General features: G+C 43.9%; 73 protein-coding genes and 1 pseudogene (1 of these 74 running past the window's edge). 40 read left to right on the forward strand and 34 right to left on the reverse strand.

Going from position 1 to position 115,343, the window contains the following annotated elements; all coding sequences use genetic code 11:
* Positions 1 to 123 precede the first annotated feature (123 nt).
* Positions 124 to 687, reverse strand: a pseudogene (locus tag ACYRYG_RS07115) (glycerol acyltransferase); the annotation flags it as partial.
* A 387-nt stretch (positions 688 to 1,074) separates the two neighbouring features.
* Here ACYRYG_RS07115 and mraZ point away from each other — a divergent pair.
* From mraZ to ACYRYG_RS07185, 14 genes are all read left to right on the forward strand, one after another.
* A complete protein-coding gene (gene mraZ / locus ACYRYG_RS07120; RefSeq protein ID WP_293419336.1) occupies positions 1,075 to 1,605 on the forward strand; it encodes a division/cell wall cluster transcriptional repressor MraZ in 531 nt (176 codons plus the stop codon).
* A 33-nt stretch (positions 1,606 to 1,638) separates the two neighbouring features.
* On the forward strand, positions 1,639 to 2,577 hold the full coding sequence (gene rsmH, locus ACYRYG_RS07125) for a 16S rRNA (cytosine(1402)-N(4))-methyltransferase RsmH (RefSeq protein WP_460197897.1): 939 nt from the start codon (positions 1,639 to 1,641) through the stop codon (positions 2,575 to 2,577).
* Positions 2,574 to 3,125, forward strand: coding sequence for an FtsL-like putative cell division protein (locus tag ACYRYG_RS07130; protein ID WP_293429002.1), 552 nt, complete (start codon positions 2,574 to 2,576; stop codon positions 3,123 to 3,125). Before rsmH ends, ACYRYG_RS07130 begins: the two co-directional genes overlap by 4 nt.
* Positions 3,118 to 5,280: a penicillin-binding protein gene (locus ACYRYG_RS07135; RefSeq protein WP_293419342.1), complete on the forward strand. Its 2,163-nt coding sequence runs from the start codon at positions 3,118 to 3,120 to the stop codon at positions 5,278 to 5,280. Before ACYRYG_RS07130 ends, ACYRYG_RS07135 begins: the two co-directional genes overlap by 8 nt.
* Before the next feature lie 41 nt (positions 5,281 to 5,321).
* Entirely contained in the window at positions 5,322 to 6,782 is a 1,461-nt protein-coding gene (locus ACYRYG_RS07140; RefSeq protein ID WP_293419345.1) for a UDP-N-acetylmuramoyl-L-alanyl-D-glutamate--2,6-diaminopimelate ligase, read from the forward strand.
* Positions 6,783 to 6,806: 24 nt separating this feature from the next.
* Positions 6,807 to 8,078 carry a phospho-N-acetylmuramoyl-pentapeptide-transferase gene (mraY, locus tag ACYRYG_RS07145; RefSeq protein WP_293419348.1) on the forward strand — a complete coding sequence of 424 codons (1,272 nt, stop codon included), beginning with the start codon at positions 6,807 to 6,809 and terminating at the stop codon, positions 8,076 to 8,078.
* 143 nt (positions 8,079 to 8,221) lie between these two features.
* Positions 8,222 to 9,553: a UDP-N-acetylmuramoyl-L-alanine--D-glutamate ligase gene (gene murD, locus ACYRYG_RS07150; protein WP_460197898.1), complete on the forward strand. Its 1,332-nt coding sequence runs from the start codon at positions 8,222 to 8,224 to the stop codon at positions 9,551 to 9,553.
* A 65-nt stretch (positions 9,554 to 9,618) separates the two neighbouring features.
* Positions 9,619 to 10,929 carry an FtsW/RodA/SpoVE family cell cycle protein gene (locus ACYRYG_RS07155; protein WP_293424720.1) on the forward strand — a complete coding sequence of 437 codons (1,311 nt, stop codon included), beginning with the start codon at positions 9,619 to 9,621 and terminating at the stop codon, positions 10,927 to 10,929.
* A gap of 234 nt (positions 10,930 to 11,163) precedes the next feature.
* Positions 11,164 to 12,276 carry an undecaprenyldiphospho-muramoylpentapeptide beta-N-acetylglucosaminyltransferase gene (murG, locus tag ACYRYG_RS07160; RefSeq protein ID WP_293419357.1) on the forward strand — a complete coding sequence of 371 codons (1,113 nt, stop codon included), beginning with the start codon at positions 11,164 to 11,166 and terminating at the stop codon, positions 12,274 to 12,276.
* Positions 12,277 to 12,407: 131 nt separating this feature from the next.
* Positions 12,408 to 13,784: a UDP-N-acetylmuramate--L-alanine ligase gene (gene murC / locus ACYRYG_RS07165; RefSeq protein WP_293425403.1), complete on the forward strand. Its 1,377-nt coding sequence runs from the start codon at positions 12,408 to 12,410 to the stop codon at positions 13,782 to 13,784.
* The gene (locus tag ACYRYG_RS07170; protein ID WP_293418650.1) at positions 13,784 to 14,608 is read left to right on the forward strand and encodes a cell division protein FtsQ; all 825 of its coding nucleotides are present in this window, start codon (positions 13,784 to 13,786) and stop codon (positions 14,606 to 14,608) included. Before murC ends, ACYRYG_RS07170 begins: the two co-directional genes overlap by 1 nt.
* 97 nt (positions 14,609 to 14,705) lie before the next feature.
* The gene (gene ftsA, locus ACYRYG_RS07175) at positions 14,706 to 16,160 is read left to right on the forward strand and encodes a cell division protein FtsA (RefSeq protein ID WP_460197899.1); all 1,455 of its coding nucleotides are present in this window, start codon (positions 14,706 to 14,708) and stop codon (positions 16,158 to 16,160) included.
* A 54-nt stretch (positions 16,161 to 16,214) separates the two neighbouring features.
* A complete protein-coding gene (gene ftsZ, locus ACYRYG_RS07180; RefSeq protein ID WP_293418654.1) occupies positions 16,215 to 17,552 on the forward strand; it encodes a cell division protein FtsZ in 1,338 nt (445 codons plus the stop codon).
* A gap of 30 nt (positions 17,553 to 17,582) precedes the next feature.
* Complete coding sequence (locus tag ACYRYG_RS07185) at positions 17,583 to 18,032, forward strand: GatB/YqeY domain-containing protein (protein ID WP_293418656.1); 450 nt, start codon at positions 17,583 to 17,585, stop codon at positions 18,030 to 18,032.
* Between the two features lie 159 nt (positions 18,033 to 18,191).
* On the opposite strand, the gene recO is transcribed toward ACYRYG_RS07185, so the two are convergent.
* A complete protein-coding gene (gene recO / locus ACYRYG_RS07190) occupies positions 18,192 to 18,917 on the reverse strand; it encodes a DNA repair protein RecO (RefSeq protein WP_460197900.1) in 726 nt (241 codons plus the stop codon).
* A 199-nt stretch (positions 18,918 to 19,116) separates the two neighbouring features.
* Between recO and rpsT the strand changes: the two genes are divergently transcribed.
* From rpsT to ACYRYG_RS07215, 5 genes are all read left to right on the forward strand, one after another.
* On the forward strand, positions 19,117 to 19,371 hold the full coding sequence (rpsT, locus tag ACYRYG_RS07195) for a 30S ribosomal protein S20 (protein WP_293418660.1): 255 nt from the start codon (positions 19,117 to 19,119) through the stop codon (positions 19,369 to 19,371).
* 250 nt (positions 19,372 to 19,621) lie between these two features.
* Positions 19,622 to 21,592: a DNA topoisomerase (ATP-hydrolyzing) subunit B gene (gyrB, locus tag ACYRYG_RS07200; RefSeq protein ID WP_293418662.1), complete on the forward strand. Its 1,971-nt coding sequence runs from the start codon at positions 19,622 to 19,624 to the stop codon at positions 21,590 to 21,592.
* A gap of 190 nt (positions 21,593 to 21,782) precedes the next feature.
* Positions 21,783 to 24,158 (forward strand): glycoside hydrolase family 95 protein, encoded by a 2,376-nt coding sequence (locus ACYRYG_RS07205; RefSeq protein WP_294075639.1) that lies wholly within the window; start codon positions 21,783 to 21,785, stop codon positions 24,156 to 24,158.
* Entirely contained in the window at positions 24,155 to 25,090 is a 936-nt protein-coding gene (locus ACYRYG_RS07210) for a hypothetical protein (protein ID WP_293418666.1), read from the forward strand. The genes ACYRYG_RS07205 and ACYRYG_RS07210 overlap by 4 nt, the downstream gene beginning before the upstream one ends.
* Positions 25,091 to 25,352: 262 nt before the next feature.
* The gene (locus ACYRYG_RS07215) at positions 25,353 to 26,234 is read left to right on the forward strand and encodes a helix-turn-helix domain-containing protein (protein ID WP_460197901.1); all 882 of its coding nucleotides are present in this window, start codon (positions 25,353 to 25,355) and stop codon (positions 26,232 to 26,234) included.
* A 58-nt stretch (positions 26,235 to 26,292) separates the two neighbouring features.
* Here ACYRYG_RS07215 and ACYRYG_RS07220 read toward each other — a convergent pair whose 3' ends face one another.
* The 7 genes from ACYRYG_RS07220 to ACYRYG_RS07250 all read right to left on the reverse strand — a co-directional run bounded on the left by ACYRYG_RS07220 (position 26,293) and on the right by ACYRYG_RS07250 (position 35,013).
* Positions 26,293 to 26,919, reverse strand: a complete 627-nt coding sequence (locus ACYRYG_RS07220; protein ID WP_293443317.1) for a DUF3109 family protein — start codon at positions 26,917 to 26,919, stop codon at positions 26,293 to 26,295.
* A 45-nt stretch (positions 26,920 to 26,964) separates the two neighbouring features.
* Positions 26,965 to 27,630, reverse strand: a complete 666-nt coding sequence (gene ung, locus ACYRYG_RS07225; RefSeq protein WP_293418672.1) for a uracil-DNA glycosylase — start codon at positions 27,628 to 27,630, stop codon at positions 26,965 to 26,967.
* A 48-nt stretch (positions 27,631 to 27,678) separates the two neighbouring features.
* A complete protein-coding gene (gene gpmI, locus ACYRYG_RS07230; protein WP_293418678.1) occupies positions 27,679 to 29,202 on the reverse strand; it encodes a 2,3-bisphosphoglycerate-independent phosphoglycerate mutase in 1,524 nt (507 codons plus the stop codon).
* Between the two features lie 177 nt (positions 29,203 to 29,379).
* On the reverse strand, positions 29,380 to 29,904 hold the full coding sequence (locus ACYRYG_RS07235; protein WP_293418680.1) for a ferritin: 525 nt from the start codon (positions 29,902 to 29,904) through the stop codon (positions 29,380 to 29,382).
* A 276-nt stretch (positions 29,905 to 30,180) separates the two neighbouring features.
* Complete coding sequence (locus ACYRYG_RS07240; RefSeq protein ID WP_293418674.1) at positions 30,181 to 32,685, reverse strand: TonB-dependent receptor; 2,505 nt, start codon at positions 32,683 to 32,685, stop codon at positions 30,181 to 30,183.
* Positions 32,686 to 32,797: 112 nt separating this feature from the next.
* Entirely contained in the window at positions 32,798 to 33,766 is a 969-nt protein-coding gene (locus tag ACYRYG_RS07245) for a hypothetical protein (protein WP_293443320.1), read from the reverse strand.
* 137 nt (positions 33,767 to 33,903) lie between these two features.
* Positions 33,904 to 35,013 (reverse strand): carbohydrate porin, encoded by a 1,110-nt coding sequence (locus ACYRYG_RS07250; RefSeq protein WP_293424702.1) that lies wholly within the window; start codon positions 35,011 to 35,013, stop codon positions 33,904 to 33,906.
* Between the two features lie 382 nt (positions 35,014 to 35,395).
* On the opposite strand from ACYRYG_RS07250, the gene ACYRYG_RS07255 reads away from it, so the two are divergent.
* From ACYRYG_RS07255 to ACYRYG_RS07320, 14 genes are all read left to right on the forward strand, one after another.
* On the forward strand, positions 35,396 to 37,747 hold the full coding sequence (locus ACYRYG_RS07255) for a glycoside hydrolase family 3 C-terminal domain-containing protein (protein ID WP_293425395.1): 2,352 nt from the start codon (positions 35,396 to 35,398) through the stop codon (positions 37,745 to 37,747).
* 604 nt (positions 37,748 to 38,351) lie between these two features.
* Positions 38,352 to 39,215 (forward strand): AraC family transcriptional regulator, encoded by an 864-nt coding sequence (locus ACYRYG_RS07260; protein WP_293425393.1) that lies wholly within the window; start codon positions 38,352 to 38,354, stop codon positions 39,213 to 39,215.
* Between the two features lie 614 nt (positions 39,216 to 39,829).
* A complete protein-coding gene (locus tag ACYRYG_RS07265; protein WP_293427219.1) occupies positions 39,830 to 40,147 on the forward strand; it encodes a hypothetical protein in 318 nt (105 codons plus the stop codon).
* A gap of 126 nt (positions 40,148 to 40,273) precedes the next feature.
* Complete coding sequence (locus ACYRYG_RS07270; RefSeq protein WP_460197902.1) at positions 40,274 to 40,687, forward strand: hypothetical protein; 414 nt, start codon at positions 40,274 to 40,276, stop codon at positions 40,685 to 40,687.
* Positions 40,644 to 41,213, forward strand: a complete 570-nt coding sequence (locus ACYRYG_RS07275) for an RNA polymerase sigma factor (protein ID WP_460197903.1) — start codon at positions 40,644 to 40,646, stop codon at positions 41,211 to 41,213. The genes ACYRYG_RS07270 and ACYRYG_RS07275 overlap by 44 nt, the downstream gene beginning before the upstream one ends.
* Before the next feature lie 95 nt (positions 41,214 to 41,308).
* Positions 41,309 to 41,602, forward strand: a complete 294-nt coding sequence (locus ACYRYG_RS07280; RefSeq protein WP_293440970.1) for a 4Fe-4S binding protein — start codon at positions 41,309 to 41,311, stop codon at positions 41,600 to 41,602.
* A gap of 642 nt (positions 41,603 to 42,244) precedes the next feature.
* Positions 42,245 to 45,346, forward strand: a complete 3,102-nt coding sequence (locus ACYRYG_RS07285; protein WP_460197931.1) for a SusC/RagA family TonB-linked outer membrane protein — start codon at positions 42,245 to 42,247, stop codon at positions 45,344 to 45,346.
* A gap of 10 nt (positions 45,347 to 45,356) precedes the next feature.
* Complete coding sequence (locus ACYRYG_RS07290; RefSeq protein ID WP_293430094.1) at positions 45,357 to 47,261, forward strand: RagB/SusD family nutrient uptake outer membrane protein; 1,905 nt, start codon at positions 45,357 to 45,359, stop codon at positions 47,259 to 47,261.
* Between the two features lie 378 nt (positions 47,262 to 47,639).
* Complete coding sequence (locus ACYRYG_RS07295; RefSeq protein WP_293419514.1) at positions 47,640 to 48,986, forward strand: anaerobic C4-dicarboxylate transporter family protein; 1,347 nt, start codon at positions 47,640 to 47,642, stop codon at positions 48,984 to 48,986.
* A gap of 45 nt (positions 48,987 to 49,031) precedes the next feature.
* On the forward strand, positions 49,032 to 50,081 hold the full coding sequence (locus ACYRYG_RS07300) for a type II asparaginase (protein WP_293419511.1): 1,050 nt from the start codon (positions 49,032 to 49,034) through the stop codon (positions 50,079 to 50,081).
* 11 nt (positions 50,082 to 50,092) lie between these two features.
* Positions 50,093 to 51,304 carry a porin gene (locus ACYRYG_RS07305; RefSeq protein ID WP_293425678.1) on the forward strand — a complete coding sequence of 404 codons (1,212 nt, stop codon included), beginning with the start codon at positions 50,093 to 50,095 and terminating at the stop codon, positions 51,302 to 51,304.
* Between the two features lie 106 nt (positions 51,305 to 51,410).
* Positions 51,411 to 52,829, forward strand: a complete 1,419-nt coding sequence (gene aspA, locus ACYRYG_RS07310) for an aspartate ammonia-lyase (RefSeq protein WP_293419505.1) — start codon at positions 51,411 to 51,413, stop codon at positions 52,827 to 52,829.
* Positions 52,830 to 53,219: 390 nt separating this feature from the next.
* Entirely contained in the window at positions 53,220 to 53,885 is a 666-nt protein-coding gene (locus tag ACYRYG_RS07315; RefSeq protein ID WP_460197904.1) for a porin, read from the forward strand.
* Between the two features lie 23 nt (positions 53,886 to 53,908).
* Positions 53,909 to 54,445, forward strand: a complete 537-nt coding sequence (locus tag ACYRYG_RS07320) for a porin (protein ID WP_460197905.1) — start codon at positions 53,909 to 53,911, stop codon at positions 54,443 to 54,445.
* Positions 54,446 to 54,475: 30 nt separating this feature from the next.
* Here ACYRYG_RS07320 and ACYRYG_RS07325 read toward each other — a convergent pair whose 3' ends face one another.
* The 7 genes from ACYRYG_RS07325 to ACYRYG_RS07355 all read right to left on the reverse strand — a co-directional run bounded on the left by ACYRYG_RS07325 (position 54,476) and on the right by ACYRYG_RS07355 (position 68,466).
* Positions 54,476 to 56,872, reverse strand: a complete 2,397-nt coding sequence (locus ACYRYG_RS07325) for a DUF4982 domain-containing protein (protein WP_460197906.1) — start codon at positions 56,870 to 56,872, stop codon at positions 54,476 to 54,478.
* Between the two features lie 102 nt (positions 56,873 to 56,974).
* The gene (locus ACYRYG_RS07330) at positions 56,975 to 58,018 is read right to left on the reverse strand and encodes a glycoside hydrolase family 53 protein (protein WP_460197907.1); all 1,044 of its coding nucleotides are present in this window, start codon (positions 58,016 to 58,018) and stop codon (positions 56,975 to 56,977) included.
* A gap of 319 nt (positions 58,019 to 58,337) precedes the next feature.
* The gene (locus ACYRYG_RS07335) at positions 58,338 to 58,475 is read right to left on the reverse strand and encodes a RagB/SusD family nutrient uptake outer membrane protein (protein ID WP_293419850.1); all 138 of its coding nucleotides are present in this window, start codon (positions 58,473 to 58,475) and stop codon (positions 58,338 to 58,340) included.
* Positions 58,476 to 58,499: 24 nt separating this feature from the next.
* Positions 58,500 to 60,125: a DUF5597 domain-containing protein gene (locus tag ACYRYG_RS07340; RefSeq protein WP_293425715.1), complete on the reverse strand. Its 1,626-nt coding sequence runs from the start codon at positions 60,123 to 60,125 to the stop codon at positions 58,500 to 58,502.
* A complete protein-coding gene (locus tag ACYRYG_RS07345; protein WP_293419838.1) occupies positions 60,122 to 62,032 on the reverse strand; it encodes an alpha-glucuronidase in 1,911 nt (636 codons plus the stop codon). Before ACYRYG_RS07345 ends, ACYRYG_RS07340 begins: the two co-directional genes overlap by 4 nt.
* A gap of 2 nt (positions 62,033 to 62,034) precedes the next feature.
* The gene (locus ACYRYG_RS07350) at positions 62,035 to 65,889 is read right to left on the reverse strand and encodes a hybrid sensor histidine kinase/response regulator transcription factor (protein ID WP_460197908.1); all 3,855 of its coding nucleotides are present in this window, start codon (positions 65,887 to 65,889) and stop codon (positions 62,035 to 62,037) included.
* A 75-nt stretch (positions 65,890 to 65,964) separates the two neighbouring features.
* Positions 65,965 to 68,466: a glycosyl hydrolase 115 family protein gene (locus ACYRYG_RS07355; protein ID WP_460197909.1), complete on the reverse strand. Its 2,502-nt coding sequence runs from the start codon at positions 68,464 to 68,466 to the stop codon at positions 65,965 to 65,967.
* A gap of 163 nt (positions 68,467 to 68,629) precedes the next feature.
* Between ACYRYG_RS07355 and ACYRYG_RS07360 the strand changes: the two genes are divergently transcribed.
* From ACYRYG_RS07360 to ACYRYG_RS07385, 6 genes are all read left to right on the forward strand, one after another.
* Positions 68,630 to 69,829: an SGNH/GDSL hydrolase family protein gene (locus ACYRYG_RS07360; RefSeq protein WP_293419823.1), complete on the forward strand. Its 1,200-nt coding sequence runs from the start codon at positions 68,630 to 68,632 to the stop codon at positions 69,827 to 69,829.
* A 79-nt stretch (positions 69,830 to 69,908) separates the two neighbouring features.
* On the forward strand, positions 69,909 to 71,333 hold the full coding sequence (locus ACYRYG_RS07365) for an MFS transporter (protein ID WP_293419820.1): 1,425 nt from the start codon (positions 69,909 to 69,911) through the stop codon (positions 71,331 to 71,333).
* Positions 71,334 to 71,368: 35 nt separating this feature from the next.
* On the forward strand, positions 71,369 to 72,505 hold the full coding sequence (locus tag ACYRYG_RS07370; protein WP_293427199.1) for a glycoside hydrolase family 10 protein: 1,137 nt from the start codon (positions 71,369 to 71,371) through the stop codon (positions 72,503 to 72,505).
* A gap of 8 nt (positions 72,506 to 72,513) precedes the next feature.
* Positions 72,514 to 73,479 carry a glycoside hydrolase family 43 protein gene (locus ACYRYG_RS07375; RefSeq protein WP_293419817.1) on the forward strand — a complete coding sequence of 322 codons (966 nt, stop codon included), beginning with the start codon at positions 72,514 to 72,516 and terminating at the stop codon, positions 73,477 to 73,479.
* Positions 73,480 to 73,702: 223 nt separating this feature from the next.
* A complete protein-coding gene (gpmA, locus tag ACYRYG_RS07380) occupies positions 73,703 to 74,449 on the forward strand; it encodes a 2,3-diphosphoglycerate-dependent phosphoglycerate mutase (RefSeq protein WP_293419814.1) in 747 nt (248 codons plus the stop codon).
* 195 nt (positions 74,450 to 74,644) lie between these two features.
* Positions 74,645 to 75,532, forward strand: coding sequence for a fructose bisphosphate aldolase (locus ACYRYG_RS07385; RefSeq protein WP_293430115.1), 888 nt, complete (start codon positions 74,645 to 74,647; stop codon positions 75,530 to 75,532).
* A gap of 117 nt (positions 75,533 to 75,649) precedes the next feature.
* On the opposite strand, the gene ACYRYG_RS07390 is transcribed toward ACYRYG_RS07385, so the two are convergent.
* From ACYRYG_RS07390 to ACYRYG_RS07440, 11 genes are all read right to left on the reverse strand, one after another.
* On the reverse strand, positions 75,650 to 77,134 hold the full coding sequence (locus ACYRYG_RS07390) for a glycoside hydrolase family 125 protein (RefSeq protein ID WP_460197910.1): 1,485 nt from the start codon (positions 77,132 to 77,134) through the stop codon (positions 75,650 to 75,652).
* A gap of 50 nt (positions 77,135 to 77,184) precedes the next feature.
* Positions 77,185 to 79,527: a GH92 family glycosyl hydrolase gene (locus ACYRYG_RS07395; RefSeq protein WP_460197911.1), complete on the reverse strand. Its 2,343-nt coding sequence runs from the start codon at positions 79,525 to 79,527 to the stop codon at positions 77,185 to 77,187.
* Positions 79,524 to 80,303: a basic secretory protein-like protein gene (locus ACYRYG_RS07400; RefSeq protein WP_293424666.1), complete on the reverse strand. Its 780-nt coding sequence runs from the start codon at positions 80,301 to 80,303 to the stop codon at positions 79,524 to 79,526. Before ACYRYG_RS07400 ends, ACYRYG_RS07395 begins: the two co-directional genes overlap by 4 nt.
* A 24-nt stretch (positions 80,304 to 80,327) precedes the next feature.
* The gene (locus tag ACYRYG_RS07405) at positions 80,328 to 82,661 is read right to left on the reverse strand and encodes a GH92 family glycosyl hydrolase (RefSeq protein ID WP_460197912.1); all 2,334 of its coding nucleotides are present in this window, start codon (positions 82,659 to 82,661) and stop codon (positions 80,328 to 80,330) included.
* Positions 82,662 to 82,665: 4 nt separating this feature from the next.
* Entirely contained in the window at positions 82,666 to 83,859 is a 1,194-nt protein-coding gene (locus tag ACYRYG_RS07410; protein ID WP_293424662.1) for a glycoside hydrolase family 130 protein, read from the reverse strand.
* 108 nt (positions 83,860 to 83,967) lie between these two features.
* Positions 83,968 to 85,644 carry a glycoside hydrolase family 76 protein gene (locus ACYRYG_RS07415; protein WP_460197913.1) on the reverse strand — a complete coding sequence of 559 codons (1,677 nt, stop codon included), beginning with the start codon at positions 85,642 to 85,644 and terminating at the stop codon, positions 83,968 to 83,970.
* Between the two features lie 233 nt (positions 85,645 to 85,877).
* A complete protein-coding gene (locus ACYRYG_RS07420) occupies positions 85,878 to 87,443 on the reverse strand; it encodes a C2 family cysteine protease (RefSeq protein ID WP_293424658.1) in 1,566 nt (521 codons plus the stop codon).
* A gap of 97 nt (positions 87,444 to 87,540) precedes the next feature.
* On the reverse strand, positions 87,541 to 89,481 hold the full coding sequence (locus tag ACYRYG_RS07425) for a RagB/SusD family nutrient uptake outer membrane protein (RefSeq protein ID WP_460197914.1): 1,941 nt from the start codon (positions 89,479 to 89,481) through the stop codon (positions 87,541 to 87,543).
* An 11-nt stretch (positions 89,482 to 89,492) separates the two neighbouring features.
* A complete protein-coding gene (locus ACYRYG_RS07430; protein ID WP_460197915.1) occupies positions 89,493 to 92,774 on the reverse strand; it encodes a SusC/RagA family TonB-linked outer membrane protein in 3,282 nt (1,093 codons plus the stop codon).
* Positions 92,775 to 92,881: 107 nt separating this feature from the next.
* Positions 92,882 to 93,796 (reverse strand): endonuclease/exonuclease/phosphatase family protein, encoded by a 915-nt coding sequence (locus ACYRYG_RS07435; RefSeq protein ID WP_460197916.1) that lies wholly within the window; start codon positions 93,794 to 93,796, stop codon positions 92,882 to 92,884.
* A gap of 18 nt (positions 93,797 to 93,814) precedes the next feature.
* A complete protein-coding gene (locus ACYRYG_RS07440) occupies positions 93,815 to 96,082 on the reverse strand; it encodes a GH92 family glycosyl hydrolase (RefSeq protein WP_293432503.1) in 2,268 nt (755 codons plus the stop codon).
* Positions 96,083 to 96,540: 458 nt separating this feature from the next.
* Between ACYRYG_RS07440 and ACYRYG_RS07445 the strand changes: the two genes are divergently transcribed.
* Positions 96,541 to 98,838 carry a Kelch repeat-containing protein gene (locus ACYRYG_RS07445; protein WP_294077511.1) on the forward strand — a complete coding sequence of 766 codons (2,298 nt, stop codon included), beginning with the start codon at positions 96,541 to 96,543 and terminating at the stop codon, positions 98,836 to 98,838.
* A gap of 378 nt (positions 98,839 to 99,216) precedes the next feature.
* On the opposite strand, the gene ACYRYG_RS07450 is transcribed toward ACYRYG_RS07445, so the two are convergent.
* The 7 genes from ACYRYG_RS07450 to ACYRYG_RS07480 all read right to left on the reverse strand — a co-directional run.
* Positions 99,217 to 100,779, reverse strand: a complete 1,563-nt coding sequence (locus tag ACYRYG_RS07450; RefSeq protein WP_298671468.1) for a SusD/RagB family nutrient-binding outer membrane lipoprotein — start codon at positions 100,777 to 100,779, stop codon at positions 99,217 to 99,219.
* 18 nt (positions 100,780 to 100,797) lie between these two features.
* Positions 100,798 to 104,049, reverse strand: a complete 3,252-nt coding sequence (locus ACYRYG_RS07455) for a SusC/RagA family TonB-linked outer membrane protein (protein WP_460197917.1) — start codon at positions 104,047 to 104,049, stop codon at positions 100,798 to 100,800.
* Positions 104,050 to 104,773: 724 nt separating this feature from the next.
* Positions 104,774 to 106,015 (reverse strand): GDSL-type esterase/lipase family protein, encoded by a 1,242-nt coding sequence (locus ACYRYG_RS07460; RefSeq protein ID WP_460197918.1) that lies wholly within the window; start codon positions 106,013 to 106,015, stop codon positions 104,774 to 104,776.
* Positions 106,016 to 106,368: 353 nt separating this feature from the next.
* Positions 106,369 to 107,892, reverse strand: coding sequence for a RagB/SusD family nutrient uptake outer membrane protein (locus ACYRYG_RS07465; protein WP_460197919.1), 1,524 nt, complete (start codon positions 107,890 to 107,892; stop codon positions 106,369 to 106,371).
* Between the two features lie 20 nt (positions 107,893 to 107,912).
* Positions 107,913 to 110,957 (reverse strand): SusC/RagA family TonB-linked outer membrane protein, encoded by a 3,045-nt coding sequence (locus ACYRYG_RS07470; protein WP_460197920.1) that lies wholly within the window; start codon positions 110,955 to 110,957, stop codon positions 107,913 to 107,915.
* A 488-nt stretch (positions 110,958 to 111,445) separates the two neighbouring features.
* Positions 111,446 to 112,855, reverse strand: a complete 1,410-nt coding sequence (locus ACYRYG_RS07475; protein ID WP_460197921.1) for a RagB/SusD family nutrient uptake outer membrane protein — start codon at positions 112,853 to 112,855, stop codon at positions 111,446 to 111,448.
* An 11-nt stretch (positions 112,856 to 112,866) separates the two neighbouring features.
* Positions 112,867 to 115,343 carry the 3' portion of a SusC/RagA family TonB-linked outer membrane protein gene (locus ACYRYG_RS07480; RefSeq protein ID WP_460197922.1) on the reverse strand. 766 nt of this gene lie beyond the right edge of the window, so the window shows 2,477 of its 3,243 coding nt (coding positions 767–3,243); its start codon lies beyond the right edge, outside the window — the gene reads right to left on this strand; its stop codon occupies positions 112,867 to 112,869.

Consider the following 115,343-nt stretch of genomic DNA (forward strand, 5'->3'; position numbering starts at 1 on the left):
CACTTCTGAAAAGGAGACTTCTTGCTTCTGATTCGCCATATCTAAAGGATTAAAGGATTTATACTGTGGCAAAGATACAAAAAATCCCTTTTCATTCCCTTTGGCGAAAGACAATCATGTACGTTTCGTAACAAATGTCTTCCGCCACGGAACATCATGAATCTGCCCCTTGATTTTTCGAGAACAGAGGCCGGCAGGGAACATCAGCATGTGGCAATTACTTTGAAAACCCTTTTCAACCATCACCGGAAAACTTCGTCCCTGTGCACCTGTCTTGTTAATGCCTATACAAACTGGTCTCAGGCCTGGCAAATACAGGAGAAGATCATTGACCAGATAGCGAAAGTCTCCATCATAATGATCCCCGATGATTGATCCCAATGCCACACCATCCTCGCCCCCCAAAGGATGATTAGAAACAAAAGTATAAACTTTACCGTCATTCTTATCCGGCAAGTTCTCTTCTCCTTCTATTTCCAGCGTCATTTCCAAATAGCGGACACACGCTTTCAGCCATGGGGTTCCCTCCTTATCTCGATTTTCCCAAAGGAAACGATTCACTTCATCCAGATGAACAATATGCTTGAGCCACGATACAAAGGCACGGGGAATGAATTTAGCGTTCTTTCCCATCTTCTGCTTGATAATCACATCCAAATCAATCGTTTTCTTCACCGCCTCATCCATATCTTTCTTGATAAGCTAATACAGTGCAAAAGTAGCACTTGTTTTTTAAATACGTAACTTTTTACCCTAAAAAAGTGCTAAAATAATTTTCTTTATCCGAACAAGTATATCCTTCCTTCCAAAAACAAATGCCTCTGATTCCCCTGAAAAGCCGCAGGTGTGAAACCAGCAACACGGACAGATAATGACCTGACCGGAGAAGAAAGACCACTGCCATTCAGGACGGTTTCGAAACCTTTCCAAAATTGATTTCAATCATCCTGTCGTTATTTTTTGAACCTTCTGCAGTTTATTTCTATTAAGTTTTATAAAATTTGTGGTGGGAAGTGGAGGAATGTGGGGAAATTTATGTAACTTTGAACCCTGATATCATATAAAGAGGTAGAGATGAGGTTTTTAGGACATATTGAGGCCAAAGCCGACAAGAAAGGCCGGGTTTTCCTACCTGCTGTATTCCGTAGGGAGATGCAGGAAGCAGGTGAAGAACGGCTGATATTGCGTAAAGACGTTTTTGAGCCTTGTCTGGTTCTCTATCCAGAATCCGTCTGGAATCAGCAGTTGGACACCCTGCGCAACCATCTCAATCGGTGGAACAAGAAACATCAGCAGATCTTTCGCATGTTCATTTCAGACGTAGAACCTGTCACTCTTGATGGAAACGGTAGATTTCTGATCCCCAAACGCTATCTGAAGATGGCCGGCATCCAGCAAGAAGTTCGTTTCATCGGAATGGATGATACGATAGAAATATGGTGTCATTCCCAAGAGGACCCGCCATTCATGGAGGCTACCGAATTTGTCAAAGACTTGCAGGAGATTATGTCTGAGGATAAAAACAGAGCAGACAATACTGGCATACCTTCTGAAAAGGAAAGAACATCCCAGCCAGATAAAGACCTGATTTTAAAGGGCGAATAAAAACAATCTAGAAAATTCAAAAGAGGACAGATCATGCAAATGTCAACTCCATATCATATACCGGTTCTTTTGGAAGAAAGCATTAATGGCCTTAACATCCGCCCGGACGGCATCTATGTAGATGCAACTTTCGGGGGCGGAGGACATAGCCGTGAGATCCTGTCCAGGATCAGTGGAAGAGGCCATCTCTACAGTTTCGATCAGGATGAAGAGGCGGAAGCGAATATCCACAAACTCGGTGATGCGGATGCTGATAAAGAAGAGAGATGCTTCACCTTTATCCATTCCAATTTCAGATATTTGAAAAACTGGATGCGCTATTACCACGTGGATGGCATTGATGGCCTCCTGGCTGATTTAGGCGTTTCCAGCCATCATTTCGACGACCGTGAGAGAGGCTTCTCTTTTCGTTTTGACGGACCGCTGGACATGAGAATGAATACAAAAGCAAGTATCACCGCAGCTGATATTATCAACAACTATGATGAAGAAAGACTGGCCACGATTTTCCGCTTCTATGGAGAGTTGAAAAATGCCCGCAGAATTGCAGCATCCCTGATAAAAGCACGTGCTCAGAAACGGATTTCAACAACCCAAGATCTGATCCAGGATGTCAGTCCTCTTTTTAGAAGAAACCGGGAGAAAAAGGATCTTGCAAAACTCTTCCAGGCTCTCCGGATAGAGGTCAACCATGAGATGACAGTACTTTCAGATATGCTTCTTTCAGCAGAAAAACTGCTTAAACCGGGAGGGCGGCTGGTCGTCATCACCTACCAGTCACTGGAAGACCGCATTGTCAAGGATATCATGAAATCAGGTAATCTCAAAGGACAGATCAAAACCGATTTCTATGGAAAGACAGATACTCCCTTTAAACTGCTCAACAGTAAAGTCATTACTCCCAGTGAAGAAGAACAGGAAAGAAATCCGAGAAGCAGAAGCGCAAAACTCAGAATAGCAGAAAAGAAATGAAAGAAAATTCACATATTGATCCTCATAAGAAGAAAGACCAATCCTTGAAAAAGGCTATGATCGGACAGTCTTCCGGGCAGTCACATCCTACGGAAAAGGCGGATGCTGACAAATCGTCAATGGACGATCATGATACCTCCCGGAATGATGTGGATAACGAAAAGACTTTCAAAGAAGCTATCGCCCAAGAAGCCACAGAATATGAAGCCCCCCATTCTTCCAATTTCACTCTTAAGAAAATCCTCGGTGGAGATATTCTCAATGCCAGGTTTATCCGTAATCAGATGGGGCTCATCGTGCTCATCGTAGTTTTCATTATCGTCTATATTTCTAACCGATACGGTATCCAAAAAGATCTCATAGAAATCAGCAATTTGCAAACAGAACTCCAAAATGCAAAATACCAGGCACTTTCCAGCAGCAGTCAACTTACGGAGAAAAGCCGTGAGAGTCAGGTCCTGGATCTCTTGAAAAACAATAAGGACAGCGCTCTGCACATTGCAAGCCAGCCTCCTTATATCATCAACGTTCCTGATAAAGATGAATAATTTTGATTCTAAAAAGGTCGTACCACGTTACAGGGCCATTGCCATCCTGCTATCTCTTCTAGCCCTTGTCATACTTGGTAAAACCGTTTATCTGATGACCGCCAAACATGACTATTGGATGAAGGTAGCTGACCGGGTCAAGAGAGATTCGGTATGCGTAAAACCTAACCGCGGTAATATCCTGAGTTGTAATGGAAAACTGCTTGCCAGCAGTCTTCCGGAATTCAAGATCTATATGGATTTTGTAGCCTTGCATCAGGCTGAAAATGACACGCTCTGGGACGAAAAGGAAGATTCCATCTGTATGGAACTACACAGGATCTTTCCGGAGAAGGGGGCTGGATATTTTAAACTCCATCTTAATGAGGGGCGTGCCCGGAAAAGCCGTCACTGGCCTATCTGGGACAAGCGGATTGATTATGATACCTTTACACAGATCGCAAGTTTTCCGGTATTCCGCCTTCCTCCGGATAAGAGCGGATTCCACTGGGAAGAATTTGATTCCCGTAAACGATCTTATGGATCGCTGGCCAGCCGCACGATCGGAGCTATGTTCGGCGCAAAGGATACGGCCCGCTTCGGACTGGAGCTTTCCTATGATTCTATTCTTAGAGGACAGAACGGTATCGTCCACCGCAGAAAGGTACGTAACCGATTCCTGAACATCACGGATACCCCTCCTATCGACGGAGCAGATATCGTCACTACGCTGGATGTCAATATGCAGGACATTGCTGAACGGGCTGTAGTAAATGAACTGGAAAAGATCAACGGCAATGTTGGAGTCGCTATCGTCATGGAAGTAAAGACGGGTGACATTAAGGCCATCGTCAACATGGATAAATGTTTTGACGGAAAATATCGGGAGATTCACAACCATGCCGTTAGTGACCTGCTGGAACCTGGATCCGTGTTCAAACCCGCCAGCATAATGGTTGCGTTGGATGACGGCGTGGTGGACACGACCTATCAAGTCAACACCGGTGACGGAGTATGGAACATGTATGGAAGACTGATGAAAGATCACAACTGGCGGCGAGGGGGCTATGGCATCCTGACCCTACCCCAGACATTATGGTACAGTTCTAATGTCGGTGTAAGCAGAATCATTGATGACCACTATCGGAATGATCCTGAAAAATTCGTCAGAGGTCTTTACCGCACTGGTCTCGCTGACAATTTGGGGATTCCATTGGTAGGGGCAACCCCTGCCCGTATACGAATGCCGCATAAGAACCATCACGGAGAATATGATAACTGGAGCCGCACGGCTCTGCCATGGATGAGTATAGGATACGAGACAGAGGTCCCGCCCATCTCAATGCTGACCTTCTATAACACGATTGCCAACAATGGCGTCATGATGCGGCCGAGGTTTGTACAACGAGTGGTCAAGGACGGGAAAACCATTATGGAACTTCCACCGGAAGTGATGAGGCAGCATATCTGTAAGGATAAGACACTGCACGAAATACAAACTATTCTCAGGCAGGTCGTCAGTGTAGGACTTGGGAAGAAAGCCGGCTCAAAATCATTTGAAGTTTCCGGAAAGACAGGAACAGCACAGATATCAAAAGGAGCAAACGGTTATAAAACTGGTGGGGTCAACTATCTGCTGAGTTTTGCGGGGTATTTCCCTTCCAATGATCCAAAATACAGTTGTATTGTGTGTATTCAGAAATCAGGCTCACCGGCATCCGGAGGAGGAATGAGTGGTGTTGTCTTCCACAATATTGCCGAAGGAATCATGTCCCAAAACTTGAAACTATCCGTCAGTGCTGCCCGTGATTCTGCTTCAGTTTTTGTCCCAGAGGTGAAATCGGGCAATATTCTGGCAGCTGATTACGTTCTTTCACATATCGGCATTCCCACCAATTCAGACTGGGATGGAAACTATGCTGATGGAAATCCGATCTGGGGGAGAGCCAAAGACATTAACCATCGTAAACTCACCCTTTATCGTACCCCATCATATAGTAAATCCGAGATACCGGATGTAAGTGATATGGGAGCCAGAGACGCTGTCTATCTGATTGAAAGCAGAGGCGTAAAAGTCAGGATCCACGGATGTGGAGAAGTCGTCAGTCAGAGTCTGCCCCCGGGACATAAAATACGAAAAGGTGAAAGTTGTGATTTAATCTTGGAAAATAAATAAAACCAAACGGATTAATCTGAAAATAAAGAAGCATCATAATTATGAAATTATCAGAACTATTAAAAAACATCAGACCGACTCAAATCATCGGTGATGCTGACATTGAGATTCAAGGTGTCCAGATAGACTCCCGGAAAGTAAAGAAAGGGTTCCTGTTCATAGCAGAAAGAGGCACTCAAGTGGACGGCCATCGGTTTATATCTACTGCCATAAATGCAGGAGCAACCGCTATCCTCTGCATTGATCTGCCGGATCAGATTCCTGACGGAATAACCTTCGTACAAGTTGCTGACACAGAAGATGCAGTAGGAAAGGTGACTACCTTATTCTATGGTGATCCTTCCAGACATCTGACCCTGGTAGGCGTCACCGGGACCAATGGCAAGACTACCGTAGCTACCTTACTCTATCATCTGTTCCGGAAATTCGGCTATAAATGCGGTCTGTTATCCACGGTCATCAATTATGTTGATGACAAACCTTATCCCGCTGACCATACGACGCCTGACCCTATCGAACTGAATGAACTTCTCAGTGAGATGGTCAAGGCTGGCTGCCAATATGCTTTTATGGAATGTTCTTCTCATGCTATTCATCAGAAAAGGATCGGCGGACTGAAATTCAAAGGAGCACTCTTCACGAATCTCACCCGTGACCATCTCGATTACCATAAGACTTTTGAGAATTACCGTAATGCTAAAAAAGCTTTCTTCGACGGGTTGTCAAAGGATGCTTTCGCTATCACCAATGCAGATGATAAAAATGGCATGATCATGGTCCAGAACACAAAAGCGACCATTAAGACCTACTCTATCTGCAAGATGGCTGATTTCAGAGCTAAGATTCTGGAGTTTCATTTCGAAGGCATGCTTCTGGAAATTAACGGGAAGGAAGTAGCCGTACAATTTATCGGCAAATTCAATGTCAGCAACCTGTTGGCCGTCTATGGTGCAGCGGTCATGCTGGGCAAGAAGCCTGAAGACGTCCTCGTTGCGATGAGCACGCTGCACAGTGTCCGCGGCCGCCTGGAACCCGTCCATTCCCCAGAAGGATTTACGGCGATCGTCGATTATGCTCATACACCTGATGCCATTGAAAATGTTCTCAATGCCATTCACGAAGTGCTGAATGGAAAGGGAAGGGTCATTACCGTATGCGGTGCCGGTGGTAACCGGGACAAGGGCAAGCGCCCGATGATGGCCCAAGAAGCGGTCAGACAAAGTGATCAGGTCATTATCACGACGGATAATCCTCGTTTCGAGGAACCACAGGATATTATCAACGACATGATCGCTGGCCTGAATGAGCAACAAAAGAAAAAGGTCATCACAATCGTTGACCGGAAAGAAGCCATTAAGACAGCATGCGCCATGGCCAGAAAAGGGGACGTGGTCCTCGTTGCCGGCAAGGGCCATGAAACTTATCAGGATGTCAAGGGTATCAAGCATCATTTTGACGACAGGGAAATTCTGAGGGACATCTTCGGTATTCCCAACAAATAATTAAAAATCTCTAACAAAGAAAAAATGCTATACTATCTATTCAGATTTTTGGATCAGTTTGGGATTTCCGGTTCTCGTCTATGGGGGTATATCTCCTTCAGGGCCTTGTTAGCCTTAATTCTGTCATTGGTCATCTCAGCATGGTTCGGAGAAAAATTCATCAAATTCCTGAAACGTAAGCAAATTACAGAAACTCAGCGTGATGCCAGCATCGATCCCTTTGGAGTCAAAAAAGTCGGTGTCCCCTCCATGGGCGGGATCATCATCATTGTCGCCATCCTGATACCGGTTCTGCTGCTGGGACGCTTGCGGAACATCTATCTGTTATTGATGATCATCACAACCGTCTGGCTGGGATTCCTTGGTGGAATGGATGACTTCATCAAGATATTCAGAAAGAATAAAGAGGGTCTGAAGGGAAAATACAAGATCTTCGGTCAGGTCAGTATCGGTCTGATCGTAGGACTTGTCCTCTGGGCTTCTCCAGATGTCAAGATCAATGAAAACCTGGCTATCGAAAAGCAAAACGGACAGGAAGTCGTCATCAAGCACAGAGCAAAAGCCCGAAAATCACTAAAAACAACTATTCCTTTTGTAAAGGGACATAACCTTGACTATTCCAGGGTTATGAGTTTTTGCGGAAAACACAAGGTTGCAGCAGGCTGGGTACTCTTTGTCTTTGTCACGATATTTATCGTCACAGCTGTATCCAATGGAGCAAACCTGAATGACGGGATGGATGGTATGTGTGCAGGTAATTCAGCCATCATCGGGGTCACACTGGGTATTCTTGCATACGTGAGCTCTCACATTAATCTGGCTGCCTACCTCAACATTATGTATATTCCGGGGGCACAGGAGCTGGTCGTATTTTTCTGTGCTTTCGTCGGCGCTCTCATCGGATTCCTATGGTATAATGCTTATCCTGCACAGATCTTCATGGGAGATACCGGATCACTCACCATCGGGGGAATTATCGGTGTCGGGGCTGTCCTTATCAAAAAGGAGCTCTTACTTCCTATCCTGTGTGGGATCTTCCTCATAGAGAGCTTGAGTGTGATCGTCCAGGTCTACTATGCCAAGGTGGGATCCAGGAGAGGCATCAAGCAACGTATCCTGAAACGCGCTCCTCTCCATGACCATTACAGGACGCAGCAGGACCAGTTGGCCCCAGACACTCACTATTTAATTAAAAAACCGACGGCCGTCTACCATGAGGCAAAAATCACGGTCCGCTTCTGGATCATCTCCATCATCCTTGCAGCTTTGACCATCATCACCCTGAAGATCCGGTAAAAGAACAAAAGCATATCTTTCCAGGAAGGATAGCGGAAGCCTCAGCTAAAGGTTGAAGAACTTCTCCAGAAATCAGGAAGGAAGTGTTTAGATACACGTGAAAATCGTGGTAAAATAGTAAAGAACAAATAAACGTTGCAGTTATGAGCAGAATTGTTATATTAGGTGCAGGAGAAAGTGGCAGTGGCGCTGCTGTCCTGGCCAAGAAGGAAGGTTTTGACACATTTGTCTCTGACAGTGGCAAAATAAAAGATAAGTACAAGGAACTGATGAATGATCATGGCATCGCCTGGGAAGAAGGGCAGAACTCCAAAGAGAAAATTCTCAACGCTGATGAGGTCATCAAGAGTCCGGGTATCCCTAAAGAAGCTCCTATCGTACAGATGCTGATCAAGCAGGGTACACATATCATCAGCGAGATCGAGTTCGCCGGCCGTTATACCCATTCTAAGATGATTTGTATTACCGGCAGCAATGGCAAGACAACGACCACCTCGCTCATCTATCATATCTTCAAAAAAGCCGGTTATGATGTCGGCCTCGCCGGTAACATCGGCAGGAGCCTGGCTCTCCAGGTGGCTGAGGATCCACATGAATATTATATCATTGAGCTCAGCAGTTTCCAACTGGATAACATGTATGATTTCCATGCCAATATTGCTATTCTGCTGAATATTACCCCGGACCACCTTGACCGCTACGACTTCAAGTTTGAGAACTACGCATCGGCAAAAATGCGTATTACGCAGAACCAGACACATGACGATCACTTCATCTTTTGGAACGATGACCCTGTCATTGCGAAAGAACTGAAGAAATATGACATCAAGGCCGTGCCCTGCCCGTTTTCAGAACTTAAGGAAAAAGGATCGATAGGTTACATCGAGGACGGCCAATACCGACTCGAATACCCCACTCCATTCAATATGGAACAGGAAGAACTGAGTCTGACAGGTAAACACAACATCTATAACAGCCTGGCTGCCGGTCTGGCTTCCAATATTGCGGGAATCAAAAAGGAGGTTATCCGTAAGAGTCTGAGTGACTTTCCAGGTGTTCCTCATCGACTTGAAAAGGTCTGCAAGGTTGCCGGAGTACAATATATCAACGACTCAAAGGCCACGAATGTGGATGCCTGCTGGTATGCACTGGAAAGCATGAAAACCCCGACGATCCTGATTCTCGGAGGCAAGGATAAGGGGAACGACTATCATCATATCATGGATCTGGTCAAACAGAAATGTGTTGCACTGGTCTATCTTGGCAAAGATAATACTAAACTTCATAAGAACTTTGACTCACTGGGCCTGCCGGTCCGCGATACCCATAACATGAAAGACTGTGTGCAGGCTTGTTACGAAATGGCTAAACCGGGAGAGACCGTTCTGCTCAGCCCGTGCTGCGCCAGTTTTGACCTGTTTACCTGCATGGAAGACCGTGGTGACCAGTTTAAAGCCCTCGTCAGGAGTTTGTAAAGTCATCTACACCTTCCAATGGTTCAATCTTTATAAAAGAAAAAATTGAAAACAACACAAATTTCATGCCAACCAACAGCAAGAATTTAACAAGTAAAATAACCAATATCTTCAAAGGAGACAAGGTGATCTGGATGGTATTTTTTTTCCTCTGCCTGATCAGTATCACCGAAGTCTATTCGGCCTCAAGTTCTCTGAGCTATAGGGGGGGAAACTACTGGAGTCCTGTTCTGAAACATGTCGGCACACTCATCATCGGATTATTTTTCATGGTGGTAACCCTCAATATACCCTGCAAATACTTTAAGATCTTTACACCCTTTCTGTTGGTTTTCTCTTTCATTACTCTGATATGGGTTTTGCTGGCAGGACACGCTACCAATGGTGCCCAGCGCTGGATCAACTTTATCGGCATAGAATTCCAGCCTTCTGAAGTCGCTAAGGGAACTATGGTCCTGGCGGTAGCTCAGATCCTGAGTGCCATGCAGACAGACAAGGGGGCGGATCGAAGGGCAATGAAATATATCCTGATCGTATGTGCATTCATTATTCCACTCATCATGATGGAAAACCTGTCTACCGCAGTGCTCCTGTCTGCTACCATTCTCGGGATGATGGTCATCGGGCGCATTCCGATGTCTCAGATCGGGAAACTGGTTGGAATCGTTATGCTGGCTGTTTTTGTTTTTTTCGGGGCAATCATGATTATGGGGAAAGATAACCCTTCCGCTCCGGGAAATAAGAGTCTGACCGAAAATGTAACCGAAAAGCCTGAAAGTCCGGGACTCTTCGGCCGAATATTTCACCGTGCTGACACGTGGAAATCACGCATCAACGGATTTTTCAATAGCAAAGAAGTGCCACCGGACAAGGTAGATCTGGATAAAGATGGCCAGAAAGCACATGCCAATATCGCAATTGCCTCATCAAACATCATCGGGAAAGGTCCCGGAAATTCTGTCGAAAGGGATTTCCTGTCCCAGGCCTTCTCCGATTTCATCTTTGCAATCATCATTGAGGAGATGGGAATAGAAGGTGCTATCTTTGTAGTGCTCCTTTATCTGATCCTTATCTTCCGGACAGGAAAGATTGCAAACCGGTGCGAACACAATTTCCCGGCATTCCTGGCTATGGGGCTGGCGCTGCTGCTCGTCATACAGGCTTTATTCAACATGCTTGTAGCCGTAGGCCTTGCACCGGTTACCGGGCAGCCTCTGCCTCTTATCAGCAAAGGGGGCACATCAACGGTAATCAATTGCATTTATGTAGGTGTCATCCTGAGTATCAGCCGCTTTGCAAAAAAGAAAAAACCCATAGAGGCAGATACCGCATCTCCGCAGAAACTGAAAACAGATAACTCTGGAGCCGTCATTTGAAAAACAGGAATTCGAAAAAGATAAGACTTCTACTTGATGACCATGCACGATGATCCACCTTCAAGTAAGACCGATGGAAGTAAAAACTCATCAAATCGTCCTTCTTATCGGGAAAATCCGAAAAGAAACGACATAAATCTGTTCCTATCATCTGCAAAGGCGTCAAATAAATGCACAAAAATTACCAAAACAATTTTTTTTTGCTTAATTTTGCGAAATAAACAACAGAAAACAATGGACAAAGAACTCAGGATTATCATCAGCGGCGGCGGAACGGGAGGACACATTTTCCCGGCCATATCAATCGCTAATGCGATAAAGGCTAAACGCCCCGATGCCAAGATTCTCTTTGTAGGAGCTGAGGGACGAATGGAAATGCAACGCGTCCCAGCAGCAGGATATGAGATCAAGGGACTTCCAATCTGCGGTTTTGACCGCAAACATTTATTGAAGAACCTTGTTGTCCTTTACAAAATCTTCAAGAGCCAGCAGTTGGCTAAACGTATTATCCGTAAGTTCAAGCCCATGGTGGCAGTAGGAGTAGGTGGTTATGCCAGCGGCCCTACCTTGAATGTATGTGCGGAAAAGGGAATTCCATGTCTGATCCAGGAGCAAAATTCATACGCCGGAGTAACCAATAAACTATTGGCAAAGAAAGCCTCGAAAATCTGTGTGGCTTATGAAGGAATGGGACGGTTTTTCCCTCAGGACAAAATCATCATGACGGGCAATCCGGTCCGCCAAAACGTTGTGGACGTAAAGATAACACAAGAAGAGGCCCGGAAAAGATTCGGACTGGATCCGGAAAAGAAAACCATCTTGCTTGTAGGGGGAAGCCTCGGAGCAAGAACCATCAACGAGAGCGTAAAGGAACACCTTGACCTGGTGAAGAACAGTAAGGTGCAACTGATCTGGCAGACGGGAAAATATTACTTCAAAGAGATGGAGGCTGCCGTAAAGGCCTTCGGCAAACTTGACAATCTCGTCACCACTGACTTCATCAGTGATATGGGGGCAGCATATAAAGCAGCTGACCTGGTGATCAGCCGTGCCGGAGCCAGCAGCATCAGCGAGTTCTGTCTTATCGGAAAACCGGTGATCCTTGTCCCCAGCCCTAACGTGGCTGAGGATCATCAGACTAAAAATGCCATGGCACTGGTCAATAAGGATGCTGCTGTCTATGTCAAAGACCTAGAAGCCTCTCAGGTCTTGCTTAAAGAAGCTCTCGAACTGGTCCAGGATGACCGTAAACTTCTTTCTCTGAGCGAGAATATTAAAAAACTGGGATTGAAGGATTCAGCTAATGTCATAGCTGACGAAGTCATCCAACTGGCATCAGGTAAATAGCCAGACTCTCAGCAGCCGGAACAGTAGCTCCTCCACTGCATGGCAGGGAGTTCTTCCAGGCATTTAGAAAATCCATATACCGGAAAAACTCCGAAATAACAATAAGAAATAAGTAAAATACAAATAAGAACATGGAACTGAAAGATATTAAAGCTGTATATTTCATAGGTGCCGGCGGCATTGGGATGAGCGCTATCGCCCGATTCTTTATTTACAGGGGTCTGGTGGTTGCCGGTTATGACCGAACGCCATCGACCCTCACCCGCCAGTTGGAAAAAGAGGGAATGCTGATTCACTATGAGGCCAATACAGACGATATCCCACACGCTTGTAAAGACCCGAAATCCACATTGGTCGTCTATACCCCTGCTATTCCTGCTACCCAGGAAGAACTGGTCTATTTCAGAACGAACAACTTTGAGGTACAGAAGCGTGCTCAGGTACTAGGTTTGCTGACGCGGACACATAAAGGCCTTTGCGTGGCGGGTACCCATGGCAAGACAACAACTTCTACGATGTGTGCACATATCATGCACCAGAGCCATGTAGACTGCAATGCTTTCCTCGGTGGAATATCTAAAAACTACGGTACCAACTATATCCTTTCTGACAAGAGTGATTTTGTGGTTATCGAGGCAGATGAATTTGACCGTTCTTTCCACTGGCTCCGCCCCTGGATGAGCGTGATTACGGCTACCGATCCGGATCATCTCGACATCTATGGCACCAAAGAGGCCTATCTGGAAAGTTTCCGGCATTATACAGAACTCATCCAACCCGGTGGGGCTCTGATCATCCATACCGATCTGGAAATGCGCCCAAATGTCCAGACTGGCGTCACTACTTATACCTACAGCCGTGACAAGGGTGATTTCCATGCAGAAAACATAAAAATCGACAATGGCAACATCTCTTTTGACTTTATCTCTCCTGTAGAAAACGTCCCTCATATCGTATTGGGACAACCTGTTCCTATCAATATAGAAAATGGAGTTGCCGCCATGGCCATGTCACAACTCAACGGCTGCACGGCGGATGAACTACGCTATGGCATGAAAACTTACAGCGGCGTTGATCGGCGCTTTGATTTCAAGATCAAAAATGACCATCAGGTGTTTCTCTCTGATTATGGCCATCATCCTAAAGAAATACTGCAATGTGCAAAAAGTCTTAGAGAACTGTTCCAGGGACGGAAGATCTCAGTGATCTTTCAACCGCATCTCTATACCAGGACAAGGGATTTCTACAAAGACTTTGCAACATCCCTAAGCCATTTTGATGAAGTGATCCTCACTGAGATTTATCCGGCGAGAGAACAACCTATCCCTGGAGTTACCAGTAAACTCATCTATGACAACCTGAAAGAAGGTATCGAGAAGACGATGATCAAGAAGAACGAGGTACTGGATTTCGTCAGAAATCATGACTTCGACGTTCTGGTAGTACTCGGCGCCGGTGATCTGGACAACTACTCTCCACAGATTAAGAAAATCCTGGAAGAAAAATAATGCGGTGCATCAAGTGGAAGAAAACAATCATTGTCTTACTGGATGTCATACTGGCTGTATACCTCCTGTTTGCCTTCACAGACTTTCACCTGTCTGATGAAAGTAACAGAATATGCACTAAAGTACAGATCAATATCCAGGACAAGATGACAAATGGCTTCATTGATGCAAAAGAAATAAAGAAGCGTCTGGTCCATCATCACCTGTACCCTTTAGGAAAATTGATGCAGACCATCAACAGCAGGCAGATTGAGGACATGCTCAGGAAAAGTGCATTTGTCAAGACGGCACAATGCTATAAGACAGAGGACGGGGAACTGTGTATTAACATCACACAACGTATGCCTCTGGTCAGAATAAAAAGTAATAATGGTGATGACTATTACCTGGATGACAACGATGCCATCATGCCTAACACGAAATATGTCAGCAATCTTATCATCGTCACAGGAAGTCTTTCAAAATGGTTCGCGGAAAGATATATCTCTATCTTGAGCAAGACGATTATGTCAGACGACTTATGGAAGAATCAGATTGAACAGATCAATGTCCTTCCGGATAAGGGGATAGAATTAGTACCACGAGTGGGCAACCAGATCATTTATATCGGTAATCTTCCGGAATGCAACAACCCTGGTGAACGACAGTTGATGGTAACCGCATACGTACAGAAAAAGCTGAAACGACTGAAAGAGTTCTATATGTATGGGCTCTCTCAGGCAGGATGGAACAAATATTCTTACATTAATCTTGAATTTGATAATCAGATTATCTGCAAGAAACGTAAGACAGAAAAGGAAAGCGGCGAAAGTCAGGATCTGTAGACACCACTCAGACTACGGATATAAACCGGATAAGATAAGGGAGATCCGTCAGCCTCCGGGTGCCATAAAATTATAAAATCAACATAGATATACATATATGCCAAAAGAATTTATCGTAGCCATAGAACTGGGCTCATCAAAGATGACCGGTATTGCAGGGCAGAAGAATCTCGACGGCAGCATTACGGTGCTCTCTGTAGTCGAGGAGAAGTCGGAGTCTTGCATTCGTAAGGGTGTGGTCTATAATATGGAGAAAACCGGTCAAGCATTAACCAACATCATCAAGAACTTAAGATCTAATCTTAAACAGGAAATTACACATGTCTATGTCGGTGTAGGTGGACAATCCATCCATAGTGAAAAGAATGTGATCATCAAGGATCTACCCGAAAACACTCAGGTAACCCAGGAGATGATCAATGAGAAAATGGATGAAAACCGTAACATGTCCTATCCTGAACAGGAGATTTTAGACGCCATCACACAGGAATATAAAGTCGACAATCAATTCCAGTTGGATCCTGTCGGCATCCAGTGCAACCGCCTCGAAGGTAATTTTCTGAATATCCTTTGGCGAAAGAAGTTCTATAACAGTCTTAACACTTGCTTTGACAATGCTGGCATTGCCATCGCAGAGATGTACCTGGCTCCATTAGCTCTTGCCGACAACGTGCTCACCGAAACGGAGAAACGCTCGGGCTGCGTCCTGATTGATCTTGGTGCTGAAACGACTACCGTCTCTATCTATTTTAAGGGACTGCTCCGCTTTCTCACGGTCATCCCCCTGGGATGCAACAATATTACAAAAGACCTTACGTCTCTCCAGATTGAAGAATCACAGGCAGAAAAGCTGAAATTGAAGTATGCTTGTGCCTATACGGACAATAAGGACATCAAGGACGGTGCCTTCTATCAGATTGATAAAGACCGGAAAGTCGACTCCCGTAAGTTCATAGAAATCGTCGAGGCCCGCGTAGAAGAGATCGTCGAAAATGTATGGTTCCAGATCCCTAATGAGTACACCGATAAACTCCTGGGAGGAATGATCCTGACGGGTGGAGGTAGTAATATGCCGAACATTGAAACAGCCTTCCGGCAATTTACTCATATTGATAAAATCCGCATCGCTAAGTTTGTCATCCCCACCATCCATTCCAATGACCTCAAGATCAATGCCCATGATGGAACCATGAATACCATTCTCAGTCTGCTGGCTAAAGGTGACATGAACTGTGCCGGAGAAGAACTCAGGAATGATCTCTTCAACAACTCTTCGAACACCGAAAACAAACAGGGCATATCTGCCGACCGACGGCAGAAATTCCGGGATCCTAAAGTTACAACTGGCTCTGGGATCGTGCTCACTGCGGCAGAAAAACAGGAAATGGAAGAAGCCCGCAGGAAAAAAGAAGCTGAAGAAGAGGCTGCACGGGAAGCTGCTGAAGAGGAGGAACGGCAAAGGGCTGAAGAACGGAAAGAAAACAGTTGGGGACATAAATTTCTGAAAAAGTTGAAGAAATTTGGTCAGAACATGATTTCCGAAGACGAATAATTCCAAGGCTTATCACCAGATTCTATAGTAGACCACAATTTTAACACGACGAACATGGCAGATACAGATACAAAAACGAATATATTAGACTTCGACGAACCTGAACCACATAAAAGTATCATTAAGGTTATCGGCGTAGGTGGCGGAGGTGGCAACGCCGTCAATCACATGTATCGGGAAGGCATTCATGATGTAAACTTCGTGGTATGCAATACGGATAATCAGGCATTGAATGACTCTCCGGTACCTGTCCATCTTCAATTAGGCAAAGAAGGACTGGGAGCCGGCAACAAACCGGAAAAAGCCCACCAGGCAGCAGAAGATACGATCAAGGACATCAAGAACATGCTCAATGATGGTACTAAAATGGCCTTCATCACAGCAGGAATGGGAGGCGGCACCGGAACGGGAGCTGCTCCTGTCATCGCCCGTGTCAGTAAAGAACTGGGCATCTTGACGGTCGGAATCGTCACAATACCTTTCAGTTTCGAAGGGGATCGTAAGATCGATCAGGCCCTGGATGGTGTCGAAGAGATGTCCAAGCATGTAGATGCCCTTTTGGTCATCAACAACGAGCGGCTGAGGGAAATCTATCCGGAACTCACCGTCCTCGACGCTTTTGGAAAAGCCGACGACACCTTGAGTGTTGCTGCCAAAAGTATCGCGGAGATTATTACCACCCACGGGGTCATCAACCTCGACTTCAACGATGTCAAGACGGTACTTAAAGATGGCGGAGTGGCTATCATGAGTACGGGTTATGGAGAAGGAGAAGGCAGAGTGAAAAAAGCCATTGATGATGCATTAAATTCTCCACTGCTCAATGATAATGACATCTTTCATTCCAAGAAAATCCTGCTGAGCATCAACTTCTGTGATGAGAAAAACAGCAAATCAGGACTCAAGATGGAAGAGATGAATGATGTAAATGACTTTATGCATCAGTTCAAGGATGATTTTGAGATCAAATGGGGACTGGCTATTGACCCGGATCTGGGCAATAAAGTCAAGGTCACTATTCTGGCTACAGGTTTCGGCATTGAGGATGTAGATGGCATGAATAACCATCTGGACAAGAAGCATAGCCAGGAGGAAGCCTCCCGGATCGCCGAGCAGAAAGAAAAGGCAGCAGAACGACAGGATCGCAGAAACCGTTATTATGGCAAAGATGGTAAGAGCAATCTGTACAAGCGACGCCCGCATATTTTCCACTTCAGACCCGAAGACCTTGATAATGAAGACATCATTCTGGCTGTAGAAAATACCCCTACCTATAAAAGAACTGCCCGAATGTTGGAAAATATCCGCAATCAGGCCTCGGACACTACGGAAAATGCTGAAGAAAAGGCAGAGGATAAACAAGACATTCAGGGTACGATTACCTTTGAATAACTTATATCATACATTCTAATTTATCGCATTATGACATTATTTGATCAAATTAGTTTAGACATCCAAAAGGCAATGAAAGCTAAGGACAAAGTTCGTCTGGAAACATTGCGCAACATCAAGAAAGAATTCCTAGAAGCTAAGACTGCGCCAGGATCAGATGGAACCCTCTCAGATGCCAAAGGCTTGAAAATCATACAAAAACTGGTAAAACAAGGTAAAGATGATGCCCAACTCTTCCAGGACCATAACCGGCAATCACTGGCTGACGAATCCATGACTCAGGTAAAGGTCATGGAAGAATACCTGCCGAAACAAATGTCTGAAAGTGCTATTGAAGAGAAAGTAAAAGAGATCATGACCCGCCTGGGTGCTTCTTCCATGAAGGATATGGGAAAGGTAATGAAAGAGGCTAACCAGGAGATGGCTGGACAAGCTGAAGGACGTGTGATCTCTGGAATAGTCAGAAAACTCCTGGCTTGAAAGAAAATTACAGGACAGAGGATCTGAAAAGATTCCTACAGGAGTCCGGTCTGCTCAAGAGATGGATGAATACCTCTCTTTAGGAACAGTCCGGACTCTTTGTTCTTTACCCCCTGAAGAGTCCTTGTTTTTTAATATGAACCCAGAAAGCAAAGGAACTCAGGAAAATAATTGCTTGAGAACATCAAAAGATTTAAGCTCTGGAAAATCCGGGACATGCAAACGATAATATCGAAGGATGATCCCCGTAATATCATCCCGTTCTTCATGAGAGACCAGGAGAGAAGACATGGAGGAATAGTCCAGACGGAGAAGCCGGCTGACATAAGCGGCTTCCCGCGGAGGAAGAAAATCGGGATGAAGAGGAGAAGAAGATACGAAGCATCCCTCCCGGAGATCAAAATAAGAGCCTTCTCTTTCATTTTCCGTATTCGGATAAAAACCCAGGAAACGTGTCAGATGCAACATGAAAATGAGATGAAAATTAGCAAAGGAACCGGGTTTGTCATCAAGCCATTCCAGACTTTTTTCAACAAACTCAAATAAGGGTACATTCTGTTGTTCATTACGAATAGCATAATAGAGAAAATCAGACACAAAAAGAGCCAGGGAGAGCTTGTAAGGATCAAAGGGAATACTGAGATAGGGCCGGTAAATGCGGATATTGCGGAGATGCTGCAAATGAGCATTACTCCTGTAATCATACCCCAGGTCCAACAAGGTCAGCGGCTGGAAAAACTGCTTCTTGATCTGTCCCTTACCCGACCTGGCAATACGACAGATACATGACAGCCGCCCTTGTTCTTTCGTAAAGAAATTCGTAATAAACTGCTGATCACCGTACTTCAAGGAATGAAGCATAATCGCTTTCGTTTTCACATCCATTACTGGCAAAAATACTAAAAAACACCTGTTTGGAGAAAAAATTCCAGTTAAAATTTGCAGACATCAAGAAAAAGAGGTAACTTTGCACTCGCAAAACCGCTAATGGTCCCGTCGTCTATAGGTTAGGACGAGAGATTTTCATTCTCTAAAGAGCAGTTCGATTCTGCTCGGGACTACAAAACAAAGAACAGAAAAAAAGATGGCAAATCACAAATCTAACATCAAGCGGATCCGCCAGACGAAAACTCGGACTCTGCACAACAAGTACTACGCTAAAACGATGCGTAATGCCGTCCGTAAGTTGCGCGCAGAAACCAACAAGGACGAGGCTCTTAAGTTGTATCCTACCGTACAGAAACTTCTGGATAAGTTAGCCAACAAGAAAATTATCCATAAGAACAAAGCTGCTAACTTAAAATCAAGTCTTAGTGTTCATATCGCCAAATTAGGATAAATATTCTATTTAATTATATTAAGCTGCCATTCAAAATGAATTGCAGCTTTTTTTATGTCCTTTTCTGCCCTTTTCCTTCAGGCTGACAGGCACAAGAAGCAGCCTTAATTGTTTCCCATCAAGGGTAGGTGAATTACCGTCCGGAAGATGCACTTCTTTTAACTTTTTAGCATCAACTTTTAATGACGTAAGACTTTTATATATCGCATATTTTTAGTATCTTTGCACATACATATTACGATACCAACAAATGACAGAAAATCAAGATCCTGAGGAGAATTACTCAGGGAAAAATATTCAGGTTCTGGAAGGACTCGAAGCGGTGCGGAAACGTCCTGCGATGTATATCGGTGATATTTCCGTAAAAGGGCTTCACCATCTGATCAACGAAACCGTGGATAACTCTATAGACGAGGCTATGGCCGGTTTCTGTACGGAAATAGAAGTAACCATCAACACGGATGGCTCCGTCACCGTTCAGGATGATGGCCGGGGTATTCCGGTTGACGAGCAGCCAAAGTTGCATAAGTCCGCGCTGGAAGTCGTCATGACGGTACTCCACGCCGGTGGCAAATTCAACAAGTCTTCCTATAAGGTTTCCGGTGGGCTCCATGGAGTGGGTGTAAGTTGTGTCAATGCGCTGTCTTCTCACATGAAATCACAAGTATTCCGCGACGGGAAAATTTACCAGCAGGAGTATGAAAAAGGAAAAGCCCTTTATCCAGTCAAAGTTGTAGGTACTACTGACCTGCGTGGGACACTCCAGCAGTTCTGGCCTGACGCTACCATCTTTACCACCACCATTTTCCAATGGGACATTGTAGCCAGCAGAATGCGTGAATTGGCTTACTTGAACGCAGGTCTGAAAATCACCTTGACGGACCTCCGGCCCAACGAGGAAGGAAAGACCCGCCAGGAGATTTTCCATGCCAGGGACGGACTGAAAGAATTTGTCCGTTATATCGACCGTCACCGTACTCATCTTTTTGATGATGTCATCTATCTGAAGACCGAAAAAGAGGGCGTCCCGGTAGAGGTGGCTATCATGTATAACACGGACTACAGTGAGAATATCCACTCCTATGTCAACAATATCAATACGGTAGAGGGCGGCACTCACCTCCAGGGATTTCGGGCAGCGCTCACCAGGACGCTGAAAAACTATGCTGATCATGATCCTGTGATCTCCAAACAGATAGAAAAAGCCAAGATAGAAATCCAAGGTGAGGACTTCCGGGAAGGCTTGACCGCTGTCATCTCCGTGAAAGTGGCTGAACCGCAATTCGAAGGACAGACAAAGACCAAACTTGGCAATAGTGAGGTTGCCGGTGCCGTACAACAGGCGGTGGGTGAAGCACTGACCAACTATCTGGAAGAACATCCGGATGAAGCTCGCAAAATCTGCGAAAAGGTACTCCTCGCAGCTACAGCCCGTGTTGCTGCAAGAAAAGCCCGCGAGACCGTACAGCGGAAAAATGTCATGAGCGGCGGCGGACTGCCTGGCAAACTTGCGGATTGTTCCAATAAAGATCCTAAGGAATGTGAAATATTCCTCGTCGAAGGTGATTCGGCAGGTGGCTCTGCCAAACAGGGCCGTGACCGGTACACCCAGGCAATCCTTCCTCTGCGCGGAAAGATCCTGAATGTAGAGAAAGTGCCATGGCATCGTGTCTTCGAGGCAGAGTCGGTTATGAATATCATTCAAAGTATCGGAGTCCGCTTCGGCGTGGATGATGAAGATGACCGGGAAGCGAACATAGACAAACTGCGGTATGACAAGATCATCATTATGACCGATGCCGATGTTGACGGTTCTCATATTGATACCTTGATCATGACTCTTTTCTTTCGGTTTATGCCGAAAGTCATTGAGGAAGGACATCTTTATATTGCCACTCCACCACTCTATAAATGTACTTATAAGAATAAAGTGAGCGAATATTGCTATACTGACCAGCAACGACAGGTATTCCTGGATAAATATGGCAATGGTGAAGAGGGACCGGGAATTCATACGCAACGATACAAAGGATTGGGTGAGATGAATCCTGAACAACTTTGGGAAACGACTATGGACCCACACCGGCGGCTGCTCAAACAGGTCACCATCGATGATGCTGCTGATGCGGACGAGACCTTTTCCATGCTCATGGGCGACGATGTTGCGCCACGACGTGAGTTTATCGAAGAAAATGCCAAATACGCTAATATTGACGCATAACGGCCTTAAACGAAAACCAGGGCGGATCAAAGGATTCGCCCTTATTTGTTTCTCTCATGCCGCTCACTGACAAGTATCCCTTTGAAGGGATTTTGCTCAGGCAGAAAAACTCCTCTATATCCTTGCCAATGCAATGCTTCCAGAATGATCATAAGAGTCGAGACAGAATCTGTTTCTGAATAATAGCATAATGAAAAAACACAAACTACTATTTCTTTTCCTTCTTTCACTTTCAGCCCTCCCGGTTGGCGCGCACCAGATAGCACGACTGCCGATGCGGCTTTGGTATAAAGAACCTGCCAGAGCTTTCGAAGAGGCTCTCCCCATAGGCAATGGCAAACTCGGAGCACTCGTCTATGGAAATGCAGATAATGACACGATCTACCTCAATGATCTCTCGTTGTGGACAGGGTGCCCGGTAGATACGGCTGAAGGCGGACAGGCCTACCGTTGGATACCGATAATCAGAAAAGCCCTTTTCAACGAGGATTATAAGGCGGCTGACTCTCTGCAGCTCCACGTACAAGGACATAACTCAGCTTATTACCAGCCTCTGGGTATCCTCCAGATCAAGGATGCGGACAAGGGAACCGTCTCCGGCTATAACCGTGAGCTAAGTCTCGACAGTGCTGTGGCTACCGTCCGGTATACCCGCGGGAGGATTCGTTATACACGGGAATACTTTGCTTCCCACCCTGACAAGATGATTGCCATCCGCCTGACAGCCTCTCATCCCGGCGCTATCAATTGTAGCATCACCCTCTCTTCCCTGATTCCACATGATGCCAAGGCTACAGAAAAACAGATTACTATGACGGGGCACGTGATGGGAGACGCGACCAATAGTACTCATTTCTGTACCATCCTCTCCGTCAGGAATCAAGGGGGACAGATCTCAGCTTCTGACTCTACCCTGAGACTTAAGGACGTGGATGAAGCAGACATTTTCCTGATCAATGAAACAAGCTACAATGGATTTGACAAGAACCCGGTTACGCAGGGAGCTCCTTACCTGGAAAATGCTGCCGATGATGCCTGGCATCTTGTCAACTTCTCCTATGACCAACTCCTCCAGCGCCATTTGCAAGATTATATGCCTCTATTCCACAGGGTCTATTTCAAACTTGGAGAAGTTGAAGAGGACCCGGTCAGAACTACCCGGCAGCAATTAATGGACTATAGCGATCATCAGGAACAAAATCCATATCTGGTCATGCTCTATTTCCAATACGGTCGATACCTCCTCATCAGCAGTTCACGAACTCCCGGGCTGCCCCCTAATCTGCAAGGCCTGTGGGCTCCTGCCAGGATATCCCCTTGGCGGGGAAATTATACCATCAATATCAATCTGGAAGAAAACTACTGGCCGGCTGAGGTGACGAACCTGCCTGAAATGATCATGCCTCTGGAGGGCTTGCTTAAAGCAATGTCCATAACCGGGAAATATACAGCACGGCATTTCTATGGCATCAGCAGCGGCTGGTGCGCCGGCCATAATGTTGATGCATGGGCGATGACCAATCCTGTCGGCAACCATCGTGAAAGCCCTAAATGGAGCAATTGGAACATGGGGGGAGCCTGGCTCGTGGAGACTCTGTGGGATCACTACGACTATACACGTGATACCACATTCCTCCGCCACACGGCTTACCCTTTAATGAAGGGAGCAGCTGAATTCATGCACCACTGGCTCATTCCCAATCCGAAAAAACCGGGAGAACTGATCACCGCTCCTTGTACGTCACCTGAAGCTGAATATATTACGGATAAGGGCTATACAGGGTGTACCTTCTATGGAGGAACTTCTGACATGGTCATCATCCGGGAACTTTTCAGGAACACGATCAAGGCAACCCGCATTCTCCACGTAGACAGTACCTTTGCCACTCAACTCGAATCCGATATACAACGACTGACACCTTATAAAATCGGAAAACGGGGTAATCTGCAGGAATGGTATTATGACTGGGCTGACCAGGACTGGCATCACCGGCATCAGTCACACCTTCTGGGATTATATCCCTTCTCCCAGATCTCTCTGGCTAAGACGCCACGACTGGCTGCGGCTGCAGCACGCACTCTTGAGATCAAGGGAGACCAGACAACAGGATGGAGTGCAGGATGGCGTATCAGCCTCTGGGCCCGACTCCACCGCCCGGACAAAGCCTACCTGATGCTCCGCCGCTTGCTTACTTATGTGCCGCCGGCCAACTATACAGACCCCAGACACAGACCTGCAGGAGGGACCTATCCTAACCTGTTTGACGCTCATCCCCCCTTCCAGATCGATGGCAACTTCGCTGGAACTGACGGAATCTGTGAGATGCTCATGGATTGTGACGGAAGTACGATGGACCTTCTCCCTGCCCTGCCCAAGACATGGACTTCGGGGGAAATGGACGGGCTGAAAGCCCGGGGTAACTATACGGTCACTTTAAGATGGAAACACGGCAAATTAACAAGAACCATCATAACGGCGGCCTGTCCAGGAATCCTTACTGTCAGATATGGCAATCAACATAAAATTTTGACTTTTAAAGCCGGCCAGACAAGAAAACTGAGATGAAAACCATCAGATTAACAGGAAAAGTCCTTGCTGTACTATGCATGATTCTCTACGGAGAAAATATATCAGCCCAGGAATTCGGCACTCACTGGATCTCGTGCCCGAATCCGGATAACCGCTCGGAGGTGTGGTTCCGTAAAACTTTCATCACCCGGCATCGTCCTCAGGATGCAAAGATTACGATTGCTACGACGGGACGGTTCCAACTTTTTGTCAATGAAAGGAATGTCAGTCATGAAGTGCTCTTGCCTGATGCCTTCAACAGAGATAGTTGTATCCATGAAATGACTTTTGTGGTCAGCAATATCCTTCGGAGCGATTCAAATACCATCGCTGTCTGGTATGCACCAGATCCCCATTTACATACTGACAAGCAACTTTCATTATTCTATTATGGCACCTCTCCCACCGGCCAGCCCTTCTGCTACAAGGCAGATGAAGACTGGCTGTGCAAAAGGGCCTGTGGCTTTGTCTCTGACAGCCTGGAACAACTTGACAATAATTCTTACGATCCTTCCTGGAAGGCCTGCACCATAGACACACAGGGATGGACACCTCCGCAGAGTTCTACTGACTCACATCTCTATACCATCCTTGATGACACCTATAACCGACAGGGAGGACAAATCACGAAAATTCTCTATCCAAAAGAAACTTTCTCTGATAATTACAGTATAACCTATCGCTTCCCAAGACGCTTCACAGGATGGGTGCGCCTGACCATCCGCAATGCAACCCCGGGCGAAACTATCCGCATGAATGGCTTCAGCTATATCTGCAACGGAATAATGGACGAACAGGCCTGCCGTAGATTCACTATGGATACCCAACAGGATCTCGTGATAGAAGGTGACCGGTATTTCAGAAAATCACAAATCCAGAACATCGAAGGACTTGTAATCTGCCCGGTGACCGGTTGGGATTTTGAATAGCCTATAGAAAAGCCTGACCCACCATTAATCAATTATAAAACTTCCTCAGCTTCAAAGTCATGAAGACGAGAAGAAATGGTCTAAAATTCATAGAAAAGTTTACTGTTCCGAAAAAGAGAATGATGACTGGAGAAAAATTCTGATAAAAATGCCTAAAATAGAGGTCGAAAAGTCCGTATATATTAAAAGTACTTCTGTTTTTCCTGTTTTATCACACGAATGTAAATTATAATGACTATATTTGCCCCCAAAAAGAGCAATTATGAACAATAAAGACATGAAACAAGTCACCATCTCAGAAGCCAAGACCCTATACAAGACAGAAGACTACATCGATGATGACCTGTTACTCTTCGACCGTGTTTCCGATATTCCACTTCCCAGTGAACCGAGAAGGATGGATTGTCTTCTCATCGCCCTTTGTACCAAAGGCAGGGCGCAGTATACGGTAGATACTACTGAAAGGAGCAGCACCGCAGGAGACATCATCATCATCGGCGAAGGGCAGATTACTGATAATTTCATGCTGAGCCGTGACTGTGATGGCATTGCCTTCATGCTCAGTTACAATTTCTTTCACGAGATCATCGCGGGTAGTCATGAGCAGTCTGCCTTGTTCCTTTTTTCCAAAAGTCATCCTGTTTTTTCACTGAACTCAGAAGAAGAGTCAAATATTTTCAATTACCTTAAGATTATCAAGAAAAAATTAGGAGAAAAAGAACACCATTTTCGTAAAGAAACCGTAAAATTGCTTATTTCTGCTATGATCAGTGATGTGAGTAACATTATCTACAAGATACAAAACGTAAACAACACGAAGCAAACGCGTGCAGAGACGATCTTCAGTGATTTTATCCGACTGGTAGAACAAAACTATAAGGAAGTACGACGGGTGAGTTGGTACGGGCACCAACTATGCATCACTCCTAAATATCTTTCAGAGACGGTCAAGGCCGTAAGCCACCGCACGCCCAATGAATGGATTGACAATTACGTATCACTGGAAATCCGTGTACAATTGAAGAATTCAACAAAGAGCATCAAAGAGATCTCAGAGGAACTTCATTTCCCCAACCAGAGTTTTATGGGAAAATACTTTAAAGAACAAGTAGGTATGTCTCCTTCTGAATACAGAAAGAGTTAAGAAGCAAGTAAGGGACACTGCAGAGAAACAGCATTGGTCTTTCTGTATGGAAATGCCCTCAATGCTGTTTATCCCCGGCAGGCATCCGTTTCGTGACTTTCAGTTGATCCGCCGCAGCACAAAGTAAATCATACCATTCCTGACCGAAACGCCTGATAAGAGGTTCCCTTAAGAACAGATACAGAGGCAGATTCTGTCTCCGCCCCTTTTCCAAAGCACCCTCACAAACATTCCACCATCTGTAAGCCAGCCCGAAAGTGCCATTGTGAAAATCTTTTTCCCGCAAGGGATAAAGAGCGCAGGAGATAGGTTTCTGAAATTCCGTTTTTCCTGCACGATAAGCCTTTTCCAATGCGCAAAGGCAAATGCCCTGCCTGTCATAGCAAGTAAAGATACAATCCTTGCTTCCCACAATACTCAGATCAAGATCCCGGTCTGTATCCACATACCAGATACCCTGTTGCTGAATGACCTCCTTTGCGGCAGCCGATAAATCGTCTGCCACTGTCGGAATACAATCTTCTATGGCTTTTACCTCTCTGTCGGTAACCGGTGGTCCCGCCTCACCTTCTACGCAACACCGGCCTTTGCAGACCGCCAGGTCACAGCAAAACTGCACAGTGAAGACAGCAGGATCCACCAGGACATTGCCAACCTGCAAGAGAGGAAGTTTGTTCTTATGCATGATCATCAGGGGTAAATATATCCAGGACCTTCATACCATAACCTGTCACCATTGTACCGGAGGGATCCCATTCTGTTCCAGATACGCATTACAGCGTGAGAACTGGTGGTTCCCGAACCAGCCACCACGATTGGCTGACAGCGGAGAAGGATGTACAGATTCCAGGATCAGGTGTTTGTTACGATCAATATAGGCAGCTTTGGAACGAGCATAGCCTCCCCATAACATAAATACCAGATGCTCCCGCTCGGCATTCAACGCCTTGATAGCCGCATCCGTAAAACGGTCCCAGCCGAGTTTTTGATGGCTGTTAGCCAGATGAGCCTGTACGGTCAGCGTAGCATTCAACAGGAGCACCCCCTGCTTAGCCCAGCGTGTCAAATCGCCGTTTTGCGGCATTGGTGTTCCCAGATCCATTTGAATCTCCTTGAAGATATTCACCAGCGACGGAGGCATCATGACCCCTTCAGGCACAGAGAAACTTAATCCCATGGCCTGACCGGGCTCATGATAAGGGTCCTGGCCGATAATGACGACCTTCACCTCATCAAAAGGACAAAGATTGAAAGCATTGAAAATAAGTTTCCCCGGCGGATAGCAAGTGTGATGCATATATTCCTGACGAACATAATTCGTAAGGTTTACGAAATACTGCTGGTCAAATTCTCCTCCCAGACGCTTCTTCCAACTCTCTTCAATCCTGACGTTCATATTCTTTCCGATTAACACTCATGATCACGCCCTTAGTCCGATCATCTTTCATTGATGATCAGTGATCAGATTCTCACCTGTCATATCTGCCGGTTGTTTCAAACCCATAATATGCAGAATACTTGGTGCTACATCTGCCAGACGTCCGTCTTTCACCGTAGCCGAATTGTTGTTGGTTACATAGATAAAAGGCACGGGATTCAGGGAGTGCGCGGTATTCGGAGTTCCATCCGGGTTGATGGCATTGTCTGCATTACCGTGATCTGCAATGATAATTGCTTCATAATCATTGGCTTTGGCGGTCTCGATCACATCATGGACGCAATGGTCAACAGCTGCAACAGCCTTGGCAATCGCATGATAGATACCCGTGTGACCGACCATATCCCCATTGGCAAAATTGACGACAATAAAATCGTACTGCTGAGTCTGGATAGCCCCGACCAACTTATCCTTCACTTCAAACGCACTCATTTCAGGTTTCAGATCGTAGGTAGCAACCTTAGGAGAATGCACCAGGATACGATCCTCTCCCGGGAACGGAGCCTCACGGCCACCATTAAAGAAGAAGGTTACATGGGCATATTTTTCGGTCTCAGCAGTATGTAACTGACGAAGCCCTTGCTTGCTCAGATATTCGGCAAGAGTGTCAGGGACATTATCTTTCGGGAAAAGAACATGCAGGTTCTTGAAATTAGCATCGTATGGGGTCATGCAATAATACTGGAGATCCTTCAGCGTATGCATTCCCTGATCCGGCATATCTGCCTGGGTCAACACCTGTGTCAACTCACGGGCACGGTCATTACGGAAATTAATGAAGATGACCACATCACCATCGCCAATCGTCCCATCTACCTGAGCATTATGGATCGGTTTGATAAACTCATCTGTCACCCCCTCATCATAACTTTCCTGCATGGCTTGCAGCAGATCTCCGGCCTGCTTTCCCTTCCCTTCAACGAGCAGGTCATAGGCCTCCTTGACACGATTCCAGCGTTTATCCCGGTCCATGGCATAGAAACGACCGACAATATCAGCGATATGGGCACCATTGGCATCACAGGCCTTCTGTACCTCTGCAATAAAGCCCTTGCCACTCTTCGGGTCTGTATCACGACCGTCCATGAAGCAATGAACAAACACCTTCTTCAGATGATAGGCGTTACCGATCTCGATGAATTTCTCCAGATGAGCCAGGGAAGAGTGTACGCCACCGGTCGAAGTCAATCCCATGATATGCAACTTCTTTCCGGTCTTCTGGGCATAACTATAGGCGCTGATCACCTCCTTGTTCTTTAAAATATCACCACTGGCACAAGCCTTATTGATCTTCACAAGATCCTGATAGACAACACGTCCGGCGCCAATGTTCAGATGCCCTACTTCCGAGTTGCCCATCTGCCCTTCGGGCAAGCCTACATCTTCACCGCAAGCCATCAACTGGGAATGAGCGGAAATTGCGTTCAAATAGTCCAGATAAGGAGTCGGAGTATTATAAATTACATCACCCTTACCGTGTTTACCGATTCCCCATCCATCGAGAATCATCAATAAAGCTTTCTTTGCCATCATATCAATTATCTATTAATTTATTCTGATCCACAAAGATACGACTTTTCCATAAATCCACGTAACAATCCATCGCTTTTTAAATCTTTTCCTGTCAATTCGGAAAAGATCTTTTTCTGTTCGGCACAAAAAAACACCTGTCCTATGGGCAGGTGCTCAAAATTATTTCTGATATTCCTACAAAACCGAATTAGTCAACGGCGGAGCCTGACGATAAACTCTTCCTCCAAGCTCTTTATCCAGCATATAGATGCCAAAACCGTTGTCCTTGATCATCTCCAACTTATCGATAATGTCTCTTGCATTATCTTCTTCCTCCACCTGTTCATCGATAAACCACTGAAGCATGCTCTCCGTTGCATAATCGTTTTCCTTTTTTGCCAAAGCAGCAAGTTCATTGATCTTTTTCGTAATCTCCTGCTCATGCTTCAATGTACTTTCAAACACCTCAAGGACGGATGGCCATTCCTTAGGAACAGACTCCACTGCACCCAGGATAACCCTGCCATCACGGCGGATCACATAATTGAACAGGATCTTGGCATGATCCTGCTCCTCTTTGAACTGGACTTCAAACCATCGTGCCATACCTGTCTGTCGCATGGAGTGACAATAGGCAGCCATTGACAGATATAAATAAGCTGACCACATCTCGACATTGATCTGCTCATTCAGGGCTTTCTCTATTTCTTTATTCAACATCATCATCCTCCTTTTTATTGATTATATTATTGATATTAGTTATGTTAAAATCAGAAGTTATGCTCTCAATGGGTTAAAATGATCGGGACTAACTGATTATGTTCAAAGATAAACATAAAAAATAAGGAAAGTGGCAGTTACAATTGAAAACATTGCATTATTATATATTTTTAACTGTTATGGAATTCCATGCCATCTTCCCTTGTCCCCACGGGTGTCCCCCGTCAATTGATTACAACTGTTTCAGTACATCGCGAAGGGAGAGGACAGGGCCCCTTATTTATCGTTTATGTCAGAAGAATCACTGCCCTGTTCCACATCTGAGTTTTCATCCCCCGCAGGCATCTGTTTCGGTTTACTCGGCTTAGCCTTCATATTGCCAAAGTTCCAGGTAAGGGTAAAGTTGACCTTCCTCCCTCCACGCCGTTTCAGTTGATAGCGATCGAAAGTTTCAGAACTTGTATAGGTCTCAAACTTACGGCTGTTAAGCAAGTCATGGCAACTCACAGACAAGACAAGGGCTTTATCGAAGAAATTCTTTCTCAGGCTGAAATCCATTCTGACATTCGATTTACGGTAACCCTGTGCGATACTCTGACGACTGCGATACTGTGCAGAGGACTGCAAGGAGATTCCATAAGGCAGGATAAGACTGGCCATCACCCGGGCATTCCAGATAAAGTTATGCTCCCCCGCTCCGACGATCGTCTGTCCATCCATGTTACAGTTGAACCCATCGAGCTTATAATAATAAGCATTGACATTCGTGGTCAGGTCAAGGATACGGAACAGTTTATCTTGTAGTGTTGCCTCAAGGCCAGTGCTCAGGCTGCTAGCCACATTCAGGTTTGTCTGGTACATCAGTCCGTCAGCACTACTCTGATAGTTGATACGCTGGATAACGTCAGAAGTAGGCTGGTAATAGGCACTTAGCAGAAGGGAATGTTCCGTCCAGGTACGAAGATAGTTGAAGGAGAAAGAGTGTGAGTATTCCGGTGTCAGCTCCGGATTTCCATAAGAGATAATAGAAGCATCACTCGTGTTCTTGAAAGAATTAAGCTGTCCTCCCCACGGGCGGCGCAGCCTCCGTGTGTAATTGATCTGCAACTGATCATTCTTGGTCATCTGGTAACTCATGAACACACTCGGGAAGAGCTGAAACTGATTTTTCCTGAAAGCCGGTACACGCTTTGACGGATCATATTCCTGTTCCCAGGTATAACTTTCCGTATTCACCTTCCAGTACTCCCCTCTCAATCCGCCCATGATCCCCCACTTCCCTAGTTGGTACTGTGTGGTAAGGTACAAGGCATGAATATCCAGATCATAGATGAACCGGTTAAAATAGGTCTGGTCTTCTTTCTGGTCTCTGCCATCCCAATAAGTATTATCCACGTATGATTCCTGTGGAGTATTCTCATGTGAGAAGTTGCCCTGATAGCCGGCCTGCAGTTTTAAAGCTTTCGTCAGTTGGTTCTCATAGTCGAGTTTTACCTCCTGTGAACGGTTACGGATATATTGCGGACGGTATTGAAATTCATAGTCTGTAGGCTTCGCCTCCGTAAAATAGACCGTAGAATCCTGATAATAATTATTATTATCTGCTTTCCACCTGTTGAAATCTACGGTAAGATTCAGGAAGTGCTTGTCAGAGAAATTGTGACGGTAGTCGAATTCGCCATAATACATATCCATAGGACTGTTGCTGTGCGAATACCGCGAAAGGAGATAGGAATCTCCATCTCCTCCTGAAATCCCGTTATGATAAGGTGTAGTGCTCCAATCCTTAAATTTTCCGGTCATCATCATACCACTCAGAGAAAGATCATCATGGCTCGTAGCGTGCCAGGTAATGCCAGCACGTGAGAACAAGTTATTACCCATTTTATCATCATGGGTATCATAATTCTGATATTTCCCCGTCTTCAAAAAATTCTGCTCACTTTTCTCCTGTCCCTGATTCTTCAAATGACGATAACCTACATTGAGATAGGCATCAACAGACTTATTATTATAATTGAAATTAAAACTGCTACTGGCTCCGCCACGGGTATCGACTCCTCCCTGCACAGAACCGTAATAGCCCGCTTTCCGGTCCTTCTTCAACACGATGTTGATAATGCCGGCAGAACCCTCCGCAGAATATTTTGCAGAAGGATTGTCAATGACTTCAATATGATCAATGCTCTCGGCAGGTAACTGCTGAAGGATCTGGGCTCGGTTGTCAGAGGTCAGCCCACTCGCTTTCCCATTGATCCAGACCTCCACGCTCTCATTCCCGCGAAGGGAAATATTGCCATCGTTATCCACTTCCACGGAAGGGATGTTCTCCAGGACGTCCGTAGCTGCTTCTCCTGAATTAGAGATCAACTGACTCACATCAAAGGATTTACGGTCCACTTCCAGTTTTACGGTTGCCTTCTGGCCTGTGACCGTCACCTCCTTCAGCATTCTGGAATCCCCAGAAAGATAGAGAAGCGGGAAACGTACACTCCGGTTCTTGTCCGTAATCTTAAAATTACGTTTCAAGTCACGATAGCCCACATAAGTTGCAGAAAGAGTATAAAGGCCATCCGGGAGCCCGTCAATTCTGAAGTTTCCGGCCAAATCAGTCACGGAACCTTTTACAAGGTCCGTACTGTCCTGATGGGAAACACGGATCGTGACAAAGCCAACAGGCTCATTATTTTTCTTATCCAGCACTTTACCTTTTACCTGCCCTTGTGCCGAGGCCGTAAGTGTACAGCACATCAGCAAGAAGAAAATCATAAATCGAGTCATACTGTACTCTTAGATGTAAATACGAAACAGAAGTTTAATACCAGTCAAAAAAAATCCAACTTGTTTTTACGGATAAGATTACGACCCGTTGTCTCCGGAAGAGTCCGTATCATTAAAAAGAACTGACCTCCAATAAACCGGTAATACCACCGGTACTTCCTACGATCATTGTATCCTTATCCTTAAAACACAATCCTTCAGGTTCACAGGAAATGATGCTCCCATCAGGATGATAAGTGACAGGAGTCAGTTTCCGTACAATGGAATAAGTATGGTCAGCATTCAATTGTATCTTCAAGAGATGAGGTTCCTTATATCCCGTACACAGATAAATATAACCATTACGGTAACAGCATCCTTGATATACTCCTGTCTCCTCTCCCGTATAGGCATCCAGAACCTTCAGTGTTCCATTATATTCATGATCAGACTTCCCCTTTATCAAGGTTCCCCAGGAGGTTTCATCATCCTGCTTTTCAGAATGATCGGAAAAGTCCGCGGAGCCTACCCCCAGCATACATCTGAAAATCTTTCTCGGCGCATTCTGCCCTGTCAGCAGGTAAATGATCCTGGGATTTCCTCCCCACGTACAGATCAGCCCGCTTCCCCCGATTTCCTTTTTATCAGTAGCGAGAGGAATGGAGATGACATCCTGACCGTCAATGGTAATTTCAGCACCTGAGTTGACCTTCCTCAGGAAATGGGAGACCAGATCCAGCCGCGGTCTTATCGTAGTCCTCCACGTCCCATTGCCAACGGCCAGCACATCTGCCTCACGATTATAGTCAACCGTTGCAGCATGACCTAAGTTGTGCCTCATCGGTGGAAGCGGATGATAATTAAGATCCCATCGCAAGATATCTGCATAAGAGGAATGATCATCTTTCGATGCTTTGAAATGCAAGATCGTATTGCCAACGATCGTCAATCCCTGGTTGGCACAATAATGGGTTTTCTGCACAAAGGGGATGTTGCATACCGCCAACAGTTGATGATCTGACGATGAATTGCTCTGTGCATATAACAATTGATTTGTTTCTGCTACCAGAAGAAAAAGAATGACTTTCAGGATTCGTTGCATAGGAAATAAATAAATTGGAGCTAAATTAGATATTTCCAGATGATTACCACTAAAAAGAATCGCATTTTACATATTTTTAGGCTATATTAACAGGACAAACCGTCCGGTGACATGCTGCATACGGTGCAGGATGGTCTTCAAAAATCCAGGCTGGCTCGCAGCAGCGCCACCGTATGATATTCGCCTGTGATACGGAAGGATTGAAGGGTGGGCTGGACGGTAAGATGAGGCATTACAGGAAGACTGTAAGTAAGCTCCATGCAATTCTCCTCCACGCCGCCACTGTACAGGGAGCGGTTCCAGGTCAAGCCTGCGGCATCATCCCTTTTAAGAAGATGAGCACAGACCACACCGGCTGCAAAATATAAATAAGTTTCATTTTTACGTTTAGGCGCATAGCCACCCTGGAGGAGCAGTCCCAGTGGGTGCAAACCGGAAAAGAGAGGTTGTTCGACCAAGCCATAGACTGACCAGTCAAAATGCTTGCCCGTCGTATATTCGTCCCCATTCTCATCCACCTTCGTCTGGGGGGTGTGGCCACAAACCACACCGAGATGGTACTCTTTGCTGAAATCTTTTATTCCTCCAGGGGTCTCATAGCCCACCTCAAAAACATTTATCCATCCATCCTTTGAAGGACGGAAACGAAACTCCTTGTCCCAATGATAAGAAGACATACCATTATAGAGGGAATTCCGGAAGGTAATATGGTCTGAAGGATTCCATTCCTGATGAAAACACAAAGAAGACTCTGGATAATTGCTGATATTCCAGTTGTCTGCCACCGTGGGGTAGATGCCATAAGAACTGTTAAGGAACAAACTGGTAAGGGGAGTATTGAAATAATCTCCATTCATATTCCTGACGCCAAGAAAGACGCTGAAACGGCTGGTGACCTGCTGTGTAATGCCAAGCAGGGCTAAGGAAAGGGGAATTTGTTCATCCGTCTGTATATTAGAGAACGATTGGGGATCATCCAGCACTGTCCAACTTTTCCCCTCGCCAATACGGGTATTCTGGGTAGCGATGACGGACATCTCTGCCTCTCCTCCAGCCCAGAGGCTCATCCGGCCACTCAAGTCCATACGGTTCTCCCAGTTGACTTTTCCATCATCCATATTCCACGAACCTTCAGTGATCAGCGATGCGGCGATTTCGTTTTCATGATCTCCTTCTTCTGGAGAAGAGGGTACTGACACGGGTATGAGGAGAAACGGTAAACTGATTTTATAAAATAATTGACTCATTCTGCTTTTCTTCTTCTTTTACTTTTAAAGATCATGAAATAGGATTCCGGCATCGGTCTCATGCCTTATTTCTCCTATTGCCAGACCTCTCAGGCAACGTTCATGCTAACTGAATTTTATTATTGCAAAAGTATTACAAAAAAGAGGATCATGCAATACTTAAAAATCGGTATATTTATTTTGCTATCCCGTGTCCTATCCCCTCACACATTAAGAAGTAAAACATTCCATCAAGTACGAATCAGAGAGAAAGAACGTACAATTAAGTACAAATCTGTTCGACATCACACAAATTATACCATTCCTGATAGCCAGAATAAAAATAATTCTCTATCTTTGTAAAAATCTGTCTATCATAAACATAACTATCTATATCTATCAGATGAAATATAAAACGATTCCGCTCGCTCTTTTAGCGGGCTTTTTATCAACTACAACTATGGCACAGAAAACTCCTCAGTTAAACGCAAATGACATTGACCAGGTGATTGCCGCAATGACCCTTGAAGAAAAGGCCCAACTCCTCGTAGGGGGTGGCAATAGTGGTTTCGTGGGCAGCGGTGCAATGCTCGGACATCAGGAAAAACTCGTAGCCGGTGCGGCAGGCATTACCGTCGCCATCCCTCGTCTGGGTATTCCGGCTACCGTACTCACGGATGGTCCAGCAGGTGTGCACATCAACCCCACACGCAAAGGGACATCACAAACTTTCTATGCTACTGGATTTCCTATCGGCACCTGCCTGGCCTCTACGTGGAACACCCATCTGGTGAAAGAGGTAGGAAAAGCCATAGGGAACGAAGTTCTCGAATATGGCTGTGACGTGATTTTAGGACCGGGAATGTGCCTGCAGCGTAACCCTTTGGGAGGACGTAACTTCGAATACTATTCAGAGGATCCGGTGGTGACCGGAGAGATAGGAGCTGCCATGGTAAACGGCATCCAGAGCCAGGGCGTCGGCACCAGTCCGAAACATTTCGCGGTCAATTCCCAGGAAGGTGACCGCACACGGGTAGACGAACAGGTCAGCCAACGTGCATTACGTGAATTATACTTAAAGGGATTTGAAATCATGGTCCGCAACAGCCATCCCTGGACGATCATGTCGGCCTATAACCGGATCAATGGTACTTACTGCCAGGGCAATAAGGATCTGTTGACGAATATCCTGAGAAAGGACTGGGGATTCAAGGGAATCGTAATGACTGACTGGATCGGCGAGCGCAAGGACTTGCCGGTGTCACAGGAAGTGGCGGCCGGCAATGACCTGCTCATGCCTGGATACCCGGTACAGGTGCAGGATATTATAAAAGCCGTCAAAGACGGGCAGCTCAATATTGAGGATGTAAACCGAAATGTAAGAAACATGCTCGAATACATCGTCAAGACACCGCATTTCAGGAATTATCAGTTTACAAACCGCCCGGACATGAAAGCTCATGCAGCGATCACACGCCAGGCAGCTACAGAAGGGATGGTGCTCTTGAAGAATGATGACCATACCTTACCTCTCCGCAATCTGAAACGGGTAGCCCTCTTCGGAGTCAACTCATACGACTTTTTCAGCGGCGGACTAGGTTCCGGTTGTGTCAACGTGCCCTATGTCGTCAACATGCTGCAAGGACTGAAGAACAGTGGTATCTCCTCCACTCCACAACTGACGGAGATCTATACGGACTATGTGAAATATGCAAAAGCTAAACTCCAGGCCGACAAGAACCCTGAGATGTGGTTCCTTGACCAGGGCCAGCCGAAACTTGATGAAATAGCCATCAGCAAACGGTGCATAGAGCACGAGTTGCCACAGGCTGATGCGGCGATCATCACTCTCGGGCGTCAGGCAGGAGAAGGTATGGACCGGAAAATTGACGGAGACTTCAACCTGAGTCAGAAAGAACAGGATATGATCTTCCGTGTCAGCGATATTTTCCATGCAGCAGGGAAAAAGGTCATCGTGATCATTAACTCCGGTTCTTCTATGGAAACGGCCAGTTGGCGTGACCGGGTAGATGCGATTCTCGTAGCCTGGGAACCTGGAGAGGAGGGAGGAAACAGTGTTGCCGATGTCCTGACAGGGAAGGCCGACCCGTCAGGGAAACTGACCCAGACCTGGCCGATCTCCGTAAACGACGTTCCTTCTACCAGGAATTTTCCCCAGCAGCCAGATTACTATAATCTGACTGACAAACTCGCCCAGCATGCGGTAGCAGGGGTGGATTTCACCAAGCACGATGAAGACATTTATGTCGGATACCGTTATTTTGATACCTTCCATAAGAGAGTGGCCTATCCCTTCGGCTATGGCCTGAGTTATACCACGTTCTCCTACAGCAAGCCGGAGGTCAAAGCCCACGGCTCTCAGATTGAGATAGAAGTAACGATCAAGAATACCGGTAAGATGGCAGGCAAGGAAGTTGCCGAGTGCTACGTGACCGCTCCCAAAGGGGCCTATGAGAAGCCGGAAAAAGAACTGAAAGCCTTTGCCAAGACACAGTTGCTCTCCCCCGGGCAGAGCGAAACGCTGAAGATGACCATCAACCAGCGGGATCTGGCCAGTTTCGATGAGGCAGCCAGCCAGTGGAAAGCTGATGCCGGTACTTATATCTTTAAGATCGGAGCCAGCGTGGAAGACATTCGGAGCATTGCAAAACTGAAAGTAGGCGGATACACTGAGAAAGTGAGCAATTCCCTTCCGGTCAATGCTCCTTTGGAGTTACTCCGACAAAAGAATTAAGCACGCTCTTCAGAAAGGGGTATCAAAACTCTATTTTCGAAAGACCTTACGAACAATCTGTAAACGGATTATTATAAGGGCCAATAAAAGCCATATCTTTCCCTGTATATGGGATAAAATATGGTTTTTATCTTTGTTAGTTACGATTCGCAACCTATAGAGGATAGTAATTTCTTTTTGGCACACCCTCTCTTTTGTTTCCCCCGCAGACGATAAATCTCTTACGTCACAGTATTGTCAGAGACCGGTTATCCTGCATTTTCCTTTCCCGAAAAGCACCCACACTACTCAGAAACCCATAGACAAAAATTCATCATCTCTAAAAAGACTTGAATCTTTTTGAAAAAAATTGTCCTTTTCGAAAAAATACCGTATCTTTGTGTTTTACAACATTACAGAAACTGAAGATTCACGCTAAAATAAGCGGATAAGCATCACCATTCGTTTTAAACGAACAGGCCTTCTTTCAATCAATCAAGTGTGGTATCATTTTTAAGTCTGTGAAGATAGCGGATATTCAGACTGATAGGAGGGGAAAAATAAAAAGCAAGAAAGAGAGAGGAAAGAAATTGCGCTCTCTCTGTAAAAGGACAAGTACTAATATATGGAAAAATATCTTTATAATTTACAAGAATTCTCACATAACTATGGAATTAAAACCGTTTTTGGATCAGAGGTCGCTTATATCTTTCTCAATGCCCAATCCATTTCAAAAGCAGAAACGGCTTCCTACTGTCTGAATTTTTATAGCATCTCGTTGATTCATAAAGGAGAAATCCAGGTCCAGATCAACAATACCAGGATTACCCTTCACACAGGGCAACTTTTCTACCTGTCTCCTTTCCAGTTTACGGAAATCCTCAAAGCTACACCTGATACTGAAATAGAAAGTGTTTTCGTGACCCCTGAATATTATGATCAGACTCTAAACTCTGCTCATGATTTCACGCTGGGACTCATTGACATATATGCGCTCTACTCTCTGAATGAAACACAAGAAGAAGAGTTTTACCACACCTATCGGACACTCCGCCATTTTATTGCGCAAAAGCATGTTTACAAGAATGAGATCATCCAAGATATTGTGCATATCATCCAGTTCTTACTTTCAGATCTGACCCTGCATGGAATGACCCAGCCACATGATGCCAGTCACAAGGAGGAGATATACCGCATCTTCGTCCATCTTGCTGCCAAGAACTTCAGGAAAGAACGTCAGTTGAAGTTCTATGCCGATCAGTTGAATATTACTTCCACCTATTTAAGTCGCACGATCCGGGAAGTATCCGGCCATACCGTTTACGACTACCTGGAGAGTTTACTTTATGACGATGCCTGCTCCCTGCTGAAGACCACCAGCAAGTCCATAGGCGAAATAGCAGAACTTCTCTCCTTCCATGACCAGGCCGCCTTCTCAAACTTCTTCAAGCAACACTCCGGCATGTCTCCTCTCGCATTCAGGAAATAAAACCATAAGTCTGCCACTGATTTCAGATGCTCCTTCCTTAATCTTGCCGGAAAAGGACTCCTGAATCAAAGACACAATCATCAACACCCGACTTTCACCATCGCTGTCAACTTTCACCCCAATGGTACATAGAGATGGCCTCAATGGTACATAGAGAGGATCCCGATGGTGCATAGAGATAGCCCTGATGGTGCATAATGGTCTATAAAAGGGTACATGGAGCCCCCACAGAAGTCAGAAACCGACTTTACCAGAATCCGGCCAGTGCTTTTTCTCCTCATAGCAAATCAGCAGACACCTTTATCCATGCAGAATGACTAGCCTATATTTTCTCATTTTTTCTTTAGTCTTCCTATACAAAAATGCTTAACTTTAACGGCAGGATTAAAAATACTCCGAATAATCAACAACCGGTACAATCAACTCATTCAAAAAAACAAGAAGAACCGATTACTGCGATCCTTTAAAGGCCATAAATAGCCAAAGGAGATAACTGTCTTTATGCATAAAAGCCATCTTTTTTGTTTTTATATAAAATATTTCGGCATCTCAGTTGTCTACAATAGTAGAGAGCTCTTTAAAGTATCAATTGTAAAACATAAAAAATTAAGACAATGGAAACAAAAGGATGTAAAATGGGTTTCTTCAACAGAAGGCTATTTGATATGGATGACCGGAAACAATTCCAGGCAGACTGGTCTAAAAAAAGTGATGCCGAAAAAGTAGAATGGGCCAATGAGAAGGTCCGGCAGATGTGTCAGGATCCTTTTTCTGCAGAAGCACTGGATGCCCGCTGCCAGAAATGGATGTCAATGACCCCGGAAGAGAAGGAGGCCTTTTTAGATGGGCATAGAAACCGGATGAGACACTGCGTTGGCAGGCACCACCGCCATGGCTGTTCTGATCCAAAGGACCAAGGGCATAATTCCTGAAGGAACAAGCCCTAACGTTCCTCATTCCGAAGGATGGGTGTATCGGAGCCAGTCATAACGCCCTCATAATGACTGGTTCCCTCTCGAAACAGAGAAACAGATAAAAGATTAAAATCAAACCATAATATGAAATATCTAAAATATTTGAAAGGACTCATACCATTTGGCTTTCTGATGATGATTACAGCAATATTCAGTGTTGCTGTCATGCTATTATGGAACTGGCTGATGCCGGTCATTTTCGGATTGACAGTCATCAATTTCTGGCAAGCCTTAGGCCTACTTTTATTATCACGTATTCTGTTCGGAAGTTTCAGGTTCGGCAGATCTGGAATCGGCCATTATATAAAGAACCGACAGGTTTCACAAAAGTGGAAGGAAATGTCTGATGACCAACGGCGGGAGTTCATGAGAAGAAGATACCAATATGGTTTTGGCAGACAACATAACAGAGATTTCTTTGACCGTGAAAACTGCCAAGAGCACAACAGGAACAATGAGCAAGAAAGTCGAGACAAAAAAACCGGGGAAACTGATTGAAGAGAATCAGTCTAAATTAAAGTCCTTTATTACCAAAAGAGTCCCCAACAAGGAAGATGCCGAAGACATCTTGCAGGATGTCCTTTACCAATTTCTTAAGACAGTCAAGGAAACGGACAATCCGATAAGTCAAGTAACCGCATGGCTCTATCATGTGGCCAGAAACCAGATCATCAATAAACGCAAAAAGAAACATGAAGCAGAAATGCCAGTGGTTTCCGATGACGAAGATGATGAAGACGTGATTCGAGATTTCTCAGAAATGCTTTTTGATTCAGATCCACAAACACCAGAGACAGAATATCTCAAATCCCTCGTATGGCAGGAGTTAGATACTGCTTTGTCCAGTCTGCCAACAGAACAGAGGAGAGCTTTCGAGTTGACAGAAATGGAAGGGCTGTCCGTAAAAGAGGCTGCCCGGCTGGAAAACATCTCCATAAACACACTTCTCTCTCGTAAGCATTATGCCGTAATCCGCCTCAGGGACCAATTAGAAGATCTTTATCATGACATTATTTGCTTTTGACTTTACCGGAAACTCATCAGAAAGTCAAGCACATTTTAACGCTCAATCCGTATACTGATCTTCAGGATAAATTCTTATGACTAAATAAAATTAAAATGAAAATTTTCCTTCTTATTATTATAGCAGGTATGATCGTGATCTCTTTACTCTATCCTTTTTTAAGGAAAAAGAATGCACGAAAAAGAATACTAAAAGTAAACGCAGAAAATTGTGTCGGTTGCCAGCATTGTCTGAGCAGATGCAGGCATGGAGCATTAAGAATCGTTACCGATGAATCCGGAAGACATGTCATTGTCAACACGGATAAATGCACCGGTTGCGGAGACTGCATTACCGCCTGCAAGCATCATGCCCTGACATTAATAGAACGAACAAAAGTGAAACAATGACAAAGAAGATAATCATTTGCATACAGGAAAAGAGGGGCAGAAGAGCCCTTTGGTGAACCTTTGTGAAGTTGGTGAACTTTTGTGAAGTTGATGAACCCTTGTGAAGTTGGTGAACTTTTGTGAAGTTAGTGAACCTTTGTGAAGTTGGTGAACTTTTGTGAAGTTGGTGAACCCTTGTGAAGTTGGTGAACCCTTGTGAAGTTGGTGAACTTTTGTGAAGTTGGTGAACCTTTGTGAAGTTGGTGAACCCTTGTGAAGTTGGTGAACTTTTGTGAAGTTGGTGAACCTTTGTGAAGTTGGTGAACTTTTGTGAAGTTGGTGAACCTTTGTGAAGTAAAAGATGATAGTCCTTATCATTTTTTTATCTACTTTTGTAGTAAAAACACTATCCGCCGAAAGCATCAGAACGCAGAGGCAGGAACGAACATCCATCATCCCGTATTTCTCCCATCCCGAACCATGCCATTCACAGAAATGTCATCATGTCTTTATACCCATGTATTATCCTTTGTATTATTTTGCAAACGATAAGGAAAAATTAAAGATCACAATGACATTATTCAAGACATGGTAAAAACAAAGAGAGAATTAGCAAGACTAACTTTTCTATGCATATTCCTGGCAATATGCGGAGGAACAAGAATGTCGGCACAAAGTGAGACCGGCCAGATTCCCTCACAACAAATCACGAGCCATATTATAAAAGGGTTTGTATGTGATGAGAACAATGATCCGGTACCCGGAGCCATCATTACGGAGAAAAAGGGAAGTAGCAAAACGATTACTGACCAGGACGGACTTTTCTCCATTCCTGTTTCGGATGAAGGAGAGGTATTATCAGCACATGTTATCGGTTACAACAACAAGGATATACCGGTAAAGAACAAGAAATTCATTTCCTTTAACCTGATCCCTGACAACAAAGTACTGAATGAAGTGGTCGTCGTGGGATTCGGGAAACAGAAAAAAGAGTCGCTTGTAGGCGCCGTCACCGCAGTAAAAGCAGATGATCTGAAGATGACATCCAGCAGTCTGACAACTTCATTTGCCGGCAGGATACCCGGCATCATTGCCTTTCAGACCAAGGGAGAACCAGGATATGATGCAGCCCAGTTCTATATCCGGGGCGTTTCCACTTTCGGTTCAAATACAGCCCCGCTGATCCTTCTTGACGGAGTGGAAATCAACACGACAATGCTGAACAATATACCTCCGGAATCCATAGCCTCCTTCTCCGTGCTTAAAGATGCCACGGCCACCTCCCTTTACGGTTCGAGAGGAGCCAACGGTGTTATCCTTATTACCACCAAGACAGGGCGCTTGTCCGACAAGATGGAAGTGAATATCCGATTTGACAACACCCTGTCCACCCCCACCACCATCCAGAAGATGGCCGACGGCCCCACCTATATGGAAATGTATAACGAGGCCAAGAGCAATGATGCGACACTGAACGGTACGACCTACACCCCTTTTTACAGTCAGGACAAGATCGACAAGACCCGTTCAGGAGCAAACCCTTATCTGTTCCCGAATAACAACTGGTACAAGTTGCTCTTCAAGAACTTCAGTATGGACCAGAATCTGAACGTATCCGTCAAGGGTGGAGGACGTAAAATAGGTTATTTCATGAATGCCGGCATCTTCTATGAAAACGGGATGACCCGTGCTCCCAAAGAAGCAGTAATGGACGTAAGCACGTACAGTAAGAAATACCTTTTCCAAAGCAATATTACGGCAAACCTCACCCCTACTACCAAAATGGGACTGAACATGAACTCTCAGATCACGCAATATCATGCCCCCTATTCCGGGCCCGATTCAGGAGATCTAAGAGGAGAAATGCAGTTATCCAATTTCTTCTATTTAGTCATGAGGGGCAATCCCGTTCGTTTTCCAGCCACACTCCCTTCCCAGGATGGAGACACCTTCGTACGATACGGCAACAACACTTCCTGGGATGTAGGAAACGTAGACGTCAACCCTTATGCGAAAATGAGCAGTGGATACACAGAACGGAGCTATGTGTACATGACCACAGCCTTCACCATAAATCAAGACCTCAAGTTTATCACTCCAGGGCTGAGTGCAAGTGCCCTGGCCTCCTTCTATAATTACAGTTTCAGTTGGTTGAACCACTGGATCCAACCCTATTATTACAAGGTGAGCGACGATTATACGATTGACAGCAACGGCAAATACCAGTATACGGAAGCCCCGATAGGAACTGCAGGTAATACCGCCATCCAATCTTCCTCCGGTCAGGATCCCACGAACCGAGTATGGTCCTTACAGAGCACCATTGACTATGCCCGTTCATTCGGGAGGCATAATGTCGGGGCTACATTCGTCTATCACATGAAGGAGACCCGCAATGACAAGACCAACGGAAGCGAATATGATCTGTTGCCCTACCGTGAGCAAGGACTGGCCGGAAGGCTCACCTATAACTATGAAGAGAAATACCTCATGGAGGCCACCTTCGGATACAACGGATCAGAGAATTTCGCGCCGAATCATCGTTTTGGTTTTTTCCCTGCTATCGCATTAGGATGGACCCTATCCAAAGAAAAATTCTTCCAGCCTCTGACGAAAATCATCAACCAACTGAAACTCAGGGGGACCTACGGATTAGTAGGGAATGACGCTCTCGGAACACGTTTCCCCTACATCACATCCGTCAGTCTGGACAATTCACTGTCGTGGTGGTACGGATCAGACTACAGCCAAGCTTCGGGTCCCCAGATCAGCGTATACGGAAACGAGTATGCCACATGGGAGAAATCCAGGAAACTGAACATCGGTATGGACATGAGCCTTCTCAACTGCCTTGATCTTACCATCGATCTGTTTCAAGAAAAACGTACCGGAATTTTCATGCAGCGCCGTTCCCTGGCAGCAATATCAGGTTTTGCGGATGCACTCCCCTACGCCAATATCGGAGCGGTAAAGAACCATGGCGCAGATATTGGATTAACGTTCAACAAAGCAGTCAACAAAGATCTGATCCTTGGTGCCGACGGAAGTTTCACTTATGCCCACAATGAAGTGACCAGCGAAGACGAACCGACAAACGTCCCCTCCTATTATTCCGTAATCGGACATCCCATCAACAGCATCCGGGGGTATGTGGCAGAAGGTCTCTTCACCTCCCAGAAGGAAATCGACAACTCCCCCAAGCAAACCCTATCCAACTATACGATCGGGGACATCAAATACAAGGATCTGAATGGAGATGGAAAGATAGATGGCAATGACATAACCACCATTGGAAATCCCACTATTCCAGAAATCGTGTATGGCTTTGGTGCCCATATAAAATACAAGAAATGGGATGCTTCCGTCTTTTTCCAAGGCGATGCAAAGGTCAGCCTGTTGATGTCCGATATATGGCCCTTCGCAGACGCCGCTCATCAAGGATACAACATAGCCCAGTACATCGTACGGGATCACTGGTCAGAATCCAACAATGTAGCAAATGCTGCCTATCCAAGACTCTCTCCCGTCTATTTACAAAACGACGTGCAAACGAGCACTTATTATGTAAGAGATGCCGCCTACCTGCGTCTGAAGACAGCAGAAATAGGATACACTTGCACAAAATGGCTGCGGGTATATCTTTCCGGGACTAACCTGTTGACGTTCTCCCCCTTCAAGACCTGGGATCCGGAGATGGGAAGCGGGAACGGATTACTCTATCCCTTACAACGCACGGTAAAAATCGGCCTTCAGTTTCATTATTAATTATTACATTATGAAAATTAAATCCATTACATCTCCAGGCATCATACTACTTCTGCTCCTTGCACTCTCTTCATGCAACTTCCTGGATGTCGTACCCAAAAGCTCCGCAACGATCGAAGATATCTACAAGACACCAAACTCCGCCGAAAAGATGGTCCTTTCCTGCTATTCGCAAATCCCGAATTATTTCAATCCCCAAGGTTTTCCGGATTGGACGGCAGGCAATGATTTGATGACCGGATGGTATGGTTCCGTAAGATACTTTCACTTCAAGAGTCTGCTTTACGGGCTGGAATCACCCACATCAACTTACTACTCATTATGGAGCAATACTGCCGCATCCTATCCCACCGGAGTACAGACCAAATTAATATGGGAAGGAATCCGCTACTGTTATAATGTATTGAACAATATCGACAAAGTGCCGGGCATAGACCCGGAAGCACTGAATCACTATAAAGGAGAAGCCCTTTTTCTGATTGCCTATTACCATCAGATCATGCTGGAATATTACGGCCCCATCATTCTGGTGAAAAAAGAAATGGATCCGAACACCACTCCTGCGGAAATGAATTTACCACGCAACACCTATGACGAATGCGTTGATTTCATCTCTGATAAATATACAGAAGCCGCCAAACTGCTTCCCGCACAATGGGATCCCAATGACATGAACCGGGCTACTGCAGCCGCAGCCCTGGCACTTAAAGCCCGGCTTTTGCTCTATGCAGCATCACCATTAGTCAACGGCAACAGCGAGTTCTATGCAAATTTCAAGAATCCCGACGGCACGAATCTGATCAACCAGACCTATGATAAAGAAAAGTGGAAAAAGGCGTTGGATGCAGCCAAAGAAGCCATAGACTACTGCGAAGCCAACGGATACCAACTCTACGGAGGAGCGACGACTGATGCCACCACAGGGAAGAACAATTACCATGACGCATTCGTAGGTCCCTCCGGCAGATTCAATCTAGACAACATGAAAGAAACTCTCTTCGGCTATGCCGACCAGGGGACCGTATCGTATGACATCAAGAATATGGCTCCCAGAATAGGGATCAGCAGTTATTCAGGAGAGGGGTTCCGCGGATACCTTATCCCTACATGGGATTGCATCAACCGCTACTATACGGATAACGGACTGCCATGGGATGTTGACCCCGAGACAAAAGACCTGAACCCCTATTCCATCGTACAACTCCCCAACGGGGATAGTACCGCCTGTTTCCACTTACACCGGGAACCCCGTTTCTATGCTTCTATCGGTTATGACCGCGGAAGTTATGAAATCCAGGGCGGGACCATCACCCTCAAATGCCGGCGTGGCGAGATGCAACAGAATGACGGCAATGTCAGTCATGAATACCAGTCAGACAACGGCTATTACTGTCAGAAATGGGTTTCCAAAGCTGATTCTTATGACTGGACCAAAAAGACATATACGAACAGTTCATACATCTTTCCGATTATACGTCTGGCCGAAGTATACCTGGACTATGCCGAAGCCGATTTTGAATATAACGGTACCCTCAGCAGCCAGAGCCTGATCTATCTGAACAAGATCCGCGCCCGCTGTGGACTTCCCACATTCCAGGATTCTTGGGCAAGAGTCGGAGGAATGCCGACCGGAGACCAACTCCGCCAGGTCTTGCACGATGAGCGTTCGATAGAGTTGGCTATGGAAGGCCGCCGTTTTCACGACATACGCAGATGGAAAATAGCCGGACAGGAAATGATGCGGACCCAGAAAGCATGGAATCTTGCCGGGAAGACGGCTAAGGATTTCTACCAGTTGGAAGACATGAAAGAAAGTGGGACACGTGATTTCGAGAGTCCTAAAAACTATTGGCTGGCCATCCCCTTAGATCAGATCCAGATCGATCCAAACCTGGTTCAGAATCCGGGATATTAACTCTCAACAAGGTTGGTTCCCACAGCAGCCTGAGGAATCATGATTTTCCACAGACCGCTGTGGGAACCAACCTGTCCTGTATTCCTATCCTATAGACAGGAGACTGAAGGTGCCTTATTTCCCAACCTGGAACACAACCTTAGAAATGAAAGACAGGGATAACTCTATAAGTAAAAATAATCATATTGCTTTATCATTCCGGTCATGCACAACTTTTGTAAAGCCAGAAACCCTGAAAACACACTTTTTCGGCTCCCCAACATTACATTCTGACTGAATTTGTTTCGCATTTCACAAAATAAAATCAGAATTGCGCAACAAGAATTCCTTAAAGTCAACCTATCTTTGCGACAAATAAGAAAGCTAAAAACTCAATTTATGGCAACTACCTTAATCTTAATTGAATTTCTCATCGTACTGTTCTTCATATTCCTTGGAGCACGGGTGGGCAGTATAGGACTCGGCATCTATGGTATGGTCGGTACCTTTATCCTCGTATTTTTATTCGGTCTCAAGCCAGGCACCCCTCCTATAGACGTGATGCTGATCATCGTCAGCGTGATCTGTGCCGCAGCTTCACTGCAAGCGGCAGGCGGAATAGAATATCTGGTCGGCCTGGCGGGAAAGTTTCTCAGGAAGCATCCCAGTCAGATCACATTTTACGGTCCCCTTTGCACATGGGTGCTGTGTCTGGTCTGCGGGACAGCTCACACTTCCTATTCCTTACTTCCCATCATTTCAGAGATCGCCACGAATGAAAAGATCCGTCCGGAGCGCCCATTGAGCGTAGCCACCATTGCCGCCTCCTTAGGGATTACCGGCAGTCCTGTATCCGCAGCCACCGCAGCCCTGTTAAGTTCAGAGCTGCTGGGCAGCCGGGGCATCCAACTGAAAGATATACTGCTGATCTGCCTCCCCGCCTCTTTCATCGCCATTCTGGTAGCTGCCATTGTAGAAAATTTCGTTGGAAAGGATCTGAAGGATGATCCGGAATACCAGCGCCGTGTCAAAGAAGGCATCATCAATCCCGAGGAAGACAGGAAAAAGATGCAGAACATAGAGTTTCACCCTAATCCCCGTGCGAAATGGGCTACCCTGGTGTTCTTCCTCGGCGTCTTACTTGTTGTCTTTTTCGGACTCTTCCCCAGCATGAGGCCCCATTTTATGGTGGACGGTGTTTCAACGCCTATTGAAATGTCACAGACAATAGAAATGATCATGATGTCCATATCATCCCTTATACTCATTGTAGGCAAAGCCAAACCGGCAAAAGCCGTACAGGGAAACATCTTTGCCGCAGGGATGAATGCGATGGTAGCCATTTTTGGTGTAGCCTGGATGGGAGACACCTTCTTCAACGGGAACCTCGCTTTCTTCAAGACCCATATTGCTGACATTGTCACACAATATCCTTTTCTGTTTGCCATCGCCCTGTTTATCATGTCCATCATGCTGTTCTCGCAGGCAGCTGCAGTACGTACGCTCTACCCCTTAGGCATTGCATTAGGCATCAGTCCCTTGGCCCTGGTGGTCATGTTCCCTGCTGCCAATGGTTATTTCTTCCTCCCGAACTATCCTACAGAAGTTGCAGCCATCAGTTTTGACCGCACAGGAACCACTCATATCGGGAAATGGGTAATCAACCATTCCTTCCAGTTACCGGGTTTTATCACGACTATCGTAGCTATAGGGATAAGTTATCTGACCGTTAAACTCTTTTACTGATCCAAGAAGTAAATGAACCAATTATAAAACTTAAAAAATAGCATTATGAGAAAATTACGTAGTTTATTCTTACTTTGCAGTTTGTTGGTTAGCATCACCCTTTTTGCTAAACCCAAAATCCGCATTATTGCTACCGGTGGCACCATTGCAGGCGTGGCCGCCTCTTCATCCTCTTCAGCCTATACGGCAGGACAAGTAGGCATCCAGACCCTGATCAATGCCGTTCCTCAAATCAAAGATCTGGCTGATGTCAGTGGTGAACAGTTAGTAAACATCGGTTCACAGGACATGAACGATCAAGTATGGCTTAAACTTGCCCATCGTATCAACCAGTTATTGAATGATGAAGGCTATGACGGTGTTCTGGTTACCCATGGAACAGACACAATGGAAGAGACTGCATACTTTCTAGCCTTAACCGTACACTCAGACAAGCCAGTCATACTGGTAGGCTCCATGAGACCATCTACAGCGATCAGTGCTGATGGACCAGCCAATATCTACAATGGTATCGCAGCCCTCTGCACTCCAGAGTCTCATAATCGTGGCGTCATGGTCTGTATGAACAACCAGCTCTTTGATGCGAAATTCGTCACCAAGACCCACACGACAGACTGTGCTACCTTCAAAGGAGGCATCGCCGGAGAAGAAGGTTATGTCTATAATGGCAAAGCCTACTACTTGTACAAACCAGCGTTTCGTCAGGGAACAGCTTCAGAATTCGATGTTGAAGGAATGAAAGAACTGCCAAAGGTCGGAATCGTGTATGGTTATGCCAATTGTTCACCCCTACCTATGCAGGCATTCGTCAATGCCAAATTTGACGGCATCGTCCTCGCAGGCGTCGGTGACGGCAACTTCTATAAAGATGTCTTCCCCATTGCCGTAAAAGCACAGAATGATGGCATTCAGATCGTCCGTTCCAGTCGTGTGCCTACAGGGCCTACAAACCTGAACGGCGAAGTAGATGATGCCAAGTATCATTTTGTGGCTTCCCTGAACCTGAACCCTCAAAAGGCCAGGATACTCCTGATGCTTGCCCTCACGAAGACCCACAACTGGCAGCAGATCCAGAAGTATTTTGAAGAATATTAATCCACATTCCCATGAAAAAACAATTATTGTTAGTCGGATTCGGACTCCTCATCTGCGCCAGTCCGCTATATGCACAAGGAGACAATACAGGTTATGGCGGCAGTGAGAATGGTGATTATGAATCACTGGCTCACAGAATCCTCAATCTGGAAAAAAAGAATGAGATGTTCAATGTCTACTTCAACTACTCCTACGGTTTTCAAGAAGGCCGAGATGCCGACAAGCAATGGAGCTCCCATTTTGCCGACAAACAGTTACGCCTGGAGATTAAAGGTAACCTGACCGACCATTTGTACTATCGTTTCCGCCATCGTCTGAACAAGTCAGTGAATGCACAGAGTGAAGACAACTTTGCCAAAGCTACGGACATCATGATGGCCGGCTATCGTTTCAATCCAAAGATAAGTGTAGAAGCCGGAAAGATGTGTCAGATATGGGGCGGGTTCGAATTCGATGAGAATCCGATGTATATCTATCAATATTCTGACATGGTAGATAATATGGACAACTTTATGGCCGGAGTGGTGGTCAACTATTCACCACTGCCGACGCAGACCTTTTCCGCAGAAGTCAGCAATGCCTACAACGGCAAGTTCTCTGATGAATACGGTACTGATGCCAAGGCTATCGGGCACTCTCTCACAGCCGTGTCCGCTCTCACCAAAGCGAAAAATCCACTGACTTATATCGTCAACTGGAACGGAAGCTTTTTCGGGGATAAATTCCAGACCAAATGGTCCTGGGGCATCCAGACACAGGCACAACATAAATACAGCCGGATGATCATTCTGGGCCAGAAACTGAATCTGAGGACCCTGCAGTGGTATTTTGACTATATGGGAGCCTTTGACGGACTGGACCGACTGAGAATCGCTTCATCAGACCTTGCAAGCTATATGACGACACCGGATACCTATTTCAGTGATGTGCATTACAACTCGTTCATCTCAAAGGTCAACTGGCAATTTGCTCCTCAATGGAACTTCATGGCCAAGGGCACATACGAGACCGCGAGTGTACAAAATATAGAAGAATTGAAAAACTACCGGAAGAGCTTTGGATATATCGGTTCCATCGAATACTATCCGATCAAGAAACAAGACCTCCGAATCTTCCTGGCCTACGTAGGCCACAACTATGATTTCAGTCACAAATGCGACCTGCATAATTATAATACCAGTCGTATTGAACTGGGATTCATGTATAGAATTAAAGCATTTTAAAGTTTTCAGGAAATATGCTTCAATCCTCTTGCCTGAAAAGGAAAGCAATTTCAGAATCAGACAAGAGGAGATTGTCTAAATTATCAATTATTAAATACAATCAATTATGGCAGAAGAAAAGAAATTCAGAACTGAATCTGATTTATTGGGTGAACTCCAAATCCCCGCAGAAGCTTACTATGGCGTACAGACACAACGTGCCATCAACAACTATCACATCTCCCGCAAGAAGATGCGTGACTATCCCGACTTTGTCATTGCTATCGCCTATGTGAAATTGGCTGCTGTAAAGACCAATATCACCTTAGATGCTGTCAAGGGGAAGGTAGGTGCCGCCATAGAAGCCGCCTGCCGGGAAATTATTGACGGGAAACTGCATGATCAGTTCCCAATAGATATGATGCAAGGTGGAGCAGGTACCTCCGTGAACATGAATGCAAACGAGGTGATCGCTAATCGTGCACTGGAGATTATGGGTCACAAAAAGGGTGAATATCAGTTCTGCGATCCGCATGATCAAGTAAACTGCGGGCAGTCTACGAATGATGTCTACCCGACGACCATCCGTTACGCCCTGATCCGTATGAATAAAGGACTGATCAGCAGTCTGACTAACCTCATCAGTGCTTTCAAGGCAAAAGGCAAAGAATTCTCCGATGTATTAAAGATGGGACGGACCCAGTTGCAGGATGCCGTGCCGATGACGATCGGACAAGAGTTCAATGCATACGGTGACAACCTGGAAGAAGAGATCCTTAACCTAAGCCGTAACATACAACTCCTGCATGAGATCAATATGGGAGGAACAGCTATCGGCACCGGTTTGAATGCTGTACCAGGATTTGCCAAGCTCTGTGCAGAGAACCTGACCTCTCTCACCGGAGAGACCTTTATCTCTTCATCCGACCTGGTAGAGGCCACTCCTGACACCGGTGCATACGTCAGTATGTCCGGAGCCTTGAAACGCCTGGCCATCAAACTCTCCAAGATCTGCAATGACCTGCGGCTGATGGCTTCCGGTCCCCGCTGCGGACTCAATGAGATCAACCTGCCACCAATGGCACCGGGCTCCAGCATCATGCCGGGTAAAGTGAATCCTGTCATCCCTGAGGTGACCAACCAGACCTGCTTCAAGGTCATCGGTAACGATGTCACGGTCAACTTCGCAGCTGAAGCCGGTCAACTGGAACTGAACGTCATGGAGCCTGTCATTGCAGAGAGTCTCTTCGAAAGTCTGTGGTGGCTGCGCAATGCCATCGACACCCTGATAGAGAAATGTATCAATGGCATTACCGTCAACAAGGAACACTGCTATAATATGGTCAAGAACTCTATCGGTATTGTCACAGCTCTCAATCCTTATATCGGTTATGACAACAGCACGGCCGTTGCCAAAGAGGCTCTACAGACCAACCGATCCGTCTATGACATCGTACTGGAAAAAGGACTCATGAAGCAAGAAGAGCTTGATGCAGCCCTTGATCCGGAAAATATGTTGAAGTCCCATCGCTTCAATAAGAACTGATTTCAAACAGCATATAACAGGCAATTATTGCCTACATAAGAAGGTATCATTCGTGATGAATGATACCTTTTTCTTTCTGGCAGCTGTTCCTCCTTACACTTTATCCCCCTTATCCACTCCATGAAAGATCCAGCAGGGATGCCCGCCATTCTGAATTTCGATGCTGATTTTTCTTTTTTTCAGAAATAACTTTGTACCTTTGCAATAGCAACTCCCTCCTGCCTCCGGGCGCAACCACCTAAACAACAAGGTAAAATACGGGAGGGTTCACTTTATCTTATCAGATCACCATGCTGGAAACACACTTTTTCAAATTGTGATGCAGAAGTAATGGACGGTAAGAAAAGACTAGATAATGCTTAAAATGATGTAAGAGAAAAATAATCTACAATGAAAAAACTTATTCTGATGGCATTGACGCTGATCCCATGCTATGCACCCTTGTTTGCACAGGAAAATAATGCAAGTACAAATACCCCTGAAGACAACCGCTATGAATCCCTTGCCGAAGACTTGCTCCATCTGAAGAAGAAAAATGACAAATGCAATATTTTCTTCAATGTTTCTTATAGTTTCACAGCAGATCGGAAGGCAGACCAGGGATGGACCTCACATTTTGCGGACAAGGAATTCAGATTTGAAATTACCGGTAATCTGACAGACCGGCTGTTCTATCGCTTCCGCCAACGCCTGAACAGATCAAGTGATGCCAGCCAAGAGGATAATTTTGCCAAAGCGACAGACTATATGATGATCGGTTATCACTTTAACAAGAAGGTCAGTGCCGAGGCAGGAAAGATGTGTCTCCTGTTGGGAGGTTTTGAAATAGATGAAAATCCTATTTTCATCTATGAGCCTTCTGACATGCTGAACAATCTGGTTGGATTCATGTCCGGTACAGCCGTCAACTACAGCCCTATACCCACCCAGACCCTCTCCTTTCAAGTATGTAATGCCTATAATGACCGATTACAGGATGAATATGGCACCCATGCACAAGTGACAGGCCGCAGTATCGACAATATCACACCCCTACCGCATCCCGGAATCCACTAATCTGCATCATCAACTGGGACGGAATGTTTTTCAGAGGGAAACTGGAAACAAAATGGTCCTGGAATATCCGGACACAAGCAAGGCATAAATATGAACGAATGTTCGTACTAGGCCAGAAATTAAAATTACCCAAATTTGAATGGTACCTCGACTGGATGAACAGTTCCTCAGGGCTAGACCTGTTGAAAGTTGCATCCAGTGATCTAAGTAACGAGTTGACTGCAGCCCATCCGGAAGCTGGCGAGAATCTCTATTTCAGCGATGTCCATTACAACTCGTTTATCACAAAAGCCAGTTGGAAATTTTCCCCACGATGGCATCTGGTCGCCAAAGGCACCTATGAGACGAGCAGTGTAAGCCATATCCAGCAGTTCAGGAACTACAGAAAAAGCCTCGGCTACGTAGGCTCTCTGGAATATTATCCGGTCAGGCAGCAGGACCTCCGCCTCTTCCTGGCTTTCATCGGACACCACCACGCTTTCAGCAAAAAGTGCGGACTCAAAGGCCAGAATACCAGCCGCGTAGAGATAGGATTCATGTACCGGCTCAAAGCATTTTAGACCGGTATCACCTACCCACTCCTCAGCCAGTCATTCCGTATAGACGGACAACCGTCCGTCCATCCCCTTTCTATCAGTAACCTCCAAGTGAATGACTCCCTTGATCTTCCCGCCTCTCACGATAACGACCAGTTTTCCATGGAAGAGTTTCATCTGCGGACGTTTAAAAGATTCCAGAGACGTAGCATCCCCATTACAGACCGCCTCAAACTTACCCGAGCCCGTCACCCGGAAATAGAGTTCACGATCATCCTCCGGGCATTCATTACCCGCCCGGTCAACCATAGAAACCGTAATAAAAGACAGATCCTCACCACTGGTTGAAAGCGTATCCCGGTCCGGCGACAGGACGAGATGGTCCGGTGCGCCTGCCGTATGGATGATTTCCTGACCGGCAGGCCTGCCTTTTTGATCATAAACGACAACTTTCAACTCACCAGGTTCATATATGACATGATTCCATCTCAACCGATAACGGTCAAGCACTGACTTCGGATTTTTTTTGATCCTGCCCTGACTCCTGCCGTTAACGAAAAGTTCAGCCTCATCATAGTCCGTATAGCAATATACCGGAGTAACCAGACCTTCACGCCCCGGCCAGGTCCAGTGAGGAAGTAAATGAATGGTATGTTCTTTCTTGTTCCAGACACTACGGTAAAGATAATAACGATCTTTAGGCAAACCTGCGAGATCACAAATACCAAAATAACTGCTTCGAGAGGGCCAATAGGAATCATAGGGAGTAGGTTCACCCAAGTAATCAAAACCAGACCAGACAAATTGCCCGATCGTATAAGGTTTGTCCTCCTGGGCTGCGAAATCAATATCCGGCAAGTTTCCCCAGGAGCAATACTGCGTATCATAGCTGGAACATTGCCCGTCAGGATAAGTCAGGTGATCAGAGAAGACAACAGGAAACTTATATACACCACGGCTACTCACGGTAGAAGCGGTCTCGGAACCTAAAAGAAATCCCTGTGGCAACTGACTGATATTCTTATCATACTTAAAAACTCGATAATTGAAGCTTGGAACATCAAGAGACTGTGCGAAACCTGATCTCAGGGCATCTTCAGCCCTGTCCAGTCCCTGAGTAACCGGTCGTGTCGGATCAAGACGATGGCAGATCCCCTCCAGCCGTTTTGTGATCTCCACTCCCAAAGCACTTCCCTGCTCCGGAATTTCATTCCCTATACTATACATGACGAGCGAAGGGTGGTTACGATGATTCAACACTAAATTCGTAATATCCTTGTCTGCCCAATCCTTGAAGAAACGGGAGTAGCCATTCTTACATTTCGGATAGATCCACATATCAAAACTTTCAGCCATCACCATCATTCCCAGGGAATCATAAACATCCATCTGCATTGTAGAAGGCATATTATGAGCCGTCCGGATAGCATCACACCCCATATTCTTCAAGATCCTCACCTGCCTGATCAACGCCGACTTGTTTACGGCAGCCCCTAAAGGTCCAAGATCATGATGCAGGCAAACTCCTTTGAATTTTCTACTCACCCCATTCAAGCGGAAACCACCGTCCCGGGAGAAAGAAATAGTCCGGATCCCAATATGGTCCCTTCGCTGATCTATCAGCACACCGTTATGAAAAAGACCCGTTTCCACAGTATACAAATAAGGAGTTTCAGGAGACCAGAGATTCGGTTTCCTGACCTGAAACCGAGCATCCACATTTCCCCTGTCGTCAACCATTTTCCTCATCCTGTCGATTACCTTTCCTTGATGATCCCGTAAGACCAAAAGCAGATTATACTTCTGTCCCTTCCGAATTCCGGAAACCAAGACCGATGCAGCTACGGTAGCATCTGCTGAATCAGCTTTCAAAGTACGGATAAAAGTTTTCCAGCGGTCAAGATAAGTCCTTCCCGTCATGATCAGAGTGACCGGCCGATAGAGTCCTCCCCCCGGATACCAGCGGCTACTCTCCGCCCTGTTGTTTAATCGTACTACGAGATGATCAGCCCGGCCATCATGGTGCAGAAAGGGGGTTACATCTACCCGAAAGGCATTATAGCCATAAGCCCATGAGCCTGCATGATGCCCATTGACCTCAATTTCCGGTTCACTCATAGCACCATCAAAATGTAACAGGACATGCTGATACCTGGCCGGAACCGTGAAGGTTCTCCTGTAAACGCCCTGGCCTATCCAGGGCAATGCCCCGGAGCGGCCCGATTTCTCCGTTTTTTCTTTTTCGCCATTCTGGACGATAGCCACATTTTGCAAATCCCATTTCTTGTCAAATGGACCCGCAATTGCCCAGTCGTGCGGGATGCTTACTGTTTCCCATACTTTTCCGTCACGACTGAACTGCCAGCCGTCCGTAAGCGTTTCCACCTTCCTCACCTGTGCCACACAAGACACAGAGAAAAGTAATAAAACTGATAGTATTCTAACCTTCATTCTATCTAAATTACTTGATTTCAAAGTTTTAAGTAGTTCAAGAAACCTGCCATAACTTTATCTTAAACTCTTCACACATACACTTGCAAACAAATTTATTCATCATTTCGTTTTAAAAACATCCAATGCCTGTGTCGGCTTTCCACTATTATCAAAAGCCCCCTTCGTATACCCCTGCCATCCTCCATAGCATTCCGGTTCCCAATAAAAAACGCCGAGACAGTCCTTGACAGCCGCAGCGCCAGTCACCAGTTGGGTCATGAAAGAATCGGCATAGTCCGCATCCCAGAAGACTCCAGTTTCACAGATCATCACCTCCGATCCATAGCGTTCATGAAGCGTCTTGATATTTGAAAGACAGTCCTCAGTTTCCTGCTTCCAGTGGTCAGCATCAGGATAAAGGGACATCCCGATGACATCCCATTTCGCACCATCTTTCTTCATACTGTCCAAAAGCCACGTATAACGGTCCAGGTTATTGCCCTCATCAATATGGATGATAACCTTAGTTGCAGGGTAAACACTCTTGACCGCATCATAACCGGCCATAACCAATTGGGAGAAATTCCCGGTATTTCCTGCAGAAGCCTGACCGACGGGCCACAACATTCCTGAGCTTGTCTCATTCCCGACCTGGACCCATTTCACAGAGTCAACACCGTGATTCTTTAATGATTGCAAGACCGCCTTGGTATGATCCGCCACATCCTGTTTGAGTTGTTCCAAGCCATCCTCTTTCCAGGCTGCAGGCACCGTCTGGCTGCCCGGATCTGCCCACGTGTCTGAATAATGGAAATCAATCATCAGCCGGAGCCCAAGGTCCTGAGCCCGGATAGCTTTCACCAGGACATCCTGTGGATTACACCACCCGTCAGCCGGATTCACCCAGACTCTCAGCCGGATGGCATTCACGCCCATATCCCGGAGCAAACTCAGGCATTCCGATTCACGACCATTTTCATTATAAAATTTATATCCAGCAGCCTCCATCTGAGTCAGCCAACTCACATCAGCACCTTTGGCAAAGTTATGTCTATCATACGTTTTTGACGTTTGTAGTATAGTCTCCTCACTACTGCTACAAGATAAAAGAGCAGAGGACACAAGAGCAATCATAAACATCTTTTTCAAAAAGGCAACTTTCATTCAGGATTTAGATTTTATTTTTAATTTAAGATTTCTTCAGTTTCAGGTGAGAAGCCAAAGTTAAACATAAATTTACATCCATAGAGGCTTATTTTAGACAAATAAAGTTACAAAACAGACATCCTTAAACAAGTCAGAGTGGATTTAATACCTGTTAACATAAGATCCTTCCCTCTTCTCCCCGAAAACATTTGAAATTTCAAAGCACAGAATATTTTACACAAAAACGGAGGGGGGACACTTTGAAGCATTCCCCTCTATTGATTCATTTAAATCAATTCAAGACAAATCCGTTAACCCTGTGTCTGTTTTTCACAAATCAATTATCATATCCAGGATTTTGGAAAGCAGTCTTTTCCTCAGCCGTCATCTGGAGTGCATCCAGTTGTCCCTGCGGAATAGGCCGGAGATAATCCTGTGGCGTAATTGTGCGGGTAACCGTCTCTGGAAAATTCAATAAAATGTTTTCAGTACCCTGAATTCAGTATGTATAAAGCCTTACATGCAGTATTTTATAATCATCACAGGATATTCTCGCATGCCTTCCCTGATGGTCCTGATCGCCGTTATCACGGCGGATAAATTGCATATCCCCCTGTTTATCCAATTTTACCTCATCCACATAGCCGATGCCAATACGTTTGCCATAAAAAGCTTTTGCTAGTTTATAATCAGGAACTTGCGGATGATGTCCCTGACTTACAAACCCATCTTCGCCCCGTTTTAGATTCTCTTCCTGCTCCTTCTCCGAAGAAGTCTGAAAGGTGATGACAATACCACTCCCGGCAATCAGATAATCCTGTTTATCCAATTTGAGGATCAGTCCTCCCCCCTCCGGCCAGATACTGCCGTCCGTAGCTCTAGGATCCCAAGGCAACGTATAATAATGCCTTGCAGTAATAACGACTCCGTTATCCATTATAATGCGTTCACAGTCTTTCTGGTTAAAAAGTACTCCCCAGGAAAGTCCTTTCCCCTGTTTCTTTAATAAAAGAGGAGAAAGTTGCCGGAGCAAGGCATAACCCTGGCTGATCTGTCGGGTAATCCCATCCGGTGCTTGATCCAAAGCAAATGCACTGAATCCCATAGCATCCACCTCTCCGAAAGTATATAAAGCCCGAACACCACTGTATAGCCCAAGCCGCGTCTCCGGAGTAAAAAACGGATTATCCGGTCTCTTATACTTTTTGACCCAGTCTTTAAATCCTGTGTCATAGATGTCAGGAGCATAAACATCAATATCAGGTGCCACTTTCTTCCAGATCGGGATAAGGTGAGCCAACGGTCCCGCAGAAGGATATTCGCCCGGTTTTCTGCCCCTGCTGTTCATGGCAGCATTAACATACATCGGAATATTCAGGATCTTCTTCCCTGCACTCACCAATTGCTCCACATACCGGGCATAATAGAATGCCTGGAAGCGTTCGTCCTGTTCTGGAGAAGGAGCAACTCCCACATCTCCAGTCACCTGTCTCCATTTTCCTTCTTTAAATGCTTTTTCAGCAAGAGGAGAATGGTCACGTGCAGATTCCAGCATCCCAATTTCATTTTCTACCTGGATCATTATCACAGTACTTTCTTTACAGTCAATGCCAGCAAGATGCTGCATCAGTTGGCAGAAAGCCCTCTTGTCAGCCTCCTCAACGTGAACGGAAAAAGCCGATGCGATCTCCAGAGGTTTCCCTTTTTCCGTGATAGCCCGAGGAAACCGTCTGGTATCCTTTTTGAACCATAAAGGAGCATAACAGCTCATGGAGTTCTTCCATGCGCCAAACCAGAGCAAGACAAGCTTGAGATGGTTTTCACGGGCCACCTTGATGTCCTCGTCCACAAGAGAGAAATCGAAACGTCCCTCTTCCGGCTCTGTCAAGTCCCAGGATACAGGCACGAATACCGTATTCAATCCCAACGTATGCATACGTGGCAGAACACTGTCAATGTCAGCGATATTGGTAACAGCACTGTTACTCAGTTCTCCACCCAGCACCAGCATGGACTGTCCGTTGACGAACAATCGGGTTGCAGTACCCTGTCTCTGTAAATGCACTTCGGCAGAGAGGATAAGCGTGCAGAAAAGTGCACTAAATAACATCAAGGTTCTTTTCATCGCAAACCGGTATTAAGTTGTTTTTCAATAGGTTCAAAAGATTCCTGACGAGCGAAGGATCCAAAATAGCGGATACAAGTATCATACCATTCTTCTGCATTCTTCACCTGTACAGATAAAAGTTCATTTACATGTTTCCAGCGTTGTGGATCCACATAGCATCTCATCGATTGCCAGGTATGCCGGTATCGGATCACCTGCATTACTCCCTCACGATACTTTGCCTTAAGTTCTTTCCACAAGGTCAGTCCATCTTTCATCCGATGAGTCCAGGGTACGTGGTGAAACCAGAGAAGATACCTTTCCGGGCAAGTCTTGAGATGATCATACATCGAACGATAAGGTTCACGATACTGCCTTACAGCTCCCGTGCCTGTAGAGGAACGGTCAAAACCTATCCCCAGACGGTCAACCCTATCATAATAGACAGGGCACCATTCTATCGGATAATCAGCACGGAAGCCATCAGGTTCCGGCCCATAATGATTATCAAATTTAAAGATATGATGCAGGCCGAGTGGCATCATATAATTGACACAAGCCTCACGACTTGTCATCATCACCTCTGTCATTGACTTAACAAACTTAGGACTGTCACAAAACGTCTGAGCCAGCCATTCTTGCGCAATCTTTTTCGGGTCAGCTTTTTCACCCTCCCAGGCCATCCGGCCAAACGCATACCAGTTAGCTTGTGAAAAAGGATGTCCACACCAGTTAGCATCATTCCCAACATTAGACACTCCTGCAAGACCCTCGAGACTATCCGGGTTAACGAAGGAAAAAAATTCCTTCCACATCGTCCCTAGATAAACCAGATGCTTGCTCTGTCCAGTATACTCCTGAGTAATCTGCAGTTCTGCCATCTGAGGAGTATGCTTCATCTGATCAAAAATCGGAGCATACGGTTCACGAGGCTGGAAATCAAGCGGTCCATTTTTACTTTGCAGGAAGACATTAGGACGGAACTTTCCATCCAGATCCTTAAATTCACTTACAGCTTGCATCACCCGGTCCTCACCCTTGTGATGAGCTCCATAGACAAAACTCCTCCATATCACTATTCCGCCATAAGGAGCAAGGGCATCAGCCAGCATATCAGCTCCGTCAGCATGAGTCCTGCCATAATCAGAAGGTCCAGGTTGCCCCTCAGAACTGGCTTTTACCAGAAAACCTCCAAAATCAGGAATGAGGGAATAAATTTCCTTCACCTTTCCCTTCCACCAGTTGATTACATTCTGATCCAAAGGATCCGCAGAATCAGTAGCCCCAAGAACCTTCGGCGAACCAAAGTTCACAGACAGATAAACACGAATGCCATACGGTCGGAGGATATCCGCAATGCTTTTTACCTGTTTCAGCCACGACATAGTCAGGATCAGTGGAGAAGCATTGACATTGTTCAATACAGAACCATTTATCCCTATCGAAGCATTTGCCCGGGCATATTCCCGGATAATCACAGGATTAAAATGCGGGAAAAAAATACTTTCCCCTGCATATCCTCTCTCAACACTCCCATCAAGATTATCCCAATGATCCAGAACACGATACCTTACGGCCGGTCTCCCCCATAATTCTTTTTTCTCTGACAAGCCTTTTACCGTCTGATCACGCAATAAAGCATAAGTTCCATACAGAAAACCAATATCTGTCTTAGCGAACAAAGTATCTTTTTCAAAGTGAAACACACTTGAGTCATCCTTAGTATGTCTCAAGTATATTTTCCTACCCTTATAGTACTTCCGGAGTTCTTCTCCTGCAATGTTTAACGTAGCCGACATTTCCTGAGGCAGGGAGACCACAGCAGTTCCGATACGATCATACCTCAACCATAACCGATGCCCATCCTCAGCATCTGCCTGAAAACAGAAAACCAATAAGAAACAAAACAGAATATATTTCTTCATTGTCAAATACTTTCACGATGATTCTCAAAATATTCCTTAGGAGTCATTCCATAATGTTTTTTGAATGCAGTAGAGAAATGAGTCTGATTACTAAAGCCAACAGCATAAGCTACCTGAGTAATATTCACATTCCCCTTCCCTATCAACCGGGCAGCCTGCTCCATACGAAGGTTACGGATAAACTCTCCGGCAGAAATGCCCGTAATCTCCTTCATCTTGCGGTGAAGTTGTGCACGGCTGATGCCGACATCTACAGTAAGTTTCTCCACATTGAAATCAGGATTACTTAAATTCCGGTTGACACATTTCATAATACGCTCCATGAGCAGATCATTATTCCCCGGGACTTCCACTTTCTCCACTTTTCCAGTTTGATCCTGAGCTCCAGAGAATTTACCTTTTAACCTACGGACATTACTCACCAGATTATCAATAAGGATATGCAGCTCTTCCATACTGAAAGGTTTAGCCAGAAAGGCATCAGCTCCCTTTTTAAAGCCTTCGAGCCGGTCACTTACCTCACTCTTTGAGGTAAGCAGGATAACCGGCACATCACTGATATTTGTATTTGTCTTAATATTCTTCAAGAGTTCTATGCCATCCATTTCAGGCATGATAATATCGCTGATGACCAGATCATAATCACCCATAAGCAATTTTTTAAGAGCCTCTTTTCCATTACAAGCAGAATCAAAACGGTACCATTCCCCAAGTTCACTGGTAATATAATCAGCTATTTCAGGATCGTCATCTACGATAAGAACATTAAAATTCTTGCTACCCTGCGACTTCTTTGAAAGTTTTATATCTGTTTTATCCATCTCATCCGTCATAATCTCCTCCGGTTTCAGATGAGCATTCCCCAAAGGTATAGACACATCAAGACAAGCTCCACGCTGCCCGTCAGTACGATCATACGCCGATATTGAGCCACCGTGCATTTTGACAATAGCCCTGCAGAGATTCAGTCCAATGCCTGTCCCTGCTATATGCAAGTTACGCGCATTAGATCCCTCATAAAACCGCTCAAAGAGTTTTTCTGTTTTTTTCTCTTTGAATCCCAGGCCATTATCCATTACCCGCATGTACATATTCTTATCATCCTTACTCAAGATGACATCAATTTCCCCGCCATTAAAGGTATACTTAAAAGCATTCGACAATAAGTTAGATACCACTTTATCAAAGTTGATTCGATCTATCCAAGCCTCAATATCAGATTGCTCACTCACCATACGAAACTTGATTTTCCTGTCATTAGCATTATACTGATAAAGAGAACAGATTTTCTGCACGAAATTCACCATATCCGTTTTCTGGCATTGTAGATGCATCTGCTCCTTGTCTATCTTCCGCTCATCCAGGATCTGGTTAACCAATAAGAGCAAGCGTTGAGCATTACGGTCTATGATATTCAGATCATGCTGGTCCTCCTTATCGGTCAACCGCTTCTCGAGTTTTTTAAGCGGTCCCAGGATAAGGGTCAGCGGCGAACGGATATCATGAGTAGCATCTATAAGAAAACGCATTTTCTGTTCGTCTAGTTTAGCCTTTCCTTTTCTTTTATAAGTACGAAACAAGAGGAAGAGCAGTTCACCGATAATTGCCAGATAGACAAGCCAGGCCAGAGGAGTACTATACCATGGATTCTCAATAATGACGGTCATCGTTGTAGGAGCCGAGAAACATCGGCTGTCACTGAAGGCCCTTACCTCAATAACATACTTCCCCGGTTCCAGATGGTTGAAAGGTATAGCGTTCACACCTTCCCGCGTAGACAGCCATTTTCCGTCATTTATGCGATATTGGTAACTAATATCATCAATATTTTTATAAGTCAGCAAGGAGAATTCCAATGTAAAAGAATTCTGAGAATAAGGTATTTTAAACTTATCCTTCTGACAATCCAGAGATTGGCCGTCTACGATAAAATCAGTAAGATACACCTTCCCCAGTTTCATTCTGTTCCTGTTGACATCAGCAGGATAAAAAGTCGTTATCCCATCAGCGATGCCGAAACCAGAAAAATCATCTGCACAATGAAGCACGGCTCCCTGGACATATTCATGAGCAGTCAGTCCATTGCCATTGACATGACCGATAAAACAGTTTTTCTTTCTGACATATTGCCAGATACCCATTGTGGTACTTATCCATAGATCATTCTCACGGTCTCTTATGATACCACAAATTTGCTTGTTACGAAGAACTTCCGAATGTGGGAACAAACTCACTTTCCGGTTCCTCACCGAATAGAGATAGAGTCCCTCATCAGTACCAATAATAATATCCCCATTTTTATCTTCACAGAGATAATCAGCCTGTATATTTGTCAAGATCTTTGACCAGCCGAAAGGATCAAACCGATAGCTATCCGGATTCAGACAGCATACCCCATTAGAAGTTCCGATCCACAATAATCCACGATGATCAAAGATCATGGTACGGATCCAATCATTGCATAAATGTCCATGAGGAAGATGCTGGGTCATATTCAACACTTTCACACTTCCAGTATTACTGTCATAGATATACAATCCTCTGCTATATACAGAAATATAAAGTCGGCCGTCTCCGTCATCTGCTATACAATAAATTCCTGCACTGGTAAAAGTCAATTTCCGCTTGGACACCCCTGTTGCTGGATCATAACGATACAAGGCATTGCCGGTTCCTAGCCAGTATCTTCCTTTCCGATCACGGTAAATAATAGTCGTACCGGCAGGGGATTCAGGATGACTGACAATTTTTCCTTTCCTGTTAAAACAATAAATACCACTGTTTTGTACCGTACACCATGTCATACCATGATCTCCGGCAGCCAAAGAAGAGACACTGCTTCCTATAGAGTAATTCTGATCTGAAAAACTCCAACTATGAAAGGATGTTTGTTCATTATTAACCAGATACAGTCCCTTTTTATAGCAGCCTATCCAGATATTATGATCCTTATCCTCCATCAGATCCGTTACATAGGAAGTTGATAAATCAAATCGTTCTTTATTAGGGATAAAAAATGGTTTGAAGACATGTTCACCCTTCCGGGCTATCAGCACTCCACATTCAGAAGTTCCGATATACAAATTTCCTTTGTGGTCAAATGTTGCGCTGTTAATCGTAATATTACCTTTATAAGGACCGAAATCATAACCTGCATCGTAAAGTTTTCCTGTCCTGTAATCATAGATCTCTATACCATACATGCAAACGATAAACAATTGATTTCTATGAAATTGGAAAAAATCAACAGGAGCACCAAAGAGTGATTTATAATGCTGTGCACTTAGATAACATCCATCTTTCATATATCTGTTAATCATTGACAGATGACTTGCCTGCCACAGTGTCCCACGGTTATCCTCATAAATATGAGTAAAGAATATATCGGAATCTCTCCGGGCCGTTCCCATCTTATTTATGATTCTGTTTCTGCCTTTTGGAACAGCATAGAGTCCGAAACCCGCCGTACCGATAAGGATATCACCCTTATGATCTTCAATAAGAGAGTATATCCGAGGATGCCGCTTATCCGGAAACGGATAACGCAAGAAATGATTATGGCTATAATCATAACTCATCAGCCCTTTTGCACTGCCTATCCACAACTTGCCACTTTTATCAACAAGAAAGGTAGAGATCGTATTATCCGTAATAGACGTGGTATCTTTGTCATTATGAAGATAATTGATAAATCTGTAACCGTCAAAACGACTCAAGCCATAATCTGTTCCAACCCATATAAACCCTTTCCGATCCTGTACGATACAATTAATAAGACTGCTCGGAAGTTGGTCAGAAGTATATAATTGTCCGCTGTCAGCCTTTGCAAAAAGGACCAAAGCCATACAGACAACCATTAACAATTTGTTTTTTATGTTTTTCTTGACAGGACACATGATTAACAAGTTTAATAAAGAGAAAGTCTACCAGACCTATTTTCTTATCCGAGGCGATTCTTTGCCAAACAGAAATTGAGGCTGATACCCATGCAAGTTGACTATCAGTTTTTCAAAGACGATACCCGGATCCAAAGGATGGATGATCAGAATGTGTATACCGTCTGATGTTTTCGGTACCGGCATTCTGATTATACTTTCCACGACCCTTCTTGCCACAGTGGGATAATAAGAAGTATAAATATTCTTCGGATCTTCATTAAGGTTCTTATTGAAATTCACGGTTACCGGTGTTCCACCGTCAAGAGACACTGTAAAAGTCAACCCTCCCTTATGAAGGAAATCAAGGGTACACTTGGTAATGATATGAACATCCGCCGAATCCTTCCCATTACTGTTCATGCAGAACACATAAGTCAGGGAGGCACTATCCGTAGCTGCCGTATAAGGCTGGAGGGAAATACCGCTGAGCGTCCGGCCCATATAAGGAATGACAGTCCAACAAGCCTTTGACGCATCTTTCCGATACTGTGCATGCTCAGCTTCCATGATAATATATCCAGTAGTATCTTTAAAAATAAAATCTGCCGGATCCGTATCCTTGATATAGTAAACCTTCGGTAACACCTCATGAGGGAAATCATCATTCCAGCCAGTATATCCGATATGCTTCTGAATCATCATTCCATCCCATTTACCCCCTGCAATCTTCTTATTGTACTGCCGGCAGAGCAGACTGTCACGCTGAAAAGCCTCCTTCGTCTTCCGGGCCCATCGATTGCATGAAGGATCACCAATGGAATATAAATAATGGTTCATGGCCTGAGCATCATACATCTGATAAATGTTGCATACCGCCTGCACAGGGAAAAGGACAAGTTCCCGATAAGCATCCTTGTATTCTGGTTTCAAAGAAATAAACTGCCTCAAAGCTTCCGTTTCCAGCCGCATATACTGATTGGCTACGCTCTCCCATTCCCCTGATTTCAGATTATAGGTATTCCTGTCCAGCATCTCCACAGTGCTTCTGCCCGAATATTTCCCCTGAAGGTTCAATATCCTTGCAGCTTCATCAGCCTGATCTTCGCCAAACTGCTGTGCGCAGAATCCCCGGGTAAATGACATCAGATCCGAGGCTGTATATTTCCGGGGATTCCAGGCCAGATGCATAAAGAAGTCTATTGGGAATTCCATCGGTTTCAGATCACCGACATTAAGAACCCACATACGGTCAACACCATAATCGTAGGCCAACTTAAGTTGCTCCCACATATTCTGTATAGGTGTCACATTGAGCCATTTGCTATTTCTAGGAGCTCCGACATAGTCCACATGATAGTAAAGTCCCCATCCTCCGGAGCGTTTCCGCTCCTTGCTATTAGGTACACGCCTCACATCACCCCAGTTATCATCACTCAGCAGGATCGTTACGTCATCCGGTACGCGCATCCCTTTATCATAATAGTCCTGCACCTCTTTATATAAAGCCCAGACCTGAGGAATCTTACGGGGCGGCTTACCCGTAACGCTGGCAATGATTTTCCGCTGATCCGTTATGATCTTTGTTAACAGTTGCGTGTCTGTACGAGGACTCATTGCCTTATCCCCATCGCCACGCATACCTATCGTCACGACATCCTCCGTACCCTTTATCCGTTCTATGCCCTTACGGAAAAACTCGTCCAGGTTTTTCTGGTTAGTCCGGTAATTCCACGGGCCATAGCTGCCATGAGCCCGAGACCACTCTTCATGATTTCTAGCCATCGGCTCATGGTGCGAAGTTCCGATGATGACGCCCATTTCATCAGCAAGTCGGCTGTTTTCCGGGTCATCAGCATAAAAAGCATAATTCCACATTGCCGGCCAGAGAAAGTTTCCTTTCAGGCGGAGGATCAGGTCAAAGACCTTTTCATAAAACTGATGCCCTCCATACCGAGTATGAAACGTATGGGCGACCCAAGAGGTAAGGCAAGGAGCCTCATCATTGAGAAAGATGCCCCGGTAACGTACAGCAGGCTCCCCATCAGTATAGGTTCCATGCCTGATATAAATATGGTCATGATGCTCCACCGGCACGTCAGCCCAGTAATACCATGGCGAGACACCGACCTGTCGTGAGAGTTCATAAATACCGTAGATGGTTCCTCGACGGTCACTGCCCGCAATGATCAGCCGGCTACCTACTGTCCAGATGATATATTTCTCTCTCTTCCCTTTCAACTCCAGAGCCTTTCTGCCTAACAGCCGGTCAACTTCTCTGGAATGGCCGAATGTTCCTACAAGAATTCCAGCCCTCTGATTCTCAGATACGGTCACCTTGCTTCCACACACCTTACAAATATCCTCACAGAGATCCTCAGCAGCATGGTTCACTCCTTTTTGATCATTTTTGTCAACATAGATTTCCATATTCTCCGAACGGTTCAGCAGAAAATCTCCACTTGAAAAATCCACGAACTGTTCCGCCGCGTCACTGTCCGGAACATACCACCACGACAATAACAAAAAGATAGAAAAAAGTTGATATAACGTTCTCATGGCCTTTTGATTTATTTCCACAAAAATAATGAATGTTTCTGTTCCAGCCTAAGATTCTCCATGAAAAACACCAGAATGAAACAAATTGAAACGTTACCGTTACGAATTAGATGTTTTGTTAAAAAAGATATGTTTATATTTGCAGCTGCAAAACAAGAATATCATGAGAAGAAAGATCATTGCATTGTTCATGCTCCTCTCCTTAGAGGCAAGTCTGTATGCCCAAACGCCGAAATGGGTGGGAACCTTCGCTACGGCAGTAGAATATACAGGAGTTGAAGACATGCCCCGGAACACCAACTTGGCCAACACTACGTTGCGGGAAATCATTCATGTCTCTCTAGGTGGCACACGCCTTGAGGTACAACTCTCCAATGAAAAGAGCTGCCACCCCGTTGAAATAAAAGCTGTCTATCTGGCCGATGCCCTGGACTCATGCAATATTGATCCCCATACAGCCAGATGGCTGAAGTTCAACGGCAAGCGGTCTGTAATCCTACCCGCAGGAAAAGCCATCTATTCCGATGCCCTGGATTACCAGCTACGACCACTGCAACGACTTGCCGTTACCATCTGCTATGGTTCTCAAGTTCCGGAGAATGCCACTTCTCATCGCGGCTCTCGTACCCTATCTTATATTGCCAAGGGTATGATACGACCCGGTAAACCATTTGTTGTCATAGACACCCCTGCCCACTGGTATAACCTGTCCAAAATCAACGTGCTATCCTCCTCCCATGCAATAGCTATACTGGGCAATTCGATCACTGACGGACGCGGAAGCACTACCGGCAAACAAAACCGCTGGACTGACTTTATGGCAGAAGCTTTAAATGGAAATGCTGGTGTATTGAATCTGGGGATCGGTGGCAACTGTGTTATATCAGGAGGGATCAGTGATCCAGCCCTGAAGCGCTTTGACCGGGATATTCTGGATCAGAAAGGCGTGGACCGATTGATCATTTTCGAAGGGACCAATGATATCGGTTGCTGTAAAGGAAATGCAGAAGAAATCTCACATAAGTTGATTGAGGCTTACCAGACGATGACTATTAAAGCACGGGCAAAAGGCATAAAAGTTTATGGTGCAACCATTACGCCATTTAAAGGCAATGGCTGGTACACCTTCTTCCATGAAGCTGCACGCCAGACCGTCAATCAATGGATCCGCACTAGCGGAGCCTTCGACGGGGTTATCGACTTCGACCAATTAGTACGTGACGAGAAGGATCCGGAACAAATCCGGCCAGAATATTCATTTGACTGGCTTCATCTGAACCCCAAGGGATATGAAGTTATGGGGAAATTTGCAGCTCAAATAATCCAGGGGAATAATCCTCCTTATCAGACTCAGGCAGAATAAAAAGACGCTACAGTATACAGGGTATTCAAGGAAAGTACCCAACTACGGAAAAACGACAATCATATCACATCTAACAAGAATGGACACAAAGGTAACTACAAATAGGGAATCCATGGGATTCTATAAACTCAACTGGATCCAACGTATCGGATTTGGCTCCGGGGATATGGCGCAGAATCTCATCTACCAGACTATCGGCATGTATTTATTGCTTTTCTATACCAATGTCTTCGGACTCTCCCCAGCTTCAGCTGCTGTCATGTTTCTTGTCGTACGGCTCGTGGACGTACTCTGGGATCCTATTGTGGGAACATTCGTTGATAAGCATAGCCCACGGTGGGGGAAATATCGTTCCTACCTGGTCCTTGGAGGCATTCCTTTATCCGGATTTGCCATACTCTGCTTCTGGAACGGTTTTTCCGGATCCCTCCTCTATGCCTATATCACCTATGTAGGCATGTCCATGTGTTATACTCTGGTCAACGTTCCCTACGGAGCCTTAAATGCCAGTCTTACACGGGACACTGACGAGATTACAGTCCTCACCTCTGTCAGGATGTTCATGGCCAACCTGGGAGGACTGGCTGTAGCCTATGGCATCCCGAAAATCGTAGCGAAGATATCGCCTGATGGACTTACAAACACAAAAGCAGATGCCCATGCCTGGTTTATGACTATGGCGATCTATGCCATCGCCGGTTTTATCCTACTGATCTTCTGTTTTTCCCAGACCCGTGAACGGGTAGTGATGGACAAGAAAGAAACAGCCAATGTAAAAGTCAGTGATCTGTGGGTAGAGTTTATGCGAAACCGTCCTCTCCGTATTCTTGCTTTCTTCTTCATTACCGCATTTGCCATGACCGCAATCGGAAATTCGGCAGGTTCCTACTATATGATCTACAACGTAAACGGTACCAGCAGCCAGATGGCTGACTTTATGGCACTCGGTTCCATTCCTGCTTTCATCTTCATGCCGATGGTCCCAGCAATCAAGAGAAAGATCGGTAAAAAGCGGATGTTCTATGTTTTCCTGAGTATCGCCATCTTCGGTATGGCTGTTCTCTACATCGTTTCCGTCATACCTGCTTTAAAGAATCAGATCTGGATGGTTTATATCGCACAGTTTATCAAGTCAACAGGCGTGATCGTCGCCACCGGTTATATGTGGGCTCTGGTCCCGGAGGTCATCTCCTACGGCGAATATACCACCGGGCGCCGCATTTCAGGTATCGTCAATGCCCTGACCGGCATTTTCTACAAAGCAGGCATGGCACTCGGAGGAGTTATTCCAGGTCTGGTACTGAGTTTTGTGGGATTTAACAAGGACAATGCCACCACACAAACAGTTTTTGCCCAACAGGGGATTCTATGGCTGGTTTGTATCATTCCGGCCATCCTTCTGATTCTCGCCATGTTTATCATTTCCAAATATGAATTAAGTGATGAGAAAATAGACAAGATCAATAAAGCTATCGAATCCCGGCACTGCCAAGATCTGAAGTAAATACTTATCTGTGAAAATTCTGAATGAAGAAAAATATGATACATACGAAAATGAAACTAAAAGAGATTGCTATCTGTATTCTTGCCGTTCTAATGTTCCTACCTCTTTCAACTCAGGCAAAGAAACAAATCCCGGCATTAAAGAACGTAATCGGAAAACACTTTCTTATCGGGACCGCCGTAACCGTTGATCAGGTTGAAGGCAGAGATCCGAAAGCCACATCAATAATCACAAATCAATTTAATTCGATCGTGGCGGAAAACTGCATGAAGCCGATGTACCTTGAGCCCGCAAAGGGGCAGTTTTGCTGGACCCAGGCTGACAGCCTCGTACAATTCGGTCTTGATCATGGGATGAAGGTCATAGGCCATGTGCTGATCTGGCACAATCAGACAGCTCCCTGGATGTTCAAGGATCAGTATGGAGAACTGCCCGGCCGTGAGGAAATGGTCCGGCGCATGCATGATTACATCACTACCGTAGTAGGACATTTCAAAGGAAAAGTGTTCGGATGGGATGTCATCAATGAAGCTGTTCTGGACGACGGTTCTCTCCGAAAAAGTCCCTGGTACAGGACTATCGGACCTGAGTATTTCAAACTGGCTTTCAAATTCGCCCATGAGGCAGATCCCCATGCAGAACTCTATTATAATGACTATTCCATGTCTAATCCCCAAAAAAGGGAAACGGTGGTCAAACTTATCAAGAAACTCAAAGCAGCAGGCTGCCGTATTGATGCCGTAGGGATGCAAAGTCATAACGGATATGACTATCCCGACCTCACTGAATATGAAAAAAGCATTCGGGCATTTATTGCTGCCGGTGTAAAAGTACAATTCACTGAACTTGACATCAATATGCTCCCTAATCCCAAACATTTCGGAGGCGCTGAGATCAACCAGGAATTCCAGTATGACCAAACTTTGAATCCGTATGCCAAAGGCCTCACTCAGGAAGCACAAAAAGTTTTTAACAGTCAGTACCTCGCCTTCTTCCGGTTATATCGGAAATATGCTGCACACGTCAACCGGGTGACCCTCTGGGGCGTCTCCGACAACAACAGTTGGCTGAACAACTGGCCCATACCCGGCAGGACCAACTATCCCCTGCTCTTCGATCGGAAATACCAGCCAAAGCCTATTGTAAGAAAGATTATCAAACTATTTAAATAAAATATACCATGAAAGCAAGGTATTTATTCCCGCAGGATTACATGGCTGACCCAGCAGCCCATGTTTTTAACCATAAAATCTATGTCTATCCCTCTCATGACTGGGACAGTGGTGCTGCCTTTGACGATGACGGCGGGCATTTTCAGATGAAGGACTATCATGTACTCACCATTGACGGTAATCCTATGTCTGCTCCCGTTGCAGACGAAGGTGTCATCCTTGATGTAAAAGATGTCCCATGGGCCGAAAAACAGATGTGGGACAATGATGTAGTAGAAAAGGACGGCCGGTATTATCTCATCTTTTCCGCCAAGGATTATAATGGAGTGTTTCATTTAGGCGCAGCCACAGCAGATCGTCCGGAAGGTCCGTTCCATCCCGACCCCGACCCTATACGTGCCAGTTACAGTATTGATCCCTGTGTGTTCAAAGACGATGACGGGAAAATCTATGTTTATTTCGGTGGTCTCTGGGGCGGCCAGTTGCAAAGGTATCAAGATAACAAAGCATTGAAGAGCGAACATCTCCCTTCGGGTAAGGAACAGGCTATACCTTCCCGTGTGGCTCGCTTAACCGGTGATCCCAGGCAATTCGGGGAAATGCCCAGACCCGTGATAGTCACAGATGCCCAGGGGCAACCCCTGACAGCCGATGATCCACACCGTTTCTTTGAAGCCAGTTGGATGCACAAATATCAAGGCAGATACTATTTCAGTTACAGCACTGGCGACACTCACCTGCTCTGCTATGGTGTAGGAGACAATCCCTACGGGCCTTTTACTTATAAAGGCATCATCCTTAAACCTGTTGTGGGATGGACGACACACCACTGCATCATCGAATACCAGGGACAATGGTATCTCTTCCATCACGACTGCATACCCAGCCATAACAAGACCTGGTTACGGTCATTGAAAGTCATGCCACTCCAATATGACCCTGAAGGTAATATTATCCCCATGAAAAGTGAATAAGACGGCCATACGGTCTAAACAAGCTTGCCCTCTCTGGAAAAAGATAACTTTTAACAGTCAAACCGTTAAAAATCATCTAAAAAGTAGTCCGATAAAATATTTAGTGTTATATTTGTAAAAGGTCAGAGAAGACACTAAACTTTGGCTCTCAACTACCATAGAAGCACCTCCCTGGCTGATGCAGAATAAAAATATTGTTGGACTTCATAAATTCATCAAAGAAATGAAAAGAATCGTATTAGTCAGACATGGCCAAAGCCAATGGAACAAAGAAAACCGGTTTACAGGTTGGACAAACGTAGATTTATCTCCCCAGGGAATAACGGAGGCGGAAAACGCCGGAAAACTTCTGAAGCAAGAAGGCTATACTTTTGACATCGCTTACACCTCTTATTTAAAAAGGGCCGTCAAGACGCTCAACTGTGTTCTGGACAAGATGGATGAAGATTGGATTCCTGTCCTCAAATCCTGGAGACTGAATGAAAAGCACTATGGTTTTCTTCAAGGTCTGAACAAGAGTGAGACAGCAGAAAAATATGGTAATGAACAGGTACATATCTGGCGTCGAAGTTTTGATATTGCCCCCAAGGCAATGTCAGAAGATAATCCGGACAATCCACGGCATGATGCGCGTTATGCCGCTGTCCCACCGGAATATATCCCCGATACGGAATCACTCAAAGACACCATCGCACGGGTGATGCCTTACTGGGAATGTGAGATCTTCCCTCGGTTAATGAAATCAGACAATATACTGGTCGTTGCTCACGGTAACAGTTTACGTGGTATTGTAAAGCACTTGAAGGGAATATCAGACGATGATATCAGTAAGTTGAATATCCCCACAGCAGTTCCCTACGTCTTCGAGTTTGATGACCATCTCAAACTTACCAAGGACTTCTACCTGGGTGATCCGGAAGAAATCAAGCGCAAGCAGGAGGCCGTGGCCAAACAGGGATTGGCAAAATAAGCATAAGCAGGAGGAGAAAGACATAAAAAGCGGCAAGTGATAGATACACAGTCGGTTAAGAGCATTATCAGCAAATAGGTATTAACTATATTTCACATTCCGAATGAAGAAATTCAAGAAAAAAGTGATAAGTTATTGATATTTTATCTACATTTGTTTGAAGGCATAAAATAACATAATATAAAACAGAAAATTATGAATGCAATTCAATTAGAGCAAATGAAATCCGGTAAAGGATTCATTGCAGCACTGGATCAGAGTGGTGGAAGCACGCCAAAAGCTTTGAAGAATTATGGTATCAACGAAGATGCCTGGAAGACTGACGAGGAGATGTTCGATCTCGTCCATCAGATGCGTACCAGGGTTATCAAGGCTCCTGCATTCAAGGGTGACAGGATTATCGCTGCCATTTTGTTTGAGAACACGATGAACCGCAAGATTGACGGGATGTATACTGCTGACTATCTGTGGGAGAAAAAGCACGTGGTACCTATTCTGAAAGTTGACAAGGGTCTTGCTCCTTTGGAGAACGGCGTCCAGGTCATGAAACCTATGCCTGCACTGGACGACTTACTGAAACAAGCCCAGAAACGCCATATCTTCGGTACGAAGATGCGCTCTGTGATCAAGGAAGCCAATGAAGGCGGCATCAAGAAGATTGCAGACCAGCAGTTTGAAATTGCCAAAAGAATCATTGCTTACGGCCTGGTTCCTATCATTGAGCCGGAAGTCGATATTCACGCTCCTGAAAAGGCCAAATGCGAAGAGCTCCTGAAGAAATATCTGAAGGAGAATCTGGAGAAACTGGGTAAAGATCAGAAAGTAATCTTCAAACTTACTATTCCTACCGTAACCAATTTCTATTCTGACTTGATGGCAGACGGTCGTGTCGTACGTGTAGTTGCCCTCTCGGGAGGTTACACCCAGGATGATGCATGTGAAAAACTGGCACAGAATCACGGAATGATCGCTAGTTTCTCCCGTGCCCTATTACAAGGCTTAAATGCAAAGCAGTCTGACGGGGACTTCGACAAGATGCTGAAGAGCTCCATTGACAAGATCTATCAGGCTTCCATCAAATAAATCTAATCATTGACAAAGCCATAACGAGGTGCATGGGAAATGTAAATCGTTACGATAGTCATAATGTAAGAGGTTGGCAAGACACTTGCCAGCCTCTTTCCATTTTTGTATCCTGTTTTATCTTTTAGCACTATTCAGCAGGTCGACTTTCCCTTCATCGACCAGTTTCAGGATCAGCTCTCCGAACAATGTGTCCGACCAGGCAAACCACGGACGGGTAAACTTTTTCGGATCATTCTTGTTGAAGGATTCATGCATGAACCCCGTACCAGCATCCGTTCGTTCCAGGGTTTCGATGCACCATTTGATTTCCGCATCATCCGTGCTCGTGAAGGCTCTCATCATGATGGACATCGGCCAGATCATATCATATCCTACATGAGGACCACCTATTCCTTCCGCTGCACTCCCACGGAAGAAATAAGGATTATCATGGCTCCAGACAAAACGGCGCGTATTCTGATAAATAGGATCCTTCATCTCTGACGGATCAAGATAACCCATAGCTAAAAGACTTGGAACATTTGCATCATCCATCAGCAGGTGATTCCCAAAACCGTCCACTTCATAAGCATAGATTTTCCCATATTTAGGATGATTGTATACGGCATATTTGTGTAAAGCCGTTTCCACTTCATCCGCCAGAGATGTACACTGTGAAGCCAGGTCATCACGATCATTCACCTTCTTCAATATTTCAGCAGCTTTACGCAGGGAACTGACTGCCATAAAATTAGAAGGCACCAGAAACAAAAATGTCGTTGCATCATCTGAAGGCCGGAAAACAGAAGCTATCAGGCCTACCGGTTTTACAGGTGCTCCATAACCGTCATTCTGTACTGTATCCAGAGCACGATCTGTCTTACGCATAAAATGATAAGAACCCAATCCGTTTTTACGTTGTTGCTCTCTGAAGGTTTTCAATATATTCTGGATGGCTGACAGCCATTCAGGACCAAACACGGAAGAATCACCTGTTACCTGCCAGTAATAATAGGCCAGGCGGATCGGATAACATAGAGAATCTATTTCATATTTCCGTTCGTGCAGTTCCGGTTTCATCTCCGTCTCGTCACTATCCCATTCACTACCCGTAGGACCGTCGTTGAACGCATTCGCGTAAGGGTCAATGTTGATACATTTCATCTGACGGTTGATCACGCCACGGAGCATGGCTTTCAGCCTGGGATCCTTGTTGGCAAACTGGACATACGGCCAGACCTGGGCACCCGAATCACGGAGCCACATGGCATGAATGTCACCCGTATAGACAAATGTATCGTCATTTCCATTCGCGTCCTTACCATAATGCACCGTCGTATCCAGCGTGTTCGGATAGCAGTTCTCAAACATCCATGCCAGATAGGGGTTCCTGGCCAGAAGCTTCTTCACTTCCGCTATTTTCCGGTCAATGATCCGGGAACGGAACAGACGCTGTGCCACCGGAGGACGGTGGGTAATCAGACTTACGACAGGAGCGGATGCAGCCCGGTTACCAGGGCTGACAGCTTTTTGCATCTGAAGACCGGGAACGGCATGTACGTTGACCGAGAACAGAGGCAAAGCCATCATTAATCCTAAAAGTTTTATATTATTTCTCATAACTGAAAATATTATTCTGTTTTTTATTCAAGCTCCTTATGAAACTACGGTCATTCTCCATGAAGAGGAAGGGCATATTTTACAAGATGCGAGGAAGAAGATATGGATGGAGGAACATCCGAATCCAGTATTCCCCGTTTATAGTCAGGAGTTCTGCTCATCACGAATTTCAAGCGAACACCATCCCTGATATCATTCCATGTGATATAAGACTTAGTATAAAGTTTTCCATTCATAAACAGTTTTTTCACATACAAATTCTTTTTACTCCAGTTCTCTGTCTGGACATCAATATACCTCCCATTACTCATCTGGACCTTTATTTGACTCAAGGCAGGAGAACCTATGTTATAAATATTGCTCGAAGGAGCGACCGGATAAAAGCCCATACAGTTAAAGATATACCACGCAGACATCTGGCCACAATCATCATTACCGGACAAGGCCCCCGGCTGATCACCATAGAAACGGCTGACTATCGTACGCACCCATTTCTGGCACATCCAGGGTTCCTTTATATAATTATACAAATAGGCGATATGATGACAAGGTTCATTGCCATGCCAGTATGCACCGATACGGCCCTGAATATCATGGGCGCCGGGAATATTTTCAGGTAAAGGGATTGTGAATAAAGAATCCAGACGAGCCTTGAACCATTTCGGTCCCATCAAATCAATAAGCCCTTGGACGTCATGAGGCACATACCAAGTATACTGCACTGTAAAGCCTTCTGTAATATCCCCCCAGCCAGCGGCAGAACCGGGCCCCTGATAAGCCACCGGAGTAAAAGGTGTACGCCAGTTTCCATGAGAGTCCTTCCCTCGCATATAATGAGTAGAACAGTCATAGAGATTCTGGTAAGATAAGGCGCGATTGAAGAAATAGGCATAATCCTTCCCTTTCCCAAGAGCCTGTGCAGCCCGGGCTATACAGTAGTCATCGTATGCATATTCCAGAGTCTTTGAAACAGATTCATTCTCGAGATCAAACGGGACATATCCCAAACGATCATATTCCGGCAGACAATCATAGTGAGGATTTGTCGCCGTAGCTTTCATCGCTTGATAAGCCCGCTCATAGTCTACGCCAGGCATCTTTTTGACAATCATGTCAGCCAACACAGAAACGGCATGATAGCCGATCATGCACCAGGTTTCATTCCCGTAAAAAGACCAGACAGGAAGCATATGCTCCACACTCCTGTCATAATGAGCCAGAAGAGAACAGGAAATATCCTTTGCCTTATCCTGTTGTACCAGATTAAACAAAGGATGCAAAGCCCTATAGGTATCCCATAACGAAAAGACGGTATAGTTAGTGAAACCGTCTGCCTGGCTAATGTTCTTGTCCAAAGCACGATACCGCCCATCAGCATCCTGGAAGACAAAAGGACATAAGGAAGCATGATAAACAGAAGTATAAAAAGTCGTTTTATCTTTCCGGTCAGCAACAATTTGATATTTGCTAAGTTCTTTCTCCCACAATGACACCCCTTCTGCCCGGAGAGAATCGAATGACTCTCCGTCAAGTTCTCTCAGATTATTCAGTGCACCTTCTGTACTTACAGATGAAATAGCGGTCTTCACATATACCGGCTCACCGGATTGGGTAGAAAACCGGATGCAAGCCATCAGATTCGTACCCCATGCCTCACGACTGGAACGAAACCGGCCGGATTTATCATAGTATATCCGTTTCTTATCCTGGTAGATGGCAAAATCCGTCAGTTTCTTTGAGAATACTGCTGCAAAATATGTATGTCGCTCAGGTCCCCATCCTTTTACCAATTTATATCCCACAATCGTCGAGTCATTAACCATCCGGAGATCAGACCACACACAAGTCTGCCATAACGTATGATTCATGTCGATCAGGATAAAAGACTCTTTGGATTCAGGATAAGTAAAACGGAAGATGCCGCTTCTCCTTCCTGAAGTCATTTCAGCCTTGACGCCATAATCTTTCAGCACCACCCCATAGTAATCAGGCGAGGCCCACTCCTCGGAATGAGAAAAACGAGAACGGTAGCCGGAATCAGGGTATTCCTCTGTTCCAGGGGATAACTTCACCTTACCGGTCCCGGGCATAAACAGGAAATCACCCAGATCAGGGATACCCGTTCCGCTTAAATGGTTCAAGCTGAATCCCTGTATGGAATGACGATCATATTTATACCCGGAAGCCGCATCATAAAAATGTTCATCCGTATCCGGTCCTATCTGAATCCCTCCAAACGGAACCTGAGGGCCGGGATAAGTATTCCCATAGCCATCTGTCCCGACAAAAGGATTCACATAATCGGTCAGTCGGACCGGCTCCACAGACTTTCCGGACATACAAATGGAAGACATGCCCGCCAGGAGCAAGAACACAAATCGTTTTTTACTCATGGCCGAATATCTCCCACGGCAACCTCATACTGACGCCATAAGCCATCTATAGAATATTGCTTGCCCAGTACCTGTTTGATCGCCCCGTCAAACGACCAGGGGATCACCTTCAAGGTACTCCGGTTAAACTCCCGTAAGAAATTCCGGTCATAATGATCCCTGATCCAGACCAGGAAGAACCCCAGACGGCGATAGCCATCCATATAAGAGCCTCCTCTGGGACGGTCCTGAGGAGTAAAATAACCATTTGCCACCCGTACAGCATCAGCCATCCCCTCAATAAACGCCCAGAAGACCTTACTGCTTCCATAATCTCCGATCCCCTGAGGTTCAAGTTGATAAGCATGGGTAAGTTCATGAAACAGCACACCGGCCGTCTCATACAGTACCTTGGCCGTATCTCTGTTGGCGAAGGACTGCTCCACATGACGCGTACTAAACCATATATTGATATGGCCATGGGCACCTCCCTTTGCAGATATTCCCTTACTGTCTTCCAGGATATAGTCAATCTGGTCAACCGGAGGAATGCTGTCTTTAGGAGAATCATACAAAGTACAGAGCACCCGCCGTGCCTTATCCTGGATAAAAGCGACAGGATCAGGGATAATAGCATGGTAAATCCGTGAGCCTTCCGTATCAGGCGCCTTATCGACAAAATTGATCCTCCCTACCGGATAATTTTTCCACAGGGATAAGGCATCTTTATGAGAATGGGCAGACACCAGCAAGGGAACAGACCACAAAAGGATAAACAAGAAAGAATATTTCTTCATAATAAGATAATTATAAAAGTGATATTACCGATCAGGTAATGTTAATGAATAAGGCTTGTCCGACAAGGCCAGCCCACGCTTCTTATCAGGTTGAGAAGCCATGATAAATTCCAGAGTTCCGCCTCTGAGGATGTCTTCATGAGTGATATACATTTTTTCATATTTTTTTCCATTCAGTCTGACAGCCTTCACATATCTTTTGGAATCACTCACCCCAGGCGCCTTAATGACAAAAGTCTTCCCATCCGGAAGATTCAACCGGGCATAAGGAACATACGGTGCACCCAGCACATACTGATCTGTCCCCGGACATACCGGATAGAATCCCAATGCCGAGAAAACGTACCATGCAGACATCTGTCCACAGTCATCATTTCCGCTCAAGCCATTGATATTATTCTTGTACATACGGTTCATGATCTCACGGATCCAGTACTGAGTTTTCCAGGGCTGGGAAGTCCAGGCATACAGATAGGCGATATGGTGGCTGGGCTCATTGCCATGATCATAGCCCCCCAACAGCCCTTCCTCAGTAATATCCTCATTTTTCTCATAATATACTTTCGGAAGATGAGAAGAAAAAAGATGATCCAGTTGGCGGATAAAATTCTTGTCCCCACCCATGCAATGGATCATGCCAAAAACATCCTGGGGTACATGGAAGGAATAGTTAGCAGAATTTCCCTCTATAAATCCCTCCCCATAGGTCTGTAAGACACTGAACGGTTTTTTGAATGTACCGTCCGCACAACGGGGACAGGCCATACTGATGGCCGGATCATAGATATTCCGGTAGTTCAAAGCCCGTTTTTTAAACTGCTCTGCAACAATCTTGTCCCCAGTGGCCTGAGCCACGCGATAGACTGCCCAGTCATCAAACGCATATTCCAGGGTGTTCGAAGCCGAGATACTACAGTGGTCATAAGGCACATAGCCCAGTCTCATATAATCCTTCATGCCTTCCATCCATGGAGAAGTAGCTGTCGTAACCATCGCTTTCAACGCCTCACGGGCATCCAACTTCCCAATCTTAGACACAACGTCGGCCAGGACAGCTACAGCATGATAGCCGCTCATGCACCAGCCTTCATTCGCCATGAGGCTCCATACCGGCAGGAGGTGCATCGGATTCTGTTCCTGTAATTTCAGCATAGTTCTGGCCATGTCCAGTCCCTCAGCCGGTTTCATCAGGTTCAGCAAAGGATGTTCTGCACGATAGGTATCCCACAGGGAGAAAATCGTATAGTTGGTAAAATCCTTTGCATGGTGGATATCCTGGTCTATCCCCCTGTATCTCCCATCCACATCCATATAAACCGAAGGATTGATCATCGTATGGTAATACGAAGTATAGAACATGGCCAGTTGATCAGGAGAGCCTTTCACCTCTATAGAATTGAGTTCCTTCTCCCAACGGTCAGAGGTCTCTTGGTGGATCTGCTCAAATGACTTTCCGGCAGCCTCAGCCATAAGATTCTTCAGGGCACCCGCCATGCTGACCCCGGAGAGAGCGACCTTCACGACCAGCCGGTCATCAGAAGGAAGGTCAACATCGAAATAGCCCACCATTTCCCTTCCGGCCATATCCGGAAAATTATGGTGAAGGTCAAACCTGCCCCAGAACCCGCCGTATGGCATCTTCTGACGGTCCGTATAGCCCCAGTCCTTCACCGGGGAAGACAGGGAGATGGCAAAGTAAGTATAGTTCTGGCGGGCCCAGCCATTAGTAATCCGGTATCCGGTCAGCAAAGTATCATTCACAACCCGCAGATAAGTCCAAAGGGTCTTGCCTTTGTAATTATAGATTCCATGGCCGAGATCCAGGATGAAACGACCTTTCCTGTCCGGAAAAGTATACTGGTGAACGCCCACTCGCTGAGTAGCCGTCAACTGGACCTTAATATGATAATCACTCAATTCCACTTCATAATAGCCAGGAGCACACTTCTCCGTTTTATGGGAGAAACGGGAACGGTATCCGGCATCCGGATCTGCAGCCGTTCCTGGATTCAATTTCAGGGGACCATCTACCGGCATTATCATGACATCACCAAGGTCAGAATGTCCGGTGCCACTCAGGTGAGTGTGACTGAAACCGACAATAGTCCTGTCATGATACTGATAGCCGGCGCAGTAAGCATAAGCCTGAGGTTGGTATTTTCCATTTACATTCTGTGGGATCGTATCCGTTTCCGGACTTAGCTGGACGATGCCAAACGGAGCACATGCACCTGGAAAGGTGTGCCCCATACCATTGGTACCGATCATGGGATTCACCCAGTCTGTGCAATTCTGGCCCATAGCCACTCCCGAGCAGAAGGCAAGTCCTAATAAGATATACAATTTTTTCAAACACATTACCTTAATTTATATCATTATTAATATATAGTTGATTATGAAGGACAACAGGGTCACCTTTTATTCCAATTAAAGAAGGATCATAAACAGCAACACCCACTTTGGAATCAGCACACCCATAATACATAAACCATTTATTATCTTTAAAAACCAAGCCTTCAACGAAAACAGTACCAGCTTTATACTGGCCAGTCTTCTCGTAAGAAGCCATTGGACGGAAGAAAGCTTTATCCAATCGATGCTTCACCCTAAATGGGTTATCTTTATTAAACAGTACTTGACCCGCCGCATAAGTATTGGGTGGATAATTTCGATCCATTTTACGAATATCATCACTGTTTTTACCATTATAAATCAATAGTATACCTTTGCTGGTAATTACCGCTGGAGGCCCGCACTCCGTCAGACCACTATCAAAAAAGCCATTTCGCGGCTGTACCAGATGAATTATATTCATATCAGGATCACAGACTGGCTGCCAGTTGATGCCATCGCTGCTGGTAGCAGCCGCTATGAACTGCTCTCCCCAATACATAAGATACTTACCATTCACCTTTGCCATGATCTGCCTTCCATTTTTTATTTCAGTAACTATGGAACCTGATTTGCATGACATGTCCTTGAACCTTCCTTTGTAAGCATTTAAAAAAGCAGGACCGCAATGTTTCCATGTACGTAGATCTTTCGATATAGCGATTGATAAACGAGGTATCCGATTATCCCATGAGGTAAAAGTCATAATGTATGAACCATTTCCCGTATCGACGACACGAGGATCCTCACAACCTCCACTCCACTCGTATTTCTTTGATATTTCTGAACCATCAGGATACATCACAGGCTTTGAACAGCGATAATCAACATGAAGACCGTCGCCGAAAACAGCAAGACCGATACGAGAAGTACGTTTGCCAATACCCACATAAGGATCATCTTCCGCACGATATAGCACATAAACAGAATCATTCCTGACAATGGCAGCCGGATTGAAAGTATCAGCACATTCCCAATGAACTTGAGTTCCTTTATAAGGACATAAAAAAGTAGAAGAAGCAATGGGCTCTATAAGTGGATTAATCCTGGCAGGGCGAACAAACCCGCCAAAAGCCCAGGATGGCAAATGATTCCCCTTTGCGAAAACCTCTAGGCTAAATAAAAGGAGCAACTGAACAAGACCTAAAAAATTTTTCCTTTTCATTTAATTAATTTATTCATATTTCCAAATATTCAAATTTTATTCTTTCAAACAGCACTCGTATGCAGTTTTATAAAAGTATACCTTTATGGACGAATACCCAGAATGTATTCAGCGCTTGTTTTTTTCCAATTGTGCCAGATCAGCCATCAATTCAACACAGGCCCCTTGCTGTAGCATATCCCAACTAGTTTGTGATTGTGCACCACTGAAATCGCCATCATTCAAAAGATTAGTATTCTTATTCCTACAGCTACTTAACCATGCATGCTTCATCGTCTTTTGCAGCGCATCTATGTAAGTACGATTATTGTCCATATCGTACAATGCTAAATAGCCCCTGAACATCACGGTATTAAACCAGCAATCACCTGGGGATAAAATACAGAAGTCTTCGTTTAATATATTTGAATGAAAAGGCTTAAACCACTTTTCGTAGGCTGACCGTGCAATCTCCTGGGCATCGGCCAGATATTTGTCCTCTTTCGTGATCTTATAGAGCAAGGCTGCTGCCTCCATAGGTTCCCCTGAATTGTAAGAATATTTATTCTTTGAGACCTTCATATCTGGATTTATGTTATCCCAGTACAAATGATCATCGGGATCCTGCATGTACTTCTTTAGCCATGCATACAATTCTTCGGCTTTGTTCAGATACGAACTATCTCTTGTAGCTATAAAAAGCCGGCAACCCAGAACAGTCGCTGGAGCAGTTGAACAAGTATGTTTCGTTGTTGTCGGAGACGGGTATTCTTTCCATAAAATACCACCTCCACAAGTTGGCGTGTTTCCTTTCATCAAATATTTCCAAACCATCTTTGCTTTTTCCAAATACCTGTCATCTTTAGTCAAATTATACCATTTGATCATATCCAGACCGATCCATGCATTGTCATCATAATACCGGTCATTACCAGAAGCAGGATAAACGGCATAGGCAGCTATGCCGTTATCATTTGTAATGAAGTTGTTGATTCCATCGAACATAGTATTGTCATAAGCCTGAAAATCACCTCCATACTGACTATCGGCTGTTGCTTCACGCATGGACAGAAAGGCAGCAAGTCCTTCTCCCTGGCCCCAGACGACGGCATCCCCATTCCAATATCCATCAGATTTCGGATATGCTCCATGCCATCTTAAAGCTCCGGATATACTCCAATATAATTTAAAGAAAGCATTCCAGAGAGTATCAGCCCGTGATAAAAAAAATGTTGTTTGATCAGATGCGGTTTTTAATGCCCATTCGGAGAATTGGGTCTGATCTCCGCCATTATTCTTCCTTATTTCCAATTTATAATAAGAATAATAAGAAGCATTCGGAATAGTATAAGTTTTTGTTTCTAAACGAACAGGAAAAGAATCTATTCTGTTATCCAGTGAAATCCATTTAATGCTGTCAGCCGAACCATACAAAGTCCAAAACGCTGGATCATTACGGCTAGATCCATCTGAAGAAGCAAGCGAATAATGATCAACGAGTTCACTTTGATCCCCTTTCCATATTAAATAAAATTGGTTATGGAAAGTAGAGAACTTCGTTTTCACGTTATGGTCCAGCAACTTATCAACCTCTTCACCCTGCGGAGAATCAGAATATTCCGAGGTAATAATACCCCCAGAGGGCATATTTTGAGTGCCACTTCCGATCTTTACTGAATAAGTAGAAGGAAGCTCTTTTACGAATGACCCAATCTCATTTCTTGAACAGGATCCTAAAAATACACAAACAAAAAGCAGAGAACAATCTACATCTATCACTGTCAAAAATCTATCTAATAACATCATCTTAAATCAAATTTTACAGTATTAAATCCGTTAGCAAATTAACTTAGGATATACTTAATTTTACCAATGAGAGACACATTAATATTATTGACATATAGAAAATCAACACATGCATTTTCTCCTTATTATGTAAATAAAGCATTCCTTTTTAAAGTATAATTCCTATCCTGCTATAAATATACAATAAACGACATCAGACCATTTCAATACTGAAACCATTGTATAATGACGTTCTAGAATCCCAATTTCATCAACCATTTTGAAACTCTCATGTTTTCCGGATCTGATTTAAAATCCGGACGCCTATAAGGTATTTTTACACCTAAATTACCCGCATACCCCGAATCAATTATGCGAAGATCAATAGTTGAAGTTATATTTTTATCGTTCGGAATATCCATTATTCCATCCTCCTCTCCCGTTGAGCTACCTGGACAAAATCCCCAAGGATTACGCATTGAAAATAATACAGTAGGTTCATTTGATAAAGACAAAGTATAGGCATGCCCCGTAACTGTTTGATAATTTCCAATATTAAATATACGATTAAAACCACCAATAACAAATTCCCCTTTTGCCAAAGAGACTCTCACAACGCGTTGTAATTGACTTGGAGATAAAACACCTGGTGAAAAAGCAAAACTATTTCCATTCCCTGTAAAAATTGGAGTAGTAAATTCACTACCAATTCCTCCAATATCGGAATTCACTTTATAAATACAATTATATTTCATAATGGCTTTTTCTAAAATTGTAGACCATACTGCCTTACCGTTCTTTCCGGATACGGCAGCAATCTTCCCGTCAGTGCCGATTAAAAATTTAGAAGACACTTTAACAAAAACTGGTTCCCCTTGAGGGTCATACATAGAAACCGTAAAAGTAGAATCCCCATTATCCTTGATAATATTCATGATAAAATCCGGATGTACATAAGCCATTGAAGCTAATGCAGCGAGAGCTCCACAGTCTCCAATACCATGTTGATTGACATCCGCAGGACTTGGGGTGCCATAAGGATATAAAGTAACGGGCATTTCTGCCAAACGCAAATCAGAAGTAGAAGCTGGTGGTCCTGGTTCATTAATTGCATTATTAAGCCAAATTATATCTTCAGCCGTAGTAATATGACAATTAGTATAATGGGTTCCCAATGGAGTAAGAGATGAATAAGTACTGCCACTTGAATATTGCATTAAATCATCTATAGTATTCTCAGCAGTTCCCAAAGTCCATTCAGAGAACTGAGTCTGAGCGCCACTATTATTCTTCCTTATTTCCAATTTATAATAAGAATAATAAGAAGCATTCGGAATAGTATAAGTTTTTGTTTCTAAACGAACAGGAAAAGAATCTATTCTGTTATCCAGTGAAATCCATTTAATGCTGTCAACCGAACCATACAAAGTCCAAAACGCTGGATCATTACGGCTAGATCCATCTGAAGAAGCAAGCGAATAATGATCAACGAGTTCACTTTGATCCCCTTTCCATATTAAATAAAATTGGTTATGGAAAGTAGAGAACTTCGTTTTCACGTTATGATCCAGCAACTTATCAACCTCTTCACCCTGCGGAGAATCAGAATATTCCGAGGTAATAATACCCCCAGAGGGCATATTTTGTGTGTCACTTCCAATTCTCACGGAATAAGTAGAAGTTTCCTTTTTTGCTAATAAACCTATATTGTCTTGTGAACAGGATATTAAAAGAACAGTTGCAATAAATAGAAATAAATCTGCCTCTAACACGTTCTGTATCACAGATATAAATTTGCGATTTCTATAACACATAAACATATTAAATACTTTAATTTCTAACTATAATTCACATTATCATACATTAATGGAAGAGACAAAATCACCTCTTCCATTAAATATAGATCAATACGAGTATTTACCAACCAGGATTTTGGACAAGTGCTGAATTTTTCTCTAACTCACTCACCATAATAGGCCATAAATACATCTTCGGAGTATCAAAGACTCTGTTTTCCACACAAAACCGTTGCATCTTATAACGAGTTCCATCTATAACTATTTTACCGTTAGGATCCTGTATAGGTTTCATTCCATTAATCATACGCTGACATTTCGGATAAGGCCCATACCCTTGGGACCAATAATTTACGGAACGTTCATTATTTGTTGTACCGGCAGCTTCCCACTTTTGTTCTTTTGACAGTTCATCACTATTATCAGGCTCCAAATACAAACGGGACCACCAAGCCCTCTTATCTTCATAAAAAAATTCTACTCTCCGCTCTCTCTTAATATATTCACGCATTAAGTTCTGGTCCGTTATTGTCTCGGGCGGCATAGGTGCCATAAAAGACCGTGCCCTGACTTTATTGATCAAATCATATATTTCCTTATTTGGTCCAGAGATTTCATTAACTGCTTCACAATAAATATAAATAAATTCTGGCAATCTCCATACAGGTGGACAACTAATGCTCACACTGCCATTATGATTCCAGCCTTCTTGTAAATATTTTCTTAAATAGTATCCAGTCGTCGTAGCATTGGAAGCTCCTATTGCATTTTCACCTGTAGCAGTATTAATAGTAGAAGGATTATTATCATGCCCACGAAATGTTGAACCACAAAACAAAATATCTCGATAAAAACGAGGATCACGCTTTACAGAAAAATATGGATTCCCGTCATCGTAACCATCAGTCTTTGCCCTCTCCGAATAAATTGGATAACCATAACCGTTGGGAGCAATATACTCATATTCATCAACTTGCTCCTGTACTGGTTGTTGCCTGGAACTTCCACCTCTACTTGGAGGATAAACATCACCAAACCAACCTTCATATTTTCTCTTCGTCACAAACCAAACATATTCATTTTTAAAGGCATCCATATCATAGTACATTTCCCACAATCTCGTATATACTGTTGAATCACTTGTATTCTGACCACCACTGTCCTGAAAATCATTAGCAGTATATTTCGTATATAAACTATATCGAGGAGTACCATCAGAATTCTTGAAATCTAGAACTGCCTTTGCTGCATCACGAGCCATTTTCCAACGATTGACATCATAAGTATCATAATCACTTTCAAAAATACGCTTACCCGTATAACCATATTTTTTTGCTCCATTATATAACGGAGTTGCCATAGTCCATCTTGTAACAGCTATTAAACCGAGACACGCACCTTTATCTACTCTTCCAAAATCATTTCCATTCCAAGAAGCAGGTAATAACTTATAGGCAGTTTGAGCATCTCTACAAATTTTTTCAGCAACACTATCAGCAGATTCCTGTTTGAAAGTCATTTTCTGATTAGGATCTACGGGATAATCCAGATAAGGAACTTCACCATACAAGCGCAAAAGCAGATAATGTAAATACCCTCTAAGAAAATAAGCTTCGCCAATACGCTCATTTAAGTCTCCTGGTTCCAAAGGATTATCAGAAGTATAATATTTCTTTACTCCATAAATTATCAAATTAGCCTTTCTTATATCTCCATATAAACTAGCCATAAATTCTCCTCTGTCACCACGCGGTAAACCACTAGCATCCCATGCACCGCTATTATAGAGATTAGTCACGTTTCCTTCAGCATTATTCCCTTCACACTCATCTGTAATGGCAGCAGTTGAGAAATCATAAAAGAAAGTCAAGGTCTCATTGGCATTTGCAGCTTTATTATACAAATCAGAAACCAAACCATTTACCTTATCATAATGAGCAAAAGTTTGTGCTTCCGTTGTCTTATCATCCGGTAATTTATTAAGGTAATCATTGCAAGAAGTTAATAGACCAGATAAGAGTATAAAGCCAAATAATATAATATCACATTTAAACTTTTTCATGTTTTATATACTTAAAATGTTATATCTACGCCAAAATTTAATATCCTCAATATGGGATATTGATATCCATTGGAACTACCCAATTCAGGATCTACATCTACATCTTTCAAACCAGGTGCATAAGTAGCCAGATTTTGTCCTTGTGCATAAAAGCGTACTCTGCTGAGACCTATTCTCCGTATAATTTCATTAGGCATAGAATATCCCAATTCTACATTTTTCAATCTGATATAGCGTGCATTATAAAGGAACAAACTACTAGAAGAATTCTTATTATTGGAATTAGCACCAATACTCAAAGCTGGATACTTAGCTGTATTAACAGTTTCTGATGTCCAGCGCTTTAAGTGTAAAGGTCTCACTGATCCTATTTTATCCTGATCATAAGAAGGAAAATCCCAAACAGCAGCATCAGTTAATTCCATAGATGTATGAGCTGCTCCCTGAAACAAAAAACTCAGATCAAAATTTTTATATTCCAACGTAACAGGTAAACCGAATTGAATTTCTGGACTTCTGGGATATCCCATTCTTTTACGATCTCCTAGATCTGTTATTTTACCATCACCATTTAAATCTTTATATACAACATCTCCTGGAATCAATATCCCCCAAGGTTGATATTTCTCTGCATTTAATTTATCTGCTTCGGCTTGATCTTTTACAAAATGATCAAAGACATATAAATAATTTAAATAAAGTTCATGTCCAGTTTCTTGCCGCCATTCATACTCTCGTGGAATTTCATTTTCATATATAACTTTATTTTTGGCATAAGTAAAATTAGGCCTGACCATCCAATTAAAATCTCTCCCCACATTCCCCCGAATAGTCAATTCAAAATCAATTCCGTGATTCTTTACTCTTCCAGAATTAACATAAGGTGCATCACGGCCTACCATAGATGGAAAACCTAACTTATCATCTCCGGATAAACTAGTAATAATATGATATCTATTTTCTTGGAAAAGATCAATAGACAGTTCAAGTTTATGTTTCAAAACAGACAAGTCAATTCCTATATTGGTTTTTTTCGCTTTCTCCCATGTAAGATTAGGATTCCCAAAAGTTTGTTCACCCCATCCACCTACATTTGTATTAAAATTTTGGTCTCCAAAATTATAACTGTCTCCTGAGCCATAATAGGCCAAATATGCAAATCTGCCACTTGGTAACTTATCACTACCAACCCATCCTAATGAAGCTCTAATTTTTAACAAGTCTAGCCAACTGCTTGTTTTTTGCATAAATTTTTCTTTAGAGATAATCCACCCAATAGAACCAGCAGGGAAAAATCCATATCTGTGTCCCTTTGCAAAATTCTCTGACCCATTATAACCGAAATTAAATTCCCCAAAATATTTAGAAGCATAATTATACGCAAACTGACCTGTCATTCCCTGATAACGATGATCTACATCCTCTCCTCCACTTACACTTTCAGTTGAGCGATTTAATAACAACATCCCAGAAACATTATGAACATTACTAAACGTTCTATCATAAGTTAATTTCAATTGATAATACGTATGGTTATATGGATCATCCTTGTTAAGAGAACTACCTATCGTCTGATCTGCACTATATTTATTTCCTGTCGTATAGGCACCCATATAATGGCCACCTTCCATATAAACATCTCGACCAACATCTTTCGGAACAAAAGTAGCATATTGTGGATAAACACGATAGCCTTCGCTGTAAGTACCCAAAGTTCGGTATATCCAATGCCCCTCTCTAGAATCATACGAGAAAGTGCCCTCTATTTTCAATCCTTTAGTAATGAAATCCAAATTATATCCTAATGAAAAATTACCAGTTACTTCTGTCTGTTTTTGATTATGATACCCTGTTCTGCTCAGTTCGCCTAAAACATTGTAGCGATAAATTTGATCTCCATATAACAGTCCATTAGGATTACTTTGATAATACGCCTTATTAGCAGCATTATCATTTTCTTCCAAAGTAATTGGTAAATAGGGTGGTTGGGTAAAAGCTAAGGTAGAAAGCAATGATGCTGAAGAACCTATATTTACCCTATTATAGAGCAAAGCACCCAAATCCAATTTTAACCAAAAATTTTTAGTTATGTCTACATCTATATTAGATCTAAAATTATACTTTTCAAACTTAGCTGATGTATTATACTGAGATAAATTTGTGTGATCAAAATTACTTCCCTGGTTCATATATCCAGCAAGTACAAAATACTTAGCTTTATCCGAACCACCACGTACAGATAAAGAGTAATCTGTCTGCATAGCCGGTTTATAAATATAGTCAAAGTAATTCCAATTATAACCTAACCCATCAGAATTATCCCCTTTAGCTTTCCGAAAATTTTCTATTGATTGATCTGAAAACAATTTAAGAGATGAAACATCTGCACCAGTTCTCTTGGCATCATTTATCATTGCTTCATTATAAAGAGTAGCATAATCTGCAGACCCTAACAAATTTGGTAATTGGACCGGGTAATTTACTCCAGCAGAAGCTTTAAAATTTACACTAGCCCTCCCTGATGCAGTTCCTCTTTTAGTAGTTATTACTATCACACCATTTGCTCCTCTAATTCCATAAGGTGCAGTTGAGGCAGCATCTTTTAAGATAGTCAAGGATTCGATCTCGTCCGGTGAAATATAAGACATATCTCTTTCAACCCCATCAACAATTACAATAGGAGATTGATCGTTATAAGTAGACTTCCCTCGTATAAAAATTTCCGCCTTATCTACTCCAGGTTCTCCACCCGCATATTGATTAACGATCATTCCCGGAAGCCTACCAGCTAAAGCATTATTAATATTTGCAGTAGGGCTTTGTACAAGATCCTTAGTCGTAATTGTGGAAACAGCTCCTGTAATATCTTCTCTTTTTTGGGTTCTATAGCCCGTTACCACTACTTCTGATAAAGCTTTCGTATCCTCTTCTAATAATACGACTAAGCTTTTCCTTCCTTTTAATTCAACAGATTGTGACTGATAACCTATATAAGAAAATATTAGTGTCGCATTCACATAAGGAACTTTGACACTAAAATTACCGTCCACATCTGTAACGGCAGAAAAATCTGTGCCCTTTACAATAATAGTAACTCCTATTAAAGGATCTTTATTGGTAGAATCCAAGACTTTTCCTTGTACTACATTTACTCCTGCAAAATTCTGATTCTGTGCATTAGAAGTAAGTGGTATAAAGAATAAAAATAATAACAAAAATCGGAAGAAGTGAGTGATACTTCTATAAGATAGTATCCTTTTAAACCGATTACAAGAAATGTTTTCTTTACTCATTAGATTTAAATTTATAAGGATGACAGTTATTATTAGAATAAAACTAAGGAAGATTATAATAATTATTCCTTTCTTTATTCGATTATATATTTATTAAATATTACAAATTACTTCTGATATTTCAGGATGACTTTCACGGGGAAATGATCAGACGGCATCCTGATGTCATACTTCTTGAATGATATCTCCTTCGGAGCATCTTTCTCATGAACCTCTTCCGCCATATTCCGAGGAGTACGATAGGTATCTGTCAGGATGCCAAAACGATAGACATGAAACTGTTTCGACACGAACACATGGTCTATCTGACTATTTGTCCAGGAATACGGATCAAAGCCATTGAACGTCCCATTCAAGGCATAACTCATATCGGCTATCTTATAACTGTCCTGAAGTATTCCGGAATTAGCCAGCAGGCGATAACTCTCATGGGTCTGGTCCACATTGAAATCACCCGTCAGGATCACCGGATCATTGCCACACATCGACCTGATCTTCTTCAAGACCAGTTTGGAGCTCTCTCTCCGGGCGGTCACCCCAATATGATCCATGTGAAGATTAAAAAACCAGAGTTTCCTTTTTGTCTGCAAGTCCTTGAAATACCCCCATGTACAGATCCTGATGCAGGCTGCATCCCAGCCTTTGTTCGGATAACCTGTATGCTCGGACAACCAGAAATGGCCGTCTTTCAATGCCCGGAAACGACTCTTCTTATAAAAGATCGGAGCATACTCTCCCTTTGTCTTACCGTCATCACGGCCTACACCGAGATAACCATACTGGGGCAGAGCCGATAACAGGTCATGCAACTGGTCATGCAAAACTTCCTGGGCACCCCAGAGATCAAAATCATTAAAGGTTACTAACTCGGAGATGACAGGGCAGCGCTGTGACCAGCCATTGCCCTGCAATTCATCTTCATGATTGTGATTTCTCACATTATAAGTTCCCACTGTCAACTGCTGTGCATTGACAGCTGCGGCAACGAACAGCAGGAACAGGAACATCAATCCTTTTCTCATTATTTTATCTTCCAGTCATCAATTATTACCGATCCTGTTGAGAACCACCGGGCGGGAATTGCGGCTCCTGCCGAAACTCTTGTTCGGCTTGCTGCCCATGATGAATTTCAGCGTACCGCCCCGGAGGATCTCCTCATACGTGATATAGCTCTTACCGTACGGCTTACCGTTCAGGTAGGCCTTCTCGATATACTTGTTCTCCGCGCTGTTCCCCACGGCCTCCATCGTGAACGTCCTGCCGCTGCCGACCGTCATCTCTGCCTTGCACAGGACAGGACTGCCGAATATGAACACTCCGTCACAGGGATTCACCTGGTAGAATCCCATGGCGGAAAGCACATACCAGGCCGACATCTGCCCGCAGTCCTCATTGCCGATGATCCCGTCGGGCTGGTCTGTATAGAACTGATCCATCACATAACGCACCTTCTCTGCCGTCTTCCACTGCTCGCCCGCATACGTATAGAGGTAGGCGATATGGTGGCTCGGCTCATTCCCGTGGGCATACTGACCGATCAGGCCCGTGATGTCACTCTGGGCATGGGGGCCCATGCTGTCATGATTCGTAAAGAACTGGTCCAGTTTCCTGGTAAATTTCTTATCCCCGCCGAAAAGCCTGATCAGTCCGTACGGGTCCTGGGGGACAAAGAACGTGTACTGCCAGCCGTTCCCCTCCGTAAAGTCCCGGACTCCAGCCATTGACGGATAATAGGGAGTCTTCCACGAACCATCCGAGAGTCTGGGACACATGAAGCCTATTGAAGAATTGAAGTAGTTCTTATAATAACCCGCACGCTTTGCAAATACGTCTGCATCTTCTTTCTTTCCCATCTTCCGGGCCATCGCGGCGATGCCCCAGTCATCCACGGCATACTCCATGGCCTTCGACACCGACTCCCCCGCCTTATCGGCAGGGATGAAGCCGTCCTTCATCACATAGGGAACACCGCTCTGGTCCGGATTGGTTGCCGTTGCCTTCATCGCCTCAAAGGCATCCTCTGCATTGAAGCCTGTAAAGCCCTTCAGATAGGCATCAGCGATCACCGGAACCGAGCTGTAGCCCGGCATGCAGTTCGTCTCCCCGTTCCACAATGGCCAGATCGGAAGCTTGTCCTGCTGGCGGTAGATGGAAAGCATCGAGTTCACCAGGTGGGGGACCAGATCCGGCTCGATCAGAGTCATCAGGGGATTCCACGCACGGTACGTGTCCCACAGCGACATCGTCGTATAATTGGCCCTGGCTGAGTCGGCATAGATCATGTCATCCATGCCCCGGTACTGGCCGTTCACGTCACAATACAGGGACGGGTCGATCATCGTATGGTAAAGGGACGTATAGAAGATACGGCGGTCCCTGTCGCTGAGGGCACGGACCTTCACCTTACCCAACTGGGCATTCCATTTAGATCTGGCTGCATCCTCCGTCTGGACGAAGTCCCAGCCCGGCAACTCCGACTCCATGTTCTCCATGGCATTACCGGTGCTTACCGAAGACAGGGCAACCTTAAGGAGGACCTGGCTGGCCCGGCCGAAATCCAGTATACATTTTACAGACTTACCCCTCAGTTGGGTATATGTAGTCGGGACGTCGTTGTCATAGGCTGTAAACTTCAGGATCCTCGTATTGCTCTTCAGGACAAAATACACCTTGCGGTCCGGACTCCAGCCGTGATCATAACGATAACCTTCTATCGTATAATCATCCACCTTGCGGGCATAGCAGGCATAGGCCTCGTCCCCGTTGCCCTCATGAAGGTCGACCATCACGTAGGAGGGTTTCCCCGAAGGGTATGTATAGCGGTGGAAGCCCACGCGGGCCGTGGCTGTCAGCTCCGCGCGGATCTGGTACTTGTCCAGCAGCACTGAATAGTAGTACGGGCGGACCACCTCATTCTTGTGCGAATAGGTCGAGGCATAACCATCGCTGATATCCTTCTGCTCGCCCCGCCGGACGTGGATCTCGTTCATCGGCATGAGAAGGATGTCACCCAGGTCATTACAGCCCGTTCCGCTCAGGTGGGTATGGGAAAAGCCGATCAGGATGTTGTCTGAATAATGATAGCCGGAACACCAGTCCCAGCCCTTAAAGATATTACTCGGGCCCAACTGGACCATGCCGTAGGGGACACTCGCGCCTACAAACACGTGGCCGTGACCGCCGGAACCGATATATGGGTCTACATACTGCACGGGATCCGGCAATGTGGTTGCTGACTTTTGTCTTGCTGCTCCTGCCGTAAGAACACCCAGGCAGCAAGTTAAAGTTAATAGTCTGATATTTTTCATTATAAATAATTAATTTAGATTCCAGGGCAAATTATAATTTAAGGCGAAATAAGTAAAGGAGTTTACAGAATCATCTCATTTCTATGAAATAGAGATACTCCCCCCTTAATCTTGTGCAAAATTAGCATAATGATGGTTAAAAATAAGATTAATAATAGATTAAAAACATAATTAATGTGATAATAAGAGATCAAAAAACATAAAATTAACCCTTTTGACATTGACAAAGCTAAAAATTCTACTTACCTTTGTAAAATATATAATCGAATAATTTATAAATGAAAACTTTACTCCTATTTCTCTTACTAATGATAATATCTTGCGTTGGTTCACTCAGTGCCAGTGCTCAAGGACTCTTTTTTCAAGATCCCTTCAATTCGATAAGAAAAAGGACCTCATACGATGTCTTTAAAAAAGACGTTGACACTTTTCACCACCAATTCAATATTAAGTTTGATATGCAGTTCCCGGATACGGATGCCTTCGGATATATTCTCAGGATAACAGATCTGAAACATAATGAGATCTTCAACATCTTCCTTGATGGATCGAAAGATGACATTATCGAACTCAACCGAGAAGGCTATAAGGAGCTGATCACTTATAAATTTAATCCACAAGAATTAAAAGATAAGCATTGGTTCCCTTTCAGCTTGCATTTCAATCTGGACAAGAAAACCATCACCATGAAAGTCAATGGACATGCATTAAGCATCTATGATACACGCCTCCCTCATGAGATCAAGCCCAATCTTGTCTTCGGCAGGAACGACTATATTATCGATGTCCCGGCTTTTGGCATGAAAGACCTTGTCATCAGTGGTGACAGAGAAAACTACGTGTTCCCATTAAGGCAAAGCCATGGCAATGATGTATATGATAAAAATGGCAACAAAATCGGTTATGTACAGAATCCTTATTGGGGAATTAATGATTCCTATCATTGGAAATTCCTTAAGAAACTGTATTCCAGGACTAATGCCGGTTCCTGCTACGATCCTTATAACCAAAATGTTTATTATTACAACCGGAACTATCTCAACACTTTTAACACACGCAACAAGCAGACGGTATGTAAACGCTTTGTCAACCGATGCCCTGTGGATATTTACCTGGGAATGAACTTTCTGAACCATTCAAATAAAAGACTCTATACGTATGAAGTCCATAAGGACCACAAAGATCCACAGGAAGTGACTGTAGCCAGTCTTGACCTGAACACTCTAAAATGGATGCCGGAAAGTCATGATCAACTCAAAGCACAGGAACACCACCACGGGGCGTTCTTTGATGAACGTGCACAGAGATTAACGATCTATGGTGGCTTCGAACCGATGCACTACAGTAATCAATTCTATACCTACGATATACATACTCGTAAATGGTCGGTCCTGCAAGGAATCAGCGGGCCAAGGAAACCCAGATATTTTGTATCGGCCGGTCAATATGGGAACAATGTATACCTGTTTGGGGGGATGGGGAATGAATCCGGGGACCAGTCTGTCGGACGGAAATACTTCTATGATCTGTACCGGTTAAATAAAAAGACGAAGAAGATCACAAAACTTTGGGAACTGAACTGGGATGGAAAACAGAATGTCGTGCCGGTCAAGGGTATGATCCTGTTCGATCAGAAATATTTCTATACCTTATGCTATTCTGAATTCCTGTCTGACTCTTACCTTAAACTCTACCGCTTTTCCATAAAAGACGGAAGTTATCAGATCCTGGGTGATTCTATCCCCATCCACTCAGATAAAATCACAACTAATGCCAATCTGTATTATGATCGCCAACAACAGAAAATCATTGTAACCGTTCAAGAATCAAAAGATGATATCTCATCAACACTGAAAATATACAGTATCAATTTACCGGTTTTATCTTCTACATCATACGCTGAAGCCATTAAAATACCACACCCCATGAGATGGGAGCATCTTATCCTTGGCCTGGTCTTCCTGGTTTTTGTAACCACTATAACCATACTTCTCTACCGCAAGAAACGGAAAGAAAATATAGGTCAGCAACAGGCCATTCTCCATCTGGGTAAGAACCAGTTAAAGCCAAACTCGATTTACTTGTTTGGCGACTTTATGGCTCGAGACCGGAAAAACCGAGATATTAGTTACATGTTTACGAACAAACTCCGTGAGATTTTCTGCATCCTTGTTGAATATAGTGAACATGAGGGTATATCATCCAAATCCTTAGGTTCAATGCTCTGGGGAAATAAACCAACCGAAAAGATCAAGAATTCACGAAGCGTAACCATGAACCATCTCAGGAAAGTACTAGAAGAAATAGATGGAATAGAAGTAGTTTATCAAGAAGGAACTTTCAAGCTTGAGATCCACAAACCTTTCTACTGTGATTATTACGAATGTTGCAAAATGGTCAAGGATGAAAATTCCGACGACATCACCTTAATTTCCATTCTAAAGAGGGGCAAGTTCCTGCAGAAAATGGATATGCCCACCCTGGATCATTTCAAATCTAAAGAAGAGCAAATGCTCATCCCTATCCTGACGAGGAAAATGGATGAAGCTTATAAAAAGAAAGAATATGATGTGGCCATCGAATTAGCAAAAGCAATCTTTAACGCAGACCCTCTGAACACTAATGCTTTAGACATTCAGATCAAGTCCCTGAAACGACTGAGCAGGGCTTACGAGGCCAAAGATGCAATAAGGGTATTCAACAGAGAATACCAAAAGGATTTCGGTGAGAATTACGATTATAAGACCAGTGAATGATCACTTACCAACAGTCATAAACTCTCAAACCGGAAATTGCAGGCAACCTGATCTGAGTTTAACAAATTATCTTGTCAACTAAAAGGCAACTTAACAACAGAGATTGCCAACTAATTTCCGTATTCATTACTACTATACATCAAGCATCTGTCCAGGCTGTTATTACCTTAATCTGGTAAACAGATTACCAAGCCACGGTAAGCATCTTTCCAAGGCTTGGTAACGATGTCTCCAAAGCGTGGTAATTAAACTTTTAAATATTATAACAAGCCTACATAACCATACTTTACATCTCTTGCTAAACAAAGAATGAAAAAAGGAGGTCAATTCCCAATGAATTAACCTCCCTTGTTTACTGAACAGTTATAAGAGAACTTTTTATTCTTTACTCTGAGGAGCATTATCCGCAACATCCCACCACACACGAGTATCCACAGTATTCTCACCCTGTATCTTGGCAGCAGCTGCATAATTAGCAGTATTTGTACTAACATCACCATCATCATAAGTACAACGATACGGAATATGGCTTACCAAACTGGAAGGTCCAATGGTCAAAGCAGGAGCATCAAGGCGACGCCAGTCAGACCACGTTTCAATCCCGTCCTCAAAATAACCGTTGATATAACGCTGAGTTGCAATAAGATCAATCTCCTGGGCTGCAGTTCCCTCAAATCTCACACCATCACTATTTAAATAAGCATCAACCTCTGCATCAGACGGAGCATTCGGAGTAGTATATGAAACATATTTTGTACCATCTTTCATTACGGCAGAAGTAGCTGTCCCAGCATACAGACTGTATTTTTCTGCAATGGAAAGTTTGACGCCCTCCTCGTACAAAGATTTAGCATCAGCATTAATCCACCCTCTAACGGCAGCCTCAGACTCAACAAGCAGAGTTCTCGCAGCAGAAAAGATGACAATAGGTTCATTCTGTTTATATAAATTAGGATTAAAATCCGAATTATCTTTATTATAATTTGTTACTTCTGAAGAAGTAATACCTAATGGAATTCCTTTATATATACTGTCAGCATTCATCATGAAATAAGCAGCACGACGAGGATCTTTCAGATTATTCATTATATTTACGATATCTGTTGAAGGTGCGAAATCCTTACGCCCTTCAGTGTAAATATTTGTATACATTGGATTTTCATTATCCGTGTTACCATAGAATGGATAAATAAAATTATCCTCATTGCTGACAATTCCTCCATCCTCATAAGCTTTCTGAAACCAAACTTTGCCATCTGCAGGATCAACATCACTCAATTTGATAGCTGCCATCATTCGCAAAGTGGCATTTAGTTTCTTCCATTTAGAAATATCACCTTTATAAATATAGTCATAAGTAGAATTCAAGGAGCTGCTTGTATCAAATTCACTGTAGGCTGCCTCAAGATCACTCATAACACCTTTATAAATTTCTTCCTGAGTATCCAGTTTTGGAGTAAAATTAGCACTATCTCCAAGAAGAGCTTGAGAATAAGGAATCATACCTAAAGCATCTGTTAGTCCAAGATAATAATAATCCATCAAAGTCTTGGCTGCAGCAATCTGATTAGCATTTGAACCAAAAGAAGTGACAGCTGCTGAATTCATAGTAGACGCGTTCTGATTCATCATGATGATCTTCTTCAGATTCATCAACGTATACTGATAATAGTTTTGTGTAGACAATTCTGTAACATTATATCGTCCATACTGTACGTTCTGACGCTCAGCAATGTAACGTGGGAGCAATAAGAATGCTGGATTATAAGAACGTTGCATGACAAAATAAGGTACATAACGCTCTGAGAAGGCAAACAGAAATTCCGTATAAGCTTGGTCAGGATGATTTGGATCATCATTAACATTGTCGAAATTGCCACAACTAGACAACATCAACAAACCCAACAATACTGGGGTTATCTTATATAATATTTTTTTCATTGTAATCTGCTTTATACGTTAAAATGTTAAATTAACAGAAAGGCCGAATGATCGCGTAGACACAGCCTGCCCCGTTTCAAATGCAGAACCGTTAGTCTCAGAAGGGTCTATATTAGGACAATCACTCCAGATCAAGAATGGATCACTTGCAATAAATGAAATACTGGCAGCTGTAAGACCAACATGTAATTTATTCAGCCATATAGCCGGTACACTATAAGCCAATGAAAGTTCTCGCAATTTGATATATGACGCATTATAGACATAAGGTGCCCAGAGAGTTGATTCATAATTCTGGAAATACTCTGTAGCATCCATATAGGTTGTAACATCCTTATAGGTACCGTCAGAATTCTTTACGACACCATCAATACGGACACCGCCACCTTTAGAAACATCACCACGGAGTTCACCACCTTTGTCATTAAGACCTGCTGTACGGGCAGCCATACCGGATCCGGAAAGCCACATATTAGTTACAGAAGCAATCTTGCCTCCAAAACGGAAATCAAGTGATGCACGTAGAGTAAGATCCTTCCAGCGTAGAGAGGTAGAAAATCCACCAGTAACCTTTGGCTGTATATTCCCCAGGTAGCGTTCTGTATTTTTGTCAATCTGAGGAGTATAAGTACCATCACCATTATCTGTCATAATAATTTTTCCATCAGGACTATAATTCCAATTACGTGAGGTATAAAGAGCACCGATAGGTTTACCCACCTCAGCATAACTATATAGCGGTGCATAGAATTGATGAAAATCAAGAGTATAACGCGTCATACCAGTTGTCAGTTTGACTAATTTATTAGCATTATGAGCTACATTAGCATCCATCTGCCATTCCCAATCTTCAGTTTTAATAAGTTTACCACCCAAGCTGATTTCAAAACCATCATTACGAATCAGTCCTGCATTAGTAAGTCTCGAAGAATAACCACACGATGCAGAAGTAGAAACTTTAATAATCTGGTTCTTAGTATCACGGCGATAAAAATTAATATCACCCCATAAACGGTTATTGAAGAGACTGAATTCAGTACCTATCTCGTATGATGTCGTAATAGAAGGCTTAATATTATTATCAATCAATACCCCACTATTAACAAGAGTAGCTGTAGAACCATAACGAAGGCCAAAATCATAGATATTGGATAATTCGTATGGATCAAGAGCAGAGCCTACCTGAGCGAAACTGCCTCGAATTTTCCAGTAATTCAACCAGTCACCATGATGGAACCAATTACTGGCAATAGCCGATGCCGAAGCTCCACCATAAAGATAACTGTTATTTTTACTCGGAAGAGTAGAATTCCAATCATTCCTCATGGAAAGCTCTATGTAATAAGTATCAGCCCATCCAGCACTATAGGTGCCAAAAACAGATTGTGTTTTCTGCTTCTGAGTACCGGTATAATTGCCGAAGAAATCATAGGTTGTCTGAAGATGAGAATCATCACCATGAGCTGTACCTAATGAATTTCCCGTATTAAACAGACCAGGCATTAATAAACCATCCTGTGTAAAGACATTAACACCTTCATAATGATAGAAACGATTTTCAAGGAAAAGGGCCGCATCCATATTCAACTTTCCATCCAGGAAAATGTTTCTCCAGGTTACTCTTGCCTGATTGTAAATATCAGAACTCTGCTCCTGCCATTGTTTGTGAGCAGCGGTGATACTGGTCAAAGCCGGAGTATTATAAATTTCAATATAATCTTGGAGATCTGCCGTAGTCTTCCATCCTATTTTAATATTATATGGAAGAGAATATTCAAAATCTGCTGCGATTATATTATACTGACGCTTGTTGACGTCATTAATCTCATTATAAATTGCATAAGGACTTTCATGGAACGCCGGAGTAAAGTCAGTAGGAGAAGAAATGTTCCATGAGCGGAAAGTCCCGTCAGGGCGAGTATAATCCTTATACTCCTTCAAGTTAACATTAGTATTACCCCATTGTAAGAGGTCTGAATACGGATTGTTACCATCAGTTGAATAGCCTTCAGTAGCAGCATTATGATTCTTCTTATAAGTATATTTATAATCAAAATTTACTCTCAGATTCTTTAGCGGAGAGAAAGTCAACTTCGCATTAGCGAAACGACGCTGGGCATCACTATTGGGATCAACACCCCCAATATTACTCGTTCCTAAAGCCACATGCATAGCATAATCTTTCCCGCTTTTGTCAAAACTGGCATTGGTCGTATTAGAAAGACCCGTATTAAAAAGATCCATCATATCAAGGTGATTACTCCACGTATCCTGCTTCCCAAAATACGGACTTGTCGGATCCCAAGAAGCTGCTGTCATGTACGAAGAACCGTCAAACTTAGGTCCCCATGATGAATCGTCAGCATAATCATAATATTTACGGCCATCAAACTGCTTATAATTCAACGGATCTCCCTCTTTCCAGTGATAAGTTTCAAGTCCATCACTACCAAGATAACCACCACCATATTCTTTTTGAAGTTTAACATGGTTATAAGCAGTAGTCCATTCTATCGTATGGCCAATATTTACAGCCTGTCTATCCTGTCCAATACTGCCACCTTTAGTAATAATAACGACAGCTCCATTTCCACCCCGAACGCCATAAAGAGCCGTCGCTGCAGGACCCTTCAAGACATTAATACTGGCTACATCATTCATGTCAACTGATGAAGCTGAAGCAATAACACCATCGATCACATAAATAGGTTCTGATCCTGCTGAATAAGTAGGAGCAGTAGAACCGGTTATGACGGCAGGAATAGAAGTAACACCACGAAGTACTATCTTGCCTTCATCAAATTTAGCACCAGAACCACCAACGAAACGAGCACCAGCCACTTTACCAACAAGAGCATTATTCAGATTACCTTCATTAACAGAAGTCAAATCCTTTGCATCTATCTTTGTTGTAGCATATCCCAAAGAACGTTTCTGTCTAGTAATCCCCTCTGCAGTAACTACCACATCATTCAACGTCTGATCACTTGAATGCAGAGACACTTTCATATCCGATTCCGCCACAAGCACTTTAGGTTTCATACCCAAATAAGAAAATCTTAATTTACTGCCAACCGGAACAGCCAAATCGAAATGACCTTCAGTATCAGTTACGGTACCAGTCTTTGTACCTACGGCAAGAACAGCTGCACCAACAATTGGTTCACCATCTTCTTGAGATACTACGGTACCGGATACTTTGGTTTGCGCCATTGCCATTCCCACACTCAGGAATAAGCAGGCTAAAAACATCATTAGTCTTTTTCCCATAATCTTTTTCTTTAGAAGATTAAATACCTATATTTACGTTTATCAAATTTTTTCGTTAACCATTATTGATGTAGAATAGAAAATCATTGATCCAGAAATGTCTCTCTCCGCATTCCTTTCAATTCATCCGTCTACTCTACCATGGAAAATCCGAAATACACTCTCTTGGATTTCTGGCAGCTCTCTCAAAACTACCAGTTCCATTTATTCAGAAATTACTCCTTTCTATTATTAAATCTCCCTAAAAGAAATTAAAGTAAATTCTTATTTGAATTGCAAAATTAAGAAACATTTAGCTCACTTCCAAATATTTCTTGCAAAAAGTTAATATTTAACACAATAATGTAAGCTATATGCAACTTTAATTCATTTTCAGTTTCATAAAGTAACAAAAGCAAACTTAATTAAACCACATTGCAATAATCAAGCATAATCATGCAAGAAGAACAAAAAAGGCATATAATGTATATGATATAAACTTATTGATCAGTATCCGGTCATTATCAAATCAAGAAGGACAGAATCAGCAGACTGTAATGATCAATTTGAAAAATCAAGGAGATCTTTTAGACGCTTTTTTAGCGTTAAATAAAGCCAATCAAATTAACAGAAAATATATTCCTTATTTTTCTTTTTATAAAAAAATGAAATTAATGTTTATCAGAAACGAGAAACGAAGCACGTTTTATCCTATCCATGAAAAGCCCGGTAAGCCAACATTATTTTAGGGATTTCCTTTAAGTCTCTCACCAGAGATGACCCCAGCCGCATACTCACCCATTTCAAGATAACCCTCTGGATTAGGATGCAACCAATCACCTCCCTGCACATTCTCTTTCATCCGGTGAGGGTCAAGAGGATTACTGAGGAGTTTGTCGAAATCCAATATACCATTTACCTTATCTTTCTGCAAGCGGATCCAGTCATTTACCTTTTCCCGGGCAGCTTCATGAGGGACTGAATATACACCGGAACCCAGAAATGGAGTTATCGTCCCCAGATACACTTCCAGATGACGATCTTTAGCTTTCTTTATCATTTCCCCATAAGCCTCTATGAGCTTACGGACAACCGTTTCGCCATTGCCTTTCGATGCAGCAATATCATTCACCCCCTCGAAAATAATCACAGACTTCACACCGTTCTGCCCAAGAATATCATGATCAAAACGCTCCTTGGCCATATAGCCGAAACCGCCCGGAAGCGCGACACGGTTATTCCCGATACCTAAATTCAAGACACCTAAATCTTTAACTTTATATTTATCCTGTAACGTTTCAGCCATAATATCCGGCCAACGGTTCTGAGCATTATTTGTAGAACATTTCCCATCAGTAATAGAATTACCTATGATGGCAATGCATCGCGCACTGTCATCCCAGACATCAATCCCGGCGATATTAAACCAGTGATTTTCTTTGAATGACTTTGCAAAATCAGTATGAGCATCTGTGACCCCCTGCAGGATATAAGAAGTTGTACGGGAGCCCATGTGAACGGTAGGTATCCGTGGAGCCTTCAAGTAATTAATCGTAATGGATAAGCGAGAAAGAGGTCTTAAGTCAAAGAGCAAGGCATCACTCCAGACAGCTTTACCCGCAGGAATCTTAACCGCATATTGTTTACTAAATTGAAGATACTTAGCAGATTTAGTGTAAATGGCGAAGGCATCCGTAGTGTATGCAATATAAACAGAACGGATATAAAGAGGTTGAGAACTCAACTCATTGGAAATTTTCAGGCGAAGGGTATTCCCTCCAATAGAGACTTTCACAACTTGGCGTATAGAGCGGTTAGTCAGATTATTATCATAGGGCATGAATCTCTTTACAGGAACCTGTTGAGCGGTGGCCCATGTACCCACCCAATGATGAGTTTCCAAAGGTTTGATCACCTGCTTAGGTTGTGCCTGGACACCTAATAACAAACAACTTAAAAATACGATTAACGATAAATATTTTTTCATCTCTTAATGTCACACTACACACCGACCCCCATGATGAATTCCATTTCCGATGAAAGGGATGATCTCTTACAAGAGCCGACGCTAAAATCATTTCCCGCAAATATAACAAAAAAAACTGATATGCGTTTTTCAGGACCAACAAAAACATAATGATAAAATGTTTTCCGAAGATATACTCTTTCTGCTAGCATTAAGATTCAAGTTCAAGAAAGATTGTCCGACATTAACATACTGCATTGGGATTAAACAAGACTGATAGATCTCCATGACAAAAACCAAACCAAATTAAAAAATCTGCATATACCCGAAGATATATGCAGATTAAATTAATATTGCTTTAATGATCTATTATATCAATAACGTGGATTTTGCTGCATCTTTAAGTTAGCAGACATTTCATAAGAAGGAATCAGAGGAAGAGCTTTCTTGGATGTCCAAGTATCAATCACTCTTGCATCTGAATTCAAAATAGAATGCCAACCACGATCAGCCGTCGATGTATAGCGGGTAATTGTCTCACCACGTCGAAGAGCATCAAAGTATCGTTGCCCTTCACCAACAAGTTCTTTACGGCGTTCCATATAAATACGTTGAGCTGTAATACTGGACGCAGACACCTCTTTACTTACATCAGTTGTCCGGTTTTCAATGATTGCATTCAAATACTTAGCAGCCGTTACTTTATCCCCTTCATCAAAGGCAGCCTCTGCAGCATTTAAATACACCTCTGAAAGGCGAAGGACAGGAATATCATTATAACGCCCCATGGGGAACTTCGTCAGATAAACTTTCCGGCCACCAAACATATTCTTATCATCAGCCGTAGCAGCAGTCACAATATCATTACGTATATCCTGAGGATCAGTGAGCAAGGAATCAGAGAAAGCCTTGGTAATCACAATATCACCATAGCCGGGATTCTCAAGTGATTTAGAATTTTCAACCGTCAAATAAGCATATCCTTCACGATCTACCCAATCCTGAGTATTGGTAATAACAAATTCAAAGAGCATCTCATTAGTATGATTAGTGTCATTATTACCCCAGGCACTAACATACTGATCACGAGTCCACAGTTTATACGGAGAATTATTAATAATGTCCTCTGAAACGGAAAGTGCATTTTTATAATCCCCTTTACTTAAATATACACGGGAAAGCAAAGCCTCAGCAGCCCATTTATTGATATACCCTTGGGTTTTCACAGTAGGAAGAGCACCAGAAACAATAGCCTCTGTAAGATCTTTAATGACTTGAGTATAACAGTCCGCAACAGTACTTCTACCTACTTGAATATTGTAATCATAAACTGTAGTATCAATAGGTGCGCCTAAAGATGCACCATTGTCTTTCAAATAAGGTTCGCCATAAACACGTGTCAAATCAAAAAGACACAAAGCACGAACCACTTTAGCCTCATTTTTGTATTGGGCTACAGTACTTGAATCGGAAGAAGCATCTCCTATTTTACCACCGTCTACGGCTGCTATAATACGATTAGCACGACCAATAGTGATCAGAGGAGACTGCCAGATAGCTGTTTCCTGAGTAAAGTCATCAGGGGTAGTATACTCCATAGTATAGTAAAACCTGGCACGATTACTACCATAAGCAGCATTATACTGGACATCCTCACCACGAACATCACCATAGACAAACATATTACGTCCATAGTAGTCAACGAAGGAAGAACTACCCTTCAAAGCTTTATACATACCAATACGCGCACTTTCAAGTGCCTCAGTACTTGTCAATGCCGACTCAGACTTTACGCCATCGTATGGAGACACATCCAGCCAGCCATTGCTGCAAGATGTCAATGAGAACATGACCAAGGCTCCATAAGCCAAGATATATATTTTTTTAAATGATTTCATATCTTTCAGTTTTTTATTTATTAAAAGCCTAATTCCACTCCAAAAGTAAATGTACGGATAGCCGGAGTCTCAAAGTTACAGATACCATTGACAGGGACTTCCGGATCAACATACAATTTTGAAGACTTAAATGTCAACAAATTAAAACCTGAGAAATATATGCGCGCTTTACTTAAATTCAATTTCTGCAGATACTGACGAGGCACTGAAAAACCTATCGTAAGGCTCTTCAGACGAAGATAATCCAAAGGCATCAGCCAGCGAGATGAATACTGGAAAGTATTTCCATACTGGAATTTAGGCAACTTGGCTGTCGTATCGCCAGGACCTGTCCACATTTCAGAGATTTTATAGTAAGAAGGAACCGCTCCATTATACAAATCAGAGCTACCATTAGAATGCTGCCAGCGAGGATAATCATAAGCATGGCCGCCAATCTGATAAGTGAAATTAAAGCCAAAATCTATAAATTTCCATGTCAAGGTATTGGATATTGCCCCTTCAAGTTTACCTTCCGGGCTACCTACAATTACTTTATTAGCCTTACTCACATCAGTTGTCGTGTTGCGTGCATTAGCAGTTCCATCATTAATATAATACAACTCATTACCCGTCTTAGGATCTACGCCTGCATATTCATAACAGTAATAAGAGTTATATGACTCTCCCACTTTATGTGCCAGAACACGACTCCAGGTGTCATCCATAATAACATCAGAACTTCCGTTTAATTTGATAACTTTATTATGGTTATGGGCCATATCCAAAGTTGAGCTCCAGGAAAAGTCTCTTTTCTGTATCCAATTGGCCGTAAGAGTTAACTCATAACCTGTATTACGGAGAGATCCGATGTTTTTGGCAACTGTCGGCATGAAAGGAATAGAACTATCGTAATAACCAGGAACAGCAGAAATCGGCATATCATAGATCAGATCTTTAGTCGTCCGGGTATAGACATCGAAAACAGCCGTATAACGGTCTAAGAATGTCAAATCCAAACCGACATTAAATGCATAATTCTTCTCCCATTTCAGATTGTCATTTCCTACACCGACAATACCCATGCCAGACTGACCATCATAATACTCACCATAATTATAGAGATTCATGTAAGAATAGAAGCTATAAGGCTGAGTACCATTTACGCCATAAGATACTCTAAGCTTACCATCGGAAAGAATATTCTTGATAGATTTCATGAATTTTTCACTTGTAAAACGCCAAGCACCCGAGGTAGACCAGAAGTTACCCCAACGATTATTACGTGCAAGGCGAGAACTGCCATCAGTACGAAAACTTACGCCTAAATAATAGGTACTATTATAGTTATAATTGATACGGCCTAAATAAGATACCAACTTTGAAATCTGCTTATTACTTGACGATGTCGTGGTTCCAGCATTACAAAACTCATAAAGATTACCAGGATAATCCTGACCACTTAAATAGTTATAAGCATAGCGGTAATTTTCATTTTCAAAGCCAAGCAGTGCATCTATATTATGAAGCCCGAAGCTTTTTGTATAAGTAAGCTGGGTCTGGCTATTGATTTGCTCAATTGTATTTTTTATTCTCTGACACACACCAGAAGGACTGCCATTAAGCGAATATCGGTCCCAAAGCACATCCTCAGTACCATCAGTATAATCATAAGCAAGTTTTTCACTTAAATACAATTTGTCCCAGATATTCCAGGAGAGTTTTGCCGTATCATAAGTACGATGTACAGTGTTGACATCATGGGAATGCTTATATTCATTCAGAGGGTTGACTCCAAAAATACCCGGGGATGTGGTTAAAGAACCATCCTTATTATAAGCTGTAGATGATGGATTCTGAAAGAATGCATAGTTTACTACAGCACCATCATAGTTTGTTTTTTCATCAGCCAACTGCTGGCGCATTTTAGAAATCAGAGAAGTCACATTCAAAGTAAAATGGCCAAAAGTATGAGTAACATTGACATTGCCCGTATAGCGGCTCAAGCCTTCATTAGCGACGATACCATCCTGATTGGCGTATGCCAGAGAAGAATAGAACTTGGTATTCTGACCTCCTCCAGAAACATCAACCTGATAATCAGAATGATGACCTGTCTTGAACAGTATATCTTTCCAATTAGTCCATCCTGTACTTGGCTTTGCCGCATATTGATCGATCTCATTGGCAGCCTGTGTTGCAGCATCAGCAGCAGTCATTCCTTCATCATATACATAATGATTTTTAAGACCTTCCTCCAAAACAGCACGACGATCATCACCATTCAACATAGGACGATAATTGATAGCCATATTAGAAAAGCCCCAGTCACTACGGTAATTCACATGAGTCCTCCCTTTACTACCACTCTTGGTAGTAATAACAATTACGCCGTTAGCTGCACGTGATCCATACAAAGAAGCAGCTGCAGCGTCCTTAATAACGGTTATGCTCGCAATATCATCAGAGTTTAATGTAGCCAGAATACTTGTACCAGCGTCACTATATGTAAATTCACTCATATTACCAGACGTAACAGGTGTACCATCAATAACGATCAACGGATTGTTACCAGCATTAATTGATCCCATACCCCGGATACGAATATCAGCAGCAGCCCCCGGAGAACTTGAGGAAGAAGTAACCGTTACACCTGCAACACCACCAGCCAGTTTATCCTCTACTGACATCACCGGAACATCTTCAAGCGACTTCGTATTCATTGTAGCAGCAGAACCCGTAAAAGAAGACTTCTTGAAGTTTCCATAGCCAGTCACGATCACCTCATCAAGAGATTTATGATCAGGTTTTAGAGTTATCTTCATATTTGGCTTAGCAGCAAGTATTTGAGTTTCCATGCCAATATAAGAGATCTCCAACTTTTTACCTTCAGGAGCGGCCAGTGTAAATTTCCCATCTGGATCCGTTACCGTACCGTTAGCAGTACCCACGACTTTAATAGCTGCTCCGATCACAGGTTGCCCATCATCAGAGGAAACAACTGTACCTGTGACTTGTGTTTGTGCCATTGCCATTCCTAAATTCAGGAATAGGCAGGCTAAAAACATCATTAGTTTTTTTCCCATAATCTTGTTTTTAGAAGATTAAATACCTATTATATTTACGTTAATTAATTTCCCCATTATCCATCGTACTCTTCAGGCGATAAGACACCACCTCCGAATGCCATGATCCGGAATGGTCTGATACTGTTCTGAACCTTTATTTGATTGTATGGAAATACTCTCTTATATGCTCACCGTCTCTCTTACGTCAGGCATATCACCCAGAAATTACCCTTTTCCAATCAAATCTCTCCCTTTTAAAGAAAATAAAGTATATTTCTATTTGGGGCTACAAAATTAAGAAACATTTAGCATATTTCCAAATATTTTCTGCAAAAAGTTAAAGTTTAACACTTAGATGCAACAAATATGTGGTTTTCATACGCTTTTCTATAATAAAAAATAACGGAATGAAGTTTTTTTTAAGGAATAGAAAAGTGGATTTATCCCCCTTAACGGCACCCTTTCTATTCCTTAAACAAAGAAAAGAAGACGCATGGTGCGTCCTCTTAATAATTCTGCTTATAATCACTGTTCTGCATTACTTTAAGCGAGAACGGCATCACCCAATACTGGCTCTCAGGAGTAATGGTAAAATCACCAACATCAGGTATATGACGGGTAATGTTCTTCTTGTAAGCCGTTTCCGAATTCCACCGTTTGCGGTCGAAGAAATTCTCATAGCTCCCAATATCTTCAATAAACTTTGCCCGTTGAAGAAGAGCCATAGCCTCCTTTTCAGACGAAGCAGTAAAGGGCTGGTAATGCTGAGGATCTATCCGTTTCTCGCGGACCCTGTTTATCAGGTCAAGACCTTTCTGGATCTCCCCTGTCCGGATGTAGCATTCCGCCGCCAGATACATCATCCGTTCCACAGTAATTCCCCATGGATTGACAAAAGCATCCTCACCGGTAGCTTCCAAAGCACCGTCAATCCCCGAATCCATAGCACCATAGTCAGCATTCCAGAATTCATTGCCACTTTCTACCGTTCCATCACTATAAGCATAATCCTTCACATAATCCCCTTTTTCGAAAAGTGGTACCGTTTCCAGAGAAAGCTGTTCCCAATTAGGAATAGGACTCTGGTCACCTACGGCTGCTATATAGAGCATGTTGTTAGCACTGGTAGAAAGCATGGACCATCTATGAGTAGTCATGATCACACTACGGTCCTCTATATTACCGTCCCCTTCCAAGGCCTTCAAAGCATAGGGCAAGGCCTCCTGATAATGCTTCATCTGAAAGAGGATCTTGGCGCGGATAGCATAACCGGCAGACTTGGACAAGCGGGTCACATGAGCCTTGTCAGGAAGAAGACTGATCAGATCATCGGTACAGTCAGCCAGCATATCTTCATAATCTTCAGCTAAATCAAGTTGTTTTTTATCGCTGAGGCCCACATCCGTGACATAAGCAATCCCCCCCTCCTTTGCAGCCGTCGCATCATCATACTGTCTGGCATAGATATTAGCCGCAATATAATGGTAATAAGCACGTGTAATACGCGCCTCAGCTTTCAAGGCTGGCTTGGCGGAATCGTCACCAGAGGCACCATCAATTTTCTCCAGCAGCACATTCATATAGACGATATACTGGTATATACTGTTATACCGGCTATCAGAGGATACGAGCGATGCTCTATGGATAGTATCGTTATAGGTGAGGTTAGCACTGACCATCGTATTGGCATTTTTGATCAAGGTGGCAATAGGAGTAAAGTCCTGGCCATAATCCTCGTCAACGATTACTCCCAGATCCTCTGCAGGTTTGATTTTGATCTGCTTGGCGTTTAACAGCAATTCCAGGTCAGTGGTCTTTTGTAAGGTAGACTGGCCCTCAGGGACCAGATCCAGATTACAGGAAGCAAGGGCCATGCAGACAGAAGTGATCAATAGAACATTTTTAGTTATCTTCATTTCTGTAATCTTTAGAAGTTTATATTCAGGCTCAGCGTACAACTCTTCGGCGCTCTCAACTGGAGTTCACCCGTCTTTGCATTCACCCTTTCCGGATCAATTCCATATTTATTACGGACACAGGTGAACACGTTTTCCATCTGAAGACGGATACGTAATGCCGAGATTCCAAGGGCATGACAGGCCTTGTCAGAGAGATGATACCCCAAGACCAGACTGCGTAATTTCAGGAAGTCAGCCGAGGCAACATCCTGGTCACAGTAATAAAGATCAGAAGTATACATATTCATCCTGCTCATCATATACCCGTTGCCCAGCAACTTTTTCCGGTCTTCCTCACTGGCATTCCAGTATTTCAGGAACGATTTGGGAATATAAGATCCGTACGACAGTCCATCCGATATATCCCAATCCTGTGCATCCGCACGGAATTTATTGCCGGCATAAAACACGAACATGCCACCCAATGAGAATCTTTTATAGGTAAGCGTAGGAGTAAAACTCCCGCTCCATTTAGGATCCAGAGTACCATTAAGTTCTACATCAGCCACGGTAAAGGCATCATTGTAAAGGCTGTTGCAGTTAGTTGCCCCATCGGCTTTCTTCCAGTACACCTGCTGATAACCATCCTCATCCGTTCCGATATGGTCAAAGCGGAAAGAATACAACGCATTGACCGGATCCCCCTTATGATAAGAGTCCAAGGCCTTCACTCCACTGGTTGCCTCATGATACAATGCCGTGATCTTGTTCTTATTATAGGCCAGCGTAAAGTCGGCGCTGATCCCAAAACCATCCTCCGTACGAGACCGGAGGATGTCTCCGCTCAACTGGAATTCAATTCCTTTATTGGAAACACCGGCATTGTTGGTATTCAGAGTCGTCCATCCTATTGTCGGGTTAACATCAATACTGCTCAAGACATCGGTACTTTTCTTATTATAGAAATCCACAGAGCCAGTGAGCCGGTGGGCAAACAGCGCAAAGTCCACACCTGCATCCACCGTGGCAGTTTTCTCCCAGCGTAACTGGTCATTAGGAGGAGCATTCAGATCAGCCACCTTGTCCCCATACAAATCGCTTGTCCGGATGACGGCTGTGAGGAAAGAAGAATATTTGGAATTGATATTCCCGGTAACCCCATAGCTGGCTCTCACCTTCAGAAGATCGATCCATTTGAATTCCTTCATGAAAGTTTCATTCTGCATATTCCAGCCCAAACCAGCTGACCATAGCGGACGGCTGCGGAACTTAGGATCAGCGCCGAACAGGTCAGCCTTATCCACACGGTAAGAAGCACTCATGCTGTACCGATGATCGTATGTATAGTCTGCCGTAGCATAATAAGACAGATAGCGATGCCTGGCACAACCAATATCGGCCACATCAGAACTGCTGAAAACATCCTGCGGAGTATAATTGGTTCCCAAGTCCGTCGTCTGCAAATTGATCAGGTCCTTGAAGTTGATCAGTCCTGTAGCACTGGTCAGCGTCTGTTCATCATAGCCATACAGTCTGTTCTGCGTATTACGACTATAGGTCTGGCGGTATTCATAACCAGCTACGGCATTAAGCTCGTGCTTGCCGGCAAAAGTTTTGTCATAAGCAGCCTGGGTTCTGAAGGTAAAATAGTTCTGTTCTCCTGAAGTGACATTCAGTTGTCCTCCTTCAGGCATATAATGTACACCACCACTGGTAAACAGATTATAGATGTGACGAATCCCATAGCTGTCAGGAGTCAGATAAGTTTCTCCCCGATCAGAAATATCCTCATACTGGAACATCGCGCTGAGACGCAGTTCCGGCAACAGACTGACATTCAGATGGACGAATGAACGTGAGTAGGTCTCTCTGGTCTTCTCAAAACTTTTGTGCAGTTCATCCACAGGTACCACTCCTTCATCCTTCAATCCGAAAGAGGAGTTCTGCAAACTGGGTTCATCCAGTGCCACATAACCTTTCAGGGTGGCCGGTGACCCGTCAGCATTATACATACTCTGGTAATCTGCAAAGGAAGTCAGATCATTCAGATCATAATGGCCAGAAGCGTGTTTTTTATCTCTCGTATTATTCAAAGTAATTCCGAAATTCAGATTCAGCCACCGGGTCACATTCAGGTCCCCATTATATTGTAAGGAAAGCCTGTTGCTATATTGCTCCACCTCCGAAGTATTATCCCCCTGCCAATTGACGACTATATTAGAATTCAGGTAACGTCCCTTCGTGCGCAGAGCCAGGTTATACTGCTGCATGAAGCGATTGTGTTCCATCTGATCCTGCCATTCCTTCCGGTAATTGTTCCGGCTCCATGCAGCAATCGTACCGTTATAATCAGCATCACTGACCTGTCCAAGATGGTGGCGCATCATCAACTGTGTAATCGGGCTCAGCAGTTTTCCTCTGTGCCGGTATTGTCCGGACAGATAATTATAAGCTTCCGGGTGATTGGTGATCCAGTCAAAATTATCCTGCTCCACCTTCAGGTGGT

The organism is Segatella asaccharophila (genome assembly GCF_054687055.1).

Coding starts and splice junctions, on each gene's coding strand:
- ACYRYG_RS07295 (WP_293419514.1), top strand. CDS start 47,640: ATGGCAACTACCTTAATCTTAATTGAATTTCTCATCGTACTGTTCTTC.
- ACYRYG_RS07365 (WP_293419820.1), top strand. CDS start 69,909: ATGGACACAAAGGTAACTACAAATAGGGAATCCATGGGATTCTATAAA.
- ACYRYG_RS07350 (WP_460197908.1), bottom strand. CDS start 65,889: ATGGTTGTCTGTATGGCTTTGGTCCTTTTTGCAAAGGCTGACAGCGGA.
- ACYRYG_RS07475 (WP_460197921.1), bottom strand. CDS start 112,855: ATGAAGATAACTAAAAATGTTCTATTGATCACTTCTGTCTGCATGGCC.
- ACYRYG_RS07320 (WP_460197905.1), top strand. CDS start 53,909: ATGTTTTTCAGAGGGAAACTGGAAACAAAATGGTCCTGGAATATCCGG.
- ACYRYG_RS07390 (WP_460197910.1), bottom strand. CDS start 77,134: ATGAGAAATAATATAAAACTTTTAGGATTAATGATGGCTTTGCCTCTG.
- ACYRYG_RS07220 (WP_293443317.1), bottom strand. CDS start 26,919: ATGCATAAGAACAAACTTCCTCTCTTGCAGGTTGGCAATGTCCTGGTG.
- ACYRYG_RS07425 (WP_460197914.1), bottom strand. CDS start 89,481: ATGAAAAAGTTTAAATGTGATATTATATTATTTGGCTTTATACTCTTA.
- ACYRYG_RS07340 (WP_293425715.1), bottom strand. CDS start 60,125: ATGAAAAGAACCTTGATGTTATTTAGTGCACTTTTCTGCACGCTTATC.
- ACYRYG_RS07420 (WP_293424658.1), bottom strand. CDS start 87,443: ATGTTTATGTGTTATAGAAATCGCAAATTTATATCTGTGATACAGAAC.
- rpsT (WP_293418660.1), top strand. CDS start 19,117: ATGGCAAATCACAAATCTAACATCAAGCGGATCCGCCAGACGAAAACT.
- murC (WP_293425403.1), top strand. CDS start 12,408: ATGGAACTGAAAGATATTAAAGCTGTATATTTCATAGGTGCCGGCGGC.
- ACYRYG_RS07155 (WP_293424720.1), top strand. CDS start 9,619: ATGCCAACCAACAGCAAGAATTTAACAAGTAAAATAACCAATATCTTC.
- gpmI (WP_293418678.1), bottom strand. CDS start 29,202: ATGGCAAAGAAAGCTTTATTGATGATTCTCGATGGATGGGGAATCGGT.
- ACYRYG_RS07360 (WP_293419823.1), top strand. CDS start 68,630: ATGAGAAGAAAGATCATTGCATTGTTCATGCTCCTCTCCTTAGAGGCA.
- ACYRYG_RS07375 (WP_293419817.1), top strand. CDS start 72,514: ATGAAAGCAAGGTATTTATTCCCGCAGGATTACATGGCTGACCCAGCA.
- gyrB (WP_293418662.1), top strand. CDS start 19,622: ATGACAGAAAATCAAGATCCTGAGGAGAATTACTCAGGGAAAAATATT.
- ACYRYG_RS07440 (WP_293432503.1), bottom strand. CDS start 96,082: ATGAAAAATATCAGACTATTAACTTTAACTTGCTGCCTGGGTGTTCTT.
- ACYRYG_RS07215 (WP_460197901.1), top strand. CDS start 25,353: ATGAACAATAAAGACATGAAACAAGTCACCATCTCAGAAGCCAAGACC.
- ACYRYG_RS07290 (WP_293430094.1), top strand. CDS start 45,357: ATGAAAATTAAATCCATTACATCTCCAGGCATCATACTACTTCTGCTC.
- ACYRYG_RS07465 (WP_460197919.1), bottom strand. CDS start 107,892: ATGAAATCATTTAAAAAAATATATATCTTGGCTTATGGAGCCTTGGTC.
- ACYRYG_RS07410 (WP_293424662.1), bottom strand. CDS start 83,859: ATGAAAAGGAAAAATTTTTTAGGTCTTGTTCAGTTGCTCCTTTTATTT.
- rsmH (WP_460197897.1), top strand. CDS start 1,639: ATGCAAATGTCAACTCCATATCATATACCGGTTCTTTTGGAAGAAAGC.
- ftsZ (WP_293418654.1), top strand. CDS start 16,215: ATGGCAGATACAGATACAAAAACGAATATATTAGACTTCGACGAACCT.
- ACYRYG_RS07455 (WP_460197917.1), bottom strand. CDS start 104,049: ATGGGAAAAAGACTAATGATGTTTTTAGCCTGCTTATTCCTGAGTGTG.
- murD (WP_460197898.1), top strand. CDS start 8,222: ATGAGCAGAATTGTTATATTAGGTGCAGGAGAAAGTGGCAGTGGCGCT.
- ACYRYG_RS07280 (WP_293440970.1), top strand. CDS start 41,309: ATGAAAATTTTCCTTCTTATTATTATAGCAGGTATGATCGTGATCTCT.
- ACYRYG_RS07140 (WP_293419345.1), top strand. CDS start 5,322: ATGAAATTATCAGAACTATTAAAAAACATCAGACCGACTCAAATCATC.
- ACYRYG_RS07285 (WP_460197931.1), top strand. CDS start 42,245: ATGTCGGCACAAAGTGAGACCGGCCAGATTCCCTCACAACAAATCACG.
- ACYRYG_RS07395 (WP_460197911.1), bottom strand. CDS start 79,527: ATGAGTAAAAAACGATTTGTGTTCTTGCTCCTGGCGGGCATGTCTTCC.
- mraZ (WP_293419336.1), top strand. CDS start 1,075: ATGAGGTTTTTAGGACATATTGAGGCCAAAGCCGACAAGAAAGGCCGG.
- ftsA (WP_460197899.1), top strand. CDS start 14,706: ATGCCAAAAGAATTTATCGTAGCCATAGAACTGGGCTCATCAAAGATG.
- ACYRYG_RS07405 (WP_460197912.1), bottom strand. CDS start 82,661: ATGTGTTTGAAAAAATTGTATATCTTATTAGGACTTGCCTTCTGCTCG.
- ACYRYG_RS07270 (WP_460197902.1), top strand. CDS start 40,274: ATGAAATATCTAAAATATTTGAAAGGACTCATACCATTTGGCTTTCTG.
- gpmA (WP_293419814.1), top strand. CDS start 73,703: ATGAAAAGAATCGTATTAGTCAGACATGGCCAAAGCCAATGGAACAAA.
- ACYRYG_RS07185 (WP_293418656.1), top strand. CDS start 17,583: ATGACATTATTTGATCAAATTAGTTTAGACATCCAAAAGGCAATGAAA.
- ACYRYG_RS07300 (WP_293419511.1), top strand. CDS start 49,032: ATGAGAAAATTACGTAGTTTATTCTTACTTTGCAGTTTGTTGGTTAGC.
- ACYRYG_RS07235 (WP_293418680.1), bottom strand. CDS start 29,904: ATGTTGAATAAAGAAATAGAGAAAGCCCTGAATGAGCAGATCAATGTC.
- ACYRYG_RS07415 (WP_460197913.1), bottom strand. CDS start 85,644: ATGATGTTATTAGATAGATTTTTGACAGTGATAGATGTAGATTGTTCT.
- ACYRYG_RS07170 (WP_293418650.1), top strand. CDS start 13,784: ATGCGGTGCATCAAGTGGAAGAAAACAATCATTGTCTTACTGGATGTC.
- ACYRYG_RS07305 (WP_293425678.1), top strand. CDS start 50,093: ATGAAAAAACAATTATTGTTAGTCGGATTCGGACTCCTCATCTGCGCC.
- ACYRYG_RS07445 (WP_294077511.1), top strand. CDS start 96,541: ATGCAGTTCCCGGATACGGATGCCTTCGGATATATTCTCAGGATAACA.
- ACYRYG_RS07260 (WP_293425393.1), top strand. CDS start 38,352: ATGGAAAAATATCTTTATAATTTACAAGAATTCTCACATAACTATGGA.
- ACYRYG_RS07355 (WP_460197909.1), bottom strand. CDS start 68,466: ATGAGAACGTTATATCAACTTTTTTCTATCTTTTTGTTATTGTCGTGG.
- ACYRYG_RS07275 (WP_460197903.1), top strand. CDS start 40,644: ATGAGCAAGAAAGTCGAGACAAAAAAACCGGGGAAACTGATTGAAGAG.
- ung (WP_293418672.1), bottom strand. CDS start 27,630: ATGAACGTCAGGATTGAAGAGAGTTGGAAGAAGCGTCTGGGAGGAGAA.
- aspA (WP_293419505.1), top strand. CDS start 51,411: ATGGCAGAAGAAAAGAAATTCAGAACTGAATCTGATTTATTGGGTGAA.
- ACYRYG_RS07250 (WP_293424702.1), bottom strand. CDS start 35,013: ATGAGTCAATTATTTTATAAAATCAGTTTACCGTTTCTCCTCATACCC.
- ACYRYG_RS07370 (WP_293427199.1), top strand. CDS start 71,369: ATGATACATACGAAAATGAAACTAAAAGAGATTGCTATCTGTATTCTT.
- ACYRYG_RS07385 (WP_293430115.1), top strand. CDS start 74,645: ATGAATGCAATTCAATTAGAGCAAATGAAATCCGGTAAAGGATTCATT.
- ACYRYG_RS07265 (WP_293427219.1), top strand. CDS start 39,830: ATGGAAACAAAAGGATGTAAAATGGGTTTCTTCAACAGAAGGCTATTT.
- ACYRYG_RS07330 (WP_460197907.1), bottom strand. CDS start 58,018: ATGAAAGTTGCCTTTTTGAAAAAGATGTTTATGATTGCTCTTGTGTCC.
- ACYRYG_RS07315 (WP_460197904.1), top strand. CDS start 53,220: ATGAAAAAACTTATTCTGATGGCATTGACGCTGATCCCATGCTATGCA.
- ACYRYG_RS07460 (WP_460197918.1), bottom strand. CDS start 106,015: ATGAAAAAATATTTATCGTTAATCGTATTTTTAAGTTGTTTGTTATTA.
- ACYRYG_RS07210 (WP_293418666.1), top strand. CDS start 24,155: ATGAAAACCATCAGATTAACAGGAAAAGTCCTTGCTGTACTATGCATG.
- ACYRYG_RS07470 (WP_460197920.1), bottom strand. CDS start 110,957: ATGGGAAAAAAACTAATGATGTTTTTAGCCTGCCTATTCCTGAATTTA.
- ACYRYG_RS07245 (WP_293443320.1), bottom strand. CDS start 33,766: ATGCAACGAATCCTGAAAGTCATTCTTTTTCTTCTGGTAGCAGAAACA.
- recO (WP_460197900.1), bottom strand. CDS start 18,917: ATGGATGTGAAAACGAAAGCGATTATGCTTCATTCCTTGAAGTACGGT.
- ACYRYG_RS07325 (WP_460197906.1), bottom strand. CDS start 56,872: ATGAAGGTTAGAATACTATCAGTTTTATTACTTTTCTCTGTGTCTTGT.
- ACYRYG_RS07240 (WP_293418674.1), bottom strand. CDS start 32,685: ATGACTCGATTTATGATTTTCTTCTTGCTGATGTGCTGTACACTTACG.
- ACYRYG_RS07130 (WP_293429002.1), top strand. CDS start 2,574: ATGAAAGAAAATTCACATATTGATCCTCATAAGAAGAAAGACCAATCC.
- ACYRYG_RS07435 (WP_460197916.1), bottom strand. CDS start 93,796: ATGAGAAAAGGATTGATGTTCCTGTTCCTGCTGTTCGTTGCCGCAGCT.
- ACYRYG_RS07430 (WP_460197915.1), bottom strand. CDS start 92,774: ATGAGTAAAGAAAACATTTCTTGTAATCGGTTTAAAAGGATACTATCT.
- ACYRYG_RS07450 (WP_298671468.1), bottom strand. CDS start 100,779: ATGAAAAAAATATTATATAAGATAACCCCAGTATTGTTGGGTTTGTTG.
- ACYRYG_RS07255 (WP_293425395.1), top strand. CDS start 35,396: ATGAAATATAAAACGATTCCGCTCGCTCTTTTAGCGGGCTTTTTATCA.
- ACYRYG_RS07135 (WP_293419342.1), top strand. CDS start 3,118: ATGAATAATTTTGATTCTAAAAAGGTCGTACCACGTTACAGGGCCATT.
- ACYRYG_RS07400 (WP_293424666.1), bottom strand. CDS start 80,303: ATGAAGAAATATTCTTTCTTGTTTATCCTTTTGTGGTCTGTTCCCTTG.
- ACYRYG_RS07345 (WP_293419838.1), bottom strand. CDS start 62,032: ATGAAGAAATATATTCTGTTTTGTTTCTTATTGGTTTTCTGTTTTCAG.
- murG (WP_293419357.1), top strand. CDS start 11,164: ATGGACAAAGAACTCAGGATTATCATCAGCGGCGGCGGAACGGGAGGA.
- mraY (WP_293419348.1), top strand. CDS start 6,807: ATGCTATACTATCTATTCAGATTTTTGGATCAGTTTGGGATTTCCGGT.
- ACYRYG_RS07205 (WP_294075639.1), top strand. CDS start 21,783: ATGAAAAAACACAAACTACTATTTCTTTTCCTTCTTTCACTTTCAGCC.